The organism is Pedobacter cryoconitis, from assembly GCF_014207135.1.
Classification (GTDB): Bacteria; Bacteroidota; Bacteroidia; order Sphingobacteriales; family Sphingobacteriaceae; genus Pedobacter; species Pedobacter cryoconitis_D.
On the sequence record NZ_JACHCC010000008.1, the window covers coordinates 173,015 to 288,357 of the forward strand.

The 115,343-nt window shown below is 38.8% G+C and carries 107 protein-coding genes and 1 tRNA gene (2 of these 108 running past the window's edge); 45 read left to right on the forward strand and 63 right to left on the reverse strand.

What is annotated here, in order from left to right; all coding sequences use genetic code 11:
- The 3 genes from HDF25_RS15935 to HDF25_RS15945 form a co-directional block, all read right to left on the reverse strand.
- Positions 1-886: the beginning of an alpha-L-rhamnosidase gene (locus HDF25_RS15935; RefSeq protein WP_184626478.1), read on the reverse strand. The gene continues 1,757 nt to the left of window position 1, outside the view; 886 of the gene's 2,643 nt are visible here — the first part of the coding sequence; it begins with the start codon at positions 884-886; its stop codon lies off the left edge, out of view.
- Between the two features lie 112 nt (positions 887-998).
- Positions 999-2,192, reverse strand: coding sequence for a multiheme c-type cytochrome (locus HDF25_RS15940; RefSeq protein ID WP_184626479.1), 1,194 nt, complete (start codon positions 2,190-2,192; stop codon positions 999-1,001).
- A 32-nt stretch (positions 2,193-2,224) separates the two neighbouring features.
- Positions 2,225-2,443, reverse strand: coding sequence for a DUF4287 domain-containing protein (locus HDF25_RS15945; RefSeq protein WP_184626480.1), 219 nt, complete (start codon positions 2,441-2,443; stop codon positions 2,225-2,227).
- Between the two features lie 194 nt (positions 2,444-2,637).
- Between HDF25_RS15945 and HDF25_RS15950 the strand changes: the two genes are divergently transcribed.
- Positions 2,638-3,240: a hypothetical protein gene (locus HDF25_RS15950; protein WP_184626482.1), complete on the forward strand. Its 603-nt coding sequence runs from the start codon at positions 2,638-2,640 to the stop codon at positions 3,238-3,240.
- A 50-nt stretch (positions 3,241-3,290) separates the two neighbouring features.
- Here the strand turns inward: HDF25_RS15950 and HDF25_RS15955 are convergent, their stop codons facing one another.
- Entirely contained in the window at positions 3,291-4,052 is a 762-nt protein-coding gene (locus HDF25_RS15955) for a response regulator transcription factor (RefSeq protein ID WP_184626484.1), read from the reverse strand.
- A 130-nt stretch (positions 4,053-4,182) separates the two neighbouring features.
- Here HDF25_RS15955 and HDF25_RS15960 point away from each other — a divergent pair, with 130 nt between their 5' ends.
- Positions 4,183-4,797, forward strand: a complete 615-nt coding sequence (locus HDF25_RS15960; protein WP_260409386.1) for a DUF3667 domain-containing protein — start codon at positions 4,183-4,185, stop codon at positions 4,795-4,797.
- A gap of 100 nt (positions 4,798-4,897) precedes the next feature.
- Positions 4,898-5,803, forward strand: coding sequence for a hypothetical protein (locus tag HDF25_RS15965; RefSeq protein WP_184626486.1), 906 nt, complete (start codon positions 4,898-4,900; stop codon positions 5,801-5,803).
- Positions 5,804-5,847: 44 nt separating this feature from the next.
- On the opposite strand, the gene HDF25_RS15970 is transcribed toward HDF25_RS15965, so the two are convergent.
- A complete protein-coding gene (locus HDF25_RS15970; RefSeq protein WP_184626488.1) occupies positions 5,848-6,219 on the reverse strand; it encodes a VOC family protein in 372 nt (123 codons plus the stop codon).
- A gap of 147 nt (positions 6,220-6,366) precedes the next feature.
- Between HDF25_RS15970 and HDF25_RS15975 the strand changes: the two genes are divergently transcribed.
- Positions 6,367-6,657, forward strand: a complete 291-nt coding sequence (locus HDF25_RS15975) for a hypothetical protein (protein ID WP_184626490.1) — start codon at positions 6,367-6,369, stop codon at positions 6,655-6,657.
- On the opposite strand, the gene HDF25_RS15980 is transcribed toward HDF25_RS15975, so the two are convergent.
- Positions 6,641-7,507 (reverse strand): LysR family transcriptional regulator, encoded by an 867-nt coding sequence (locus tag HDF25_RS15980; protein WP_184626492.1) that lies wholly within the window; start codon positions 7,505-7,507, stop codon positions 6,641-6,643. The genes HDF25_RS15975 and HDF25_RS15980 overlap by 17 nt on opposite strands.
- 72 nt (positions 7,508-7,579) lie before the next feature.
- Between HDF25_RS15980 and HDF25_RS15985 the strand changes: the two genes are divergently transcribed.
- The 4 genes from HDF25_RS15985 to HDF25_RS16000 all read left to right on the forward strand — a co-directional run bounded on the left by HDF25_RS15985 (position 7,580) and on the right by HDF25_RS16000 (position 10,235).
- Positions 7,580-8,128: a GNAT family N-acetyltransferase gene (locus HDF25_RS15985; RefSeq protein ID WP_184626494.1), complete on the forward strand. Its 549-nt coding sequence runs from the start codon at positions 7,580-7,582 to the stop codon at positions 8,126-8,128.
- Entirely contained in the window at positions 8,128-9,042 is a 915-nt protein-coding gene (locus HDF25_RS15990; protein WP_184626496.1) for a DMT family transporter, read from the forward strand. The genes HDF25_RS15985 and HDF25_RS15990 overlap by 1 nt, the downstream gene beginning before the upstream one ends.
- Before the next feature lie 132 nt (positions 9,043-9,174).
- A complete protein-coding gene (locus HDF25_RS15995) occupies positions 9,175-9,792 on the forward strand; it encodes a hypothetical protein (protein ID WP_184626498.1) in 618 nt (205 codons plus the stop codon).
- A 47-nt stretch (positions 9,793-9,839) separates the two neighbouring features.
- Entirely contained in the window at positions 9,840-10,235 is a 396-nt protein-coding gene (locus tag HDF25_RS16000) for a hypothetical protein (RefSeq protein ID WP_184626500.1), read from the forward strand.
- A gap of 6 nt (positions 10,236-10,241) precedes the next feature.
- On the opposite strand, the gene HDF25_RS16005 is transcribed toward HDF25_RS16000, so the two are convergent.
- The 3 genes from HDF25_RS16005 to HDF25_RS16015 all read right to left on the reverse strand — a co-directional run bounded on the left by HDF25_RS16005 (position 10,242) and on the right by HDF25_RS16015 (position 12,129).
- The gene (locus tag HDF25_RS16005; protein ID WP_184626502.1) at positions 10,242-10,760 is read right to left on the reverse strand and encodes a hypothetical protein; all 519 of its coding nucleotides are present in this window, start codon (positions 10,758-10,760) and stop codon (positions 10,242-10,244) included.
- 61 nt (positions 10,761-10,821) lie between these two features.
- Complete coding sequence (locus HDF25_RS16010; protein WP_184626504.1) at positions 10,822-11,211, reverse strand: nuclear transport factor 2 family protein; 390 nt, start codon at positions 11,209-11,211, stop codon at positions 10,822-10,824.
- A gap of 12 nt (positions 11,212-11,223) precedes the next feature.
- Positions 11,224-12,129 carry an aldo/keto reductase gene (locus tag HDF25_RS16015; RefSeq protein ID WP_184626506.1) on the reverse strand — a complete coding sequence of 302 codons (906 nt, stop codon included), beginning with the start codon at positions 12,127-12,129 and terminating at the stop codon, positions 11,224-11,226.
- A 149-nt stretch (positions 12,130-12,278) separates the two neighbouring features.
- Here HDF25_RS16015 and mug point away from each other — a divergent pair, with 149 nt between their 5' ends.
- A complete protein-coding gene (mug, locus tag HDF25_RS16020) occupies positions 12,279-12,773 on the forward strand; it encodes a G/U mismatch-specific DNA glycosylase (protein WP_184626508.1) in 495 nt (164 codons plus the stop codon).
- A gap of 43 nt (positions 12,774-12,816) precedes the next feature.
- On the opposite strand, the gene HDF25_RS16025 is transcribed toward mug, so the two are convergent.
- From HDF25_RS16025 to HDF25_RS16035, 3 genes are all read right to left on the reverse strand, one after another.
- A complete protein-coding gene (locus HDF25_RS16025) occupies positions 12,817-13,527 on the reverse strand; it encodes a hypothetical protein (RefSeq protein WP_184626510.1) in 711 nt (236 codons plus the stop codon).
- Between the two features lie 109 nt (positions 13,528-13,636).
- Positions 13,637-16,078, reverse strand: a complete 2,442-nt coding sequence (locus HDF25_RS16030; RefSeq protein ID WP_184626512.1) for an outer membrane beta-barrel protein — start codon at positions 16,076-16,078, stop codon at positions 13,637-13,639.
- 101 nt (positions 16,079-16,179) lie between these two features.
- Positions 16,180-17,469: a retropepsin-like aspartic protease gene (locus HDF25_RS16035; RefSeq protein ID WP_184626514.1), complete on the reverse strand. Its 1,290-nt coding sequence runs from the start codon at positions 17,467-17,469 to the stop codon at positions 16,180-16,182.
- 98 nt (positions 17,470-17,567) lie between these two features.
- On the opposite strand from HDF25_RS16035, the gene HDF25_RS16040 reads away from it, so the two are divergent.
- Positions 17,568-17,993: a hypothetical protein gene (locus HDF25_RS16040; RefSeq protein ID WP_184626516.1), complete on the forward strand. Its 426-nt coding sequence runs from the start codon at positions 17,568-17,570 to the stop codon at positions 17,991-17,993.
- 31 nt (positions 17,994-18,024) lie between these two features.
- Here HDF25_RS16040 and HDF25_RS16045 read toward each other — a convergent pair whose 3' ends face one another.
- From HDF25_RS16045 to HDF25_RS16075, 7 genes are all read right to left on the reverse strand, one after another.
- The gene (locus HDF25_RS16045) at positions 18,025-18,336 is read right to left on the reverse strand and encodes a hypothetical protein (RefSeq protein ID WP_221450925.1); all 312 of its coding nucleotides are present in this window, start codon (positions 18,334-18,336) and stop codon (positions 18,025-18,027) included.
- Between the two features lie 45 nt (positions 18,337-18,381).
- On the reverse strand, positions 18,382-18,873 hold the full coding sequence (locus HDF25_RS16050; protein ID WP_184626518.1) for a hypothetical protein: 492 nt from the start codon (positions 18,871-18,873) through the stop codon (positions 18,382-18,384).
- A 23-nt stretch (positions 18,874-18,896) separates the two neighbouring features.
- A complete protein-coding gene (locus tag HDF25_RS16055) occupies positions 18,897-19,622 on the reverse strand; it encodes a hypothetical protein (RefSeq protein ID WP_184626520.1) in 726 nt (241 codons plus the stop codon).
- 139 nt (positions 19,623-19,761) lie between these two features.
- Positions 19,762-21,093 carry a xylose isomerase gene (gene xylA / locus HDF25_RS16060; protein ID WP_184626522.1) on the reverse strand — a complete coding sequence of 444 codons (1,332 nt, stop codon included), beginning with the start codon at positions 21,091-21,093 and terminating at the stop codon, positions 19,762-19,764.
- A gap of 16 nt (positions 21,094-21,109) precedes the next feature.
- Entirely contained in the window at positions 21,110-22,579 is a 1,470-nt protein-coding gene (locus tag HDF25_RS16065; protein ID WP_184626524.1) for a xylulokinase, read from the reverse strand.
- A 19-nt stretch (positions 22,580-22,598) separates the two neighbouring features.
- Positions 22,599-23,180 (reverse strand): gluconate 2-dehydrogenase subunit 3 family protein, encoded by a 582-nt coding sequence (locus HDF25_RS16070; RefSeq protein ID WP_184626526.1) that lies wholly within the window; start codon positions 23,178-23,180, stop codon positions 22,599-22,601.
- 4 nt (positions 23,181-23,184) lie between these two features.
- Positions 23,185-24,864 carry a GMC oxidoreductase gene (locus HDF25_RS16075; protein ID WP_184626528.1) on the reverse strand — a complete coding sequence of 560 codons (1,680 nt, stop codon included), beginning with the start codon at positions 24,862-24,864 and terminating at the stop codon, positions 23,185-23,187.
- 241 nt (positions 24,865-25,105) lie between these two features.
- Here HDF25_RS16075 and HDF25_RS16080 point away from each other — a divergent pair, with 241 nt between their 5' ends.
- Positions 25,106-25,954 carry an AraC family transcriptional regulator gene (locus HDF25_RS16080; RefSeq protein WP_184626531.1) on the forward strand — a complete coding sequence of 283 codons (849 nt, stop codon included), beginning with the start codon at positions 25,106-25,108 and terminating at the stop codon, positions 25,952-25,954.
- On the opposite strand, the gene HDF25_RS16085 is transcribed toward HDF25_RS16080, so the two are convergent.
- Complete coding sequence (locus HDF25_RS16085) at positions 25,951-26,307, reverse strand: hypothetical protein (RefSeq protein ID WP_184626533.1); 357 nt, start codon at positions 26,305-26,307, stop codon at positions 25,951-25,953. The genes HDF25_RS16080 and HDF25_RS16085 overlap by 4 nt on opposite strands.
- Before the next feature lie 101 nt (positions 26,308-26,408).
- On the opposite strand from HDF25_RS16085, the gene HDF25_RS16090 reads away from it, so the two are divergent.
- Positions 26,409-27,284 (forward strand): hypothetical protein, encoded by an 876-nt coding sequence (locus HDF25_RS16090; protein WP_184626535.1) that lies wholly within the window; start codon positions 26,409-26,411, stop codon positions 27,282-27,284.
- Positions 27,285-27,360: 76 nt separating this feature from the next.
- A complete protein-coding gene (locus HDF25_RS16095) occupies positions 27,361-28,323 on the forward strand; it encodes an erythromycin esterase family protein (RefSeq protein WP_184626537.1) in 963 nt (320 codons plus the stop codon).
- On the opposite strand, the gene HDF25_RS16100 is transcribed toward HDF25_RS16095, so the two are convergent.
- The 3 genes from HDF25_RS16100 to HDF25_RS16110 are packed head-to-tail and all read right to left on the reverse strand — an operon-like array spanning position 28,304 to position 32,051.
- Complete coding sequence (locus HDF25_RS16100) at positions 28,304-29,227, reverse strand: carbohydrate kinase family protein (protein WP_184626539.1); 924 nt, start codon at positions 29,225-29,227, stop codon at positions 28,304-28,306. The two genes, HDF25_RS16095 and HDF25_RS16100, sit on opposite strands and share 20 nt — an antisense overlap.
- A 24-nt stretch (positions 29,228-29,251) precedes the next feature.
- Complete coding sequence (locus tag HDF25_RS16105; RefSeq protein ID WP_184626541.1) at positions 29,252-30,577, reverse strand: MFS transporter; 1,326 nt, start codon at positions 30,575-30,577, stop codon at positions 29,252-29,254.
- Between the two features lie 37 nt (positions 30,578-30,614).
- Positions 30,615-32,051, reverse strand: a complete 1,437-nt coding sequence (locus HDF25_RS16110) for a mannitol dehydrogenase family protein (RefSeq protein ID WP_184626543.1) — start codon at positions 32,049-32,051, stop codon at positions 30,615-30,617.
- 160 nt (positions 32,052-32,211) lie between these two features.
- On the opposite strand from HDF25_RS16110, the gene HDF25_RS16115 reads away from it, so the two are divergent.
- Complete coding sequence (locus HDF25_RS16115; protein WP_184626545.1) at positions 32,212-33,222, forward strand: LacI family DNA-binding transcriptional regulator; 1,011 nt, start codon at positions 32,212-32,214, stop codon at positions 33,220-33,222.
- On the opposite strand, the gene HDF25_RS16120 is transcribed toward HDF25_RS16115, so the two are convergent.
- The 7 genes from HDF25_RS16120 to HDF25_RS16150 form a co-directional block, all read right to left on the reverse strand.
- Positions 33,219-33,596 carry a DUF2784 domain-containing protein gene (locus tag HDF25_RS16120; protein WP_184626546.1) on the reverse strand — a complete coding sequence of 126 codons (378 nt, stop codon included), beginning with the start codon at positions 33,594-33,596 and terminating at the stop codon, positions 33,219-33,221. The two genes, HDF25_RS16115 and HDF25_RS16120, sit on opposite strands and share 4 nt — an antisense overlap.
- Before the next feature lie 55 nt (positions 33,597-33,651).
- Positions 33,652-34,494, reverse strand: coding sequence for a glycerophosphodiester phosphodiesterase family protein (locus HDF25_RS16125; protein WP_184626548.1), 843 nt, complete (start codon positions 34,492-34,494; stop codon positions 33,652-33,654).
- 11 nt (positions 34,495-34,505) lie between these two features.
- The gene (locus HDF25_RS16130) at positions 34,506-35,789 is read right to left on the reverse strand and encodes a purple acid phosphatase family protein (RefSeq protein WP_184626550.1); all 1,284 of its coding nucleotides are present in this window, start codon (positions 35,787-35,789) and stop codon (positions 34,506-34,508) included.
- 33 nt (positions 35,790-35,822) lie between these two features.
- Positions 35,823-37,304: a SusD/RagB family nutrient-binding outer membrane lipoprotein gene (locus HDF25_RS16135; RefSeq protein WP_184626552.1), complete on the reverse strand. Its 1,482-nt coding sequence runs from the start codon at positions 37,302-37,304 to the stop codon at positions 35,823-35,825.
- A gap of 13 nt (positions 37,305-37,317) precedes the next feature.
- Positions 37,318-40,770: a SusC/RagA family TonB-linked outer membrane protein gene (locus HDF25_RS16140; protein ID WP_184626554.1), complete on the reverse strand. Its 3,453-nt coding sequence runs from the start codon at positions 40,768-40,770 to the stop codon at positions 37,318-37,320.
- Between the two features lie 132 nt (positions 40,771-40,902).
- Positions 40,903-41,907 carry a FecR family protein gene (locus HDF25_RS16145; RefSeq protein WP_184626556.1) on the reverse strand — a complete coding sequence of 335 codons (1,005 nt, stop codon included), beginning with the start codon at positions 41,905-41,907 and terminating at the stop codon, positions 40,903-40,905.
- Between the two features lie 93 nt (positions 41,908-42,000).
- Positions 42,001-42,555: an RNA polymerase sigma factor gene (locus HDF25_RS16150; protein WP_184626558.1), complete on the reverse strand. Its 555-nt coding sequence runs from the start codon at positions 42,553-42,555 to the stop codon at positions 42,001-42,003.
- A gap of 83 nt (positions 42,556-42,638) precedes the next feature.
- On the opposite strand from HDF25_RS16150, the gene HDF25_RS16155 reads away from it, so the two are divergent.
- The gene (locus HDF25_RS16155; RefSeq protein WP_184626560.1) at positions 42,639-43,244 is read left to right on the forward strand and encodes a DUF1684 domain-containing protein; all 606 of its coding nucleotides are present in this window, start codon (positions 42,639-42,641) and stop codon (positions 43,242-43,244) included.
- On the opposite strand, the gene HDF25_RS16160 is transcribed toward HDF25_RS16155, so the two are convergent.
- From HDF25_RS16160 to HDF25_RS16170, 3 genes are all read right to left on the reverse strand, one after another.
- Entirely contained in the window at positions 43,241-44,116 is an 876-nt protein-coding gene (locus HDF25_RS16160; RefSeq protein WP_184626562.1) for a helix-turn-helix transcriptional regulator, read from the reverse strand. The genes HDF25_RS16155 and HDF25_RS16160 overlap by 4 nt on opposite strands.
- A gap of 12 nt (positions 44,117-44,128) precedes the next feature.
- Entirely contained in the window at positions 44,129-45,541 is a 1,413-nt protein-coding gene (locus HDF25_RS16165) for an adenosine deaminase (protein ID WP_184626564.1), read from the reverse strand.
- Between the two features lie 222 nt (positions 45,542-45,763).
- Positions 45,764-46,051 (reverse strand): hypothetical protein, encoded by a 288-nt coding sequence (locus tag HDF25_RS16170; protein ID WP_184626566.1) that lies wholly within the window; start codon positions 46,049-46,051, stop codon positions 45,764-45,766.
- Positions 46,052-46,340: 289 nt separating this feature from the next.
- Between HDF25_RS16170 and HDF25_RS16175 the strand changes: the two genes are divergently transcribed.
- Positions 46,341-47,591 carry a hypothetical protein gene (locus tag HDF25_RS16175; protein ID WP_184626568.1) on the forward strand — a complete coding sequence of 417 codons (1,251 nt, stop codon included), beginning with the start codon at positions 46,341-46,343 and terminating at the stop codon, positions 47,589-47,591.
- 62 nt (positions 47,592-47,653) lie between these two features.
- A complete protein-coding gene (locus tag HDF25_RS16180; RefSeq protein WP_184626570.1) occupies positions 47,654-47,974 on the forward strand; it encodes a hypothetical protein in 321 nt (106 codons plus the stop codon).
- Between the two features lie 65 nt (positions 47,975-48,039).
- Here HDF25_RS16180 and HDF25_RS25860 read toward each other — a convergent pair whose 3' ends face one another.
- Both HDF25_RS25860 and HDF25_RS16190 read right to left on the reverse strand, forming a co-directional pair.
- Positions 48,040-49,005 (reverse strand): SRPBCC domain-containing protein, encoded by a 966-nt coding sequence (locus HDF25_RS25860; RefSeq protein ID WP_184626572.1) that lies wholly within the window; start codon positions 49,003-49,005, stop codon positions 48,040-48,042.
- Positions 49,002-49,328 carry an ArsR/SmtB family transcription factor gene (locus HDF25_RS16190; RefSeq protein WP_184626574.1) on the reverse strand — a complete coding sequence of 109 codons (327 nt, stop codon included), beginning with the start codon at positions 49,326-49,328 and terminating at the stop codon, positions 49,002-49,004. The genes HDF25_RS25860 and HDF25_RS16190 overlap by 4 nt, the downstream gene beginning before the upstream one ends.
- A gap of 189 nt (positions 49,329-49,517) precedes the next feature.
- Here HDF25_RS16190 and HDF25_RS16195 point away from each other — a divergent pair, with 189 nt between their 5' ends.
- From HDF25_RS16195 to HDF25_RS16230, 8 genes are all read left to right on the forward strand, one after another.
- Positions 49,518-50,669 carry a helix-turn-helix domain-containing protein gene (locus tag HDF25_RS16195; RefSeq protein WP_184626576.1) on the forward strand — a complete coding sequence of 384 codons (1,152 nt, stop codon included), beginning with the start codon at positions 49,518-49,520 and terminating at the stop codon, positions 50,667-50,669.
- A gap of 139 nt (positions 50,670-50,808) precedes the next feature.
- A complete protein-coding gene (locus HDF25_RS16200) occupies positions 50,809-53,187 on the forward strand; it encodes a TonB-dependent receptor domain-containing protein (RefSeq protein WP_184626578.1) in 2,379 nt (792 codons plus the stop codon).
- Between the two features lie 189 nt (positions 53,188-53,376).
- Positions 53,377-53,449, forward strand: a tRNA-Lys gene (locus tag HDF25_RS16205).
- A 112-nt stretch (positions 53,450-53,561) separates the two neighbouring features.
- Complete coding sequence (locus tag HDF25_RS16210) at positions 53,562-54,350, forward strand: PhzF family phenazine biosynthesis protein (RefSeq protein ID WP_184626580.1); 789 nt, start codon at positions 53,562-53,564, stop codon at positions 54,348-54,350.
- Positions 54,351-54,496: 146 nt separating this feature from the next.
- The gene (locus HDF25_RS16215; RefSeq protein ID WP_184626582.1) at positions 54,497-55,399 is read left to right on the forward strand and encodes a helix-turn-helix domain-containing protein; all 903 of its coding nucleotides are present in this window, start codon (positions 54,497-54,499) and stop codon (positions 55,397-55,399) included.
- A 104-nt stretch (positions 55,400-55,503) separates the two neighbouring features.
- Positions 55,504-56,037, forward strand: a complete 534-nt coding sequence (locus tag HDF25_RS16220; protein ID WP_184626584.1) for a polyketide cyclase — start codon at positions 55,504-55,506, stop codon at positions 56,035-56,037.
- Positions 56,038-56,039: 2 nt separating this feature from the next.
- The gene (locus tag HDF25_RS16225) at positions 56,040-56,258 is read left to right on the forward strand and encodes a DUF4287 domain-containing protein (RefSeq protein WP_184626586.1); all 219 of its coding nucleotides are present in this window, start codon (positions 56,040-56,042) and stop codon (positions 56,256-56,258) included.
- Positions 56,259-56,291: 33 nt separating this feature from the next.
- On the forward strand, positions 56,292-57,740 hold the full coding sequence (locus HDF25_RS16230; RefSeq protein ID WP_184626588.1) for a GNAT family N-acetyltransferase: 1,449 nt from the start codon (positions 56,292-56,294) through the stop codon (positions 57,738-57,740).
- A gap of 149 nt (positions 57,741-57,889) precedes the next feature.
- Here HDF25_RS16230 and HDF25_RS16235 read toward each other — a convergent pair whose 3' ends face one another.
- Together HDF25_RS16235 and HDF25_RS16240 are read right to left on the reverse strand one after the other, a co-directional pair.
- Positions 57,890-60,088, reverse strand: coding sequence for a B12-binding domain-containing radical SAM protein (locus HDF25_RS16235; RefSeq protein ID WP_184626590.1), 2,199 nt, complete (start codon positions 60,086-60,088; stop codon positions 57,890-57,892).
- Between the two features lie 40 nt (positions 60,089-60,128).
- Complete coding sequence (locus tag HDF25_RS16240; RefSeq protein ID WP_221450926.1) at positions 60,129-62,435, reverse strand: hypothetical protein; 2,307 nt, start codon at positions 62,433-62,435, stop codon at positions 60,129-60,131.
- 110 nt (positions 62,436-62,545) lie between these two features.
- On the opposite strand from HDF25_RS16240, the gene HDF25_RS16245 reads away from it, so the two are divergent.
- From HDF25_RS16245 to HDF25_RS16255, 3 genes are all read left to right on the forward strand, one after another.
- Positions 62,546-62,953 carry a Dabb family protein gene (locus HDF25_RS16245; RefSeq protein WP_184626592.1) on the forward strand — a complete coding sequence of 136 codons (408 nt, stop codon included), beginning with the start codon at positions 62,546-62,548 and terminating at the stop codon, positions 62,951-62,953.
- 424 nt (positions 62,954-63,377) lie between these two features.
- Entirely contained in the window at positions 63,378-64,937 is a 1,560-nt protein-coding gene (locus HDF25_RS16250) for a DHA2 family efflux MFS transporter permease subunit (RefSeq protein ID WP_184626594.1), read from the forward strand.
- Positions 64,938-65,073: 136 nt separating this feature from the next.
- Positions 65,074-65,403: a helix-turn-helix domain-containing protein gene (locus HDF25_RS16255; protein ID WP_184626596.1), complete on the forward strand. Its 330-nt coding sequence runs from the start codon at positions 65,074-65,076 to the stop codon at positions 65,401-65,403.
- A gap of 18 nt (positions 65,404-65,421) precedes the next feature.
- On the opposite strand, the gene HDF25_RS16260 is transcribed toward HDF25_RS16255, so the two are convergent.
- The 6 genes from HDF25_RS16260 to HDF25_RS16285 form a co-directional block, all read right to left on the reverse strand.
- Complete coding sequence (locus HDF25_RS16260) at positions 65,422-65,781, reverse strand: DUF6122 family protein (RefSeq protein WP_221450927.1); 360 nt, start codon at positions 65,779-65,781, stop codon at positions 65,422-65,424.
- Complete coding sequence (locus HDF25_RS16265; RefSeq protein ID WP_184626612.1) at positions 65,771-66,439, reverse strand: competence protein; 669 nt, start codon at positions 66,437-66,439, stop codon at positions 65,771-65,773. Before HDF25_RS16265 ends, HDF25_RS16260 begins: the two co-directional genes overlap by 11 nt.
- A gap of 77 nt (positions 66,440-66,516) precedes the next feature.
- The gene (locus HDF25_RS16270) at positions 66,517-67,080 is read right to left on the reverse strand and encodes a histidine phosphatase family protein (RefSeq protein WP_184626614.1); all 564 of its coding nucleotides are present in this window, start codon (positions 67,078-67,080) and stop codon (positions 66,517-66,519) included.
- A gap of 78 nt (positions 67,081-67,158) precedes the next feature.
- Positions 67,159-68,082, reverse strand: coding sequence for a helix-turn-helix domain-containing protein (locus tag HDF25_RS16275; protein WP_184626616.1), 924 nt, complete (start codon positions 68,080-68,082; stop codon positions 67,159-67,161).
- Between the two features lie 10 nt (positions 68,083-68,092).
- A complete protein-coding gene (locus HDF25_RS16280; protein WP_184626618.1) occupies positions 68,093-69,022 on the reverse strand; it encodes an NAD(P)H-binding protein in 930 nt (309 codons plus the stop codon).
- Positions 69,023-69,027: 5 nt separating this feature from the next.
- Entirely contained in the window at positions 69,028-69,918 is an 891-nt protein-coding gene (locus HDF25_RS16285; protein ID WP_184626620.1) for an SDR family oxidoreductase, read from the reverse strand.
- A gap of 220 nt (positions 69,919-70,138) precedes the next feature.
- On the opposite strand from HDF25_RS16285, the gene HDF25_RS16290 reads away from it, so the two are divergent.
- Both HDF25_RS16290 and HDF25_RS16295 read left to right on the forward strand, forming a co-directional pair.
- On the forward strand, positions 70,139-70,981 hold the full coding sequence (locus tag HDF25_RS16290) for an SDR family NAD(P)-dependent oxidoreductase (RefSeq protein WP_221450928.1): 843 nt from the start codon (positions 70,139-70,141) through the stop codon (positions 70,979-70,981).
- A 146-nt stretch (positions 70,982-71,127) separates the two neighbouring features.
- The gene (locus tag HDF25_RS16295; protein WP_184626622.1) at positions 71,128-72,048 is read left to right on the forward strand and encodes a helix-turn-helix domain-containing protein; all 921 of its coding nucleotides are present in this window, start codon (positions 71,128-71,130) and stop codon (positions 72,046-72,048) included.
- Here the strand turns inward: HDF25_RS16295 and chrA are convergent.
- Positions 72,041-73,369 carry a chromate efflux transporter gene (gene chrA, locus HDF25_RS16300; RefSeq protein WP_184626624.1) on the reverse strand — a complete coding sequence of 443 codons (1,329 nt, stop codon included), beginning with the start codon at positions 73,367-73,369 and terminating at the stop codon, positions 72,041-72,043. The two genes, HDF25_RS16295 and chrA, sit on opposite strands and share 8 nt — an antisense overlap.
- Before the next feature lie 205 nt (positions 73,370-73,574).
- Between chrA and HDF25_RS16305 the strand changes: the two genes are divergently transcribed.
- On the forward strand, positions 73,575-75,161 hold the full coding sequence (locus HDF25_RS16305; protein WP_184626626.1) for a Na+/H+ antiporter: 1,587 nt from the start codon (positions 73,575-73,577) through the stop codon (positions 75,159-75,161).
- Here HDF25_RS16305 and HDF25_RS16310 read toward each other — a convergent pair.
- From HDF25_RS16310 to HDF25_RS16325, 4 genes are all read right to left on the reverse strand, one after another.
- The gene (locus tag HDF25_RS16310) at positions 75,158-75,778 is read right to left on the reverse strand and encodes a hypothetical protein (RefSeq protein WP_184626628.1); all 621 of its coding nucleotides are present in this window, start codon (positions 75,776-75,778) and stop codon (positions 75,158-75,160) included. The two genes, HDF25_RS16305 and HDF25_RS16310, sit on opposite strands and share 4 nt — an antisense overlap.
- 159 nt (positions 75,779-75,937) lie before the next feature.
- The gene (locus HDF25_RS16315) at positions 75,938-76,357 is read right to left on the reverse strand and encodes a hypothetical protein (protein ID WP_184626630.1); all 420 of its coding nucleotides are present in this window, start codon (positions 76,355-76,357) and stop codon (positions 75,938-75,940) included.
- A 102-nt stretch (positions 76,358-76,459) separates the two neighbouring features.
- Positions 76,460-77,977 carry a hypothetical protein gene (locus HDF25_RS16320; protein WP_184626632.1) on the reverse strand — a complete coding sequence of 506 codons (1,518 nt, stop codon included), beginning with the start codon at positions 77,975-77,977 and terminating at the stop codon, positions 76,460-76,462.
- Positions 77,978-78,317: 340 nt separating this feature from the next.
- Positions 78,318-78,662, reverse strand: coding sequence for a helix-turn-helix domain-containing protein (locus tag HDF25_RS16325; RefSeq protein WP_184626634.1), 345 nt, complete (start codon positions 78,660-78,662; stop codon positions 78,318-78,320).
- A gap of 332 nt (positions 78,663-78,994) precedes the next feature.
- On the opposite strand from HDF25_RS16325, the gene HDF25_RS16330 reads away from it, so the two are divergent.
- Entirely contained in the window at positions 78,995-79,771 is a 777-nt protein-coding gene (locus tag HDF25_RS16330) for an alpha/beta fold hydrolase (RefSeq protein WP_184626637.1), read from the forward strand.
- Between the two features lie 71 nt (positions 79,772-79,842).
- Positions 79,843-80,853, forward strand: coding sequence for an alpha-L-fucosidase (locus tag HDF25_RS16335; RefSeq protein WP_184626639.1), 1,011 nt, complete (start codon positions 79,843-79,845; stop codon positions 80,851-80,853).
- Positions 80,854-80,864: 11 nt separating this feature from the next.
- Here HDF25_RS16335 and HDF25_RS16340 read toward each other — a convergent pair whose 3' ends face one another.
- Positions 80,865-82,166, reverse strand: coding sequence for a DUF2268 domain-containing putative Zn-dependent protease (locus HDF25_RS16340; RefSeq protein WP_184626641.1), 1,302 nt, complete (start codon positions 82,164-82,166; stop codon positions 80,865-80,867).
- A gap of 113 nt (positions 82,167-82,279) precedes the next feature.
- Positions 82,280-83,179, reverse strand: a complete 900-nt coding sequence (locus tag HDF25_RS16345) for an AraC family transcriptional regulator (protein ID WP_184626643.1) — start codon at positions 83,177-83,179, stop codon at positions 82,280-82,282.
- A gap of 122 nt (positions 83,180-83,301) precedes the next feature.
- Between HDF25_RS16345 and HDF25_RS16350 the strand changes: the two genes are divergently transcribed.
- Entirely contained in the window at positions 83,302-84,639 is a 1,338-nt protein-coding gene (locus HDF25_RS16350; protein ID WP_184626645.1) for an alpha-L-fucosidase, read from the forward strand.
- A gap of 17 nt (positions 84,640-84,656) precedes the next feature.
- On the opposite strand, the gene HDF25_RS16355 is transcribed toward HDF25_RS16350, so the two are convergent.
- Entirely contained in the window at positions 84,657-85,418 is a 762-nt protein-coding gene (locus HDF25_RS16355) for a YoaK family protein (protein WP_184626647.1), read from the reverse strand.
- Here HDF25_RS16355 and HDF25_RS16360 point away from each other — a divergent pair.
- Complete coding sequence (locus tag HDF25_RS16360) at positions 85,417-85,587, forward strand: hypothetical protein (protein ID WP_184626649.1); 171 nt, start codon at positions 85,417-85,419, stop codon at positions 85,585-85,587. The genes HDF25_RS16355 and HDF25_RS16360 overlap by 2 nt on opposite strands.
- Before the next feature lie 29 nt (positions 85,588-85,616).
- Here the strand turns inward: HDF25_RS16360 and HDF25_RS16365 are convergent, their stop codons facing one another.
- The 10 genes from HDF25_RS16365 to HDF25_RS16410 all read right to left on the reverse strand — a co-directional run bounded on the left by HDF25_RS16365 (position 85,617) and on the right by HDF25_RS16410 (position 105,833).
- Positions 85,617-87,425 carry an alpha-L-fucosidase gene (locus tag HDF25_RS16365; protein ID WP_184626651.1) on the reverse strand — a complete coding sequence of 603 codons (1,809 nt, stop codon included), beginning with the start codon at positions 87,423-87,425 and terminating at the stop codon, positions 85,617-85,619.
- A 21-nt stretch (positions 87,426-87,446) separates the two neighbouring features.
- Positions 87,447-88,949, reverse strand: coding sequence for a RagB/SusD family nutrient uptake outer membrane protein (locus HDF25_RS16370; RefSeq protein WP_184626653.1), 1,503 nt, complete (start codon positions 88,947-88,949; stop codon positions 87,447-87,449).
- 29 nt (positions 88,950-88,978) lie between these two features.
- Positions 88,979-92,116 (reverse strand): SusC/RagA family TonB-linked outer membrane protein, encoded by a 3,138-nt coding sequence (locus HDF25_RS16375; RefSeq protein WP_184626655.1) that lies wholly within the window; start codon positions 92,114-92,116, stop codon positions 88,979-88,981.
- A 354-nt stretch (positions 92,117-92,470) separates the two neighbouring features.
- The gene (locus tag HDF25_RS16380; protein ID WP_184626657.1) at positions 92,471-93,640 is read right to left on the reverse strand and encodes an aldose epimerase family protein; all 1,170 of its coding nucleotides are present in this window, start codon (positions 93,638-93,640) and stop codon (positions 92,471-92,473) included.
- Complete coding sequence (locus tag HDF25_RS16385; RefSeq protein ID WP_184626659.1) at positions 93,640-96,087, reverse strand: glutaminase family protein; 2,448 nt, start codon at positions 96,085-96,087, stop codon at positions 93,640-93,642. The genes HDF25_RS16380 and HDF25_RS16385 overlap by 1 nt, the downstream gene beginning before the upstream one ends.
- Positions 96,088-96,123: 36 nt before the next feature.
- Positions 96,124-98,394 (reverse strand): GH92 family glycosyl hydrolase, encoded by a 2,271-nt coding sequence (locus HDF25_RS16390; RefSeq protein WP_184626662.1) that lies wholly within the window; start codon positions 98,392-98,394, stop codon positions 96,124-96,126.
- A gap of 21 nt (positions 98,395-98,415) precedes the next feature.
- Positions 98,416-100,227 carry a RagB/SusD family nutrient uptake outer membrane protein gene (locus HDF25_RS16395; protein WP_184626664.1) on the reverse strand — a complete coding sequence of 604 codons (1,812 nt, stop codon included), beginning with the start codon at positions 100,225-100,227 and terminating at the stop codon, positions 98,416-98,418.
- A gap of 12 nt (positions 100,228-100,239) precedes the next feature.
- Positions 100,240-103,635: a SusC/RagA family TonB-linked outer membrane protein gene (locus tag HDF25_RS16400; protein WP_260409387.1), complete on the reverse strand. Its 3,396-nt coding sequence runs from the start codon at positions 103,633-103,635 to the stop codon at positions 100,240-100,242.
- Between the two features lie 318 nt (positions 103,636-103,953).
- Positions 103,954-105,180 carry a FecR family protein gene (locus HDF25_RS16405; protein ID WP_184626666.1) on the reverse strand — a complete coding sequence of 409 codons (1,227 nt, stop codon included), beginning with the start codon at positions 105,178-105,180 and terminating at the stop codon, positions 103,954-103,956.
- A gap of 95 nt (positions 105,181-105,275) precedes the next feature.
- Positions 105,276-105,833, reverse strand: coding sequence for an RNA polymerase sigma factor (locus tag HDF25_RS16410; RefSeq protein WP_184626668.1), 558 nt, complete (start codon positions 105,831-105,833; stop codon positions 105,276-105,278).
- Between the two features lie 256 nt (positions 105,834-106,089).
- Here HDF25_RS16410 and HDF25_RS16415 point away from each other — a divergent pair, with 256 nt between their 5' ends.
- The 3 genes from HDF25_RS16415 (at position 106,090) to HDF25_RS16425 (ending at position 108,615) form a co-directional block, all read left to right on the forward strand.
- Positions 106,090-107,019, forward strand: a complete 930-nt coding sequence (locus tag HDF25_RS16415; RefSeq protein ID WP_184626671.1) for a helix-turn-helix domain-containing protein — start codon at positions 106,090-106,092, stop codon at positions 107,017-107,019.
- A gap of 87 nt (positions 107,020-107,106) precedes the next feature.
- Positions 107,107-107,847, forward strand: a complete 741-nt coding sequence (locus HDF25_RS16420; RefSeq protein WP_184626673.1) for an SDR family oxidoreductase — start codon at positions 107,107-107,109, stop codon at positions 107,845-107,847.
- Positions 107,848-107,862: 15 nt separating this feature from the next.
- Positions 107,863-108,615: an SDR family oxidoreductase gene (locus HDF25_RS16425; protein WP_184626675.1), complete on the forward strand. Its 753-nt coding sequence runs from the start codon at positions 107,863-107,865 to the stop codon at positions 108,613-108,615.
- Here HDF25_RS16425 and HDF25_RS16430 read toward each other — a convergent pair.
- A complete protein-coding gene (locus tag HDF25_RS16430; RefSeq protein WP_184626677.1) occupies positions 108,605-109,366 on the reverse strand; it encodes a M17 family peptidase N-terminal domain-containing protein in 762 nt (253 codons plus the stop codon). The two genes, HDF25_RS16425 and HDF25_RS16430, sit on opposite strands and share 11 nt — an antisense overlap.
- A gap of 160 nt (positions 109,367-109,526) precedes the next feature.
- Here HDF25_RS16430 and HDF25_RS16435 point away from each other — a divergent pair, with 160 nt between their 5' ends.
- From HDF25_RS16435 to HDF25_RS16455, 5 genes are read left to right on the forward strand one after another with little or no spacing between them, the layout of a single operon-like run.
- Positions 109,527-109,964, forward strand: a complete 438-nt coding sequence (locus HDF25_RS16435) for a thioredoxin family protein (protein WP_184626679.1) — start codon at positions 109,527-109,529, stop codon at positions 109,962-109,964.
- A 7-nt stretch (positions 109,965-109,971) separates the two neighbouring features.
- Positions 109,972-110,901, forward strand: a complete 930-nt coding sequence (locus tag HDF25_RS16440; protein WP_260409388.1) for an FAD:protein FMN transferase — start codon at positions 109,972-109,974, stop codon at positions 110,899-110,901.
- 1 nt (position 110,902) lies between these two features.
- Positions 110,903-111,133, forward strand: a complete 231-nt coding sequence (locus HDF25_RS16445; protein ID WP_184626681.1) for a DUF4266 domain-containing protein — start codon at positions 110,903-110,905, stop codon at positions 111,131-111,133.
- A gap of 8 nt (positions 111,134-111,141) precedes the next feature.
- A complete protein-coding gene (locus HDF25_RS16450; RefSeq protein ID WP_184626683.1) occupies positions 111,142-112,353 on the forward strand; it encodes a DUF3570 domain-containing protein in 1,212 nt (403 codons plus the stop codon).
- Between the two features lie 4 nt (positions 112,354-112,357).
- The gene (locus tag HDF25_RS16455) at positions 112,358-112,996 is read left to right on the forward strand and encodes a cytochrome b/b6 domain-containing protein (RefSeq protein WP_184626685.1); all 639 of its coding nucleotides are present in this window, start codon (positions 112,358-112,360) and stop codon (positions 112,994-112,996) included.
- 1 nt (position 112,997) lies between these two features.
- Here the strand turns inward: HDF25_RS16455 and HDF25_RS16460 are convergent, their stop codons facing one another.
- Positions 112,998-113,882, reverse strand: a complete 885-nt coding sequence (locus HDF25_RS16460; protein ID WP_184626687.1) for an alpha/beta fold hydrolase — start codon at positions 113,880-113,882, stop codon at positions 112,998-113,000.
- A 135-nt stretch (positions 113,883-114,017) separates the two neighbouring features.
- Between HDF25_RS16460 and HDF25_RS16465 the strand changes: the two genes are divergently transcribed.
- Together HDF25_RS16465 and HDF25_RS16470 are read left to right on the forward strand one after the other, a co-directional pair.
- Positions 114,018-114,470 (forward strand): Lrp/AsnC family transcriptional regulator, encoded by a 453-nt coding sequence (locus HDF25_RS16465; protein WP_184626689.1) that lies wholly within the window; start codon positions 114,018-114,020, stop codon positions 114,468-114,470.
- Positions 114,471-114,506: 36 nt separating this feature from the next.
- Positions 114,507-115,343: the 5' portion of a DEAD/DEAH box helicase gene (locus HDF25_RS16470; RefSeq protein WP_184626691.1), read on the forward strand. The gene runs 312 nt beyond the window's last position; only the first 837 of its 1,149 coding nucleotides appear in the window; it begins with the start codon at positions 114,507-114,509; its stop codon lies beyond the right edge, outside the window.

Consider the following 115,343-nt stretch of genomic DNA (forward strand, 5'->3'; position numbering starts at 1 on the left):
TATTCCAGTTGGGCTGTTCCAACCGGGCATCATAATGCTCTGCAGTATAAATATTGTTCAATACAATTGGGCTGTTACTCGTTTTCCAGTCTTCTCCGGAAGTAATCACTTCTGTAGTTCCATCTGAATAGGTGATCCTTAAATTCAGGCAAAAAACAGGTCTTCCCCTCCATGGAGCTTTATCAAAATTCCAAACAGCTATAGACTGATGATTATACCAGCCATTGCCAAGCAATACTCCAATTGCATTTTTTCCATTTTGCAACTGCGCGGTTACATCATAAGAAACGTACAGATTCCGTTTATCAAAACGGGTATACATCGGATCCAGTCTATGGTTTCCAACCTTATTCCCATTTAGGTATAATTCATACAAACCAGCGACAGCTATATATGCCCTTGCTGATTTTATCTTTTTTGAAGGCTGGAATACTTTCCTGAAATAGGGAGCTTCTCTTTTATTAATGTCATTTCCATCACTGATCCAACTTCCCTTCCAGTTTTCTTTCTTCATCATTCCTGTTTCAAAACCTGATACCTTAGAAGGCATTGCCGGTTTGCCGTACTGGTCCCATACTTCAACCAACCAGAAATACTTCGTAAATGGCTCCAGGTCTTTTCCATGATAAGACACCAAAGAAGAATCAGACAGGCTTTTTCCAGAATCCCAGCAAGCACCTCTCTTCTTAACTACTTCCATGGAATCCTTTCCTACTATAATGCGGTAAGCCGTTTGTCTTGCCCCCTGCCGATCATCCGGGATCATCCAGGACAGACGGGGATTTTGCACATCTATACCTAACGGGTTAATCAAATGTTCACACTGGAGGCCTATAGGTAGTTTCGTATTTACAAAAGTATTTGCCTGTGTAGTTAAACCAGACATTAAAAAACAAGGAAACAGAAATTTAAGAAAAGCCGACTTCATATTTAACAATAATAATGCTATAATATCGTATTAGCAACCTCTACTACCCTGTTTATTGGTGACAATTCTATCATTTTTTCTTAACCAAATCATTGTAAATTGCAATACGATGTGTACGTAATTTATAGGGTATCTTTTCTTTGCTGTTGCTCATCTGGAACCCAATTGCGTGAGATTCTTTGACTGGCATGTGGCAGTCGATACAGTTCTTTGCTAGTATAGCTTTGTTTTTCTCTTTCAATGTTTCATGTTTCACCTCCTGGTGACAGCTGATGCATTTAGCCGAATAAATTGCCAAACCAGTTTTTTTGTTATCATGCACATCGTGGCATGTAATACATTCTGCCTTACCAATTTGATAACACTTACTAGCCTCAAGCAGCTGCTTTTGTTTACCATGTACATCAGGATCTTCTCCTTTATAGGCACTATATTCCGGTAATGTTTTTAACGTATCCCCGGGTTTAAAACCAAAAGTAGAACTCACCGTTTGAATACCCGCTCCCGAATGACATACGCCACATACATCGACTCTTCGCGATAAGGCCAGCTTTTTATAGCTTGCCATAAATCTGGCCGTTTTCACCGTAGGATTTTCTTGATGAAAGGTTACATGCTGAGCCGCAGGGCCATGGCAACGTTCGCAATCTATACCAGCAATAACAGAGTTTTTAACGTATTCTTCTGCTATCGAAAAATCAGCGCCCTGTACCAGCTTTTTGTCCGCAAAGGAACTATGACACTCTAAACAACGTGTAACGATTGGCCTGCCAAAATAAATCTGATCATCAGGGAACCCAGGGCTGTTTACCCATTGGTGTTCTTTTGTCAGGTAGTTCAATGGCATTTGCATCAGCTGTTTGCCATACCAGAATGCGAAGGTATAGGCACGGTTTCCTGCACCAAAAACCATATCTGTATGTTCAGTTTTTTTATCAACTCCATTGATCAGCGCAGACTGATACAGACCATCAGCACGGTTTTTCACCTGCACTTTAGTCCGCTCATTAAAAAGGAACTCTCCATCAGGTATATGCAGACTATCGGCAGAACCAGGCACCGTTAGCATTTTTGAAGCATTAAAATGGGAATTATGAACCGCAGATTCTGTAAGGTCTTTATGACAACTTATGCATGTAGAACTCCCCGCGTAGGCCGGGCCCCTGCTATCGTTATTTTTACTTTTCACCTGTGTACATTGCACAATCGCAAACACAAAAATTGCCAGAATACAAAAAATCAGGAAGAAGCGTCTACAGCCCATACATTAACTTTGGTTAGAATATTAACAATTATTTACGCTTTCAACCCCTTAAGCAATGCATAAATAGCCATTGAGTGTCCGTGTCCCAATTCAAATTCCTCTTTTAGCCAGCTTACGATTTGCCCGGCTTTGACGTCTGGTTTCAGTTTTCCATTCTCAGAAAATCCTTTTTGATCTGCAAGTTGTTTCAATTCTTCAGGGCCTTTACCAGTTTTCTTTTTGATAGTATCGAGATATGCTTGAAATGACATAAGGTTAATTCTTTAATAGCACTATAATTGGTTTGCTGTGACAATATAAGATTTATGAACCTGCAAAAAAACAGATTCCAAGAATTTATCATAAATTAAATACAAATAATTAACGTGATAATAAATTAAAATAATCGCATATTAGACCGCTTTTATTAAAAGATGAAAAGCATAACATTAAAGAACATAGACCTATGAAAAAAACCGTACTCCTTAACCTCTTCCTCCTGTTCGGAATCAGCACTGCATTTGCTCAAAAGCAGGATATCAAAGAATTATACTTCGATTATACGCAGTCCAGAATGAATGAAGATGAAAATGCAATAACCATTGTGAGAGCTTCTTCATTATTAAGCCGTTCTTCAGAATTGAATGACAAACAAGTTGCTAATGTTAGTTTCCATCTTGCCAGAATATATGAGTCGATGGGCAAACCGGAAAAAGCAGAGTCTCTTTATGAAATAGTGACTAAACTGGTTCCAGGTTATTATGTGACTTATACCTCACTGGGGTTTATCAATTTAAGGAAATGTGATACTTTAGGCCGTAAAGTAACTGAAGCTGCAAAACTTAAGGATGCAGCCATGCATGAAACTGCTTTTAAGGCCTATAAAATTCAGGTACTGAAGACCATTCCCTATTTTGAAAAAGCAGAAGCATGCGAAACAGATGAAAGAACGTTAAGTATCCTGACTTCACTTTATAAAAGTATCAAAGACACTACTTCTTTAGCGAGTCTTGCTGAACGCAAGGTACTACTTGGAAAAGATTGTGTTTCTTTACTGGACGACGAATAGTTTTTAAAATTTTATGCTGTGTTTTCATTAACCGCAAAACACAGCATAAATTAAATAATCTTGTTATGAACAGCGTAAGAAAGTGCCTCTACCATATTACTTATGCCTAAACGTCCAAAAATCTGCCTCCTGTAGTACTTCACTGTGTCAGAAGAAACAAATATTTTTTCTGCAATCTGGTTAATTGTTAATCCTTGTGCATGCAACCTCAATACCTCAATCTCTCTTTTCGTGAGCTTCGGCTTCTCTGACTTACGCCAAACATTATTTTCTATATTGAGTTCCCATGTTTCGTCAGTACCTTGTTTATGAATACAAACATTACCTGCATTTTGATGGTGCGAAATTGAAACGATGCACATCGCTTTCCACATCTTTCCACCACTCGTCAAAAACAACGGAGTAAGTTTATGATTGATCAGAATGTGCTTGCCATCCCGATTAACCAAATGGAAATCGTAAGTTATACTGTACAATTTCTTAGCATTCCCAGGCAATTTTTCAAAGAAATCAAATCCTGCTTCGTTAATCAGATTCAACAATTTCAAATCGTTTTCAGGAACATTTTTAAAATAGAACTCATAGCCCATATCTAATACTTCCTCAGAAGAATGTCCACATAAAAACAATGAGTTTTCTGAAACGTATTCAAACGCCATCTTTTCATAATCAATAACATATACGCTTTCATATGTTAACCTTGCAAAAGATTTTACGACTTCCAGATAATGTTGCTGCTGAAGATGATCCTCTTCTGATATTTTTCCGACTCTATTCCTGGTAAGCAGGCCTGAATTCACGTTGTTTTTCATTAACTGCAATGGCTTAGCAGCAAATCTACACTAAAGTGTAGTCTTCGGAAATATTTTTGTATCCAATTTGCAAGAACAATTTTTGTATGGCTAAGAGGCTACTATTAATAATAAAAAACGTGGAAAGAAAATGACTAATTGTAACCATTGCAATCACGAACTAACAGGAAATTATTGTGCCGGTTGCGGACTGGCGGTAAAAATAAAAAGAATTGATGCTCATTACATTAAGCACGAAATTGAACACGTTTTACATTTTGAAAAAGGCATCTTATTAACCATAAAAGAACTGTTGATCAGGCCAGGACAAAACGTAAGAGAATTCATCGCAAAAGACAGAAGCAAACTTGTAAAACCCATAATATTTATACTAGTGACCTCACTAATCTATACACTAATAAATCACTTCTTTCATATTGAAGAAGGGTACGTTAATTTTAATAGCCCGGAAAATCCTACAACGACTTTAATTTTCAGTTGGATTCAGAATCATTATGGTTATGGGAATATTATAATGGGGCTATTCGTTGCCTTTTGGCTAAAACTATTTTTCAAAAAATACGATTACAATTTTTTCGAATTATTAATTCTACTATGTTTTGTATTAGGAATCGGAATGCTGATATTTTCTGTTTTTGCCATTTTCGAAGGGTTAACAAAAGTAAAATTGATGGAAATTTCGGCAATAATAAGTGTAGTCTATTGTACCATGGCAATTGGTCAATTTTTTGATCAAAAAAAATAATAAACTATTTAAAAGCACTAACTTCTTATTTATTGGGTATGCTTACATTTTCTATTTCAGCAATACTCTTAGGCCTTTTAATTGACTCATTTATAAAATCATGAATTGGAGAAAAGTACATTTCTATCTACATACATTTTGTCGTTATTTCTTAGCAACAATGATTCTTTCCTACGCTTTTGCAAAGATATTAGGGACACAATTCACCACACAGCCCGGCACCTATGATAAACCAGTTGGTTCACTAAGCGGATTTGAATTAACCTGGTATTATTACAGCTACTCATTTTGGTATGGTTTATTTATTGCCGGATCGCAAATAGTGAGTTCTCTGCTTTTATTTTTCAGAAAGACAACAAGACTTGGAATTGTTCTCTTTCTTTCTTTTATGGTTAATATCTTATTGGTTGACTTTGCGTATGACATCGAAGGGGCGAAAGGTTTTGCTACGCTAATGACAATTATGGCTCTGTTCATTTTCTTTTCAGAATTCCCGCTTTTTATAAAATATTTTTTGACAGAACCACCATTATTTCAAGATAATGAGCGACCAGACTGGTTTAATAAATTCAGTAAAATAAAATGGATTTATATTCCGCTTGTGTTTGTAGGATTTTTTCTACTCGTCAGTACTTTGAAAAACAGGTACATGGGGCAAAACCAATTTTATGGCAGCTGGCAAAACATGGACGGTTCTTCACAATTCAACAGACTGCATTTTGAAGCAGTTAATACTTTTAGAATTAATGAACGATATGAAAATGCTAAAATTGCCAATGGTAAATATACTTTTACAAAGGACACCATCGTATTAAAAGCCTTTACGAAAGAATATCAAACGATATTGAACAATGATAAAACAAATGCGATTCTAAATCCAGACACAACCAAAAGTATAATTCTGATCAAGGGTAAATATCAAATAGACGGAACCAACCTGTCAATTCAAACTGACTCCGGCAAGATTGTGTTTAAAAAAATTGTAAGGCAAAAGAGTGCAAATTGAACCGTGTCATTTTGGATAGCACATAAATGGTTGAACTTTTTGATTTATATTTCATTACCATGAACGGTATGATGCGCAAGTATATTAACTAATTTACCAAAGGGGTCACGCACATAAAAACGACGCACTCCCCAGGGCTCGTCTGTTAGTCCATATTCAATTTTAAAATTATTTTCTTTCATCAACCTGAAGGCAGTATCTACATCATCAACTTCAATTGACAAATCTGGAACCGGAGTGCCTGAACCGCCCTCACTGGCAAAGCTAATTTGTACAGTCATTTCTTCATCTGAACCATATGTAGTTATCCACCCCTGATCCATCAACACGTCCATCTCTAATATATCCAAATAAAATAGTTTTGCTTTGGCAATTTCTGAGGAGGCGATATTAGCAATTACACGTTTAACTTTCATTATTCATAAATTTAAATAAAAATTATTACAACGTTGCGGGCCTCTACTATAATTGCAATAATAGAAGTAATATCGTTAGATTTGCCGCCCAAATAAACAAACGGTGCTGAAGGCACGGAATACTTTAAGCAATTACGAAAAACATAAATGGAAAAGAACGATTTTGCATCCATCTGGCTAGAAGAAAGCGGAAATCCTGCCATAGAAGAATTAACACAACTGAATCTGGACGTTGCCAGTAAAACCTCAAAAATGTTGACTGATAAAGGTCTTTCAGAAAATGACCTTGCTGTCTCCCTGGATATTAATCCTGACGAAATAAAAAGATGGCTGATGGGCAGGCACTCTTTCAGTATAAAGATAATAAAGGAAATCTCTGATACGATGGCAAATTATCCTGCAAAGCCAGAATTAATCCCAACTAATTATCAAAAATAAGATCCAAAATATTAGCAAGAACCGGATTATGATCATCTGCACGCCAATTGATGAACAGATCCGTCTTAAAGGGTAAAGGAATGAACCGAAGACCGGGGCTTTGATGATGCAGGTAAGAGTCTGGTAAAATAGCTATTCCTAAACCTTTCCTGACGAGCGCAATAATTGTGGATCCAAATTCTGAGTGAAGAAATACATCGGGAACAAAATCATAGGACTTGAAAAGTCCATTGATTATCTCGCCGTAACTACTCCCCTCGTCCCTTGTGGGCAGAATGAATTTTTGCTGTTTAAGGGTTTCCGCAGATAAGTCACCGAATTCCTTAAAGGAATGATCCTGCGGAACCACTAAAGCTAAATGGTCAGAATATAACTTTCTCGATTTTATACCCAGCCCGCTATTAATATCCCTGGTAATCGCCAGATCAATCTTATAGGTTTTTAGAAACTCCAGCTGGCTCTCATACAAAACCTGTACAAGTTTAATCTGAAGCTGTGGAAATGCTTCAGCAATCTTCGCCAGAATATCCGGCATAATAGAAGCCGATATAGAATCGGGATAGGCGATGGTAAAGGTCCCTCGTTCACCCAAATGTATTTGTTTTGCAAACTGATGGATATAGTCAAGCTCACTCAGCTCTACCTCCCATTTCTCTTTTAAGAATTTACCAGCCGGGGTAAGTTTTACATTTCTCTTATTGCGTTCAAAAAGTTGTAGGCCAAGCTCGTTTTCAAGAGACTGGATCTGACGGGTAAGGGCAGATTGTGTGATATTTACCTTTTCTGCTGTCTTCCAATAATGCAGCTGCTCGGACAGAGCCAAAAAATATTTGATTCGCTGAAGATCCATTAATGCAATTTATGCATTAATAAATGAAGAAATAGCATTTTATTACATTTAAAGACTGGTTACATTCGTACCATGGAAAGTATCATTATTCAAAGGGCAACACCCGAAGAAATAAAGAAATTACAGGAGATCGGAAGAACAACATTCCAGGAAACCTTTGCGCAGGTGAATAGTCAGGAAGACATGCAAGCATATCTTGAACAAAGTTTTTCAATAAATAAACTGACAGGTGAACTGATGAATAAAGATTCCCGGATATATTTTGCCATACTTGATGAGAGAGTGATCGGGTATCTAAAAATCAACCTTGGACAGGCTCAAACCGAGAAACTGGATAATGATGCACTTGAAATTGAGCGGATCTATGTGCTAAAGGAATTTCATGGCTTAAAAGTTGGTCAGCTGCTCTATCAGAAAGCTATTGAACTTGCTTATGAAATGCAAGCACCTTATGTCTGGCTTGGCGTGTGGGAGGAAAATCACAGAGCCCTAAGATTCTATGAGAAAAATGGCTTCATCACTTTTGATAAGCACATGTTCCTGTTGGGAAGTGATGAACAAACGGACCTGATGATGAAAAAGACATTGCCTGTTGCTAATAGTGAATCAAAAACAGCCTGATGGAAAAAAGAAATATTTTTCTCGGCTTATTAGTATTGGGTACGGCTTTCTGGGGGATTTCCTTTTCGGTTACTAAACTCGCTATCGGAGAAAACCAGTCTGCCCTCTTTTTGTTCTACCGGTTTTTGCTGGCAACAATTGTGTTATCTGTCGTTTTCTGGAAATACGTAAAAAGCCTGGATCTCAACTCAATTAAGACTGGTGCCAGACTGGCCCTTCCCCTTGCACTTGGTATATATTTACAGACCTTGGGTATCACGCATACCTCTGCATCACAATGTTCATTTGTGGCCGGAATAACTGTAGTCATCATTCCCGTTCTTAAGCTAATCATTTACCGGAAACCTGCCCCCTTAAAAATATGGATAGCCGCATTTACTGCATTGGCTGGCCTGTTCGTAATATCTATTAAGGAGAATTTCAGCATCGGTACTGGTGACCTGTATACCATTACCGGAGCCTTTTGCTTTGCAGTATATTTAATCCAGATTGAAAAGGAATCAAAAAACAGAGACATTATCTCTACGATCGTACCCATGTTTGCAACGTGCTCAATATTAGCATTTTTATTGACCCTCAGTCAGGAAAATATCATCTGGATACCTCAGCAAAATCCTTTCTGGACTGGCATCATTTTTTGCGCGCTGTTCTCAACAGCCTTCATGTATACTATATCCAATATTTCTCAAAAATACATTAGTGCAGAGAGAGTGTCCATTATATATCTTTTCGAACCAGTTTTCGGAGCAATAGCAGCGCATTTCATCCTCGGAGAAGCTATTTCATCCCGGCTGTTAGTTGGTGGTGCGCTGATTTTCACGGCCACCCTTGTATCAGAACTTAAGCTAAAATGGCAAATACCAAATGTCATTTCGTTGTTAAGGATATCAAAGAAAAAAGAGCATTGCCGCTGATTTACTGAACAGAAGTTTAATAGTAGTACAGAGTATCAAACGTTAAATATCAGGCTATGTCCAAATCCCAATGGGCTCACAAGAATATAAATATAACCTATATCTTTATCCGTTTATATAATAATTAGATAAATGGACATCCAGGAGGTCGTTACACCGTCAAAAGAAAATACTGATATTTGGATATTAAAATACTGTCCTCTCGGTGATGCAGCGCCTGTATTTGTATTATGGTACACAGATACTGATAAGGAAAGTACAGATAAATTATTTACATTCAAAACTGGTGAGATTTTTGGAACCAATTCTCTAAATGATCTAAAAAATATTATAGCACAAAATTTTAATGCGGTCAATGAATTTGAAAATCTTAACAATTGGCTAAATGATTTCGGCAGCCAGGATTCCGATGAGATAACTACCTATGACATTAATAAAATTTATAATGCTATTAATGTTCAAAACTTTGACATTGAGATCCTTGAAGGATTGACGAATTTCATTAATTTATTTGGCGACTATGTCTATCAGAGTGACTGCAATAAACATCTTATGCCTCTTGTAGATAATAAGTATATAAGAAAAGCCTGGGATTATTATTATGACTATATTTTTTGGCCGCAATTTAATGATAAAGACCGATTTGAAGTTTGGGAAAGACCTCCTTTCAAAGTTAATGCTGTGGAACTGGTCCAGGGACTTCAAAAATTAATCAAATGCTTTGAAAACAATATGACCATTATAAACTAATGGCACAACCTCTATTAATATTTTTAAAAGCCTTAATCCCTACCTTAATGGGATTAATACTATCACTCAGCTTCTTCCAGCTTATTGATTCTTTTTATTCGGATGTTCAGTATGCTGATCAAGGGCATCTGGATGATACATTTATATATATACTATTAGTTCCAGTTATCATTGCTGCTTTACTTTTCCAAGCTTTTGTTATCCTCCCCTTTTGGAAGAGAATCAGCAATGATGGAGAGTTATTCGGGCTGAGATTAATTCCAATAGTCTCTTTGCTTTGTATTCTGTCTGCATTATTCTTTGCCCTGGTAATCTGGACTCCTAAATTTGGTATAATTAATTTCATCGAATCTTTTCTTATTACTTTTACTTTTTTCATCGTTTATTGGGCAGGCAATTTATTGTCATTAAGATTACTTGACAACATCAACGGAAGTGTTTGACCTTCTTTAGGACGGCTCTATATCTTGTATCTGTATTATCTCCGCTTCACCAATAACATGCGCTCCTTCATGTATCCACCATTTGCGTCCACTATAAAGATATTTTTCGATGCTTTGATTCAGAAGGAATCTGACGATAACCAACTTCGTTTCGCCTGGCTCTATTGTCGATTGATCTTCAAAAACAATATCACCAATAAAAGATTGAAGAAGATTCCCATCTTCTTTGTGTTCAAATACATGATCTGGTCTATATCCACTAATAAATCCCGTTTTCCTTCCACCTTCTTCTGCAGTTTTAAGTTTGATCTCTGCTTTTATACGTACAAGATTTGATATCCCGTTTTCGTATTCTAAATCCCGAATGCTTGTTAAAGTATATTTATCATAAGCCATTACATCGAATACTTTAGATTGTCCACTGTCAAGCCAGCGCTTATAAATAAGATGACCATTCACATATAAATACATCTCGTTATTTTCTATCTTTTTAAAAACGGCCACGGTATTTATATTTAAAGACATTTTATCTCATTATCAACAGGTACGTGACAAAGGTATCCAGATTTATTTAAACTTAGTATTTTCAAGTTAAACCAGGATCAAGAACCCATTGCCTTCGCCAGGACGGTGCTTCAAAGGCATCAGCAAAATATTGTGTCTCATGTACTACCTTCCCATTGTGAAATTCCATAATGCTCACTGTGTATACGGATTGTCCTTGATAGATGATTGTGTATTCCGTGACCCACAGATCGCCTTTTCCAACGATTCGCCTGACATCAAAGCCTGAAGGTTTACCAGGATGATGCCCACGCAGGGCCTGCAAATTGCTTCGTCCCAGGATTCGCTCTCCTGACTGGGGATAATCGCAGACGACATCGTCATCATAAATATCATGTTCTGCGTTTACATCACCGGCCGCTGATGCACGCCAATGCATATTCAAAGCCTCGCGTATTTGTTCTTCTTCCATGTGTTTATTCAATTAATTGCCTTTTGCAATGAAACCAGGAATACCAGAATTCACCACCTGATTAAATCTCTGTCTGGTCTGAATACGATTGATTTCATCAAATGCATCTTCTGGCAAAGAAGAGATGTTAAAATTTTCTCTGGCACGGACAGCAGTTCTGGGTGTAGTAAGCAGAGCCGTTCCACGCTGGATCGCCCAAGCTAACAACACCTGAGCCGGTGTCTTTCCAACTCGTGAAGAAATCTCCAGAATGACTGGATCTTCAAGTGGCCCAGGCTTTATTCCGTGACCTAATGGTGCAAAAGCCAAAAATACAATCCCCTTCTCCCTGCAGAATTCCAGAAGCTCTGTTTCGGGCAGATATGGATGTGCCTCAACCTGAACAACAGCCGGTTTGATTCTCGCCGCTTCATAGACAGGCACCAGCTCGTTCAAGCTGACATCAGATAATCCGATTGCCCGGCATCTGCCACTATCCACAAGATTCTCCATCGCCCTCCAGGTGTCAAGCAAGGTCACCTCACGATCATAAATGACATTGCCGTTCTGATCCCTTGGATCCTGCTCATCTCCTGGCAGAAATGCATATGGAGTATGAATGAGATAGAGATCCAGATAATTAAGCCTTAATCTGTTCAGACTCGCCTCAAATGCTGCTTCAACGCGTTCAGGCCGGTGATTTGAATTCCACAATTTTGTGGTCACAAAGATGTCTTCGCGTGCAATCCCACTAGCGGTAAGTCCTGTCTGCAATGCCTCTCCAACCTCGCTCTCGTTTCGATATCGTTCTGCACAATCAAAATGTCTAAAGCCAGCTTCCAGTGCATCTCTGGTAGCACTTATTGTCGCGGCCGCATCGGGGATCAGGGTGCCAAACCCAAGTACAGGCATGTGAATAGTGCTATTCGTTGTCTTCATCTTTATAATACGTTAAAATTACACAACAAATTACGGCAGGAAATTTCAGGTGACTGCGTGACCTACATCACATTTTTTACACCAAAACTCTGCTAACTTTGCTCGGTATTTCGAATCAGGTATTTACATATCAAGCAAAAACACCATCAATGTTAACTGATCATATTAGCAAAGACCTAAAAGTCATTTTTTGCGGGATCAATCCCGGTTTAAAATCTGCGTCAGATGGGCACCATTTTTCAGGAAGAAGTAACCGTTTCTGGAAGGTTTTGTACCAATCTGGTTTTACACCCTATGAAATTGAACCTGTGAATGATGCAACCATTCTCGATTTCGGCTATGGCCTGACTACAGCTGTAGAGAGAGCAACGGCCCGCGCAGATGAGCTTTCAAAAGACGAATTTGACGATTCCATTGAAGTTTTTAAAACCAAAATGACTCATTTCAAACCCAGATATATTGCGTTCCTGGGTAAAGCAGCCTATAGGGCTTTTTCTGAAAAAAAACAGATTTCATGGGGATATCAGGCCGAAGATTTTTGCGGAGCGATGGTTTGGATACTGCCTAATCCAAGTGGCCTAAATCGTGGCTTTTCTATCAATGACCTGGTTAACTCTTACAGGGAATTGTATCAGGCTCTTTAATAGAAAAATCCCCAAAATTCTGTAAGGATTTTTCTATTAAGAATTAATTAGTTTCTACAACGGTGTTGCCAAAAATATCCTTTTTAATGGTCTGGATAACTTTTCCATTTTCATCCTCGACAACTGTATCCCCAAAGATATTCTTCTTATAAACCCTTTTCCTGCCCTTGTCGTCCTCCTCAATGTTGTTTCCAAAAATATCCTTCTTGTAAGTCACGACAACCTTTCCTCTTTCGTCTTCTACAACTGTATCCCCGAAGATATTCTTCTTATAGGTTCTTTTTCTTCCTTTATCGTCCTCCTCAACATCATTCCCAAAAACATCCTTCTTGTAGGTTGCGATAATCCTTCCGTTTTCATTTTCTATAACCGTATCTCCGAAAATATTCTTTTTATAGATTCTTTTTCTTCCTTTATCATCCTCTTCAACATCATTCCCAAAAACATCCTTCTTGTAGGTGACAACACTCCGTCCGCTTTCACCTTCCACAAGTGTATCTCCAAAGAAGTTCTTCTCATAGATTTTCTGATTTCTTCCACTACTGTCCCCCCTGATCATGTTTTCTCTAAATAGGTCCCTTTTGTTTACTGGTTGTTGACTATGCACAAAATAAGGTGCAAACATCAGTGAGGTAATCAGCAATAACCTATTCATTTTAGAATTTACCCTGATAGATGGATAATAAACTGTTTTGGGCAGCCCAAGCCGCCAGAGATCACAACGAATGTGATTCCCGTTTGAGATAATTTTCATGTACTTATGGTTTAATTATGTGTGTCCATCAATATAGAAAGTTTTTCTCAAAAAAGAATCGACCATTTTGAGTCAGAATAGCAATAAAATGGGGGTTCCCGCAATAAAGCTATAATCTCTGTGATTCGTTTTGCAATCCCGATTCGCGGCTTTCCTGTGCTTTGATTTTATTATTACCAAACCTATATGTGAAATTGAGACGGATCTGACGGCTTTCACCCCTATATGTCGTATGAAGTAATAAATTGTTGAGTTGAGTATCGGTATCGATCTTATTTGTCCACAATAGGTCTGTAACAGCCAGCATTAAAGTTGCCTTCTCCTTCATCAAACTTTTTTGCAGACCAAGGTCAATCTGTGAATTGCTCTTTACATAAGTATTTAAACCTTTGATATTATTCGAGTTAATTACACCCGTAACTTCAGCAGTAATATGACCTGGCAGTTTAAAATTCTGCTGAACATTAATTGTACCGGCAAAACGGCTAAAACTATAATTCCCATATTCCAGAACTCCGACTTTGTTCTCCAGACGATAACCTATACCTGTAAGACTCATATCCCACCAGTTTGTCACCTTCACCTGCTGGGTGACAGTTAAATTAAGGTTACTCTGGGCTCCTATATTCCTGGGTACCATATTAATCTTATTATTATCAAAAACTTCCGTGATGGTACTTGCCAGATCACTTGTATGTGTATAACCCGCAGCTATGGTCGTAGATTTATAACTATACTGCAACGCTAAGATATTAGCATACTGAGGCTGCAGAAAAGGATTCCCTTTCCAGTAAGAAAGTTCATCAACAGGGTACGAAAACGGATTCAGGTTATTATAGGCCGGACGGTCTATACGCCTGGAAAAACTTAAATTATACGTTCCGGACTGTTTTGTCTTATAAGTAATTGCAGCAGTTGGAAACAAATTCAGGTAATTTCTGACTACTGAGGTTGGTAGCTGACTGCTGCCTTCACGTGGTTCCAGATTTCCTTCAGAATGCGTATGCTCAACCCTGACTCCTGCATCCAGGCTCAGTTCATCGTTTAGTGGGGTTTCATACTTCAGGTATCCTGCACTTATTTGTTCCTTATATCTGAAGGTATTGGATAGATTAATATCAATCACGTGAACACTCCCATTTACATCGTACTGATCAAATACATTATCAGCATTTACATTTGAAAATTTTCCACCAGCTGACATCTTTCCTTTTGCTACAGGAAAACTGTAATCGGCTTTAACAGCATACAGTTTAATATTTCTGCTGTTCGCTACCAGAAAGTTATTAGCCGACTGAAACTGGCCATCGGGAGAATAAAAAGTATTGGTGCTGAGGTTTTGGGTTGAGGCATCAAAGATCCCGTAATCCGCATCAATATCAAGGCTTGTCTGGTTATTCCCTTTGTAACGGTAATTTAAGTTGGCATTATACCGGTTAGCTTTTTGTTCAGGATAGCTACTCTGGCTTCTCAAAGTCTGTATCAGCTGACCTGATGACTGATCATAAATGTTTGTTGTCGGCGTGATCAGACCTCCCCCAGCTGAAAAATTACTGTTCAGAACAACCCCAATAGTTTTGGTGGTATCTATAGCATAATCCGCACCTAAAGTAGATCCTATGCTATGGCGTTTATCTATATCATGGTTAGAATTTAAATAAATTTTACCGTTTGTTGTCCTGTCATTATCATAGTCCATCACGTAATGCCCAAAATTATGATTGTAATTCGCAAACAGATTAACTTTATCTTTACGGTAATTCAGGCTGAGATTAGTATTTTGCTTAATGGTGCTGCCATAGGCAACACCGTTGTTAATACTACCATTGAACCCCTCAGCAATTGATTTTTTAAGCACAAGATTAATAATTCCACCTGTACCCGAAGCATCATATTCAGAAGATGGATTTCTTATCACCTCAATCGATTTCAGATCGGAAGAAGCCATAGATTTTAGCAGTTGTGCCAACTCCTCAGACTGTAAATAGGTTTGTCGGCCATTAATCATAACCAGTGCGCCACTAGCTCCGTTTAATGTAATGGTGTTATCCTGATTAACAATTACCCCGGGTGTTTTTTTTAACGCTTCCAAAGCATTACTTCCCTGCGCAGTTATACTATTCTGGACATTATAAATCATTTTTCTGCCTTCAATCTTAATCATAGGTTTATTAGCGGAACTCTGAATAACTACTTCCTTAAGACTGTTCTCGGTTGTTTTAATTTTTATAATACCTAAATCTGTATTCCCAGATAACCTGATCAAATCACTCTGGTAAGAAAGGACACTGAGATAACTCACCGAAATCACATAATTCCCGGAGCTTGCAGCAAAAGAAAATGTTCCATTTACACTGCTCACTATCTGATTTACTATCTGGCCGGTTTTACCGTCTTTTAGAAACAACGTTGCGCTATTTATAACTTCGTTATTTGTATTTTGAATGACTCCTTTCAAATGATATTCACCATTCTTTTGTGCAAATCCTTTAAAAAAGAAACAGGATAACAGAATTATTAAAAAAGATTTTTTCAGAATGGTATTGATCATGCGGTTCGTTTAAATTCGGTTGTCTTGGTTACACCTGAAAAATTTCTCAGATTAATATTTTAATTAACTTTAAAAACCTAAAAGTATCAAAATTATATAGGTTAGGAAGATTTTCTTCTTTTTAGTTTTACAAAAAGAAAAGCGCCTACACTCAACATTAAGATACCAATTACTGCAATACCCAATATCCTACCCCATTTTAAGGGTTCAAATGATGTATTTAATAAATGATTAGGCTTTAAATAAATCTTACCATGTGGATAATCGATTATGGTATTGAACCGCTTTAGAACAGCGTTTCCAATAATCCCTGCCTTTCCATAGTAATCAGAATTCTGCACATTCAGCCGGACCGGAACATCCCGAAGGACAAATCCAGTCAATTTAAGCTCTGGCAAAATTGCAATTTCAGTTTTATTTACAACTGCACCTGTTCCGGACACATTAGCATACCCCATTATAGCCAGACGGCGATGCAGATCATTTTTATTCGCAAAATTTCCACTAACTGCAACTGTCAGTCCACCACCAGTATCAAATAAGAACCAACCTTTTGCTGCATTCATATCTTTTTGAACTGTAGCCTCCACAAATGTACCTTCTATACTATGCCGGGCGGGAAGTTCTGAATAGTCTTTTTTTAGATCTGGTAAGTTCTGATGTATTATAAGCAATCCTTTGTCATAATCGATTTCCACGACTTTATCCTCAAAAACATTATAGCCTACAACTCCATCCGCATTAAGCCCCCCTTTGTAGTCATAAAAGAGTATTGGCAGGTCCTTCCAGTACAAGTTAGCCAGTTCCAAATGATTCCGGCTGCTTGTTCTTTCAGTTGAGAAACCTCCAGCTCCTTGATTTTCGGTAGATCCATCAAGGATTACTTTAGATTTACTAAGCCCTTTTTCAGTCAGAACAAAAAGACTCGCACCTGTATCAAATATGAGATCCAGTTCTCGGAAGTGGTTTATCTTTCCTTTAATATGAATATATTGGTCAGTCCCTAATATGAATGGTATTGTATCGGCACCAGATGTACCAGAAGCATTATGGATTGAGGATTGAATAACTGTAGATAACTGGACATGGCAAGTATCTTTTCCTCTTAGCAATACATTGAAATTATACAATTTCCCTGGGAATACGTCAAAAGCTATGCTATCTATATCTGTATAAAAAATTACAGTCCTGATTTGATTAGTTTTATCTATACTATAGACCAAAGGCCTCACTTTCCCATTCAAATGATCCCAGTATCGGGTTAGAGGATTATTCCCATCCTTTATCGAAATCTTTTCCGAGTTTGCTCTGATAAGAGGTAAGGATTGCGAGAAGCTCAAGTGTCCGCTAAAAAGAAGGACTAGTGCTATTAAAAGAGATTTAATCATCATATTAATCCTTCCAAATTTGGTAAACGAATAAATTTATTATTTAAATTCACCATTTTAGACATTATATATTACCAAACATTACAGACAAAGTAGTTTTAATGAGAGTATTTTTAATTATTCTTGCAGTTGTATTATCCATAGTATCACTGGCGCTTTTTTTACTTCTTCAAGCGGCTGGAGATTTTGGCAAACCTACATATCGGATTATCCCCATTCTTTCACAGGATAGGAAATTTACAATTTATATCAAAGCCAAAAACTGGGGAGTTACAGGTGATCATCAATGCACCATAATTTCAACCTCTCCTGAAAAAGAATTTGAACCTGATTCCACAAGGGAAATCATTTTTAAAGAACTTGAGCCATTCTTATATAAGTCAAATAAAGATACATTATTCCTATATGTAAGGAAGAAGAGCATCATTCCTAAAAATATCCGATCCAAATGGATAATTCAGCAAATAGAAACTGACAACTCTAAAATGATGGATTTAAGAAAGAGAGGCCCTCTTAACAAGATTTAGTAATATATGATTGGCTAAATTTAAAACTCTATCATATGCCGTTTACCTTTAAACTCAGTACACTTGGATTTAAGACTTTTTCCAGATCCCCCTTTTTTAGGAGGTCGGATATTGTCTCATAGATACATTCCTTTGTTAACTCTCTAACAAACAAATCGGGTGGGATAACATATAGACCATTTGAGTTACTTTTTCCCCCGAGATCCAGAGCAATTGAAGTTTCCAAAGCATTAAAAGTCCAAACATTTATTCCATAATGCCTGCCATCAGCCATATGAACATGAATATTAGCAAAATCATTTTCTCTGTTCCATGAATCTGGTTCAATTTCTTCGAATTCCAATCACAATTTAAATTTCATCACACTTACCATTAAATTTTTGTGAGATCAATGCATTTTCAGCCATTCCCTCGCGTTGCTAATTACCAAGGCCTCGATATTGTCTATTGTAGCCTCAGGAACGTAACTTTGGTATGCCAGTCCATAATCAAGGTCATCCCAAGCCCAGTAAAATAAATAAAAGTCAAAGATAAAATCATTGTCATCAGTCGTTACAGCTATTTTGTAAAGTTTATACAAATTAGTTTTTACCAGGATAGATCGGGAGATCTGCCCAATAAGGTACTTACAGTATCCAAATATAGCCTCATTTTTTTCAGGAAGGACAATTCCTAACTCCTTAAATGCCCCAATAAGGTACCTTTCCGTTTCAGATAAGCTTGTCGGTTTGGAAATACCTGCCAGGATCAGAACTGAAGGCGTCTCATGACCAAGAGTCAACATTTCAACAGCCCAATCAACTACCTGATCAGCATTGAAGTCCTGAAGTTGTTTGTATGCCAACATTTTACTTGTTAAATCACTGGTTTGATTTGGCATTTGAGGATTTAGCATAGTAGTTTCTAATATTCACATAAGCTATTTTTCTTTATAACAGTTGAGCGGGCAGACAAAATTCGTCTGGCAGCTTCAACAGCAGCTTTGTCATATGTTTTCCTGTTTATAATCTTTTCATTTAGTTCCTGATTACTATGATCTTTAAAAGTCAATTTGTAATGGGAAATTCTATTCTCATAATCATCAATAAAAACACGTGATTTAGAAAATTCAATAGATTTCATATATGGAAAGAATCTAAAACATTTATCAGTTATATCAATTGGCGGATTCAATACATCTATCATTAAAGATGTAACATAAAATCTTGAACCGTCTTTGAACTTTATAAGTAGATAGCCATAAGGTGTCCAAGGAAGTATGTTCCGATTTGAATGATCTATCTTATTTTTATAATAAATGCTTAAATGCTGCTCAACTAAAATTAAATCTGAAAAATTGTAAAAATGCTCTTGCCCATCTTCACTCATAACGAATATATTTTGACTTTCATCAATTATTAATTTAAATCCGAAATTCTTCAAATAATAACTAATATGAAGAAAAACAACTGGTGCAAGAACAGGTATCAGCATAAGGCTTCCTACCGTTATAAAGGCTTCGATATCAATATTGTCTTTCTCAATAGATTCACCATAACAGTAACCAAAAAACAACACGAATATGCCTATAAGAGTACCCCTCAAAGACCATATATGTTTAATAACTGTAGTCTTATAGACAGTTCTCATAATCAGTTTTTATTAGCTACGCATGCCTTATAAATATCAAAAGTGCTATTATTTTGTGATAATGCATTGAATTCTACACCTAAAGAGGGTAAAAAACCATCAATATGCTGAATCAGACAGTCATTACAAATAGCTTTACTTAAATATATCTGTTAATCAGATTTTCCAGATACTCTTGTTTTCCACTGCGCATTTCAGGTTCTCCGTGTTGAACAGCGTAATTCCTCAAATCTTCTAAATTCAATTTACCCTGCTCAAATTCGGCACCTTTACCAGTATCAAAAGAAGCATAACGATCAGTTCTTATTTTCTGATAATTAGATTTCTGAAGAATAGCATCAGCAGTAATTAAAGCGCGCGCAAAAATATCAATCCCACCAATATGTGCGTAAAATAAATCAGCTGGATCAGTTGAATTTCTACGAATTTTGGCATCAAAGTTTACGCCTCCTCCTTTTAATCCGCCGCTTTCTAGAATAATCAGCATTGCTTCAGTCAATTCATTGATATCATTGGGAAACTGATCTGTATCCCAACCATTCTGGTAATCACCCCGGTTTGCATCAATTGATCCCAGTAAACCGCTATCAGCTGCCACTTGCAATTCATGCTGAAAAGTATGACCGGCCAGGGTAGCATGGTTCACCTCAATATTGAGTTTAAAATCATCAAGCAAGCCATATTGCTGCAAAAAGCTTTTCACTGTTGCTGCATCGTAATCATATTGATGCTTAGAGGGCTCACAGGGTTTTGGTTCGATAAAGAAAGTCCCTTTAAAGCCTTGTTTTCTTGCATAATCTTTAGCCGTGTGCAGAAATCTGGCCAAATGCTCCTGCTCACGTTTCATATTGGTATTCAATAAACTCATATATCCCTCTCTCCCTCCCCAGAAAACATAATTCTCCCCACCAAGGGCAATAGTTGCGTCTAAAGCAGCTTTTACCTGAGCAGCACCATGTGTTAGTACATGAAAATCGGGATTCGTTGAGGCACCATTCATATAACGTTTGTGGCTGAATAGATTAGCTGTTCCCCAAAGCAATTTAATCCCGCTGCGCTGTTGTTTCTCTTTTGCATACTCTACAATAGCCTGCAACCGGTGTTCATTTTCGATTATATCATCTCCATAATCAACTAAATCTACATCATGGAAACAATAATACGGCAGCTGCATTTTGGTCATGAATTCAAAAGCGGCATCCATCTTATCTTTCGCCCTTTCAATTACCCCTTTCTTTTCATCCCAGGGAAACAGATGTGTAGCTCCGCCAAAAGGATCACCGCCCGTTCCGTTAAAAGAATGCCAATAGGCACAGGCAAACTTAAGATGTTCTTTCATCGTTTTACCAGACACTACTTTATTTGCATCATACCACCTGAAAGCTAGCGGATTATCACTATCTATTCCTTCAAACTGCACCTGTTCAATTCCTTTAAAAAATTCCTTTGCTCCAGTTATTACTTTAGTCATCTTGTTGTGTTTTAAATTATATAGTGCTGTTCAGCACATTTTTCCAATCAATATATAATGCTTCGTATGCTTCTTTATTTTTAGGCTCCAGGTACCTGATCCGTTCATGTCCCGTAAACGCCTCCTCAGCATCGGCAAAGATACCTGCTCCAATACCAGCCCCCAGTGCTGCTCCCACGCTGCCGTCATTTTCATAAAGCTCGAGGGGAATCCCGGTTACATCGACAAAAATCTGCGCAAACAACTCGCTCAGAAACAAATTTGCCATTCCTGCCCGGATGACTTTGGGCTGCATTCCGTTTTCGCGCATAATATCCAGTCCATAACGAAAAGCGAACGCTATTCCTTCTTGCACTGCCCTGAAGATTTCTGCCTGACCATGCAGGTTAAGATCTATTCCGAGTAATTGTGCACCGGTATATTTATTGTCCAGCATCCGTTCTGCTCCATTACCAAAAGGTATTATTTTTAATCCTCTACTACCAATTTCTGCGGTTGAAACCAGGTCGTTAAGTGCAGCGTAAGAAAGGTTTGGTGCAAAATTATGTCTGGCCCACCTGTACATGCTTCCTGTGCCATTAATACATAACAATACACCTGTGTGTTTCTGACTATTCGTATAGGTAACATGTGCAAACGTGTTGATTCTTGACTGTGGATCGTAAATCAACTCATCACTAATCCCATAAATCACACCCGAAGTTCCTGCAGTGGCAGCAACTTCACCTGGTTTCATTACGTTTAAGGACAATGCATTGTTAGGCTGGTCGCCCGATTTATACGTCACAGGGATATCTTGAGGCAAACCTAGTAATAATGCCATATCTGGATTAAGCAGGCCATGTACAGAGAAGAGTGGTTTAATCTCAGGGATCAGTTTCTGATCAAAACCGAAATGTTCCATGAGCTCTTTTGATATTTCATTCTCACGAAAATCCCAGAATATGCCTTCTGAGAGTGCTGAAATACTGGTCGTGATTTTTCCGGTAAGCTTCATCGCAATAAAATCTCCGGGAAGCATTATTTTATAGATCTTCTGATAAAGTTCAGGTTCATTTAATTTCACCCAGGCCAGCTTTGAAGCTGTGAAATTTCCAGGAGAATTCAGTAGATGATGTAAACAAAATTCTTCGCCTAGAGCTTCAAAAGCGTCTCTACCAAGCTCTACTGCCCTGCTGTCACACCAGATAATGCTGTCTCGTAATACCTGTTGGTCTTTATCTACCAGAACCAATCCATGCATCTGGTAAGCAATCCCAATAGCTGTTACTGCTGCGAAATCAAAATTTCCATTTAACCGAAGGATAGCCTGAACTGCATTTTCCCACCAGTCATCCGGCGACTGTTCGGCCCATCCTGATTGAAGAGAAGTGATTTCTGCTTCTTCATCAGGATACTGTGCTGTAGCAACACGTTTACGTGTCTTTGTATCAACAACCGATACTTTGATGGAAGATGTGCCTATATCAAGGCCTAATAAATACATATCGGATAAAATTTAAATATTAAGCCCACGATTTATCTCCCTTTTGATAAGGTACATCTCCCTCATAACGCCCCGGTACCGCTATATAGCGCTGTGCCTTAGTGCAGCCTATTTCGGAAGTAAAATATCCCAGAAGGGTTAATTGCTTCATCATGGTAAAATAGTGGCCTGGCAAATCAGCTTCTTTCTGGTTGTTTCTTTTCAACTGATATGCCTTTGCTTCCTTGTCAAGTGCCTCTAATAGAGCTAATTTTTGCTGCGGATTAGCATCCATAAATCCCAGATTATACATTTTTTTACACGCGTCATTGAGCTTACCGATACCCTTATAAAAAATCTGCTGATCTGTTGCTGAATAACAGTCCCGGACCATTACAGTCATCCATGTGCCAACGTTAGCCGCCTTGGCTCCAGGGCTTTGGGTAGCAGGTAATATAGTATCGGCAACCTCGTTCAGAAATTCACGGTCTTTCTGACTAAAAGCTATAGCACTGCCCTGTTTTCCTTTGTCAGAACTACAACCAATAAGTAAAGCATTTCCCCCGATGATAGCCCCACCGGTAAGCAAGGCAATCATCTTCAAAAGTTCTCTTCTTTCCATCTGTTTAAATGTTATTCTTCTTTAATTCATCGACGGCATGATCTACAGCCCTGGCTGTTAAGGCCATATAAGTTAGGGATGGATTCTGACAAGCAGATGAAGTCATACAGGCTCCATCTGTGACAAATACATTCATACAATCCCATACCTGGTTCCATTTGTTCAGAACAGATGTTTTAGGATCCCTGCCCATTCTCGCCGTCCCCATTTCATGAATGCCATGCCCTAAAGCGTGTCCGTTATCCCAGGTATTGACATTCTTCACTCCTGAGGCCTCAAACATAGCTTTCATTTCTTCCTTCATATCCTTACGCATTTTGAATTCGTTCTCTTTCAATTCTGCATCCATAGCCAATACAGGCAGCCCCCATTTGTCCTTTTTGTGCGGATCTAGTGAAATCTTGTTTTCATGATAGGGCAATATCTCTCCGAAACCGGTTGCCCCGATGGTCCAACGACCAGGTTCCGTCAGCGCATCCTTAAAATTCCCGCCAATATTTAATTCGGCGATTTCCCTGCCCCAGCCTTCTCTACTTGCGCCCCCCTGATAACCAAAGCCACGCAGGTAATCTCTTTTATCTCCGGCCAGGTTAACAAATCTTGGAATATAGAATCCATTAGCTCTCCTGCCGAATACATATTTATCTTCATAACCTTCAACAGTTCCTGAAGCACCGACATTGTAATGATGATCCATTACATTATGTCCCAGTTCACCACTACTGCTTCCCAAACCACCTGGCCAGACAGCAGTTGCAGAGTTAAACAGGATCCAGGCAGTATTTAAAGTGGATGCACATAAGAAAACAATCTTGCTTTTAAACTCATAAGTGTGATTGGTTTCTGTATCCAGTACTTCGACTCCCTTTGCCTTTTTTGTATCTACATCGTATAAAACCTGCTTTACTAAAGAATAAGGCCGTACGGTAAGGTTCCCGGTCTTCATCGCTGCTGGTAAAGTAGAAGATTGTGTACTGAAATAGCCCCCAAAAGGACATCCTTCCCAGCACCTGTTCCGGAACTGACATTTTGTTCTTCCAGGAATTTCTGCAGTGAGATTTGCGACCCTGCCTATAATTAAATGTCTCTTCTCACCGTATTGCTTTTTTATTCTTTCCGCCATATCCTTTTCAACACAGTTCAATTCCATAGGAGGCAAAAAGTGTCCGTCCGGTAATTGCGCGAGATTTTCCAGAGAGCCACTGATTCCCGCAAATTTCTCTACATGATCATACCAGGGAGCGAGATCTGCATAACCAATTGGCCAGGGTACAGCAATTCCGTCTTTTTCATTACCCTCAAAATCCATCTGGCTCCAGCGATAAGATTGCCTTCCCCATAATATTGACCGCCCGCCCATACGGTAACTCCGCCACCAGGTAAAAGGTTTGGTTTCGGTGTAAGGACAATCCTCTTCATTGGCCCAGGCATCCATGACGGCTTCGGACGCTGCCCAGCCACGGTGAATCACAGGATATTTCTTTTTCTGTTCAGTAGTCGTCCCCCCTCTGTGCTCAAACTCCCATGGATTTTTCTGCGCCGTTTTATAATCTTTAATGTGATCGTAAGGGCCGCCCCGCTCCAATAGCAAAACTTTTAATCCCTTTTCACAGAGTTCTTTTGCGGCCCATCCACCGCTTATTCCAGAACCAACTACAATTGCGTCGTATGTACTATTTTCCATAAGCAGCTTTAATTGAAATTTCAGACATAAGAATATATTTGGTTTATTATTCGATCGGTTGTTCGGCTAATTTTATAGTTCAACTTAAAATTATTCCAGCACAGCCGATTCCTTAATTTTAAATCTACCGAATTATATAAGTGCCGCTCAACCGTTATTTATTGAAAAAAATATGCTATCTGATCAATTATAAGATTGAATTGTATTATTTTAGGTTAATATAGCAGTCGAACCAAACTTCATGAAAACACTAATTCAGAAAATACATCTGGAAGAACATCACTCTTTTGCCTGCCGGACCTACAGAACACCTGATTTTGAAACTGCCTGGCACAAGCATCTGGAATGTGAGCTAATTCTGATTACAGAGGGAAATGGAACAGCATTGATAGGTGATTATATTGGAGAATATAAAGAGGGTGACATATTTTTTCTGGGCCCTAATGTACCACACTGGTTCAGAAAATCTTCACAAAAAATTGTTGGTAGTGCCATTGTAATTCATTTTCTAAGAGATTTCTGCGGCGAGACATTTTTGGCGTTGCCTGAGATAAAGCCTGTAGCCAGATTATTAGAAAATAAAAATACGGGTATTCAGTTACAAGAGAACTTATCAATAGATATAGCTGTGTTAATCCGGCAACTGGAGCATATGGAAGGTATTGAACGTATTCAACTTTTGTTAAACTGTTTACAGAAAATCAGCATATCACCAGAGCAAAAGGTTATTACAATGACCTTTGACACGATTACCAGTGGCGAAGAAAATTCCGTTATAGAAATCATTATAGATTATTCTTTTAAACATTTTCTCAATCCGATATCTTTAAAAGAAGTTGCAGGTATTACCAGGATGTCCATCCCGGCATTCTGTCGTTTCTTTAAACGGAATATTAAAAAAAGCTATTTTGATTTTATTAAAGAGATCAGAATCGGGCACGCCTGTAAACTTTTGAGAGAAACAAACCGGCCCGTTTTAGATATTTGCTACGACAGCGGCTATAACAGCTGGGCACATTTTAGTAAACAATTTAAAACCGTAACTAAGATACCTCCATCACAATATAGAAAGCAGCATATCAAGAATTAACTTTCTATCTCCTCAATAGTTAATTCTTGATTGGTAAGTGCAAAATAAAGATTCTGGATCTGGTGAACGTATTGCAGTTTATAATCCAGCATGGCGATTTCACCATCCATAGGCTGTAAACTTTCACTTAATACGAACTGATGGCCATTCTTCTTTTCCAATACGTAAGTGATTTCATTTCCTTCGTCATATTCAAACTCAAACCGTTCAAAACCAAATTTAACCACCCACTCTTCTGTTAAAGGAATTGGCTCCATCATCCCGGCAGAATCAATATCAGATCCATAAGGTATTTGCTCAGGATGACCATGATCTAAGGTGTAATTTCCAATTCTTAACTCGCTTGCTTCCATAATTTATTATTCGTGCGCAAAATTAGAATAAAAAAGCAATCAAATTCTTTTTTAATACTTCGGTTCAACTATCTTTAAAAATTACGCTCTAAATCAACACAATGAAAATAAAATTAATATTAATTACACTATCTGTTATTACATTATACTCCTGCAAAAAAGGCAAACCAGAAATCACCCCGGAACCTGTCAGGTATTCAAAGATAGAATCATTTCTTACTCCTTATGAAAATGAACAGTTAGTACCTTCCAAAAGGTTTTTGTTGAGTAGTAAATCCTTCGATAATAGTGGTCATTTAACATTGTATTTGTATCGCGTATTTGGTACTGATTTAGTCGACACTGTTGACAACACTCTTCAAAAATCAACCTATAAATATGAAAACAACAGGATAGTCGAAGAAGATGTGCTAAGTATCGCCAAGGCTATTCATCAGGTTGATGTTAAGGTCAAATTGACATATACCAGTAAAGGGGACACTTCCGAAGTTACAATATATGATAATCAAACAAGCAAATTATCTGGCAGATATGTTTATTTTTATGGAAGCAACGGCATGAAATCAAAAATCACCTGTTACAGTGTAACGGATGAAGTGGGTAGCCCAGCTGGTACAGAGTTTTATAGTCACTTCTTTAAATATGATGATAACAAGAACATTACTGAGCTTTCGGAGATATTACCCGATGCAAAAAATACTGTTAACTATACTATAAAATACGTTTATAATTCAAAAAACAATCTTATTAAGGCTACTAATATTACCTATCATTTTGGACCATATTATGAAGGACAATATCAATATGATGAAAAAGGGCGGATAGTAGAATATACAAAAACCCATAACCCAGGTGTTCCGGAAAGCTGGTCCACAAGATTCGTAAATAGCTACAATAATGACGGCCAATTATCGAAACAAATCCTATATAGTGGCACCTTTCAAATTGGAATTATAGAATATTTCTATATCAAATAATAGATGTAAAATTCAAATTATGGAATCAGGAAAACAATTGCATCTGTAAAAGAAACCATTTATAAACCTTTCTTTTATGAAAAAAAATTACATCCTCATTTTGATCCTGATCCTTTCTTCTGTCGGCAGAAGCTATTCACAAGACAAAAACATAAATTGGATTAATAAAAACGTCCATCCTTTATCATCAGACTCAGCCATGAATGAGTTATCATTCTTATCGGATGAGCTGAAAGGAAACTCAATAATCGGTCTTGGAGAAGCATCTCATGGCACGAAAGAATTCTTTGATCAAAAAAGCCGTATCATCAAATACCTGGTTACCCAGCTTAATTATAAGAGCCTCGGGTTTGAAATGCACACTTCTACAGTCGATTCTATCAATCAATATGTACTAAATGGCAAAGGCAATTTAAAAGAATTCGTGTCGAAAATGGGCCTCTATAATACCAAAGAATTTTTTCAGCTTTTTCAATTTATAAGAGCATATAATGCAAAACAACCCGCTGTTCAAAAAGTAAATGTATTTGGCTTTGATAAACCAGACTACGCAGGCATTCCTTTGGAACGCGACAAACTGATGGCTGATGAAGTTATTCAGGCCCAACAAAAATCAGGTAACAAAACTATTATCTGGAGCCACAACGTACATCTGGCAAAAGATACAACCATGGCAAACTACCAGGGAATGGGTTATTATCTGAAACAGAAATTCGCTAAAAACTACTATGGCCTAGGTTTTGACACCTATAAAGGTTCAGTTAGTGTACTGGGTGAGGATGGTTTTATAAAACATGATTTTGTCGCTAAAGAAGGTTCTTTTACTGCTCTTTTCGCCAAAGCAAAATATCCCGTTTTTTTCATCCCTTTTAATGTAAAGTCCAGCCCGTTTTCAGGATCGAAAAACACAATTACCAATATTTATTCATCCTGGAAAGAACAGACCGATAAATCCCTTCCTATTCGTCCTGGTTTGGATTTCGACGGGCTTATTTTTATCCGGGAGACAACTGCATCTGTTAAATTAGATTTACAGTAAAGGGATGGCTCTCTCTGAAGGCAATAAACTCCTCCAATGTATATTCAGGACAAGCCCCCTCACGTGCGGTAACAAAAGCACCCAACGAAACTGCCTGATGCATAATCTGATCTGCGGAAGTTCCTCTTTCTAATCTTTTCGACAAAAAACCAGCTAAAAAGGAGTCGCCACTGCCAACCGTATCTTTTACCTCAATGGGTACCGTGGGGTACAAATAAAAGTCATCGCCATGCGCATAAAGCGCTCCTTTACTTCCTTTAGAAATAATGATCTCATGCATACCAAATGTATCCTGCAAATAGTTTATACTGTCTTTTTCACTATCATAGGTCTTACCTAAAAAATCCAGCATCATACGCAGCTCTGCTTTATTGAATTTGGCGAGTTGCGTTTTATATAACAGATCTTTGATAATCTGTACATCATAATATGGTGGTCTTAAATTAATATCAAAGACATTGTAGGCACTTGCCTCAATTAATTCAAATAAGGTATTTTTAGATTTTTCGTTACGCGTAGCCAAACTGCCAAACACCAGCGCGTCCGTCGTATGAAGCAATTGTTGATCTGCTCGTCTGACTTCAATAAAATCCCAGGCTACATCCTGAACAATATCATACTGTGCATCATTATTTTCGTCCATTGTAGCTACTACCGTACTGGTAGGATGTACATCGCTGACCTGGATACCAGCGGTTGAAATATGCCAGTTTTTAATCTGATCTAATAACTGGTGTCCAAGTTCATCATTACCAACACTACTAATCATATTTGCATCAATTCCCATTTTGAAAAGGTGGTAGGCAACATTAAATGGTGCACCTCCTGCCCTCCTCTGACCTCCTGGAAATATATCCCATAAAACTTCTCCAAAACAGGCTACTTTAATTCTATTTCCTTCCATTGTAATTTTTTAATTATTCAATTGTTATTTTCCCCCCATCAGATCCTTCTCCCTGATACGGGATCCTAATAAGGCATAGGATAACATGAGCAGTTCACATACTACAGTCATCCACCAGGTCCATCTCCAGGACCCTAAAATATCTGCCAACCCTCCCTGAACAAGCGTAAACACGGCACCACCAAATACCGCAGAGATAAATACTCCTGAAGCTTTAGAGGTATATTTGTTCAAACCTTTTATCGAAAGTGAAAAAATACAACTCCACATCGTAGAATGTAAAAGTCCGATAGCAACCAGGAACCAAAGGTTTTGTGTAACCATGGCTATAATAGCTAGAATTGCGGCCAGTATAGTTGTAGTAGCCAATTGTGTCTTTGCAGAAATCTTACTAAAAAAACTGGAGATAGCTCTTCCTACCAGAAACCCTCCCCAGTACAGGGTAGATAGAAGAGCATGTATCCCCAGATCCACTCCCCCGATAATGATATCTGTCTTACCAAAGAAGGTCATCGGATGGCCTGAATCCATCAGTTCAAAAGCATGGAGATTGATATTGGCACCGATGGACACTTCCGTACCTACATAAAAGAAAATGGCCAGCACCCCTAGTGCAAAATGCCGGAAAGACCAAATGCTTTTTTCTAGTTTTTCTCCGGCAGTAGCCCTGGTATTCGCGATGTCCGGCAGATGAAGTTTACTGGTAATCAAAGTAACCAGAACAACGCAGCCAATCAGGGCAATAAGTGGCAATAGCAATTGTTTAATTTCGATATTCGCTATGGAGATACCGCTAAACATGACAACGGTTACGAAAAATGGTGCGGAGGTTGTGCCTATCGAATTGATTGCTGTAGTAATATTTAAACGTTGTACTGGCTGTGTACCAGGCAATTCATAAGAAGCCACATAGGGGTTTACCACTACCTGAATAACTGCGGCAGAAGTACCCATCAGATAAGACCCTATGATAAAGATAATAAAACCGTAAGGCAACGCTACATTACCAAAATGAAGGGAAAAGTGTGAATATTGATCACCAAACCACGAAGAGCATAAATACATCAGTAACCCTGAAATCATAAATATAAGGCCACGGATGATGGTATTTTTGTAGCCAAAGAGGTTTACCCATTTACTGGCCCGGGTTCCATTCAACAGATACCCTAAAAAGAAAAAGAAAGAAATAAAAGTGGTGAATGTATTTTTTAGATTTCCGGCTTCAGCTAAAAAAGCGAATTTTAAAGGGGCTTGCAGCTGCTCATTTACCGTAGTTAAAAACCCTACTACAAAGTAAATAAAAGTAACTATTGCAAATGGCAGTATGCCATTGCGAACTTTTGTTTCCATAATTTTACAGATTGAGATTCAAATTAGCCTGATGGTACTAAGCCACTATAGCCTGAAGTACTGATTTAATGCCTTCCTCTTTAAGCTTACTTACAAACAGGCTGTACAATCCAACAAAATCGGTCGCCGTCTTTAAGTCTGTGCTTTTAAAAGCAGATAGGTTCAGGAAATCAATCGGTTCATTGCTGGCGATATATTTTTCATCAGCCGGAGTTAACCAGGGTTCGGCTATCGTATAAGAGAGCCCGTGATCATCTTTTTGATACTTAAGATAATGTCTGTAAGCCGCAATCAGAAACGCTAATCTTTTGAGATTCTGCCCATTTTTGAGCATCTTCATTAAATTTGGCATCACATATACCGGAAACTTTGAAATCCCGTCAAAACATAACCTGCTAAGCTGGTCACTTACTGAACGGTTGGCAAATCTTTCCAGAAGAATCCGTTTGTATTCTTCTAAATCTGTACCCTGAGGAGCTGGTACCAGAGGCGTGATATCGATATCCATAAAATCACGTACGTATTGAATGATATCTTCATCTTGCATGGCCTGGTCTACCTTACGATAGCCTTTAAGAAAAGACGGATAAGACAACAAGGTATGTGCTGCATTCAGCAGGCTCAGTTTCATGTTTTCAAAAGCTGTTACATCAGCTGCAAACTCTACTCCTACACGTTCCCAGGCCGGTCTTCCGGCAATAAAATTGTCTTCTATTACCCACTGAATAAAATCTTCACAATAGACAGGAGTCAGATCGGTCAATCCGCTTTTTTTGTTCAACCTTTCTACATCTTCAGGCATTGTAGCTGGAGTAATCCGGTCAACCATGCTATTGGGGAAGCTAACATTTACTTTAACCCATTCGGCCAGATCTTTATCCTGAGCCGTTATAAATGCCATAAAAGCACTTTTAGCAGTATTTCCATTATGCTGCAGGTTATCACAGGAAAGAATAGTAATACCACCACTTCCTTTAGTTCTGCGCAGACGAAGTCCCTCAGCAATAAAACCAAAAACAGTGACAGGGTGACCTGGATTTGCGAGGTCATGCTTTATCTTTTCATCTTCGAGAATAAACTTGTTTGTCGCTTTATCAAGGTTATACCCCCCTTCAGTAATTGTCAGAGTAATGATTTTAACTGCATTTTCTGCAATTTTATCCAGAACCGCCTGCGGGTCCTCAACTGCCCATAGTAATTCTTTTAATGAACCTACCTGATAGATTTTATCCTGGCCATCTCTTCCACATACTGTTAAGGTATAATCCAGATTTTGAGATCTCAAATTTTTAACGATCTTTTCGTCCGATGGTAATAAACAGACCCCACAAATGCCCCATTTACTTTGGTCTTCATCTTTCAATAACTGATCTGTGTAAAATGCCTGATGGGCGCGGTGAAAATTACCTACACCAATATGTAAAATACCTGCCTGGATATTTTTACGCTCGTAACTGTAGTGCTCTACATTCATACTAAATCCTCTATTTGGTTAATCAAACTTAGAGCAACAGACCTGTGATTACAGCATGTAAACTCAGAAAATACGCATGGGAACGTTACCAAAATTTTGGTAACGTTCCCATATAGGTTTGTTTTTGCTAGTTTTGACAAAAACCAAATCAGCTGAACCTATGAAGCGTATCACGATTAAAGATCTGGCTAAGCATTTATTATTATCTACCTCAACCATATCCAGGGCTTTGGTGAATGATAAAAACATCCATCCGGACACGAAGAAAAAGGTATTGGATGCAGTCGAAAAACTCGGATACAGACCTAATCCTACAGCATTAAATCTGAAGTACGGCCAATCTAAAAATATAGGTTTTGTAGTCCCGGAAATGATCACTCCTTTTACTTCAAAGGTGTTGCGGGGTATTCAGAACATCTTATATCCATTAGGCTACCGGGTAATCATTACAGAATCGGATGAAAACCCTTTGATAGAAAGAAAAAATTTGCTGCTCCTGGAAGAGTTTAATGTGGATGGTATCATTATCAATTTGTGTCACAAGAGCTATAATCAGGATTTGTATCAGCAAATCATGGACCGCGGGATTCCTCTTGTCTTTTTTGACAGGATCCCGGGTAAGTCATTAGATGCTTCAAAAGTAATGGTAAACGATAACATCAAAGCCTCTCTGATGATAGAACATTTGATTGATACCGGACGAAAAAGAATCGCCCATATTATGGGGCCTTCTACGATCCGTAATTCGACCGAAAGAGCAATGGGCTATAAACGGATATTAACCAAACATGGCATTTTTGATCCGGATCTGATGGTAAAAACCGAAGGTGCCACCTTTGAACATGGAAGAAGTGCCGCTCAACAATTAGTAGACAAAAAAATTGAATTTGACAGTATTTTTGCCTTCACCGATACCCTGGCCATTGGTGCAATGAACTATCTCCTTGAGCAGCACATCAAAATACCTGAAGAAGTAGCTATTGCAAGTTTTTCAGGAACGGAATTAGCAACCATTGTACATCCACAGCTAACCAGTGTGGAGCAACCGCTGGTTGAAATGGGTGAAATTGCTGCCGGTTTAGTTTTAGAGAAGATCAAGGATATTGAAAGTCCAAGCAAAACAATTGTAATGGATGCAAAATTGATCTACAGGGCCTCTACCCTGGGTTAAAAAATATATTTCTTTCTACGGATAAAATTGACATAAATTGTTATAATTATCGCCAATGCGAAACTAACTCCAGTCATGGTATCAATAAATAAAGAAGGAATGTCTCTCCCAGAGATTTTATCAGCGTAATATTTAATAAAGGAGTTCGGAAGGTTATGTTCACCTAATTTCTCCTTAATCTGCCACTGCCAGTCAGTAATCGGACAATACCCCAGGCCATACCAGATTCCCAGAATTAACCAGCAACCCAAAGTAAGCCCGATAACGACACAGTGGAGTTTCCTTGTTGCGGGCCATATCCAGCCTAGTAGATTAAATCCAATAATAATGATATGAAGTAATGTGAAAAAATAATCCAGGAATTGATAAAACATAATTCAATATAGGAAGCCTTATATAAATATAAGACTTCCTGTGTTTATTTAAATTTTATTGTTTAGCAGGCGTCACTATAACTTCATGACGTAATTTATGGTCCTTCAGATACTGGATTAAAGCAGCCGGATGATCGGTTTGTAAACCCTGCACTCCTTTATTCAATGCGGCATCCCACCGGGCAGGATCTTCAATTCCATTCTGGACATCGAGAAATACGCTGATTCCATTTTCTTTTAAAGCAGGCATCAACATCGGATCTGCTAATCTATCCGAAGCTTGTATGTTTGTCTTTTGCAAAAAAACCTTTAGATCTTCTTTTGTCCTGATGTTTACCGGTATACCAGCCATCAATGGAATCTTTGGAGCTATTCTTTTCCAGTCTTCCCCCTGTCCAGCCTTATTTAAGTAAACCAATATTTGTTTTTCCATCCCCGCAGCTTTGATTTCCCGGTATGCCTGTTCAACATCAGCGTCTTTAAAATCGAGATAAATATTAATCTTATTTTTGCAGGTTTTCAGAACTTCACTGAAAACTGGTACCCTGTAAATCATTCCATCTTTGCTGTTTACCGTCAGTTTTTGAATTTCTTCCAGTTTTAAGTCCCTGACCTTCCCCTTCCCATTGGTCTGCTGATCTACGCTTTCATTATGACTCAGTACAAGGTAACCATCTCTGGTCGTCCGTAAATCAATCTCAACATAATCAGCACCTAGCTGAATAGCTTCTTCGATCGCTGCGATAGTGTTTTCTGGCTTCACTAAATGACTACCACGGTGTGCAATCACTACCAGATCATGTTTAGATTCAGGAAGAGTTGCAGTTATCTGCTGTCCAGATACAAACAGACTCAGGCAGCTGAACATTGTCGCGAATATTGTTCTTTTTAAATCCATATTTTCTTTAATTATTTACTGGAATGATTGAGCTCGATGAATTCTGCCGCCTGATTTCTATTCTCCTTTTTTAGCGAGAACGCATCAAAAAGCTCTCCTGAAGTTTTATAAGCTTCGAATTTCAGCTCTTCCCCATTGACATGAACCAGCTGAAAAAGTTGAGTATTTTCGAGGGAGACATTCATCCATTTAGATCCGTCAACTTTATACATTTTAGGTCCTGCAACAGAAACGAGGTAAACAGGGCCACCAGCTTCTCTTCCTGAAAGTCCACGCGGCAGGTTTTGACCGCGGCTATAAGTATGGTCATGTCCCTGAAGCACAAGATCAACATGATAACGGTCAAACAAAGGCTTAAATCTTTCTCTGAATTCTTTGTTATCCCTGCTTTTAGCCGTAGAGAAGATGGGATGATGAAAGGTAATCACAGTCCAGAGATTAGTATTCTCCTTCAGAACTTTTTCCAGCCACTGGAATTGCAGTTTAGCAGCAGCCTCATCCAGAATGATCAACTGAGAATCGAGTGAAATTACCCTTACGTTCTGGTAGTCTACATAATAAACAGAGCTTTCTAATCCTTTGGGGCCATTTGCAGGTAAAGTATATTGTGCAGCCCAATGCGGATCTAAGACTAATTCTCTTTTCGTATTTCTGACATATTCATGGTTCCCAGGTGAAGGGATACTTGGAATCATGCCATTAATAAATCCGCCGCCATAATGCCACTCTCCCCACTCCTTATCATCATTGGAACGGTTAATCAGGTCACCGGTATGGATAATAAATCTAGCATCGGGCTGATGTGAAAATGCCTTGCGGATTACCCTCGACCATTTAGACCGGATATCATTCTGTGCATCACCAAGGTAAATAAACGAGAAAGGTTTATTGGACTCGGCTGCTGTCGTAAACTGAAACCATTCACTCCAGTATTCACCTGCCCCTACGCGGTAAGCATATACGGTACCAGGTTTCAGATTTTTAAAAGTAACATGATGATAATTAGTTGTTGTATAAGCATTACCTCCGGCTAACAAACGTGAATCTGCATCATAACTCGTAATCGCTTCTTCCATTGACGGGCTTGCATCTTCTGCTTTGATCTGAGCTTTAGCAGCCAGAATGGTTGTATCTGTGCGCCAGGTCACAGTTTGGCTCACAGCAGGGTTCTCTGTCCAGGTAAGGATCACCCGGTCAGGATATTTTTTCGGCATAAAGTCCTGTGCCTTAACACGATCAAACAAAGCAGCAATGAAAAAGACGAACAGATATATTAATTTTTTAAAAAAATTCATGATTAGTTATAATTAGAAGTTATTTCAGACAGTTTATTTTAAATACCACATCAGGGTCGATTCGACATCTGTTCCGAATACACTGATTGCTTTTTTGTAATTATCATTATTCAGTGCACTTTCAGCATCCGGATAAACGTAACGTTTAGGAATACCGGAACCACCGGCAAGCGGGCCGGGCACAAATGCGGGAAAACCTGTACGGCGCTGATCAAACCATCCTTCTGCTCCCTTAAACAACATAGCAAGCCATTTTTGGGTTATCAATTGTTCTAAAGTACCATTGTATTTGACCAGTGACTGATCATAATAATTTCCTGTAGCAGCAACCGTTCCCACGCCATAAGCACTCATTGACTCCCTGATGCCCTTATAATACATAGATTCTGCCGTTTCACCTGGAACAGTAATTTTTCCGAGCTGCATAGCTTCTGCCAGAATAAAGCACATTTCTGTATAAGTGATAAAACTTGCTTTAAGTGCCGGATTGGTACTTCCTCCGTTTTTTCTAAAGAAAGAACTGGAAAAGGTGGATACATGATCCTCTCCTCCATTGTAATTAGAAGGTGCATCTATAGCATTGGGAACCCCGACATATTTATTGAAATCTACAGTTGAACCAACTGTACTTTTAACAGGTTCCACCCACACGCCCAGTCTTGGATCATTCCGCTGTATTAATCTATCCACCAATTCCTTACTCACTTTCGTTTTCAGGTAATCGAAGTCGATCATAGCTAAAGGACCTCCCGGCCAGCTATAACCCGCAGTAGTGCCCAGGTAAACCATTTCTGCATTATCATTACTATTTTCAAAAACAGGGTAGTTTACGGGATTACTGATAATTTCCTGCATCTCAGTAAATGCCTGCGGATAAACTTTCGATATACGGAGTAACATTCTCAGACGAAGTGTATTGGCAAATTTACGCCACTGCAAAGTCTTTCCTTTATACAGAACATCCCCTTTTACATTGATTTCAGCTGTAGAATTTTTCAAAAGGTCATTTGCATCGCGGAGTTCCTTCAGCAAATCAGGATAGATATTTTCCTGTTTATCATATTCCGGATGGATGATATTGCTTTCTTTAGATTTTAAAGCCTGAGCATAAGGAACATCTCCGTACAGATCTGTCAGATAACCAAAATTAAAGGCTTTCATAATTTTGCCAATAGCAATGTATTGATTTTCACCTCTTCCGGCAGCAGTTTCCATCAGGGTTTTATTTACTGCCAGACGGGAATAAATATCCCCCCAGTCAACCGGCCCCCATACGAACAGGTCGTATCCGGTATTCCGTACCAGTGTGAGATATCTTGCGGCGGAAGCTGGTCTGCGGTCTACAGCATTTTCCTGATAAGCATAAGCCGAAGAGACAATAACATCGGACATTAAAAACTCTGTATTGGTCGTTACCGGCGAATTTGGGTTAGTATTAATCTTGTCAAAGTCTTTTTTACAACTGGCAAACACGGCTAAAAACAATATTAAAATGGTTTTATCTTTGAATTTCATTTTCTGCTATACTTTAAAAATTACAACTTAATTTCACTCCATAAGAGCGTGTTCCCGGCAAAGTCCAGTGTCCTACACCTTGTTTAAATCCATCGCTGATACTCATTGTAGTTTCGGGATCATAACCTAAACCGTTTGCTGTCCAGGTATAAAGGTTTCTGCCGATCAGGGAAACAGATAAATTGGTGACAGGGAGTTTATGTGAAAAATTCTTACCAAAAACATAAGTTAAAGAGGCCTCACGAATTTTAAGGAAGGAAGCGGAATAAGTCAGACGCTCATAAAATTTATTGTAGGTATTGTCGTAAAAATCTGATGCAGCTATGATTACATTATTCTCTTTATAGGTACCGTCACCATTGGCTACATATCCTTTGATAATCATTCCATCATTCCTTTTCAGACCCTGTGAATCTGTCCATGGCAAACCTCCGGTCTGTGCGTCTCTACCTGTAAGGGTATTATCGGTAAAGCCGGCTGTCAATAAATTTTTCACGACATAAGAATAAAACTCGCCACCTTTACGCCAGTCCAGCAGGAAATTAAGGGTGAAATTCTTATAGCTGAAAGTATTACTAAATCCCACTGTAAAATCAGGATTGTAGTTTCCAACTTTTATATACTCGGCCGTATTCCTTATATAATGTCCATTTTTATCCAGTAAGGCCTGACCAGCATAAGGACCAGCAGGAACTTTAGTATAACTTGGGGTATAGAAATCACCTATTTTAGTACCTTCTTTAATCAGATACCTGATATTGTCTCCGTCGGCACTCCCCATGGAATATTCAGATAAACCTGGTGTCAGGGAGATCACTTTATTATTATTTTTAGTGAAATTCGCATTCAGTTCCCATTTGAAAGCTCCCTGAACCGGCACTGCATTCAAACCAATTTCCCATCCGCTATTCTGAATATTACCTGCATTGATCAGCCGATTGGAGGAACCTGAAGCAATAGTAGTAGGAATATTAATAATCTGGTTTCTTTTATTGGTTTTATACCAGGTTACATCAAGACCTATTCTACCCTTCAGAAAACGGAGGTCTGTACCAAACTCATAAGAGGTCGCTATTTCTGGTTTCAGGAAATTATTCTTGAGATTAAACTCTGTAGTTGCTCTTTTTACATCTCCCCAGTCCTGGTTAAAAGGAATACTGTTATACAGCTGGTAAGGGTCTGTATCACTTCCTACTTGTGCCCAGTTGGCTCTGATTTTCGCAAAAGACAGGACAGAGGATTTTATCTTTAACAAATCTGTTAAAATTGTACTCAAAGAAACGGAAGGATAAAAATAGGAATTGCTCTGAGCCGGTAAAGTACTGGACCAGTCATTTCTACCTGTGACATCGAGAAACACCATATCTTTAAAGGATGCCTGCCCTAATCCGTAAAAACTGTTGATGTGTTTACGCGAATTGTATTGTGCATTAACTATTGTTCCTGCCTGTGCATTGCCAATATTATAAACACCAGGGATACTCAGACTTTCTGTTCCCTGAGCGGTACTCCGGTTGGTCTGACTCATTTGATTACCACCAAAAGATACCCCAAAAGACCAGCTCTGGTTAAGGGTCTTTCTGTAACTCAGCAGGAAATCTGTGTTGCTTTCACTAAAGTAATTATTATCAACACTATACCCACCTTGTTTAAACCTTTTAGAGCTGAAAGGACGTTTAGTTTCATGTTCCTCATTATACATATCCAGTCCTGTGCGTACCATTAAACTCAGATCTTTAAACAGATCTATAGTAGCCTGTACATTTCCTGTTATACGATTCCTGTCATAGGCATTAATATGCTCATAGGCAACGAAATATGGATTATCTGAATCATCAGGAGAGAACTGCTGAATACCTTCTCTTCCTGGTTGCCAGTAATTTTTAAGGTCATTGATATTCATATTGGAAGGCATGGAATAAACCATCTGTGTAACACTTTCCCGATAAGCCGAAGGACGATTATTACTCGCGTTTTTAACGTAACCAAAATTGGTACTGATCTTCACTCTTGGATTTAGAATATAAGTTGCTGCAAGATTAAGTGTATTTCTTGTCAGGTCGGTATTAGGGACTATCCCTTTATTTACAAGATTGGTGTAAGACAGCCTGTAATTTCCATCTGCATTTTTACCACTCACAGCGATATTATTGGTATAGGTAGAACCTGTCCTGAAAAAATCCTTTGCATTGTCCGGATGAGAAACCCAATCTGTTGGTATCGGCTTTCCATTGACATCCAGAGGGCTATTCCATTGCAGATGCTGTCTACCCATATCCAGGCGCGGCCCCCATGCACCGGAAGTGGAAGCAGCAGGGTCATCCGTATAGTTACCTGCACCAAACTGGCTCTGAAAATGAGGAAAGAGCCAGGCCTGGTCAAACATGGCATTGGAATTAAAACTCACTCCAAGACCTTTTTTATCCCTGGAGCCACTTTTTGTAGTAATGAGGACTACCCCACTACCCGCTCTGCTGCCATATAAAGCCGCTGCACTTGCCCCTTTAAGAACTGTTATACTTTCAATATCATCAGGGCTGATATCTGCAACCGGACTACCATAGTCGACAGATGAACGGCCTACAGAAGCAGGAGCCCTCAGAGAATGTGCAACCGGAACCCCATCTACAACAAACAATGGCTGATTATCAGTTGCAATAGATGATTGACCACGGATCGTAATCAGGGCTGTAGAACCTGGATCAGAACCTGTACTTACAATGTTTACACCTGGTATCTTAGCAGCCAGTGAATTAACTACGTTCACTTCTTTTACTGTATTCAGTTCCTCTCCCTTTAGGGTAGCAATGGAATAACCCAGGGCCTTTTCTGCACGCCTGATTCCTAATGCTGTGACAACAACCTCGGACAATGCGGTCTGATCGGTTGTTAAACTTACATTAAGGGTTACTGCTCCGTTGAGTGCCACTTCTTTAGATTGAAAACCAATCATCCGAAAAATGATTGTAGCGGATGACTGCTGAACATTCAGACTGTAATCACCTTTAAAATCTGTAGTCGTACCATGTGTACTCCCTTTTTCAAATACACTGGCTCCTGGTATGGGCAAACCCTTCTCATCGGTCACTTTTCCTTTAAGTCGAACTGCTTTTTTAATAATTATCTGATCGTGCTGCACGATATACGTCAGCTGTACAGGTGTCAAAACCCGGTTAAGCAAAACACTAACCGGCTCATTATCTGCTTTTACAGCATTAATCTGTTGATTTAAGGCAACGTCTTTATTCGTGTAAATAAATGTGAAACTGGTCTTCTTTTCTATGCTTTTCAGCAGCTCTTTTAACGTACCGCGTTTAAAATCAAGGCTCACTCTGCTGTTTAACTCCTGTGCCTCTAAAGGCGATGCCTGGCCGGCAACGAGCGCAAAACAAATCAGGATATAAATGAGAGTAAGAAAGCGCATTACTTTAAAAATTAATTGATTAGTCACAACGGACTTTTTCATAACTTTGGGTGTTTTAATCATTGATGGGTTAAAATAAATTGATAATGCTCCGGGATGCGTCAACATCTCTTTGCAAAGATTCTTAGCCATAGCATGCGTCAACATGCTGTGGCTATTTTTTTGAATAGCTGTTTAGTTACATGTACCTCCTTTTATATAAATAATATTATTGTTGATTGTATAATGAATACCTAAAGTCAGCTTCAGGGTTTTCAATACTTCTGTCAGGCTTACATTCTTGAAATGTGCGGTCAGCCTGCAGTTCCGATAATTCCCGGTTGTGATCAGCTGAACTGCATATTTCCTTTCTATAGTTTCAAACACTTCTTTCAATGGCAGCTGATCAAACTCCATTTTGCCTGTTGTCCAGCTGGTAGCCAATGTGGCTTCGTCAATATTTTCAAGAGAGAGCGTAGCAGAATTTGGCTGGTACACTGCCTTTTGATTGGGTAACAGATGAATGGCGGCAGACTGCCTACCGGCCGAATCCTGAGATACAGCCACCTTACCCGTAAGCACAGTTACTTCAGCATCATGACCTTGCCATGCACGGATGTTAAAACTTGTACCCAGGACACGGGTTTGAAGGTTGAGGGATTTAACCACGAAAGGATGAGCAGGATCTCTTTTTACTTTAAAAAAGGCTTCCCCTGTTAATTTTACTGTTCTCAGTGCTGCATGTTTCAGATTTTCAGGATAACTAATGCTACTACCTGAATTAAGCCAGATTTCGCTGCTGTCAGGCAAGTGTATATTCAGTACTTTTCCTGGTTTTGCAGTTTTGCTTATCCATGTTATTAAAGCTGGTTGAGCTGGAATTGCATTTTTATATAAAAAGATAAACAGGCCACCTATAATCGCGGCTGCAACTGCAGAAGCAATAGCCACCATAGGCCAGATTTTAACTGTTTTTTTACGGCCCTGGTTTTGAACAGTTTTCTGAATAACCTGAAAACTATCTTTCCATTCGTCATTTGCAGGAATAGTCGCCGTTTGTTTCCATAACCATGTGGCCTGCTCAAGCTGTTGCTGATGCAGCGGGTCTGTGGCCAGCCATTCGTTAAGCAGCTTTCTCTTTTCTTCGTTTTCCTGATCTGATAAGTATGCCAGTATAATTTTCCAGTTCTCTTGGTTCATTACTACGATTTATATAGTAACAAGACAATAAAGAACCGATAGTCTACGGGCCTGCCAGCGTTAAGCTTCCATTAAGAAATAATTAAGGATTTACTATCTGAATTCTTCCGAACGTCTGATCACTCTTTCCTGTAAGAACAAAAAACCTTTAGCCAGATGGTCTTCTACCGTCCTTACTGAGATATCCAGTAGGGCTGCAATTTCTTTATAGCTGAACCCATCTATCCTGTACAGATAGAATACCAGGCGGCGCCTCTCTGGCAGCTGATCAATTAAAGTATAGAGTAATCTGTTTTGGTCTTTATTCTGATAGTTTAAAGCCGGATCGACGTTTTTATCAGGAATTTCAAGGTCCTGTTCTTCATCGAACCGGAGAAAATTTCTTTTGGAGAGTTTATGATAATTTATGGCTGCATTTTTTACTGCTCTGAACAGATATGCTTTTTCATTAACCAGCTGAACCTTATTCTTCCATACGGTGATAAACACATCATTTAGGATCAGTTGTGCTTCTTCAGGATTTTTTACAAGATAAACTGCATATTTTTTCAGCGTAGGATATACACGCCGGTAAAGATCCTCAAATGCTTTTTCATCGAGATGATGGTCAGCGTCACTGGTGAGTCCGGCAGTTATTTTGTCGCCCATATATATTTGCAAAACTATATGGGCCAAATGACTGACAGATTAACAAGATATTAAATTAGTATATTACGCCATACTATTAACTGATGAAGAAGTATTTTTTAATTTTACTATGCGTGATGAGTTTAAAGTCCTTTGGACAAGGTTACAAAGCTCAGATAGATTTATTTCGTAAGAACTACATGAACGAATTTCTGGAGGACAAAAATTCTCCACTTAAAAAAGACGATCTGCAATTTTTGCGTTTTTTTGATGCAGACAGCACTTATAAAGTTACGGCCAATGCAACAATTTTATCGGATGCGAGCCCATTTGTAATACCAGTTTTTACCGGGAAAGGTACAGACTACTTAAGATATGCCGTACTTAAATTTACACTGAAAGGTAAAGAGCTAGAACTTACCGTTTACAAGAATGTAGCCCTATCAAAAATGCCTCAATATAAAGATTATTTGTTTTTGCCATTTACAGATGAAACAAACGGGGTGACTACCTACGGAGGGGGAAGATACATTGATCTGCGTGAGGGAGATTTTAATAATGGGACCCTAATAATCGATTTCAATAAAGCTTATAACCCATACTGCGCTTTTGCAGGTGGTTACGCCTGCCCTAAACCGCCTGACGAAAATCATCTTTTGTTAGCTGTTGAAGCAGGTGAAAAAATGTTTGCCAATGAAAAGAAACATTAAATCACACGTGTCGTCTGGATGTATTTAGATCTAAATATCTCAGGTGGATACCCGGTATGTTTTTTAAAGAATCTGATAAAATAAGAAACGTCTCCATATCCCAGATAAGCGGCAATCTGGCTTACCTGGCTGGTTGTTGCGAGAAGGTACCTTTTAGACTCTAGAATAATGTATTCATTAATCAATACTGAACATCGCTTCCCTAATGTCGCCTTAGTAATCGCATTCAGCTGATAGATGGAAAGGTTTAACAGTTCAGCGTATTGGGATACTTGTTTATAGTTAATAACATGCGTTTCCAAAAGCTCCAAAAATTCCTCAAACCGTCCCTGGGTATATAGGTTGATATCATCAGGGTGTTTTTTGATATCCTGTCTGACTAGTTCGATAAAAAAAATATCCAGGTTTGCTTTAATAACTTCCTGATAGTTCTCTTGTCTGGTGGTAAACTCCTGAAAGATATAAGTCAATACAGATAGTAGTTTCCTGAACCGGTTTTCATCAGAATGACTATGGTTCATCTTGCTTGCCTTTCTGAATATTTGACTTGACAATTGATCAGTACAATAATAGAAATCAGGTTTAAATTCCATGAGGTATCCTTTGCTCCCTGCTTTCAGGACGAGTTGGTGTACCTGACCGGGACGCATGAAGAAAACAGAATTGTCACAAATCTGATAAGATTTAAAATCTATTTCGTGGTTACCCTCCCCTTTTTCTAAGGCCAGGATATAGAAGAAATCATGTCTATGGAGCTCCTGCACCATGTCTTCCCCATGAAGCAAGTCCTGAATATTCCGTATGCTAAAAGTTTCGAAAGAACCGAGTTCTTTTGAGCCAGTGTAAATATATCTAACAGGAATGTTCTCCATTTGACAGCGTGTTTAAAACATCTTTTCAAACCGGGCAAAGTCTTTGTCCAGTCCGGCAATCAACTTCTCCTTTACTAAAGGCTCTTTGATAAAGGAATAATTAATACTGTTATATACAATCTTTTTGATATCCTCATAAGTAAACTCGGGATATCTGCTGGCCAGAAGTACATACTGCTCAGTTAAATTGGTTCGTAACACTCCTGCATCGTCTGAACCAATTACGATAGGTACATTAAACTCTTTGTAAAGTGTCACTGGATGCCTGTTCCCTTTTACCTTTAAAATAAACTCATTACTGGACAGATTAATTTCTACAGCTATTCCTTTCTCTTTCATGTAATTCATCAGACTATAGCTATCTGTTTCATAAGGCATATCAACACCATGTCCGATACGTGATGCACCTGCATCACGTACAGCCGCATTAATATGCCAGGTCAGGTCTTCTGGTTTGACAAGCCCTAAGGTGAGTTCACCGGCATGCATAGCATACTTAACCTGAGGATATTTTTCATGGCAATACTTAAACATCTGCATATGTAACCAATAATCCCTCATTGCTATTTCATTATTTTCGGGCGACAGAATATTTACACCAACTATTAATGGATTTTTACTGGCAGCATCAAAAGCAATCAGTAACCTTTTAAAAACATCGCTGGCCTCCAGAATTCTGACGGTGTAGGTTTGATAACGCATCACAAACGATTCATCATCAATATGTAATGCCTGATGAAGCTTATTAACCGTATTAACACTGTAGTTATCAGCACAAGAGATAATGTCTTTCTTAATTAACTCCTTGTAAAGTGTATCCAGTAAGAGCTGGCATCTCTGTGCATTATTCTGTTTCTGCAATAGCTGGAGCCTGGGATTGAACCGTAAACTCAACTCATCTGTCCTGGCACAACTTGCAGAGGAAAGCATGGTTTCTATATAACTTACATGTTCTTTAACTGCACGTTTTTTAATCTCCAGTAACCCTGAATCAATATTATCTTTACTGGCTATATCAAATTTCGAAAAGGTATCAAAGAATTGTTTGTCGGAAGGATTGCTGACATAATTGTAGTCCTTAACCGACCACTTTTGTAATAACCTGGATCTGTATTCCTCTAATTGCCCATCTCTTTTCAGAGCGCTAAACCTTGTCCAATCTTTATCATTTGATGGCCTTTTATCTACAACTTCCAGTGTTTCTCTCTGGATGAAGTAATCCTTTTCAATAACATATTGAATGAAACTCTCGGCATAAACAGAACCGCTGTAATGATGATGAAGGTCGCCCCCTTTTGGCATAAGCGAAAAAAAAGCAGTAAGCTTAGCCGGGTTATTCCTTATTTTCTCTAAATAGTTGTTTACAGATTGAGCATGGGTATAAAAGAAAAGAAACGTAAAAAATATAGTCAGACACTTTTTCATTAGTATATATTATTGATTTGTATTGATATTTTTATCAATGAGCTCCGATAATCAAAAATACCATACATATTTCAATATATTTATTACTATTCTGTAAAAGGCTCACAGGATTGCATTTATATTTATTTTTCCTCAAGCATCGTCATACGCAATCGGATTTATACTAAAGTAAAAAAGGCCATCTGAATCGATTCAGATGGCCTTTTTTACTTATAGATCGTATTAAATTCTTATAATACCTGTAATATAAGGTAATCCCTGTAGGGGAGCATATATTTCAACAATAGCTTCCCAAATTACATCAGCTGGTGGTATTGAAGCTGTACATTTGAAACGATAATTTTTTCCCGCTACAACCTGAGTTGAAACAGACTGAGGGGTGTACTTAACACCTAAATGACCTTTTAAAGCCTCCTCGAATACTTTTTTGTCATTTGGTGTAAGACTGTGATAAGGACTCCATCCTCCTAGCGATGTTGCTACTGGACTTTCAGCAGTTTGATTTGACATGATTTCTAATGTTTGAATTTCTTTTCCTACTCGTAAGGCTTTTCGGAAAACGCCACGTTTATTAAAGTGGTTTCTGTCTCCACTTTCATGTCTGTTAACAAGAAAAATATATAATATAAAAACTTGTATATCAATGCATTTACATCATCTAAGCTAAGACAAATAGCTCGCTCTGATTCAAGTAGAAATACGGCTTATACAAATCAGGTAGAATCCCCTGGTAACACAATTATTTTGTAACCTTTGACCCATTCAGGCAAAAATAAATCTGGGTAAATTCATAAGAATTATGGAAAAAACAGATATTTTTTTAGCAGAAATAATATCAGATATTGAAAGTTCTGATATTAGCAGGATAGAGAAAAAAACAAAGCATGAGCCTTTTGAATTGTGGTCTGATCCGGCTTTATTATCAGATTTAGCAGGAAATACCGGGGCATTCTTTGTCAGGGCAATCCTGAGTAAATTAAATATCAATGAGCACCGGGTATTAAGATGGAGACTAGAGAATAAATACAGACAATATGAGGTCTTAAATCATTATATCCCAGGCTGCATGGCCAGATCTATTAGTTTTTCACAATTACTAAATGAACCTAACGGGGCTCAAAGGATTAGAGAACTATGTGAAGATGGCTATTTTGTTAAGTCAACTCTTGGTCACAGTACGGGCAGGCTAAATAGTTTTGACAGAACAGCTGAATTAGAAAATATCATAAGCTCTTATCAGCATGAAGATGATAATCTGCAAAAATGGATGTTGCAGGAAAAATTAGATCTTAAAGAAGAATTCAGGATCCACACCTTTAACAGAGATCTTATATATGGTGTAACCTTTATCATGGCGGGTGAAGATTCATCAATAAGTATAGCTGCAGAAGCATATGTCACTGAAATTCTTAAAAAATTACCGGATACAATCCTGAACGGAACTTTAATCGGCTGGGACATCGGGATAACAACTAATCAGAAATTCTATATAATAGAGACAAACATAACCGGTTTCCATCCGGAATTTCATCGCGGATTTCAAACAAGCGGATATTTTGGCGACCCTGATTACGGATCAATTATGTGTGCATGGCTGAACAACTATTTTAAGAACAATTATAATGTCTCGGTTGGGTCTGTTGAAACTACTTTATTTCAAAGCAGTAGATTCTATGAGAAATTCATGTTTTACACATCCCTATTCAGGAATGAACACATGGAACTCCTGAAAAATAAAGCGAAAGGAACCAGGGTGTCAGCAATTATATATTTAGGTGAAGATATAAACCTCCTGTTAATTACATTATTAAGATATTTTCAGGAAGAAGACTTTGCCAAAAGATATTATCTCATTACAGATAAAAAATATGCTACAGAGTTGAGTGGTTTACTCGCTAAGAATGATTTACTCCGTGTAGTCTCTGAGGACAGCTTATTCACAGTAGCTCAATATATGCTAATCAAGGAGCTGAAATATGAAAGACGAAAACGGATTAGCTTTTATCATACCATGCGCCTGATTAAAGAGGATTCTTGTTTTATGATCTGATAATGGCTTTAAAATAATGATATTATACAATAATAGCGCAAAACTGGTATATTTGCTCTATTATGGGTTACGCAAAAGAAAGAGGAAAGCTTGAGAAGCTATCAGTAAAAAATGTTGGTTTAGATATCTATAGTGAGAAGAATTTCGCAATTCTCCTTGATATTCATGAGAAGTATTCTCACACCGTAAGAATACTAAAGAATAAAGAACCTGAAACATTTAGTGACCTGTACAAAAACGAATTACAGGAAGCAAAAGAAGGTAAAAGAGCAGTTAAAGAGAGTGATACTGACGAAACACGTCAGGAGAACTATATCAAATATAAAAACTCTCTTGCGGAGGCCTTAGAAAAGACCATTCAAGCAACAAAAGAATCTTTATAATCAAGTATAGAATCTAAAAAGCCTCAGATCTCTCTGAGGCTTTTTAGATTCTATACAGGTTTCATTTAGTTTGAGGCCTGATAATTCAGCATCCAGTTAATTCCGTATTTATCGGTGAATGAGCCAAAATAAGCACCCCAGAACATATCTTCCAAAGGCATCGTTATTACACCACCAGCGGATAACTTATCAAATATACTTTTGGTTTCTTCCCTTGATGCTGGTTCAAGATTGATATGCATATTATTTCCAAATTCAATTTTGAAGCCCATGCTTTCGGGTGCATCTGTAGCCATGATTACATGACCAGCCATAATTGTCAGTTCTCCATGGATGATTAGCTTTTTGTCTGTATCGCTCAATGGCGGCATTGCAGCTGGCAGTTCTATATCTCCGAATCTTCTTAACCCAACACCGGTAAATTCTCCCTTAAACACTTCCTTATAAAAATTAAGTGCTTCCTCTGTCTTTCCGTTAAAGTTTAAATAAGTCGTTACTCTGGCAGTATTATCTACCTTAAGTTCTTTCCTGATTTTAAATTGTGTACTTAAATAATGATCAAGATTACTTAATCCAGAAGCAAAACCTTCCTGGAAGCGCATTTCAACAATTTTTTCTAAATCTGCTTCTTTAGCAAAGGTTATTTCAACAGCCACTGTCGTTTCAGAACCTGTTTGGCTAAATTCATTTTTCCAGCTCATAACCGGAAAATCAGAATTGATATTCCCGCTTTCATCACTAAATGAATTGACATTAGTAATCAGCTGATGTGGCACGATTGTTTTATAATCTACCCGGCACCATGTCCTGTCACCCTGTGGCCCCACCATACAGTACAACCACATACCACCTTCTTTAAAATTCATTGTTTTTGTTTCTGCACTATAGGGTTTTGGTGCCCACCACTTGTCGAGCATCTCCCCTTCTGTCCAGGCTCTCCATACTTGTTCCACAGGGGCGTCAAATGTCCTTAAGACAGTTAGCTTTCTGTTTTTCATGTCTTTTGAAAAGACGGCTTCTCTTTTTGTCATGATTCTTTATTTTTAAGGTTTTGTTTTTTCAACAGCTCATCCAACTGATCAAAGCGGCTTTCCCACATAGTTCTGAATTGTTCAACCCAGGTATCTACCTCTTTTATTTTTCTTGGATTAAAATGATAATATATCTCGCGCCCCGTTTGCTCCTGCCTCAAAAGCTGGCATTCGGTAAGTATTTTAATATGCTTGGATATGGCTTGCCTGCTACTGTCAAAGTGTTCGGCAATAGCATTTGGTGTCATAGCCTGCAAGGCGATTAAAGTCAGGATAGCTCTGCGCGTTGGGTCGGCAATTGCCTGAAATACATCTCTTCTCATATAAACTTATATTTGCAACCGATTAGTTGCAAATATACATGCAACCAATCGGTTTCTCAAATTTATTTTAATAAAAAATGCAAGATTTAACATAACTGTCCCTTTTCATGAAAATCTTATAAAGAGAAGTCTGAACAGTGTAAGAAAAACTATATATTTAATTTAACAGGCAAGAGCCAACAAGAATTAATGAATAGTAATAATTTGATAGGCATCATAAGTCTGATAGCTGTTTTTGTCTCGCTTCTTTTAGCGCTTTTTCTTTTAACCGTTAAAACGAAAAACAAACTAGGCAATGTACTTCTTGCAAGTTTCATCATTCTGAATGGAATTGATCTGAGTGGTTGGTTTATATTTATCGTTACTCAGCATTTCCCGAACCTGGAAATGTTCAGAAGATCAACTGCAACCTTAATAAACCCAGTATTCTACCTATACGCATTGGCTATCTGTTTTACAGATTTTAAGTTAAAACCGATACACCTGCTACATGCCATCCCTTTCGTTGTTTATAACCTTTTGCTGATGCCTGGTTTTTATCTGGCTGATTATAATACTAAAATACTTTTCTTTGAAAATTACAGGGAAAGTACAGCGCTTGTCGCTATTATGGCTTTTGCGCATCTGCAATTCACCTTTTATATAATTGCAATCTTCATCGTATTAAAAAGGTATAAGAAGATATATCTCGAAAATTATACAGATACAACTACAATTACTTATAAATGGCTGTTTCAATTAACAGTTATCATTACCATAGTGCATTCCATTGTAGCCCTTAAAGACCTTTTAGTTTTTACTGAAGATTCAACTATTTTTAATCGGGCGCAGATTATAGTAGGTATAAATGCCGTATTTATTTTGTGTTGGTTTGTATTAAAAGCACTCTATAATCCAGATCTTTTCAGAGGTATAGATTCAAAACTAAAACCTGTAGAAACACTTATTGCTAAAAATGCGTCGACCAGTCTGCCATTAAAAGAAGTTCATATCGTTAAAAATAATGAGCAAATTCAAAAACTCAGGGATTATATGTTTAATTATAAACCTTATCTGGAGCCTGCGTTAACTGTACAGGATCTCGCAAATCAAATGGAAATGCCTGTCCGTGATTTATCAATTATGATTAACCATGATCTGGGTCAGCATTTTTTTGATTTTGTAAATGAGTACCGTATTGAGAAAGCAATGGAGATCTTAAGAGACCCGTCTCAAAAAGAGTTTACTATTCTTGAAATTTTATACAAAACAGGATTTAATTCCAAGTCATCATTTAATACATCATTCAAGAAGCACACCAACCTGACACCTACCGAATACCGAAAAACCAACTCGCGATAAGCACTTTACAAAAAGTCAAACTTGTACTAAAAAAGTCGAACCATTTTTTTTCTGATTAATCAGTTCGACTTTTTTAAGTCGGACGTATTCATTCATTTTCCAGCGCACATTTGTTCAAATCAATTTTAAAAGCTGGATTATGAACAGGATTCTCATACTGATATTTTTAGCGCTGCCATTCTGGGCTAAATCACAAGTGAAACTAACAGGCCATGTAATGAATGGGTCAGAACCCATATTATGGGCAAATGTTATTATTTCTGATCATTCGGAAAAAGTAATCACAGGAAGTATTACTAAAGACGATGGATCTTTTGCTATAATTATAAAAAAAGGAAGTTATAAGTTGAAGGTTAGCTTCCTGGGATTTACAAGCCTGGAAAACTCTATATTACTGGAAAAGGATACTGATTTGGGGAAAATTTCACTGACCAGTGATTCTAAAAATCTTAAAGAAATCGTAGTAACAGCTAGAAAACCTCTCATTGAACAAAAAACTGACCGTATTATCTTTCATACTGAGAACAATATTTCTGCAAGTGGAGGAAATGCTATCAATGTTTTAAGATTGGCGCCCGGACTAACTATACAGAATAACACCATCAGCATACTTGGAAAAGGGTCATCACATGTTATGATTAATGGACGCCTGATTGAATTATCCGCAGAAGACCTGATCACCTATTTAAATTCCATTTCTGCCGACGATATTAAAAGCGTAGAAGTCATTACTACTCCCCCAGCCCAATATGAAGCTGGTGGGAACGGTGGACTGATTAACATCATTCTCAAAAAAGGTATTAATGATTCATGGAAGAATTCAGCAACGTTAGCTTATAATCAAAACAAATATGGATTTCTGACACTGAGAGACAATTTTCTATATAACAAAAACAAAGTTAAACTGTCTATTAGTACAGGTGGTAATAAAGGGTATAGCAGAAAAAAACAAGATCTTAATACTTATTATCCAGGTGGTCTGTGGGAATTAAATTATGACGGTAAACAAAAGGAAGATAACTTATCGGGCCGCATTGCATTGGATTATGATCTTTCTAAAAAAACAACTATTGGTGGACAGTATTTACAGAATTATAATAATCCATCGAGTAAGGATTATACAAGTATAAATATTAGAAATACCAGCAATACTATAGATTCTGTACTCATCAATAATGGGTTTCGCAAATTAGATTCAAAGAGTAACACTTACAATATCCATCTAATCTCGAACTTAGATACACTGAACAGGAAAGTATCATTTGATGTAGACTACTTTACTTATGATTCTAAGAGTAACAATAATTTTAAAGCTGATATGTTTTCTCCACCAAAGATATTCTCAGGAACTAACCTGTCTGCACAGAATGTCTCCAATCAAAAAATAAACAACCTTAGTGCAAAGATGGATATAGAACATCCGTTAAAGCTCATCAACTTATCATATGGAGCAAAAATCAGTTTTACCAACAGTCAAAGTGACGTAGAATACTATAATACTATGACCGGAAATCATATTCCTGATCCAAATCAATCGAATGAGTTTAAATACATAGAGAATAATCAGGCTGTTTATATTAACGGCGTTAAAAAGTTCAATGATAAACTAAATTTTCAAGTAGGATTAAGACTCGAAAACACACAAACCAGCGGACTCTCCAGAACCCTGAATCAAACGAATCATAATAATTATCTGAAGTTATTCCCGACAGTATATATCGCTTACAAACAAAATGAAGATCATAGCTTCCTGTTTAATTACGGAAAGAGAATAGAAAGACCAGGGTTTGCTGTTTTAAACCCATTTCGATCCTATATAAACAGTACTAGCTATTCCGAAGGAAATCCTTTTCTGCAACCGTCTTACAGTAATAACTTTGATTTTACTTATAGCTATAAGGGTAGCTTAAGAACTAATGCTTTTCTAAATGTTACTTCTAATGGATTTGGAGTTATCTTCACGTCAGACCCCGTAAGTAAAACTCAAATCATAACCAGACAAAACTATTATAAGGAATATTATTATGGTATCGGAGAAAACTATTCCAGTAATATCTTACCCTGGTGGCAGAATCAGACTTCAGTTTATCTTTTAGCCTCAAAAACTCAATTTACAACACAAATTGGTGCTATTCCTCAAAATGGATCTCAAATATATTTTGCTTTTAATAACACCTTTTCATTAAGTCAATCATTCAAAATACAGGCCGATTATACCTATACCTCCTCTTTCAATAAGGGGCTGTACAAATTAGGCTATACATCCGGACTAAATATCGGCCTAAAGCAAACTTTACTGAAAAAGAACATATCAATTTCCTTATTTGCGAACGATGTTTTTAATACGGCATATCTAAAAAATTATACTTCTATAGTAAACGGCATCAAACAGGTTTACAATGAGAATAACAGCAGCAGATTTTTCAGACTTTCTCTGACTTACAATTTCGGGAACAATAAACTAAATGCAAAACAAAGGAATTTTGGCAATGATGAAGAAAGAAAAAGAGCTGATTAGTTCTTAGAAAACCATTACTTACTGATTCTATCAGCCAATCAGGGGTAATCGGGCAAAAAATAAATAAATTTATTAACACTATAATTCAGCACTTTAGCCTTTAAAGCATAAATAATCTCACTTTTTATTACTTTTAATGCCTAAAACCAAATAAAAATTATACTTTTGCAGTCCTTCAAAAAAGGAAATGATTCCGTAGCTCAGCTGGTAGAGCATTACACTTTTAATGTAGTGGTCCTGGGTTCGAATCCCAGCGGGATCACTAAAGCGGCAAATATCTAAGATATTTGCCGCTTTTTTTATATAAAATTCAGACTGTTTAAGGGCTCAATATTTTTCATTTACCTTTGTTACAGACCGAAATTTTATTAATCATGAAGTTAGAATTATATCAAATAGATGCCTTTACAGAAGAGATCTTCCATGGAAACCCTGCGTGTATTGTCCCATTAAAAAACTGGTTACCAGACAAGATCCTCTTAAAGATAGCCAGTGAAAATGCCGTAGCAGAAACTGCTTTCTTTATTGATAATGGCAATACGATTCATCTGAGATGGTTTACACCTGAAATAGAGATGGACTTATGTGGACATGCTACCCTTGCCACAGCTCATTGCTTAGTTTCGATCTTAGACTATCAGAATAACAGAATCGTTTTTGAAACCAAAAGCGGTGAATTAACAGTAGATGTAAAAGATGACTTTTATTATATGGATTTCCCGTCAAGAATGCCTGAAATATCTATGCTTCCAGATATTGTATCCAAATCGCTCAATATACAGCCTAAGGAGGTCTTCAAGTCAAGAGATTACATTCTGGTATATGATTCTGAGGAAGACATAAAAAACATCAAAATTGAAAGGTCTGTTTTTGACCTTATCAATCTGGATCCAGGGGGTGTTGTTGTGACAGCAGCAGGTACTGACAGTGATTTTGTTTCAAGATATTTTACGCCACAGTCATCAATCCTTGAAGATCCTGTTACCGGCTCTGCGCACTGCTCACTCATTCCATTCTGGTCATCAAGATTAGGGAAAGATAAGCTTTTTGCCCTTCAGCTATCCGAAAGAGGTGGCCAGCTCTATTGTGAAAACAAAAATGAAAGAGTGATTGTGGCAGGTAAAGCCAGAACCTATGCTATGGGACATCTATGGATAGAATAACGTTATTTTGATCAAGTTGTATAGCCTGAAAAATCAAATCCATTATATTCAGGATATATTTATCATCCTGAATATAATGGATTTGATTTTTCTTCATAAATTTTTCTCCTTATGAAATAAAAAAAACATATATGACTATAACCTCAATGACAGAAAAAAAAGAATATATACCATTTTATAGTGATATTAACTGTTTTTTATCCTCAATTCCTGTAATACACAGGTCTGCAAACCCATTACTTTATTGCATGAGATTGTCAGAACACAGCGGAGATATTTATAAAGCTCCATTCAGAAGAGGCTTCTTTTTTCTGGCACTTCTTACTTCTACAGGCAATACACGGGTAGCTTATAATGATGCCAATGAAGCCATAAAAGATTCTTTTCTTGTTTTTCAGTCGCCAAACACTGTTTATAGCTTTTTTAGGGATAAAAACACCGATGGATATTTAATATATTTTAAAGATGAATGTTTTGATTTTTTTAAGCCAGATTTTGTCAATGAATTCCCGTTTTTTGATCCTTTAAACACAAATTTGTTCCAGTTAACAAAAGAACAATACAAAGAACTTGCTCCCCATTTTGAGGAAGTTTTCACAGCCTACGAAGCTTCTGAGCTGGTTTATAATGTGGCAATTCACAAATTTATGGCATTGCTTTATCAATTGAAAGGATCTAAAGTTATACAGCATAGGGCAGTCAATCTGCAGCTGAACGCACACCATGTGCTCACAAAGAAGTTTGTAGTTCTCGTAAATATGCATTACCTAGAAAAACGAACTGTTGAAGAATTTGCGGAACTTCTAACGGTAAGTAATGGCTATCTATCGAAATCTGTTAGAATTGCCACCGGTAAGAATGCACTATCATTGATCAATGATAGGATTATCAAGGAAGCTAAACTTATGATAAAGTTTACAGATCTTAGTATTTCCGAGATAGCTTTTCGACTTAACTTTTCAGATCCGTCGAATTTTGGAAAGTTTTTCAGGAAATACGCCCATTGCAGCCCACTCATTTTCAGGAGTTCTGAAAAGGTTAAGAATTGACCATTGATATCCATTTTTGAACCATTTAGTTTTTGAAACATCCTCTACCTTTGTCTTCTAAGCTACAATGACTTTTAATCATCACCAATTTTTAAAAAATGAAAATGATATTATTGAAAATTTTTGTCATACTGATTGCTTTTGTGTGTTTGACTGCAGCCTTTACTCGTAAAAAATATACGATTAAAAGGGAAATTACTATTAATACACCTGTAGAGAAGGTATATGATTACGTCCGCTTTCATAAAAACCAGAAAGAGTTCAACCAATGGCTCAGCTATGATCCTAATGCCAAAATCGAAATAAAAGGGAATGTAGACGGGCAGGCCGGATCAATACTTTATTTTGAAAGCAACAATAAAAAATCAGGCACTGGAGAATGGGAAAATACCCACTTTATAGAAAATAAACAGATAGACTTTAAAATAAGATTTATAGCCCCATATCCTTTTACTGCAGACGGTTCGTTATTTTTCAAATCCCTTAGTCAAAGCCAGAGCTCCATTTTGTGGGAATATCATAGTGGCATGAACTGGCCTTTGAACATTACATTACTATTTATGGATATGGATAAAATAATCGGCGCTGATATACAAAGCACTCTGGATAAAATTAAATTGAATACAGAAAAAATATAATTATGTCATTTGCAACTTACATGAAAAATATTGAGGAAAAAACCGGAAAAACACCGGAAGATTTTCAGCATCTAGCACAAGAGAAAGGCTACACCAAAAAAGGAACCATTGACGCAAAGGTTAAGGCCACTGAAATTATCAACTGGCTAAAAGAGGATTTTAATTTAGGTCATGGTCATGCAACTGCGGTATATGCCTATCTTAAAGGTAAACGTGAATAATACTTGGGCGAAGGAAAATTGTAAAATCTAAAGATGATTTTAAAAGACATATCAAGTTTAACAGATGCAAAAAAGCAGCTTATTATGCGTCTGACGGAAGATCTAAACAAAATCGAGAACATACAAGCTATTGCATTGGGTGGTTCACATGCAACTGGTAGGGCCAATAAAAACTCGGATATTGACTTAGGGATATATTATTACGAAAAAGAACCTTTTTCGATCGAAATGATAAAAGAAATTGCCCTAAAATATGCTATAAATGATGATTCCGTAGTAGTCGGTTTTCACGAATGGGGACCATGGGTAAACGGTGGAGCCTGGATATATACCGAAATAGGAAAAGTAGATATTATATATCGCAATATAAATCAGGTAGAAATCACGATTGCTGATGCTCAATCTGGAAAATGGGAAAACCACTATGAACAACAGCCACCCTACGGATTTACTACGATGATCTATCTGGCAGAATGTGTATCCTGCGTTCCGTTAATTGATCCAAAGCAAATTTTACATCGCTTAAAACAAGCCTCAGCAACATATCCTCAAGCGTTAAAAGCAAGTGTTGTAAATTCGGCTCTTTGGTCTGCTGAGTTTACATTGGCTCATGCACATGGTTTTGTCATGCAAAAGGATATGTACAATCTGTTAGGGTGCTTTACACGTACGCTAAAAAGCCTTATAGAGGCTTTATTCGCCTTGAATTTAATCTACCCTATCAGTGATAAATATGCCGTTCAATTGCTTTCAAATGCGGCAATGGTTCCAGTGAATCTGGAAGAAAAAGTAAACGCTATTTTGGAGGTTGAGCCGACTTTAGCAGAGAAAAATGTAGTGTCTATCAAAAACTTATTTGCGGAAGTTGTGGCGCTCACAAATGGTTTGTATCACCCAAAATTTAACTTTAAGGGAAAAACAGAATCCTCATACCAGATGTACCAACCGAACTTTTTAAGTTTCCCGGTTTTAGAAACCGACAGCTTAGTTCTTCGCAGGCTTTCATTGAATGATGCAGAAGAAATCTATCAGCTGCGTTCGAATGTTGAAGTTGCTGCGCTGACAGGAAGGACACCATGTGTAAATATCGACGAGGCCATTGCATATATTGGTAAGATTGATAGTATGATCCATAAAAATGAGTGTATATTTTGGGCAGTGTCTCATCAGGAGAACCCGGCTTTGATCGGAGTAGCGTGCCTCTGGAACTTTGATATAACAAAAGGAACTGTAGAAATCGGATATGAATTGCTCGAAAAATTTCAAGGTAAAGGGATTATGGGAGAGGTTATTGTGCGGATACTCAAATACGCATTCGATGTAATGGGTGTTGAAATAATAATCGCATTCCCTTCCGGCGAAAACCCATCTTCCGTGAGACTGCTTAAAAAACTGGGATTTGAACAAGCTCAGGGTCATTTTAAAAATACACACCTCAATGTTCCAGGTATGCTCACCTATATCTTATCCCGTCCAACATAGATGTTACCCCAGCCAGTAGGGCAAATGGAATTCAAATAATCTCTAATTATTAATATAATTCCTTTCCCTCTTGCAATCACTTGGGTTAACTTGATATTCCAAAATTGAAGAAGAACCATTTTAATTGGTATAACCGGATAATAAACTGACTACAAAACCAACAGCCCGAAATCTCTTAAATTATTAATAGGTTTTGAATACCAGAACAATTCAAAATATTCCATTGTAGCTTCAAAATCAGCTTTAATTTCTTGAAAGGTATAAACTTTCGTATTTGAAACCGCTACTTTCTGTAACATTGAAACCAGCCATTCTCCTTCATTTTTATTGGCCTGGATGTCAAAGGTTTCTTTTTTATTATGAAAAGTCAAGATCATCATTTCCATAGAATTACCCTTTTTATGCTTTGCAAAACATTTTGTAGCTGGCTTCCCTCCTAACCAAACCACTTTAGCTGTTGGTTTAGTATCGAACTTACTTTCTTCCTTCAAAGCTTTTTCAATAAAATCCGAAGGCACCGTTACTTTCGGAATCTTAAAATCAAACCAGTCCTGCAATTTGTAATCAAAACAAATACCATGCATAAAATTAAAAAGTGATTTCTTTAAGCCAAAACTAAATTTATCGTGGTCTATTCCTGTTTTATCGATGTAATTGATATCATTATTGGCAAAGGTCCCAATAGTTTCAGTCTCTTTGACTACACCAAATTTTTCTGGATACATACCAACAGGGCTGTGTGCGGTCATCGCAAACTGATGCCAGAAACCAGATTGTAAAACACCTGCTTCAAACAATTGTCTCACCATTTCCAAACTGTCTACCGTCTCTTGAATCGTCTGCGTAGGATACCCGTACATCAGATAAGCATGAACCAATATACCTGCTTCCGTTAAATTTCGGGTAACCTGAGCTACCTGTTCAACAGATACTCCTTTGTCAATTAACTTTAATAAGCGATCAGATGCTACTTCTAAACCACCAGAAACGGCAATACAGCCCGATGCTTTAAGCAAAATGCATAAATCTCTCGTAAAGCTTTTCTCAAACCGAATATTTGTCCACCAGCTTACAGAAATTTTCCTTCTTAAAATCTCCAGTGCCACTTCCCGCATCAAGGCTGGTGGTGCAGCCTCGTCAACAAAGTGAAAGCCATTCTGACCCGTTTGCTTACTTAATTCTTCAATCCGATCTACAATCAATTGAGCAGCAACAGGTTCGTAGACCTTAATATAATCCAAAGAAATATCACAGAATGTACATTTTCCCCAATAACATCCATGCGCCATTGTCAATTTGTTCCAGCGACCATCACTCCACATCCTGTGCATTGGATTTACAATTTCTATAACTGAAATGTATTCATCCAATTGTAAATCACTATAATCTGGCGTCCCCACATCGACCTGCTTATAATCTCTTCTTAAAGTATCATTTTTATAAGTGACTACCCCGTTCTCTAATAAAAAAGTTCTTTTATACAGGTTAAAATCCCCATCATTTATGATCGAATTATAGATCAGTTCAATAGGTAATTCCCCATCATCTAACGAGATATAATCGAAAAATTCAAAGACCCTTTTATCAGAAACGGAACGTAATTCTGTATTAGGAAAACCACCACCCATTGATATTTTAATCTCAGGATAAGTTCGTTTCACATATTGTGCACATCGGAAAGCAGCATACAAATTCCCCGGAAAGGGAACTGAGATCAGGAATAGCTTAGGTTGGATAATAGAAATTTTCTTCTCTAAAATTTCCATTAGGATTTTATCCATGTAGGTATATTTTTGATTTAAAGCTTCATAAAGCTCATCAAATGAATTTGCACTCCTGCCTAATCTTTCTGCATAACGACTAAAACCAAAATTCTGGTCAATACATTCAATAATAAAATCGGAAATATCCTCAAGATATAGTGTTGCTAAATGCTTACCCTTATCTTGCGTTCCCATTGAGCCAAATGCCCAATGCAGCTCATCCAATTGCGTAAATCTTGATGCTTCCGGTAAAAAATCCTCCTGACAAATCTGTAAGGCTAAGGTTGGATTTTTGCCTTGCAAAAAAGCAATAACAGCATCAATAGTTTTGATATACTCATCTTTTAAAGCAAGAATCCGCTTTGCATTTGAACTCTTTGGCTGATCAACCTGCTCCTGCGCATGAAAAAAAAGATCTTCCAGGCCTTTCCTTGAAAACAAAGCCAGAATCACTTCAATACCTAAATCGGCCTGAGTTGACGAGATATTTTTAGTGTTCAAAAAACCTTTGATATAGGCCGTTGCAGGATACGGGGTATTCAGTTGGGTAAAGGGAGGCGTAACAAGGAAAAGATCTGTTTTCAAAATGGGATTGTATTTCGCGGTAAAAATATCAATAATTATTTTAGTATTGGGCCTTATCATTGTATTTAGGGCCTATATCTCTTTTTAAAATTACCGGATTGGTTTTTACCCCATTGACCTTCTGATATAATTTCCAGGTATTGTTATCTATCGTTTCCAAAACCCAGTCTTTCTTCGGGTCTGTCAGTTGCTTTTTGATCAAACGGGGAAATGCATTCGCAGCACGGGCATCTTCCCAGGTTCTGATCACTTTAAAAACAGCCTCCTTCTGAGGGCAGCTTTCAACATCTTTCTGATTTAGTTTCAAGCTGTAAGTGGTTCCAACCCCCACTGAAATGGCCTGGATATGCTCGTATTGTTCCACAGTTGAATTGGCTTTAATGGCAAAATTACTTCCCATTCCAACCGGAAAAAAGTTGGCATAAGTTACATCCCTAAGGTCTTTACCCTGACTGGTACTGCTGCCCCACTCCCTGGTGTCAACATCATATAAGTTTTTTCCCCCACCAACATTCCAGATACTCTGGTAATGCCATGATCCTTCCGACAAAGTAGAACCTGTAAAACGGATATCCGGAATACCATGCTTCGAAGCTCTTTCAAACATTTTACGAAAAAAGCGTTTTGCCGAATAGTAACCATGCCCATTATTGAATAAAAATTCCTGCCCATCGAAATCGTAATAACCTAAACCATTGATATAACACACGTCAGCATAGTATTCGGCGATTTTATCCTGTAGATCCATATTTGGAATAAGTCCTTCATATCCAAATCCTATGGTTACCTGAAGTTTGTAAACCGTATCCCGGGCATTATGTCTTGCCGGTGTAGTATTCCAGTATCCACGCTCTACATTCAAAAGTCTGTGTGGTTTCTGATCAGAAACACCCAGGTAATGAATAAGCTCCTTCCCTATTTTTATCATATTCAGACTCTTGGTATGCCCTTCCCAACTGCCAATTTCCTCCATATGTGTCGGATCGTCTACAATAATAATGGTATCGGCCGAAGTGATCCCATTTGCCAGTAAACGCTTTTGCTGATAACACAAACTGTCACTGGGGGTTGGACTGGCGTCTTTGGTTCCGGCGGCCAAAGAATTAGATACCGAAGTTCTTCCGATTATAATTCCATGTTTTGCAGCCAGTTTAGCAAATTTCTTGTGCGATTTATTTCCGGAGGTTAGCTTCAAAGGTCTTTTCTTAAACCACTTTCCATCAATATGACCTTTATTACCACGATCTGGCCTTAAGAAACCCTGGTCATATAAACTGATTGCTTTAAAACCTAACCTCACAGTATAAGGTACTATACTATCATATAATTTTCCGCTGGTCAGTACATCGGGCACAAATGCCACAGGATCCTTTACCCATTTGCCATTAATCGTTGGGTGAGGCAGGCCCTCAGACAACACAATATTATGGACAACATCCATCAGTGCCGTACTGTCCGGACTTCCCCAAAGCGCAATGGAAGAGCCTATATAATCTACACCTGGCAATGGCTGCACCTCAATATGATTAGGGGTATTAACAGCCATATGTGGTATTAACGAGTAATATACCTCTCTTTTAAAGGTCCTGTCTCTGGAATGATAGTAAATTGATATTCTTCCTTTGCGATCAATCATAGCGGTATTCCCATACAATATTCTGTAGTATGGTTCTTTATGAGCATAAAAAGCTACATCATTGATTCCATCCCCCCCAAGAGAAAAAACCTGGCCTTCATGTAAATTGCCAGGTAAAGGGAAACGTCTGGCGTCTGGCGAATGTATAATATACTGGAAAGGGGCAGCATCAGCTATTGTTTCTGAAGTGCCGCCAAGGGTATTATCATTAAGGGCAAGCGTGCCAATGGCATAATTTACAGCTTCGCTGGTATCGCGGGCCACCCCAATAATCTCACCAAACAGGTTGGTGATGTTGGTATGAAAAGCACCCCATTGAATATCATCAACCCCATTGCGCGGGCTGAGAGATTGCAATGTCAGCCTAAAATATTTTTTTTGAACGATCAGCGAAATTTCGGCAAGCGAACCATTGGGATAAGTTAGTGTAATAGATTTACTCACTTCGTTATAGGATGCTTTATACGGTTCGTAATAAACCTTTTTCTTGCTATCATAAAGACACATCAGCGGCGAAGGCTTCTCAACAGGGCTAAATTCTTTATTGGGTGTAACCGTAATATTCTTCATACTGGTAATAAATCCCTTATTGCTGATATGAATTTTAAAATAATTTGTACTAAAGTCCCATTGTGCCCTGGCGGAGAAATTAAAGGCTAATAATAATAGAATTAGAATCACTTTAACATTTCTGTATTTTTTTGAATTCATCTGTTCCATTAACTTTATTTCATTATCACAAATCTTCCCCATATGATGACAAAGAAAGCTAACATTATCCGCATAATATGAATCATTTATTTTTCATAAATTTATAAAATATGAATAAGTCTAACAGAAGAAAATTTATTGGAACTGCGGCTGTTCTTTCAGTAGGAACAATTGCTACTGCAATGCCATTAACAACTATGAATAAAAACTACCCAATAGTGCATCACGTATTTTTCTGGTTAAAAAATCCTGGTTCGAAAGAAGATCGTGATCAATTGATTACAGGTGTAAAAACACTTTCAACAATACCAACGGTACGCGAAATACATGTTGGCGTTGTTGCCAGTACTGAAAAACGCGATGTTGTGGATAACAGCTGGGGTGTATCAGAGTTGATATTCTTTAGTGATCTCGAGGGGCAGGAAACTTATCAAACACACCCAATTCATCTGGAGTTTATTAAGAACTATAGTCATTTGTGGGACAAGGTCATCGTTTATGATATTGCTCAAGCTTAAAACAGAATCATCTTAAATATATTATCCGAACTAGAACCTGCTATTTCAGATGTACCTTTGTAGATACAAAAGGAAATCACATGTTAGTTATTGAAGATGCCGTGAAGTTATTCGGCTTATTGCCGAAAGATAAATCTGTTGATGCTTAGCTGACCATTTTCGGCATAGAAGAGCGCCCGCGATTCGACCGATGCCACCGGTGATATAATTTTTAGCGGAATTCGCTTGCATGGGCCACAAAACACCAACGGTTTTCAACCTTATTTGGGTAATGTGCAATATAAATACATTACCCAGTAGTTCTGGAAAGAGCAGGATCATTTTTGCTTTAAACTACAGCGAATAGTACTATCATTACATCGAAGGAACTATTTCTTCAACCCTGCATATCCGGTTTCTTTGCATTGTTTAAAAAATACGACATATGGAAACCGGTTTCAGAAAATGGATTATCGTTGCCACGATCATCACTTCAACCATAATTGAATTAATTGATACTACCATCGTTAACGTATCCATCAATACGATGAGTGGTAATTTAGGGGCCGCACTAGAAGATACTGCCTGGGTGATTACATCCTACGCTATTGCCAATGTCATCATTATCCCCATGACCAGCTTTTTAGCTGAGAAAATTGGCAGGAAGCAATATTATATTGGTTCGATAATATTATTTACACTTGCATCGGCCCTATGCGGATTCTCAGATAATCTGTGGGAACTCGTCGCATTTCGCTTCCTTCAGGGGATTGGCGGCGGTGCATTACTCTCTACATCGCAATCTATTTTGTTTGAAACCTTTCCGGCAAAAGAGCGTGCAACCGCAAGTGGTATATTCAGTCTGGGTATCATTATTGGCCCTTCTATTGGTCCGGTGATGGGCGGTTATATCGTAGATAACCTGTCCTGGCAATGGATCTTTTATGTAAATATTCCTATCGGACTTTTGGCCGCGCTACTTTCTTATATCTATCTTAAACCTACCAAAAAATCAGAAGACGGACGAAGCATCGACTGGTTTGGTATTTTTCTTTTGGCTGTGGGTATTGGTGCATTGCAAATCGTGCTGGAACGCGGAGAAACAGACGACTGGTTCTCGGCCACTTATATCATTGTACTCACTGTCATATCAGTTCTTTCACTAGCTGTACTGGTCTGGTGGGAACTTAAAATACCTTTCCCGGTGATCAACCTGCGTGTATTGAAAAGCACTACCTTATCCATTTCAGCTATTATGACGTTTGTTTTAGGCTTCGGACTGTTCAGCGCAGTATTTGTTTTTCCGCTGTATGCACAGCGTATCATCGGCTATTCCGCATTCCAAACAGGGACTATGCTCCTTCCGGGCACTTTGATGGCGGCTTTGATATCGCCATTTTTGGGCAAAATGCTGCAAAGTGGTGTACGTCCGCAATATATGATTATCCTGGGTTTCGGTATGTCGGCGGTATTTGGCTATATGATGTCGGGCTCAAATCTGGAAACTGGCAGTGCTTACTTTTTTATACCTTTAGTTTGCAGGGGGCTTGGCGCTGCATTGTTGATTGTCCCATTAACCGCACTTGCAGTATCAGAACTCAAACCCGCTGAAATTCCACAGGGGGCTGCCCTCAATAATATGATGCGTCAGATGGGCGGTTCATTCGGCATTGCTTTAATTAATACCTACATCGCACATCGCGAGGCCAATAACCGCACCGCATTAATTACACATGTTACGACTTCAGACCCACAAACTATTACGCGACAGGAAGTTTTGATCCGAAATTTCATGGCACATGGCTCCACTTATCTCCGTGCGGTACAGCAATCCCTTGGTGCACTGGAAAACATAGTGGTCAGGCAAAGTTTTTTACTCAGCTATATGGATGCATTTCTACTATTAGCGCTATTAAATGCCTGCTGTATCCCACTGGTCATGATGACGATTAAAAAACGAAGTAAACAAAAAGCCGGAAAATTAACTGTACCCGATGCGCACTAGATAAACCAGAATTCTAGTTTTTAAAAACTTCATTTTATGTAAAAAAAAATCTGTTTTATGTAAAGATATTCGATAGGTATTTATTCACTTTGCCAGAATAGATAAAACATTTTATTACTACAGATATCCGTTATTAATGTCTAAAACAGTTTGCAAAAATATTGTGAGACTCCGCCAAACAAAGGGAATAAGCCAAACACAACTAGCAGCCAGGTTAAACTTGTCTGCTCCAGCCCTATCCAAGATAGAAACCGGTGTTACAGTTTTAAGCCTGGATCGACTTTTGGAAATTGCAAAAGAATTAGGGACTACTGCAAGTGAGTTGATAGCTGAAACAGAGAAATTCCTACCCAACACTTATGTAGAAGAAATCAATGCGCTAAAAAAAATGATCGAGGAAAAGGATACTGAAATTCTGTTATTATACAAAAAGTTACTTGATCTATACGAGGCTAAGATTAAATAAATCAGACTTAGTTAGGATTTAAACAAATAACTTCATTTGTCTTAAAATCTCATACCAATGGCAGTCCTGCCAATCGGTATACATATGAAAGAGTAATCCAACTGCAATTATTCTGGTTTTAGGGAAGATCAGTAATATAAAATAACAAGCAATTGCGTAATAAGAATGCAATGGATGGTAACCAATACTACACCTTCCCGGATCGAAAATTGGTGTCGCCAATAAATGATCAGCGTCTACAATCATAGTACTGATCATAATGAGCCATGCCCGCTTCCATTGCTTTCTGAAAAATAAAAATGCAATAGCTCCCGGTACTAAAAAATGGAAACTGTAGTGAACAATAGATCGCAATATTTCCATAGAATCAGCAGACATATTGCTCAATAAAAGATTTTCTAGTCATAATATGCAGATAGGGATAATCTTCGGATAGCTGTCTGCGCTGCTTCAACTGATAAATAAAATGGCCTCCAAGATCAACAATGATTGGATTTTTAGCCTGATACCATACCCGGTGCGGATGTTTCCAACAAAACGAATAATAGTAAGAGGTAAGTGGAAGCTTCCTAAGCTCCGGATGCTGAAAATTTAGAACACGGGGTCTCCCCTGAAGAAAATCAGACTTTCTGATCATCGACAAATGGTCGGTATTGCAGAAATCATAATTGGCAATTCTGGGATCATCCACATCCGGTAGATTTTTCAAAACGCGGAAGCCTTTAAATTTTTTTCCATTTAGAATCCAGATAAGCTTGGGATAAAAGGCCTCCCTGCTTTTTAACTCCTCCAGACAGATAGGAGAATTCTGAAATTCAAGCGTAGTACCACATGGAGTATGTACATCTGCGCGATGAAGCTCTCCCAATGTTACATCGGAAAAACTCACCTCCCGAAACCCTGGTGGGAAGGCTGCTTTCCAGTTGCGGTGCCACTCAGTTTCTCCATGATAATTTCTCAAAGTCCGCCCCACTTCAATAGGAGATTCCTTCAGGATCTGCTTGTTATCAATGAGTATAGAAGAATTAGGCTCCATATAATAAAGCTACAGAAATTTAGCAGCACACAAATCTATGCTAATATTTTTAGTGAATCAAGATATTGAAAAAATTATCAGTTGATTGCTTTGTTTTCAAATACATTATCTGCGACAAACACTCTTAATTCTTCATTTTTTATTCTTTTCCTCATATCCCCATTAATTGCTCTACTTTTCATTTGATTAACCATCTGCGCAAAGTAGAAACCATGTCCAATAATAATACAGTCCTCTCCCTTGCCTAAAATATGATCTAAAAACTTGTTTATTCGCTCTATCGAGTTTTTTCTTGTTTCCAGTTGGTTTGAATTATTAAAATACCATTGTAACCTACCCAAAACCATCCATATTATTGTTGGAAGTGGCATTTTTGTATTGATAAAGGCTTTTAAAGGAATTTCATTCAGGAGATCTGTTTTTATGATTTCGATGTCCTCCTGAAGGAGATTTTTAGCAGTTGCCCCGGTTCTTATCAAGTTACTGATGTAAACAGATTGCCTTCCAATGCCCATTTTTTCTCCTTCCTGAACCGGAGAAAGATCATACGCCTGACAAGCCAGATCAAATGAATCTGCATTATAAGTTTTCCCCCAGTTAAATAAGACTTTTGAATGCCTTATAAATGTTATTTTCATCATCTAACCATTTTTTGAAAGCACTAAGGTACTGCAATTCATTTATTGATTAAAAGGTCGTATTGTACAAGAAAAGACATTTTAATTGAAAGAATACCGAAACTCCTTTGGCGAAAGACTGGTCTTAGTCTTAAAAAGTTTACTGAACGATTGCAGGTGTTCAAACCCTAATTCATAGGCGATCTCACTGATCGAGAGACTCGTGGTTGACAACTTTTCTTTAGCCAGTTCAATCAGCTTATTATGCAGATGCTGCTGGGTATTCTGACCTGTCAAAGATTTCAAAAGCCCACTGAGATAACCTGGTGAGATATTCAAGATTTCGGCAATATGAGTCACACTGGGCATACCCTGCCTGGCTAATGCGCCGCTGCTGAAGTAGCCAGAGAGATAATCTTCCAGGCGCGTCAGCAACTCATGGCTGGCGATCTTCCGGGTGATGAACTGGCGTTGATAGAATCTTTCAGAATAGATCAATAGTAGTTCCAACTGTGCGATAATCACGTTTTGGCTGAAACGGTCAATGTTAGCATGGTATTCTTGTTCTATGCTATTTGCGATACCTTCGAGCATGGTTTCTTCCTTATCAGAAAGATACAGCGCTTCAAAGACAGAGTAGTTGAAGAAGTCGTATTGTTTGATGATTTTCGCCAGCGGTGTATTCCATAAAAAATCAGGATGAACCAGGATCATCCAGCCTTCGGGCCTGTTGTGCTTAACACCCTTTTCCATTTCAACGCCAAATACCTGGCCTGGTGCCATAAAAAACAAAACACCTTCATCAAAATCGCAGGTCTGCTGGCCGTATTTAAATTTCGCATTCTGTACCTTTTTCAAGGAAATAGCATAAAAGTCATAGATCAGGCTGAATGATCCTTCGGCCAGCGGCAAAGTAATATCATCCATACGCACCAGACTAATCAGCGGGTGTGCCGGTTTGGGCAGGCCCGCGGCACGGTGATATTCAGTGATCGTGCTGAAACGAAAAAGAGGATGGCTATTCATCGACATAAATTTAATTACTTTTATAATAGGCTTCAGCAAATTCTTTCGCAAAATCGGCCAGTTTGACTTTACCCATTTTAGGCTGGCTCCTATGAAAGCTTTCCAGGGTCTTACCGCTATGCATTACTGCTTGCATTTCCACTAAGGTTCCTGCAAGTTTTTCCGGTACTTTGGCCATCTTCAGGCCCTGCAACATTTCCTTGTCCGAAAGCAGTACCCATTTTAACCAGGGTTTGCCTACAGCAGTTCCAATGACCTTAGCCGCTTCGTTACAGGTCATTTCTTCGCTGCCTATATAACGGATGGTTGTTTTCTCAGGACGTAATAACAACTCCTCTGCCACAGCACTGGCAATATCTTTCGGCGAAACAAAAACGATACGATCATCTCCGCCATAATTCCCCATGAGCAGACCGGTCTTTCCAGTCAGCAGAGCCCATAAACCGGAATGGCGGAGCGTCAGGAATTTACCAATGAACCCTTTGCCTTTAATTAAGTCCATCGACTGGTAGAAATTGGTGTAAAATGAGGCTGGACGCATAATCGTTATGGAGGCATCCAGACCTTCAAAAACATCTTCAACATTTTCGCCGCGCACCAGATCTGCCGCCCAACCGCTCATGAGCACTATTCGTTTAGTACCAGCTTCTATTAGAGCATCTGCGTAATTTTGAGCCATCCTTCGTAAATAATCACCCAATTCAGGCTCTGTAAAACTCAGAGGAATCATCGCATAGACGGCATCCGCACTTCTAAAAGTGTTCGTTAGGAAAGCGACGTCTGAAATGGAGCCAATGGCAGGGGTCGCACCTAATTTTTTGATAGCTGCCTGTTTCTTGGAGTTACTGCTGATCACAGTCACTGAGTGTCCCTGTGTAACTAATAGTTCTGTCAGTGGTTTGCTGATGTTCCCTAAGGAACCGGTTACGATAATTTTCATAGCTTTTATTTAGTATAAATGCCGTTCCCGATATCGGCAAGCAATTTTGGATGTTTTGGGTGCCAGTTCAACCGTTCCTGAGTTAGTTTACTCGATGCAGGGCAATCAATTGCAGCCATCTGTGCAAACCAGCCAAAATGTTCTGGTGCTGCTTCGGGCGATATGGACACTACGGGGATATTCAGTTGTTTGCCTATAGCTTCAGCTATCGTTTTGACTGTAATTGCTTCTTCAGCAGAAGCATGAAAACGAGTACCCAATGCCACATTCTCTAAAGCTAACCGGAACAAATGGGCGGCATCCATTCTATGTACAGCGTTCCATTGATTGAGCCCCTCTCCTATGTAAGCAGAAACACCCTTTTCACGGGCGACATTGACGAGTATAGGTATAAACCCATGCTTATCTTCATCGCCATGCACCGAGGGCGACAACCGGATAGCTGCTGTACGTACACCTAACGCCGCAACTGCATCCGCAGTTTGTTCAGATGCCCTGGGCCAGGCTGGGTTAAAAGTTGGGATAATGTCTTCTGTAGCTAATTTTCCAGGGCTGACCAGTGCAGTACCAGAGGTAACAATCAAGGGACGGTCGGAACCGGCAAGTACTTTACCGATAGTTTCGATAGCAAGCTTATCTACCTCGCATACTTCCTTGAACCGGGTAAAATCATGGATAAACCCAGCATGAATCACTCCGTCTGATTGAGCCGCGCCACTCCGCAGGCTTTCAAGATCTTCGAGATCACCACGGTGAACTTCAGCACCCGCTTCGATCAGTTTTTGGGCTGATGCATCCGAACGGGCAAGCCCTAATACCTGGTGTCCGGCACTAATTAACTCCTGCACGATGGCAGTTCCGATGAAGCCCGTGGCTCCTGTTACAAATACACGCATAATTGATTTTCTTTTATTAATACAAAGAAACACCGTAGTGCTTCAAGAAATTTATCCAAATCTGCGTTTGATTTAGCCGAAACCGGAAAGCTGTAGTATTTAACTGTAATCATTTCATTTCCAGGGACAAGATCCGCAATCAGGCTACAAAAATCCTCAATTAGACTACATACAGCAAGCCAGACCTCCTGATCTTTGTTTCATCAATAATTGAAAGAACATGGAAAATAAAATGAATAGTAAAGTTTGGTTCATTACCGGTGCTTCGCGTGGTTTTGGACGTGTTTGGGCAGAGGCCGCCCTTGAACGCGGCGATAGAGTCGCAGCAACAGCACGTAACGTTGATAGCTTAGCCGGATTAAAAGAAAAATATGGCAAAAATGTATTGACGCTTGAATTAGATGTGACCAGACCTGGTCAGGCAAAAACAGCCATATCCGAAGCGTATGCCCATTTTGGAAGGTTAGACATTGTGCTGAACAACGCCGGTTATTCGCTGGTAGGCACTATTGAGGAAGCGAGTGCGGAAGATGTTAAGGCAATGTATGAAACCAACATTTTTGGGGCACTTGCTGTGATCCAGGCTGCCTTACCTCTGCTTCGGGAACAAGGTAGCGGACATATCCTGGGTACCTCCAGCAACCTTGGCCATGTGACACTACCGGTAATTGGCTACTATAGCTCATCAAAATGGGCATTTGAAGCTATTCACGAGAGTCTAGCCATGGAAGTTAAAGACTTTGGTATTAAAGTGACCATTATCGAACCGGGTGCTTACGCTACGGAATTCGGTAGCCAGGACTCTTTAAAGTTCGCTGCAGGTATGGATATATATTCAGATTTTAAAACACAGTTTTTCGGGAGTTTAAAAGATCTGGAAAGAGGTGATCCGAATGCCACTCCACAGGCGCTGTTTCAGATTGTAGACACGGAAAACCCGCCTTTACGCTTCCATTTGGGTAGTCAAAATCTGCCATGGGTGCGTGCTGCCTATGAAGAACGCCTGGCACTTTGGGAAAAATGGGACACGATCTCCAGTTCAGCCCAAAGTCTGACTAAATAAGAACCCTCCATAACCGGTAATCGAAATGATTGTCGGTTATGATTATATTTGTTATAAGATGAACCCATCATAAGCATACCGCTTACAAACAGCAATGAATATGCTTATGATAGCTTCATCACCGTTAAAAAACAATATATACTCTGATGAAAAAAGACGAGAAAAGCCTGCATAAATTTGAGACACTTTCCGATGCTCACCGGGCCTTTGGTTTGCCTCATCCAAAGCACCCATTGATCAGTATGATCAACGCGGCGCCTTCCTGGTCGGAGATACACCTGCCGACTCAGCATCATGTACTTGGGTTTTATAAAATTTCTTACAAGCCAAAACTTGGCGGTAAATTAAAATATGGTCAGGGCTATTATGATTTCGACGAAGGCGGCCTGCTGTTCGCTGCCCCGGGCCAAGTCATGGGTGGCGCAGAAAGTGAGGGAACTGTCTGTTCTGAATATACCTTACTGATTCATCCGGATTTCTTTTTAGGTTACCCGATAGCTAAAAAAATCGGTCATTATGGTTTCTTTTCTTATGAAGCTAATGAAACACTTCATCTTTCCGAAAATGAGAAAGCTATCATCATTTCTATTTTCAGGATCATGGAAGAGGAACTGAACAGCCGGATAGATGACTTTAGTCAGGATGTGATCATATCCCAGATTGAGCTATTGCTAAATTATGCGAACCGCTTTTATAAGCGTCAGTTCATTACCCGAAAAGTCGTTAGTCACGATCTTCTGCAAAGACTGGAAGACCTGCTGAGTGATTACTTCAGTAACGAACATTCGTTAAGTAAGGGAATCCCAACTGTTCAATATCTTGCCGAAAACCTACACTTATCCCCCAGTTATTTAAGTGATATGCTGCGCGCACTCACAGGTCAGAATGCACAGCAGCACATCCATGATAAACTGATTGAAAACGCAAAGGAAAAACTCTCTACCACTATGTTATCTGTGAGTGAAGTAGCCTACGCACTGGGTTTCGAGCATCCTCAATCCTTCAGTAAACTCTTTAAAACCAAGACTAAACTTTCTCCACTTGAATTCAGGCGGTCTTTTACCTGATATAACCACGGGCAAGGCCAAAAAGCAAGCTCATCGCGATGATATACAGCACGTTAATTTTAAATTTCTTCATTAGTACTAAGGTTAAAACAATCCAACCCAATGAATAGAAATCAATATGTTTTAAGGAAAGTCCTTCCGGAAAAATGACATCCTTACCCAGGAACAAGGTCAGATTTAAGATAACACCCACGACAGCAGCTGTTACAAAACTCAGGACCTTGCCAATTGTATTATTGCCATGCGTTTTTTCGATAATAGGCCCTCCTACAAAAATGAATAGAAACGAAGGTAAAAAGGTGTTGAATGTGGTAATCAAAAGACCAATAGTCCCCATCAATATGGAACCGGAAAAATGATTGAACGCAGCTATAAAACCAACGTAACTCACGACAATGATCAAAGGTCCTGGTGTTGTTTCAGCAAGAGCAAAACCATCAATCATCTGCATCTTACTTAACCAGTTTAATTTGGATACAGCGAATTGGGCGACATATGGCAATACCGTATAAGAACCACCAATTGTAAATAATGCGGTTTGAGTGAAAAATAAAGTAAGGCTCTTCCAGAATGTAAAATCCTTACTAAAAAAATATAATGCCAGTAAAGGTAGCATCCAGATCATTAAAAAGACACCTACCTGAAGTAAGGATCGCCTCGTCGTCGTTAAAGCCCCACGTGCCTCAGATCCTTTATTGAAGTAATAAGCATTCTCCCCCATCAAAGTAGATTCATCTCCGACAGGCTGGATATTGGATACAGACGAGAATCGCTGGATTACAATCCCAAACAAAATGGCTCCTATAATAATGGCAAACATCGAAATATTAAAAAGGAAAATACAAACGAAGGCTAAAGCAGCTATTAAAATATGTAGCCTGGTATGGAGTGCCTTTTTGCCTATGCCTAACAAAGCGACTATGATAATGGAGATCACTGCGGGCTTGAAACCATTGAACATAGCAAACATCCATGGCTGATTACCAAAATAGACATACAAAATGCTCAATAAAAGTAAAATGCACATGGAAGGTAAGACAAATAGAATTCCTGCAACCAATCCCCCCTTTTTTCCATGTAATTGCCATCCTATATAAACGGCCATTTGTTGTGCCTCCGGACCTGGTAAAAGCATACACAGACTTAATGCGTGAAAGAACCTGCTGTTACTGATCCATTTTTTTTGTTCTACTAATTCATCGTGCATAATGTTGATATGACCTGCCGTCCCACCAAAACTTATCCAACCTAATTTAAACCAAAATTGTAACGCATCCTTAAATGAAGGCTTACCTTCAAAGTGATTATTGTTCCTCATCATATTTCAGCTAACCCATATGGTTTTCAGGCATAACATAAGCAGGCCATTGTTCAATCTGGCATTCTTATGTTTTCTGAATAGAAGGGGATTTTTGTTTCCTTATTGCCTATACGAAAATACGCAAAACAGGCTCAAAAAACAAGTTAATTGACCTGATCATATCCTTTTTTTTCATAAATTGACTTAGAAAAATACAATACCTATAATGCATATCATTTTACCTTTTCTACTTGCCATGGTGGCCATCATCGTGCTACTAAATATGTGGGCTGCCAAACTCAAAATTGCTTACCCAATTCTATTGGTTATCGGTGGGCTGCTGATCAGCTTTATACCTGGCTTGCCCAAGGTGAAAATTGATCCGGATCTGATCTTCTTTATCTTTCTCCCGCCCTTGCTGGCTGATGCTGCCTGGTCTATCTCTTTTAAGGAGATGCGAAAATGGTGGCGTATAATTGGTAGTTTCGCTTTTTTAGTGGTTTTTTTTACGGCATTATCTGTGGCCATCGTCACTAATTATCTCATTCCCGGATTTACGATTGCCCTGGGATTTCTGCTGGGTGGTATTGTATCTCCACCCGATGCAGTAAGCACTGGGGCTATTACTAAATTTGTAAAAATCCCAAAGTCTACTTCGGCTATCTTAGAAGGTGAAAGCTTATTGAACGATGCATCCTCACTGATCATCTTCCGGTTTGCATTAGTGGCAGTTGGCACAGGTCAGTTTATCTGGCAGCAGGCAACGCTCAGCTTTTTATGGATGGTAATAGGCGGCGTAGGTATCGGCTTATTTTTAGGCTGGCTATTTGTCCAGGCACATAGACGCCTCCCAACAGATGCCCCCTCGGATATAACGCTTACCATTATTGAGCCTTATTTTATGTATTGGATAGCCGAACAACTGCATAGTTCTGGTGTACTGGCAGTGGTAAGTGGCGGATTATTCATGTCAGCCAGAAGGCTGATCTTTTTAAGCAGTACCAGCCGTCTCCAGGCATTTAGCGTATGGCAAAGTCTTATATTCGTTCTGAACGGTATCGTTTTCCTGATCATTGGCCTGGAACTTCCGGAAATCACAGATGGGTTACGCTCAAAAGGTATTCCTCTAAGTACCGCAATTGGTTATGGTCTATTGGTTACCGGGGTTCTGATTGCTGCACGTATCATCAGTTCCTATGTTGCGATGATAGCCACGCTTATCTTCCGGCCGAGTGTAGCACCAGCAGCAGGAGCTTCGACGAGAATGCGAATGACAATGCCATTACTACTAGGCTGGACAGGGATGCGTGGTGTCGTATCACTGGCTGCCGCATTAGCCATACCAATAACACTTGATAACGGAACTGCCTTCCCGAACAGAGATCTGATATTGTTCATCACCTTTGTTGTCATCTTACTGACGCTCCTGGTTCAAGGTCTTACCCTTCCCTATTTTATAAAACGTACCAGGGGCTTTGGTGAAATATTCACCCTCGAAGCCGAGGAATCAGTCAGACAAAGAATGAAGCAGGGCCTTAAGCAACACGTCTATCACTTTCTTAAAAACAAGTATGACAACGAATTGAATGGACACGCAGGCATGGAAAAGTTGCTAAAACATATGGAGGAAAAATCCAAGGCTACTGATGATAGCTGGATGAATGAAAAAACGAAAATAATTTTTGTCGAAATGCTCGAAAGCCAGCGCCAATATCTTTCAGAACTCAACAAAGACCCTTCCATTAACGAAGAAGTCATTCGTCAGCAATTGTACCAAATTGATCTTGAAGAAGAAAGACTGAAGATGATTTAATCCTTATTTTTCTTATCTGAAGCAGCCAGGAGAACAGAGAGATCTGTTTTTCTGTAGATATAATTTACTGAAGTACTGTCCACTTCTGAAGAGTGAATTCCCGGCACTTCCATACCATGTATTATACCGTCTTTTATGTTTATAAAATCAACTTGTGTTTCCCCAAGATCACCTCCTCTGGAAAAGGAATACTGATATTCAAGCTTACCACCTTTGTTTATAAATACAGCATAATGAGCATCCCAATTATTTCCCCCGCCACGTCCTTCAATAGAAAAAGGCATAAGAGCATCCTCAAGATGATCACCATTTAAATCACCAATAAGAATTGGCCGTTCTGAGTCAAAAACTGAAGCATCAGGTCCACCGTTACCTTTTACACCTAGTTCTTTAATAAATCGTTCAGTTTTTGCAGTTCTTTTAAAGACTGCAAGTACTGCATTAGTATCAATAACGGAGATTATCGGTTTATCTGTAGATTTCACATGATCTTTAATAACTGTTGTGTCCCGGACTGACCTACGTTTAGTATCCTGAACCGTCTTCTTATCAGATTTACAACTTAACGAGAAGACAATAATTGAAGTTAATAGAATGTGCATTTTTTTGAGGTACATAGGTCATATTTTTTTGCAAGTTCCTCATTTATTCTTTCACTAAAAAGAACTATTGACTGAACTATTCAAATTTGGAATAGTATACTTTGAGTAAGATTAACATTGTGTTCAACGGTGTAGAAATTAAGTACTACCGAGAGTATCTTATACTCAAATAGTTTACACCTCCTGACTATAGGCATATTTCAGATATTCAGCTTTGGCTTCACTATATTTTGCATTATTTTGGAGAGCTTTAGCGTAATTCAAATGATCCGATATAGCTGCATCCGGCATAATTACCGCTATCGCGTACCAACTCTCCGCTTGTTTATAATCTTCAATTCGCGTGTTGCATTCTGCCAGCCGCTCTACAGCGTGTAATGAAGCCTTCTTTTTATAAGCCTGTTCGTACAGGTCTATCGCCTTTCTGTAATCCAGCAATTCGTATCTGGCATCTGCCTCTTTGATTACATACTGCGCCAAACCTGGCCGGCACAAAATAAATAATAGCATTATCGTCTGCGACAAAGGCAACAGCCCCCCCGCAGTTAAATAATAATGTGGCTTTGGCTGAGGAATCAGGTTATCATCAGACAAACCAGCATAAAAACGATTATCTGAATAATATACCCCGATACGGGCATCACAGTAAATTATTTGCGGACTGAGAGAAATCCAGCAGATTAACAGTGGTGAAAATTAAAGGTGGGTCATCCAGATATTGATATCCTGATCAGTAGGAATATTCAGTTTTTTACGTATCCTATATTTTTTTCCTTCTACTGCACGGACAGAAACATTGGTATATCGCGCAATCTCTTTGGTTTCAAAATTTAAGCGGAGTAACGCACAAAATTCAATTTCAACAGCAATTAGACTTGGGTTTATATCTAATAGTTTGGGAGTAAATTCTAAATCAAATTCATTAAACTTCATTAAAAAAGCAGGATTGTTATTAATAGCCAATTGTACAATTCCCTTCAACTCTTCGATCCTTGCAGGAGAACGTTTATTTTCATTCAACTCTATTTTCCTAATCAGTTCGTTCATCTTTTCCGCACTGAGTTTTATTTCTCGTTTAAATTTATAACGGTAAAAAAAAACTGCACCTGTTACAACTGATAATAAAAGAAATGCGATGAATATAATCTGACGATAGTTACTTCTATTCGTTATTAATTGTTGGTCCTTTCCTCTGACAATATAATCAAGCGGGGTTTTGATAGCGGCTTTATCAACGGAGGCGAGACTATCACCTAGTCTGTTACTTTTTTTAACATATATCAACTCCTTTTCAGTCTGATTTAAATTCTTATAAACTTTTGCCAGTCCCGAATAGGCTTTCTTTAAACCAAGTGCATATTTTATTTGACTTGCCGCACTGACAGCTTCTTTATAAGAAGACTCAGCCTGGGAAAATTTCTTCTCTACATCATAAAAATTCGCGGCATGAAGATTTATAACCCACTGCGCGTAGTACTTCTTATATTGATATTTATCACTGATTTTTTTACTCAAAAGAAGGGCCTTATTCAGATAGAACTCAGCAGAATCGTTTTGTTTGTGTTTTGCAAACCAACTTCCCCGATTAGATATTGCTATCGCAAAAACTGATAAATATTTATCGCTTTTTTCTAATTTCTGAGATTCATTATAGGCTTTGTTGCCCCAAACCCTTTCTGCCTTACTATTACCCAAACGACCGTAATTCACTGCTAAATCTGTATAAACTGCCGTTAAGAAATAGTGCATCTCATCTTTGTCAGCTATCGTTTTCGCTATAAAAACAGCACTATTTAAAGTTTGATCTGCCTCTTTATAAAATCCCAGTCTGCTATAGCACAAACCTTTAAATGCCCTGATTTTGAAAGTCAAAACCGGATCATTTATTTTTTCCGAGGTACTTTCTGCCTGCGTAATATATTTGAAAGCAGTATCATATCTTCCAGACTTATAGCTACTTTTTGAATACAGGACAAGGCTCTCTGCTATCCCTTTCTCATAATTTATCGCTTTTGAGGCATTATAAACCATAATTACCTGTTTAGTATCCAACTTAAGGTCATTTGTTTCATTAACTACCTCAAGAATACTATCAATTTGTTTTATATTATACTGAGCATAACCAGGAACGCCTGCCAAGACTAATAAGCCAAATAATAATCTTAAAAAAAAAGGATTCCCCTGGAGCATAAATGAAATAATTTTTGTTAACAAACTCTCTGTCAAGTTTAAACATAATTATAGATTTCAATGCAATCAGACGCAACATTTACAGCTAAATAATTTCACTCAAAAATCAGAAGTTTAATTACAAACTAGTTTAATTTATTACTTAAAAAAACACTCCCCCACCATTGGCCCAAATCAAACTACAATCACCCTCATTAAAAAATTCGTTTTTCAGCAAAAAATGCACGAAAGTTATTTGATTTTGTGCAAAAGTGTTCGATAAACTTTTAACCAGCTGGTACAGTTTGAAAGAATGTTTTCTAGTGATTATTGTTTATCCGGATAAAAAAGAGAAATAATGCAGAACTGATAAGATATATTTATATTAAAACCTATCCGTACCTGACTTCTGTTCTCTAATAATCTCATACAATTGAATCATTTTTTTTTGTTGTTTGTTATATTCATCATTCAACTCAGCCAACTGTTTTTCCCATTCTGAATACGGGTTATTTCTCTCTGCTTGTTCTCCAAAGTTTAATAGATCAATCATTGAAATATTATATATATTGGCTACTCGTTGCATTTTTTTAAAAGATATATCCGTTACCCCTCGTTCCATTCTGGAGTATACAGTAACAGAGATCCCTAATTTACTTGCCATAATTTCCTGATTGATACTATATTTTTTGCGAAGCATCCTTAGCTTCATTCCTATGGTCTGAGTCATTTTTAATAAATTATATTTATAGTTTCTATTTCTACTTATTGAGTTGAAGGGCTCATACGGATTTAATCAAACAGGTCCCATAAGCTTCACTCAAAACTCGTATTAAAAATATAAACACGTCAAAAAAACAATACTCACTTATACACAAACGACAATAAATAACTGAAAACAAGACAAATAACACCAAGATGTACAGGTAAAACAATTTTAGCCCGATCGCCCTATAGAATTTAACAATGGGGAAACGATAGATTTAAAACCTACTGATTTATTGATTCGTACTTTATATCTTTGAGTTAACGACAAGAATTATTTTAAAAGGAATATTGTTTATGACTACAATTTCTATTTCAGGTACAACAGTAAATTATACGACATTAGGAAAAGGGCCCGGCCTTGTACTGGTCCATGGAACCAGTATTGACTCACAAGCAAATTTTGGTCATGTTACTGAGTATTTTTCCGATCAGCGACAAGTGATCAGCCCCAATTATGCCGGCTGTGGAAATTCTACAATTCCAAATGGAGATCTGGCCCTTGATATTTTGGTCGAACAGATTGCTGGTACCATACGACATGCGTCAAATGGCCCTGTTGATTTACTCGGAGACTCTTTAGGGGCCGTAGTTGCCGCAGCTACCGCAGCCCGATACCCAGAACTTGTTCGCCGTCTGGTATTGATTGCCGGATGGGCATACAGTGGTGATGCCCGTCACCAAATGGTATTTAATACCTGGGCGAAACTAGAAGGTATGGACTCAGAACTTAGTAACCGTTACGTTATGTCTCTGGCTGTAAATCCATCATTTCTCACTGCTCTTGGAGAGGAAAACATTTCACTATTTCTAAAGCAGAAAGCTCCTGCAGAAACGAAGAGGCGGATTGAACTTGGCCTGCGAATTGATATTCGGGGTCAGGTAAAAAAGATTACCGCACCAACCTTAATCATCAGGGGAAGTTATGACAATCTTATTCCTGAATATCAAACACATATGCTTCATGATTTAATTAGCGAAAGCGAATATGTAGCTGTCGAAAGTGGTCATGCAGCATTCCTTGAAAAACCAAAAGAATTGGTTGAATTGATCCGCAGGTTCCTGTTTGATTAGAGGATAACTGCTCCTGTATGAAGCAGACATATTAAATTATTAGAAATGCTAACCGCAAATAAACTGACCAAATGAGATCAATCTTAAAAAATAAGTTACTGATTACATTCCTGCTGCTGATTTGTTTTCAGCCTCTTATACTCAGTGCCCAAAGCAAGACCAGTAAAGTTCCGGATCTTCATTTTGGTATGTTTATCTGCTGGTCTTTAAGTACCTTTTCAGATAAAGAATGGACCCGCGGAATAGACAATGTATCCTTTTTCAATCCCTCGGGAGCAGATACAGATCAGTGGTGCCGCGTTGCAAAAGATGCTGGCATGGACTATATACTTTTTTTAACCAAGCATCATGATGGGTTTTGTTTGTGGGATACGAAAACCACGTCGTGGAAAGTGACCAACAGTCCGCTACAAAAGGATGTCTTACGGGCACTAAAAAAGTCTTGCCTGAAATATGGATTAAAACTGGCTTTATATTTTTCTGAAGCGGACTGGACTTGCATCCCTAAAGATTTAAAACCCGAAGATTTTGTAAACCCGGAAACGTATTGGCATATGGGAAAAAACAGCGAATTAAAGAAGGCTCAGCTCAAAGAATTGTGTACCCAATATGGTCCAATTGCTTATTTTTGGATGGATCATGCACAATCCGACGGTGGATTAGACCACGCCGCCACTACTGCATGGGTAAAGCAATTTCAACCGGATTGCCTTGTGGGATTTAACAACGGTGAAACAGCAGGTGACATAAGATTAGGTGAATTGGGTAAACCTGGCCCGCTGGATAGTTCCGAAGGTGGCGGCCCTTATAACAAGATAACACATAAAGAATTCAAAAAGGCCGAATTTACTTACCCAATTTTTGGAAAGGAAAGATGGTTTTATACTAATCCTGAAAATGATACCATTTGTATTACCGCAGAGAAAATATATGCAGATTATCAGGGAGCAATTCAATATGGAAACTTTTTCGCTCTTGACGTTGGCCCTGCCAGAGACGGTAAACTGCGTAAAATAGATATAGAAACACTTCAAAAAGTTGGGGTAATGATCAGGGAAGCTAAAATGCATGTCCCTAAATAGACCTTTTTCTGTCAATTAGCTTTCGTTTTAAAGTCGATCAGGTATTCTTTTAATGGAAGTCCTTTTATATTTCTAAAACCTTTACCAACAAGTATCTGATATTGATGGTCAGGCTGTATTTCAATCTGGAAACTAACTGACCTTCCATCTTCTGAGAAGCCTAAAAACTTCTTTAATTGAAGTAATTTTTCTTTTCCCAGAGGTCCCAGTTCAAAATTCCGGTATCTTTTGTCCATCACTTCCGAAAAATTAATGGTAATTTCGGTAATAGACGCACTGACGGCCTTATGATTTACGGGTTCAACCGATTTCACAAAAGGCCGGTTATATTCATACTCTTTCTTTAGTGTAGCGACAGATTTTTCGAAATAACCAGAATGAGTTACAAATCTGTCCAGATCCATTTCATTGTTATAATCTAACTCAATCATTTCCTTAATAGCCTGTTTTTTATTGTTAGATCTGTTATAGTAGGATTCACATATCGCATAACCAACATAATACCCCAGATCCCTGGTTCCAAACTCATTTTCTTCGTTATTGTATAACCAGAAACCGTTTGACCCATTAAACATTACTGAACTAAATACTTCCTGAACCCTCTTACGATGGGTCTTACCATAACTTAATGCAGATGCTATTGAAGCCTTTCCAGTAGCCTTTTCTGCCAGGAACTCAGCAACACCCTCTAGTACAGCCTGGCCAAGCAGATTATTGGCTTCTGTAGTTTTTTGCTGGGTGTGTACATACTCATGCACATTAGTAAAAACAAGTGTGTTGATTGGGTTTGTTTTGAAGTAGTTATACAAATCAGGTAATGTAGTTTGAAATTCCTGTGCGTCTGTCTGATCATCAACCATTGCAATCTCGCTGCCGATCAGTACCAGACTATCCATAGTTGTACCCCCAGATCTGAAAGCACCTACAGTAAAGTAGATTTTTGCAGGTCGTAAATCCGGATAAAGAGTTTTCAGTTTAGTTACATTTCCCGAAATCTCAGCCGAGAAGTCCTTAGCCCTGAACATATTGCTACGTATCGAATTCCAGAATACGGGATACTTAAAAATAGCTTCAATATAAGACTTACTGGTGTACCCTCTCGCCTTCATCATGGCCAGCTGTCCGGGACTTCCCTGCGTAATAAAATAACGGTTTAAATATTCATACTGCTGTGTACTGTCTTTAGTGGTAATAATTTGATCATAAGCGGCCCAGAAGTTATCAATATCCGTAGTTACAAAATTTCCTGAGATACCTTGGGCAAAAACAGTATTACAAAATAAAAAACAGAGAATAGTCAGCGTAGTTTTCATGTACTAAAAGATGCGATAAATTAAAAAATGTTGCATCACATCTCTCATTTTTGTCCTGTTCAATATAAACTTCACACCTAATGGATTATTCGACTAAACACAGAACATATCTTCTATTCTGAATGCTTTTTAAATGTCCTCTCTCTGTAATGTTCGGGGGATACCCCCATTAGTTTCTTAAATAAGCGGGAAAAATAAAATGGATCATCATAACCTAAACCTGACGCAACCTCTCTGATCTTAACTTTTGTTCCATATAATAACTGACAGGCCCGCTGGATTTTCAGTTGAATAAAATACTCTATTAGAGAGGTTCCGGTTGTTTGACGGAATAAACTGGAGAAGTGTGATGCCGAAAGTTGATAACGCGATGATAAATCCTCCACAGTAAATCTGTCGGCCAGTCTTTCCCGCATAAATACAATGGTCTCCTTAATCATTTCCTTATCCTCAGTACCTGAAAAATTTTCCTCAGGATATAGAAAGGTTGATAAAAAATGATAAAGACACATATTGGCATTATTTAAGTTATCCTTACTGTACCCCATTTCCAGACAATTGTACATCTTAGCCCAGATCTGAAGTCCTTTATCATTGTAAGGAATATCAACAGGACCATTATCTAAAGAAATGTTCAGCAACTGATTAAACTTGTTCATGTCCCTCCCACTGAAATGTACCCAGAATATACTCCAGGGATGTTTCAGGTCGGCCCCATATTTAATATATTCGGTGGTGGCCGGTATCTGGAAGTACTGATTCGGTTCAACTTCGTATCTTTTTTTATCAATCATATACCACCCCCTTCCCTGCACACAATAAATAAATATATTGTCTTCACAGCCTTTACGCCGTTCGCGGAAATGAAAAGATGCCTTTGGGAAATAACCGATATGAGTGATAAAAATTTCGTTTAAGATGACAGCAGACTGGCCTGCATTCTCATAAATCACAGGAGGCAAACTAATTAGTTTTTGTCCCTCAAATCCATCTCTGACCTTCTTCTTGCTCATTTCATTAAATACAAAATATATTTTAATCGAATAATCCATTAAAATACACATATAATTCATTGTTAAGCTATCATTGAGAGTTTAATTTTGATTCTTCACCCAAGCTTAAAAACACAATCAAAATGAAATCTATATTTAGTTTGTTTATTCTATTAATTTCCTTCCTTCCTTCAAAATCGCAGGATAATCTGATCCCTTCCAGTATCAAAACCAACAGTAGCATATTAAATGATTTTATGGATCAGCGATTCGGAATGTTTATACATTGGGGACCAGTAACCCTACGTGGTACTGAGATTGGCTGGAGCAGAGGTGTAAATGTTCCAATAGATGATTACGACAACCTATATAAAGAATTTAACCCTACCTTATTCAATGCCGACCAATGGGTGAAGGTGGCTAAAGATGCTGGTATGAAATATTTGACCATTACAGCAAAACACCATGATGGCTTTTTATTATGGCCCAGCTCCATTTCTGACTACAACATTATGAATTCTCCATACAAAGTGGATATTGTTGGCGCATTGGCAACAGCTTGCAAGAAATACGATATTAAATTTTGCATTTACTTTACAGTTTTGGATTGGCATGACCCGAATTATCCTATTCATATCCCAGACGGGAAAAATATTGATTCTAAAGCAGATATGAACAAATTTGTGCTTACGATGAAAAGGGAGCTAAAGGAACTTATCACAAATTACCACCCCTATATGCTTTGGTTTGATGGCAACTGGGAAAGTCCCTGGAAAAACGAATATGGCATAGATATTTACACCTATCTTAAAAAGCTGGATCCAAATGTGATCATCAATAACAGAATCGGAGCAAACAGTGAACATCCAAAATTAGGTCCTGGAATTTTAGGCGATTATGCAACACCAGAACAAAAAATTGGTGAGCTTAATATGAATGATCCTTGGGAAACCTGCATGACCATTTGCCAACAATGGGCCTGGAAACCCAACGACTCTTTAAAAACCTTAAAAGTATGTATTCAAACCCTGGCTAAAGTTGCCGGAGGAAATGGAAATCTCTTGTTTAATATCGGTCCGATGCCTGATGGAAGAATAGAGAAACGACAGGTAACAAGACTTAAAGAAATAGGTGACTGGCTTAATCTTTATGGCGAAAGTATATATAGAACAAAAGGAGGACCATTTCAACCGAATGAGATATATGCAACGACCCGTCGGGGAAATAAACTGTATGTGCATGTTTTCGAAAGAAAATCAGACCAATTAGTATTACCAGCGATGCCTGAAATTCGAGTTAAAAAAGCCTTTTTATTACGTGGCGCCAACATAGATTATAAACAAAGTAAAGGCGTAATCACCCTTCAGTTGCCCAGGCAGCTTCCTGATCAAAACGATTCCGTCATTGTTTTAGAACTGAACACAAATGCAGAAAACATCCCGGTTGTTTCTCAGACTAAATATAACTCTTTAATAATTTAGGTCAAATGCCAGCGGAATCAAGAATCTTCCAACTCAGGATCTAATATTTTTTTTATTGCAATGATGGTTCTTTGATAGAATCGCATGGTTCTTATTCGAAAAATATCATACAATAATGCATAAATCAATATACCAATCGGTCCATAAAAGGCATTGAATCCAAAACGATGAAAGAGATAAGCTCCAACAATAGCTCCTGTCATAAAAAAGAATATAATGACAAGTCTAAGTTTTATTTTAGTCCGTAGCGCTGGTTGGGAACGCTTTTCTTTATTAAAAAGTTGCGCCAGTTCAATGCCCAGATCGGTAAAAGTACCGGTAAGATGGGTCGTTCGGACTACAGAACCCGAAATCATAGAAACTAAAGAATTTTGCAAACCCATTGCAAAAAGCAAACTTCCGGCAAAAATTTCTTTTGAAACCAAAGTTCCATCATAACGCTGTCCATATAATCCTGAAAAAAGCAAAATAATTATTTCAATAAAAATAGGAATTGAATAAGAATACCTCTGATTACGTCCTGTAAACGACAATATTAAGCTTGAAATAAATGCACCTGCTAAAAAAAGAAACATCCATAATGCAATAACCTGAGCCGTTTTCCAATCCTGTAAAGCAATTCTTTCAGCAAATAAAGCAGCATGACCAGTAACATTAGTGGTTAATACAGAGAACCCAAGAAATCCTGCAGCATTTACAAACCCGGCAGTTATCCCAAGTAGAGTTGCTAATCTGAGGTTATGTTGAGGGGTACGTTTTGCCCCTAAGTGTCTTAACATGATTGTTATCTATTATTCATGGAATGAAGCAGTTGTTCTTCCGGCTTCATCAATTGATAAAGATACCCAAGGTACACAATTAAACTATAGTCCTGGGAATACAGTCTTAACAGTTCAATATCTTCCAAATTCAAAAGCTGTCTCTTTCGAAACAGCTTTTGAATTATAGAAATCACAGGAAATGATACACATCATACTTTATTGAACCTTCTCTATCCAGATTCTGTTCAGATCTAGTTTTTGTTCAGGTTTCAGGTTTGTTTTTAATGAAATCTCATAATAACCAGGCTTAGTAAAATTAAAAGCCCCTACCCGGTTGTCTGCAAACTCATCTGTATATTGCTCATGCGGCTCTACAACCACCTTGCCGTTCGGTTTCAGATTTACGGTTAATTGCTGCTGATTGGCACTTATCACGGCATTGACATCCGCCGAAGCAAAATTATGACAAGAGATGTCCACAGTATACTGACCTGCTTCAGGAATATAAACCTTCCAGATGATAGTTCCCTCTTTATGTATCAACAGACGATCAGGAAGCAGTCCATCAAATGGTTTTGCTTCAAACTCATCGGGTTTATGCATATAGTTTTTACTGTTCAGGGCATATCCGCCAAATTCAGATGCAGCCACAACCGATGGGTCTACCTGCACAGGCTGGCTGTACTCCAGCTTAACAACTGACACAAAATGATCACTCTGTTCGCCTGGCAGCTGGATAAGCGTAAGGGGGCCGTTTTGTGTGAAGGATAATTTTTCTTCCTTCCCATTTCTGATCAAAAATGCTTTCTCCACTTTTGAAAGAATACCTGATAAATGAAGCAAATGGTCCAGTGGCCAATTATAAATGTTCAGGTAAACCATTTGTTTATTGCCTGTAATTTTTCTGGTGGTAACTCTTCCCCAATCAAAACGAGGGTCATTAAATCGCAAACCTGCATCTCCGTAGATGGCCTCCCCGTTCTTCGTAAGCCAGCTGCCCATGTCTTCCAAACGTCTGACACCTTCATAAGGGACAGAACCATCTGCGCGTGGCCCGATATTCAAGGTAAAATTTCCATTAAGGCTTACATTATCAATCAGTGACTGTAATAACTGGCTTGACGATTTCCATTGATTTTCCAGCGAATTATATCCCCAGGAGTGCGCTATGGTACCGGCTGTTTCCCATGGCTGATCATTATAGGTCGAACCAAACTGATTATCGCCCAGCGTTTGAAAATCAATACCCGGGTTTGGTGTCGGCAAGCCCAGTCTTGAATTGATTAAACAGTTAGGTTGTAATTCCCGTACCAGTTTGATAACCTGTTCCAACTGTTCTTTTTTCACAATTGTTGTCCTATGATCAACCCACATATCAAACCAGAGCATCGCAATATCTCCGTAATTGGTTAACAGCTCCCGTAGTTGAGGCAACACTTTTCCCTGCCAGTACTTATCATACTGCTCATCTGTAATCCGGCCTGTCAACTCCTGGTTATGATCCCAGCCATCAGGATGCTCCCAGTCCAGCCAGTGCGAATAATAAAATCCTAAACGCATGTTGTGTTTCTTGCATGCTGCAGCCAGTTCTTTAATGACGTCCCGGTTGGTTTTACCCAATTTAGGCAGGCTGTATTCACTAACCTTGGTATCCCAAAGTGCAATACCGTCATGATGTTTAGCCGTGATGACGATATATTTCATCCCAGCTTTTTTCGCTAGAAGCACCCATTCTTCCGGGTTTATTTTATCCCAATCAAACCTTTTGGCCAGTGCTGTATACTCTTTGTTTGAAATACGGTTACGATAACGCAGCCATTCCGCATAATTGTTGCCATTTCTAAGTCGTTCTCCCTTCCATATGCCTTCAGCAGCACTATACAGTCCCCAGTGAATAAACATCCCAAAGCGCGCCTGCGTAAACCAGTCAGCACGTTGATCAGATGGTATTGCGGGCCTCTGCGCATTTGAAAAGGAGGCCATACCTACAAATAATAATAGTATCGTACAGGATTTAATATTCATGATGTGTTAAATTTAAGCGAATTAATATCCAGGAGTTGGTATCAGGTTCGTATTATTTCTAAGTTCTCTGCTTGGGATCGGAAATAAAAGTTCTCTCTGCGTTAAAACCGGCCCATAAGAAAACTGATGACCTACATAATTGTCAAAGCCCTTAGTCTTGAGATTAAATGCTTTACGAAGGCGAGCCATATCATACCAGGTGACATTTTCAAAACATAGTTCATACCAGCGCTCACGCCAGATAGCCTCCCGTAACTGATCTTTAGACAAGCCGGTAAGTCCTGCCAACTGTGCCCTTTTCCTGATCAGGTTAACGGCATCATATATTTTAGGACCAGGACCATTAACCTCATTAGCTGCCTCGGCATAAATCAACAGCACGTCAGCATAACGGATCAGAGACCAGTTCAGATCACTATTCGCTGTGCTTGTCTGTGCCACGACATCAAAAAGCTTATAAATAAAATTCCCTCCTAAATCTACCTCCAGGTTTCTATTGTCCTGATTGGTGAATTTAGTAAAAAAGAACTGACCTTCTTTTGCGCGCAGATCCGCCGGGTCATAGGATTTTACAAAGTCGGCAGTGGCATATATACCTCCGGTTTCAGCAGAATATGCTGAAATATTCTTATTATATGGAATAATCAATGATTGCCAGGTTCCAGGTATAATTTGTGTTTTATACTGTATCATAAAAATATTTTCGTCTACATTCTTTTTGGCCGGATTATGCAAATCACTATAGTTGTCAAAGAGCCTGAATTGTTTGGAATCAACAACCTCCTCTGCTTTCTTTGCCGCCAGATCAAAATATTCGGTCCCTTTTTGTAAAGGATACCCCGCCATCGTAAGGTATACTTTGGCAAGCAATGATTTTACTGCCCCCAGGCTAACCTTTCCGGTGATATCTACCCATGGTAGCCCTGCAACTTCTGCCGTCTTTAAATCCTCTACAATCAATTTATAAACATCTTCCGGAGCAGCTTGCTTTGGCCTCAGCTGACCAGATGTAAGATCTACAGGTTCAGTAACCAAAGGGATATTACCAAATTGCTGAACTAACGTAAAATAATACCAGGCGCGTAAAAAATGTGCTTCACCTAATAATCTTTTAGCTTCTGATGCATCCATTGCTATTCCAGGGATTTTAGCGATAGAAAGGTTTGCATTCCCAATACCCTTATAATAATTCTGCCAGTAATTTAACCCATAACTATTATCTGCAGTATTTTGCAGGTCCTTTACAAAATAACTATCAACAGCCTGTCCAAGATCTGTTGCAGCCTGACCAGTTGCGAATTCCGTCATCGTCCAGGGCCCTCCGCCAAAGTCGCCACTCATCGGATCACGCAAACTTGCATAAATTGCATTCACAGAACTTCTGGCATGTTCTGGTTTCGTAAAATAATTTTCTACAGTAAAGTTGCTCGGGTCAGATTCATTCAGAAATTTTTTACAACCAGTCTGCCATAATATACTGGTAGCTAATATCAGGAACCCATATTTTTTTATAATTGCTTTCATTACTTTTCTCTTAAAAGGTTTGTATTAAATTATAAGGCAATGTTAACACCCAACATAAATACCCTTGGCTTTGGGTAATCGTACAAGGCCAGCCCCTGATCAAAAGGCGCACTGGAGTTAGAAACTTCCGGATCGTACCCTTTATATTTGGTTGCCACGAAAAAATTCTGAACAGATCCATATATTCTCAGCCGGTTTAATTTTAATGCTGATGCAGTTTTTGACGGAAATGTATACGCCAGTAGTAAATTGCGTCCACGGATAAATGATGCATCAGTTACCTTATGACTGTCATTGTTGGTTGTGTAATAAGCATTAATTGGCCGTATTTGCGCGATCGGGGTATTTTGGTTTGTTTCTGTCCATGCATTGAGTACAGTTTTGTAACTATTAGCAATACCCTGCCTGTCTTCTGCAGAGTGCAGGCTTCTGTCCAGTACGTCATTACCATACATATACTGAAGGTCTATGGTCAAAGACCATGATTTATATTGAAACGTATTCAGAAAGGTTCCAAACCCATCAGGTATACCTTTTCCTATAATCGTTCTGTCTAAATCATTTATCTTTCCATCATTATTCAAGTCTTTATATTTGATGTCACCCGGTAACATATTATACTTCCTGGCTTCCTCAGCTTCATTACTCCCCCATGTTCCTAACTGAACCCTTCCGAAGAAAGAGCCCACAGGTTCTCCAACCCGGATGATGCCATTGCCGGAAACAATATCTCCACTGGCTAAGGCGAGTACTTTATTCTTGTTGACCGACAGGTTGAATGTTGTACTCCATGAAAAATCGGCTGTTTTGATGTTGGTTGAATTGATACTAAATTCAAAACCCTTGTTCTCCATGCTCCCCACATTCGAAAAAATGCTGCCGTATCCACTGCTGAAAGGCAATGGAGCATCCAGGAGCATCCCATTTACTTTTCTCTTGTAAAGATCAAGTTCCAGATTTAACCGGTTAGAGAATAAGCCGACCTCCAGCCCAAAGTCAATCTGCTTCGTTTTTTCCCATTGCAGGTTAGAATTGGCCATACGGTCTGTACCTATACCTATGTTTCTTGTCCCATCAAAAATCACGTTATAATTGCCCAGCCCTGCAAGTGCCCTGTATGCCGGAATTTCAGAATTACCTGTGGCTCCATAACTGGTACGAAGCTTTAAGTTGGAAATAACCGGGATATTCTTCATAAAATCCTCTTCAGTAACTTTCCACGCTAATGCGGCCGAGGGAAAGAAAGCAAACTGATTGCTCGATCCAAATTTTGAAGAACCGTCTGCCCTGCCTGTAAAGGTGACCAGGTATCTGTTGAGTAAGCTATAATTGATACGGGCAAAATAGGAGTTCAGCCCATAGGCCTGTCCATTAGAATATGGGGGCTGAGGGCTGGATCCTGCGCCAAGATTGTTGTACTTAAAATAAGAATCATCAAACCCTTGTGTACTGGCCTGATTTTCAAAACGATCCACATGCTGCCAGGAAAGGCCAGCCATTGCAGTCAAAGTGTGTATTTTAGAAAATTGCCTGTTATAGGTAAGATAATTCTCAAACTGCCATGAATTGTACCTGTTGTTATTTACAGATGCGTCTCCATTGTCAGAGATATACTGCATTCCCTTAGCAGCGAAATAGTCTTCTCTCTGATTAATCACATTAACGCCGATGGTTGATTTAAAATCCAGTCCGGGGATCAGATGAATAGTTGCATACATATTGCCGAGTAAAGTCTGGGTGCGCAAAAGAGATAGTCTATCCGCAGCTACCCGCAGCGGGCTATCACCACCTTCCATTCCGGGATAGTCACGGTTACTGGCCCATGATCCATCTGCATATTTCACAGGAATTATAGGTAAGGCTTCCAAAACCTGACGCATCATAGTGATACCTCCTCCATCAATCTGGTCCACTTGCTTCTCGTTCTGATCGGTATAACCTAATGTACCCCCTACTTTTATCCAGGTCTTGATCTGACTGTCGAATACAAAACGGCCAGCAAATCTTTTTTGCCATGATCCCCGCGCCAGTCCTTCCTGATTACGATAGTTTAAAAATGCGCCGTAGCTACTTTTCTCATTGCCATCGGTAAATCCAAGCTGGTGATTTTGAGTAAAAGCTTTTTGAAAGGACTCATCCTGCCAGTCAGTATCATACAGTGGATTTCCTTGTGCATCGAATAATTTGGGATTGGTCCGTTTAGTTTTAGGATCTGTATATTTTGTACCGGTTGCCCATCCAATTGGATCATATTTTTGAGCATTTGCATAAGCCAGGTCTTCTACAGCTAAAAACTCCTTTGAATTAAGTAATTTAAGCTTTTTGGGAAGCACACCAATACTGAAATCAGCATCATAGGTAATACTTCCACCTCCGGAACTTCCTCTTTTTGTCGTCACGAGAATCACACCATTGGCACCGCGTGCCCCGTAAATTGCCGTGGAAGAGGCATCTTTTAACACTTCAATAGAGGCAATATCATCTGGATTGATGTAATCTATTGGAGTACTCCCGTTTCTCAGGTCTACCGTATTCAATATCACACCGTCTATGACGTACAAGGGATTATTGGAAACACTCAATGAACTTGATCCGCGAATTCGGATATTTGCCCTGCCACCCGGTCTTCCGGAATTAGAGGACACATTCACACCTGATACACGGCCCGATAAACTTTGATTCAGCGAAGAAGAAGGACGTTCTTGCAGGGCTTCAGCTTTTACGGTACCAACAGCCCCCGTTAAGTCCGATTTTTTTGCTGTTCCATAGCCGACCACTACAACTTCATCTAAATCCTGTTGCTTAGGCACAAGTTTGATGACCATACTATTAGCGCTCACCTTTACTTCCTGAGTAACATAGCCTATTGATGAAATGATCAGGAAAGTATCATCGGTCAGGCCCTTTAAACTAAAATTACCAGTGTTATCGGTTATTGTTGATTTTTCGGTATTCTTTACTTTAATACTTACACCTGGTACTCCAATTCCGGTCTCATCTAAAACTTTTCCCTGTACATCAATTGAAGAAACCTGTAAATGATCTCTGCTCTTCTTCAGAGAATGCGCATTCAGCGGAAGCTGTACTGCAAAAAAAATAATGATAAGGTAAATAATTTTTTGGCGCAAAGCCAAGCCCTTAGGCGGCAGGTTGAAAAACTTTTTCATACTTGGTTGATTTGGTTGGTTAGGTTCAAAAACTAATACCTTTTACCATCATCCCAAACTCTGTTTCTTTTCGGCTTGCAGCTATTTTTTATGCCTGCCGGATTTTAAAGAGTCAGCATTTAGATAAGAAGTATTAGGTGGGTTATGATGAAGATATGAGAAATGTTACCCGTGAGATTATACTTTTTTTGCAATTCATTAAACTATCTTGTCATAATTTAATACGTAATAATCTCTTTTTAAATTTGTTGCGCCAGAACGGCTCTATTGATCAGTATAAGCAAAGTATTAAACACTGCTTGAGGTGAGAGATATAATCAGAGCCATCAAACAGGGCTCTGATTATATAAATGTTTATTTAGTCAATGAGAATTCATAGACGGATACGGACTTATATTCCTTTCCTGCTTTAAGGACTGTTGAAGGGAACTGAGCCTGATTAGGGCTATCTGGAAAATGCTGGGTCTCTACTGCAAATGCTGTTCTGAAATCATCCTTATGATTTGATTTCATCCTGTTTTTACTCTGCATAAAATTGCCACTATAAAACTGCAATCCAGGCTGATCCGAGTAAACACGCATCACTATACCACTTTGATCACCAGTTATTACGGCTACGGGTTGATCTGCAGGATGTGTATGAAGTACAAAATTATGATCATACCCCTTCCCGTTTTTCAATTGCTCATTTACTGCATTTATCCGTTCTCCAATAGCTCTTTCTGAGGTAAAATCGAAGGGAGTTCCTTTTACCTCTGCTAGTTTACCAGTCGGAATCAATGTTGAATCTACCGGAGTATATTGATCAGCATTAATTTTAAGCAGATGTTTTAAAATACTTCCGCTTTGTTCTCCGTTGAGATTAAAAAACGCATGGTTAGTTAAGTTGATCACTGTATTCTTATCCGAGACCGCTTCGTAGCTAATTTTAAGTGCATTATCATCAGTAAAAGTATAGGTCACTTTTAACTGCAGGTTTCCCGGAAAGCCTTCTTCCATATCTTTAGACAGATAAGTCAGCTCTAAACTTTGCTTGTTTAATACTTTAGCATTCCATACCACATCCTGGTATCCCTTTTTACCACCATGCAAAGTATTTGGTCCATTATTGGTAAACAATTTATAGCTCTTGCCATCCAGTGTGAACTGCCCCTTCGCTATCCTGTTGCCATAACGCCCGATGGTTGCACCAAAATAAGGTTCGGTCGAGTTCTGATATCCTTCCAGGCTATTAAAACCAGCCACAACATCTACCAGTTTATGGTTTTTATCAGGTACATACAACGCAACCAGGCGTCCGCCGTAATTGGTAACTAAAGCTTTTGAACCCATATTATTTAGCAGTGTAAACAAATGAACTTCTTTCCCATCTACTCTCTTTTCAAAAGCTCCTGGTGAAATGACTCCGGAATTCAGACTATCATTTACCTGATCATTCTTTTTTCCTGATGAGTTACAAGAGGTAATTAACATAAAACCCAAGAGAACAAGCGATAAAATGCAATATTTAAAATAAGCTTTCATTATCTTTTATTTAAGATGTAATCAAGAGATTTAATTGAATAGCCACCTACAACGCTACGTGCCTGAAAGCCTACCTGCTTTCCATCAGTAGTTTCATGCCAGTCGCATAAAGGTACCCGGGTCGGTGTTTCAGTAACATATTTGAATACCGGATTAACCAATTTGTCAAAATCTGCACGGTTATCGGCAAGTGTGGCTGTCCACAGGATCCAGTCTGATTTAGTATAGGTGCGACGACTGTCTAAAGGCAGGCCAAATTCCCGTTGTTTGGTCAGATAGTAATTGATTTCTTTTTTATAAACCTCTTTTGGAAAAATATTCAGGTTTAACACCTTATCCCAGACCAGGTTGTATTTCTGGCTCCAGGTATCTTTACTGTCAAAGGTCAAAGCATAATGATCGCCTGCATCAGCCATTTGCATCCATTTGAGGCCCATTTCCTTAGCCTGATTCTTAAATTTCAAGGCCTCTTCGGTTTTGCCTAGTTTTTCAGCAAGCATTGCGTAACCACCCAGGGCTACAATAGCTTTAACAGACAAGTTTGCATTACGCGCCATATGCCCTGCAAAGTCATCAGTACACAACTGATTAGCAGGATCTAAACCTTCTTTACTTAAATAATTTGCCCAGGTAGTCAAGGTCTTCCAGTGTTTTCCCGCATAAGCCGCATTACCCTCTACTCTGGCAATTGCAGCTGTTAAAATGATCATATTACCAGCTTCCTCTACAGGCATGTCCTCTCCGTAAGTCTGGCCATTAGCCAGAGGATAGGTTCCCAGATCATGTGAAGGAAACTGTTTTTTCCATTTACCACTTTCACTATAAAAGAAAATACCATTTAGCATACCTTTCAGCAAATCCGGATTATAAATTAGAAATAAAGGGGCCGATGGATAGGTCACATCAACAGTATTGATTGAACCGTTACTAAAGTTCTCTTTGGACAGAAACAAGAGATCACCCTGTGGGCTTTGGACTAGTTTATGCGCCGAAATTGCCTGTCTGTAAGACAAATCTAATAGTTTAGCATACTTATCACCTCCCGCTTTCACATTTTCAGTATAGTACTTTTGATTAAATGCTTCACATTTTTTTAAAACGCTAGCATATTCTGTATCGGCCAGTAGCAATTGTTTATCTATTGTTTGATTATTGCTCCTGTTCCACCAAGGTTTCAAGTCCTTACCAAAATATTGTACAGAATAGATATCATCATAAGCCACCAGCAAATGTTTTTCTTTCTCTACTGAGCTTACCTGGTCAAACGGGAGAATTGTAGAGAGACTGAACTTCCTTCCCTCTGCAACAGCAGACCCTGCCGATTTTCCGGATACGAAATCTGCTACAGCACTTGCCGAAGGGCTAATGTACTGGCGCGCATTCGCATTTTGAGGAACTGCTACATAAAGGTAACCCCAGTCAATCCGGACATCGTCACCATGCTTCTTTAATACTGCCTGTTCTTTTGTCCCTGCCTTTAAAACTGACAAAGTTCCGGTTTTATATTTACTTGCATTAACATCCTGGAACTCAGTATTCACAGCAAGCCCGGTTGAAGCTCCAAAATACACTTCAGTAGTATGCTTTTTACCGTCTTGAGCTTTCACTTTAAAGGACACATAAGACACCGGACGTGACAGCAAATCAAGATTGTTCATTAATAACGGAGAAGTAAATGCAACATCCAGCCTTACACCCCCACACTCATAACTATAACTGGTCTGGGTTGCATTCAACTTTAAATCAGTTTGCTTAGCCGACAGTATATTCTGCAAGTCCTTAACAGGCTCCTCATTGACCAGACCCGCGTCTAACCATTGCCCGCCCACATTGTTTCTCACATGAATGGCCAGTATATTCCTGCCCTGTCTTAATATTTTGTCATCAACCGGTACATAAATAAATTTACCATTATAGCATTTGCAATCAAAAATCTTCGTTCCATTCAAGTACACTTCAACGTCGTCATCGTTCATGAGTTTAAGTTTTAAACCTTTAAAATCAGTGCGATCCAGATTAAAGCCCCTGCGGGTCCAAAGGTCTTTGCTCCTCCATTGTGTCGTAGCAGTACCATCGCCAAAAGGCGCAATACCAGTTTTCCAGCCGTTATCGCCATAGTCAGGCTGTTCCCAACCATGAGCCGGTTCGGATTCAGTATAGTGTACATTATAAGCCTTTTCATCAGAAGCAGGCAATATAGTCACCAGATTCTCTTCCTGACTGCCTAAAAATCTGTACACTTGATGATCTACTCTGATCAGGCCAGTCAAAGACTGAACGGTACCTGTCCAATGTTTCGTTGGAGAAGCATTCAATTTATCGGAAAAGGACCAGATACTAAAATATGGATCGTGTGTAATCAGTGGATAAGCCGGAGCAATCCGCTCCTGAGCAGATACCCTTAACAGCAAGGCTGTTAAACATAAAGTGGTAATCAATCGTTTCATTTGCTATTCTTTTTCGGTTTATAGGTCTGTATAGGTTTATTTTGTTGTACTCAGTGAAAATGGCAGATCTTCTTTTGCCAATCCGCGGCTTACTTCAGGCTGACTGGCCATCTCAAGCTCCAATACTCCTCCTTGTACGAGGTCGCCATGCTTTATAAAATTATGGGTATACGGTTTCCCATTTAAAGTTGCAGACTTGATGTATACCTTCTCTTTACTGTTAGAAGGTGCATTGATAATGAACTGCTTTCCATTCTCTAAATTAATAGTTATCTTTTTAAATAGAGGACTTCCTAAAACATATTCATCCGTCCCCGGGGTAACACTGTAAAAACCCAGGGCGCTTAATACATACCAGGAAGAAGTCTGTCCCTGATCTTCATCACCAGGATATCCATTTTCTGTAGCATTATAGAGTTTATACATAATCTCCCGGGCATGTTGCTGTGATTTCCAGGGCTGACCAGCGTAATTATACAAGTAAGCCATATGTTGTATGGGTTGATTTCCATGTGCATACTGCCCCATATCAGCCATCACCATCTCTGTCATTTCATGGATCATCCCTCCGTAAGTACCAACATTTACCCGATTAGGTTCTGAAAATACAGAATCCAGTTTAGCAGTAAAATTGTGATTACCACCCATTAAATCAATCAAGCCCTGAATATCCTGAAAAACAGACCAGTGCCAGTGCCATGCATTTCCCTCGGTAAAAGGCCCACCCCATTCAACAGGATCAAAATTTGGAATCCATCTGCCTTCATTATCTTTACCCCGCATAAACCTGGTTGAAGGATCATACACATTTTTATAGTTGTACATCTGCCGCGCAAAAATTCTGCTATAAAACTCCTTACCGGTTCGTTTTGCCAAACTATATCCGCAAAAATCATCATAAGCATACTCAAGCGTTTTGGCAGTAGCCTCCCTGTATTGTGGATATGGCAGATAACCCAATTCGTAATATTCCTTCCATCCGTCTCTTCCGTTGGCCGGTCCCCATGGGCCTTTGTTTGTCGCTTCATGGAGATAAGCCTTTAATGCCAGCTCAGGATCAAAAGTATGGATCCCTTTTGCCCAGGCGTCAGCCAATAAAGAAATGGCATGGTTACCAATCATGCTCCCGGCCTCACTTGGAAAGGACCAGGATGGAAGCCAGCCACATTGCTGGTAAGCATCCAGCAAGGCCTGCATATATCTGCCATGCATGGTAGGATGAATTAGCGTATTTAATGGGAATTGAGCTCTGAATGTATCCCAGAAGCCAGTATCTGTAAACATATAGCCCTGATGTACTTTGCCATCATAAGGACTAAAATAATAAGGCTGTTCATTTTTGTCCAGCTCGTAATATTTTCTGGAGAATAAACTGGCTCTGAAAAAACAAGAATAAAAAGTTGCTTTATCTTCTTCAGACCCACCCTCGACTACAATTTTTCCCAGCGACTGATTCCAGATTCTTTCGGCATTCTCTTTAGTTTGTTCCAGTGTTTTGTCCTTTCCCAATTCTCTGTTCAGATTCAGTCCAGCCTGTTCTGCACTGATATAAGATGAAGCAACCTTGACCTGGACCTTCGCTCCCGCAGCAAATTCTACATAAGCACCTTTTCCTTCCCCTTCAGCATTTAAGGCTCCGGGTAAAATAGTATTGCCCTTATTCTCCCAGGTACCATAGCTCTTTATGGGCTGATCAAATTTAATCACAAAAAAATCCCTGAAGCCCTCTTTAAAACCCTCTCCATTATTCACATAACCTGTAATCCTTCCCTCTTCAGGAAAGATCAGGATCCCACTGAGGTGGGTATATCCGTCAAGAACCAGATAACTCTTTTTACCTTTAGGATAACTGAATCTTAAATGAGCTCCACGTTCAGTAGGTGCGATCTCTGTTCTGATTTTATTTTCAAACTGAACACTGTAGTAATTGGGCCTGGCAATTTCGTTGGCATGGCTAAATTTCGCTTCTCTTGCATTCTCATCTACGACAAGCTCATCAATAAGGGGCATCAAAGAAAAAACTGCATAATCTCTTGTCCAGGAGCTGCACTGATGCGCTTGCTGAAACCCACGAATGTGATCTTTATGGTACTGATATTTCCATCCATCTCCATTTTTACCAGTTTGCGGTGTCCAGGTATGCATTCCAAAAGGTAATGCGGTTGTTGGATAAGTATTCCCTCTGGTTAATTCATGTCTGGAATTGGTGCCTTGTAAAGTATTGACAAAATCTACAGGCTCTTTTTTCTGAGCCAAACTGCCTGAGCAGTAAAAACAACCGATAACAACTACTAATTTGAGCTTCATTTGCATATCTTCTATGAATAACTACCAACCTGGATTTTGCACCATCAAATCATCTGAATTCACATCCTTTGATGGGATTGGGAATAAATAGTGTCTTTTATTAAACACCCTTGTTTCAAAAGGAACCACTTGCAGAAAACCTGGTAAATCCTGAGCTATATTTAAGCCCATCATCGGCCCATTATCAGTTTGCTCCGCAATTTTCCAGCGCCGTGTATCAAAGTACCTTACGTTTTCAAAAGACAGTTCTACCCGGCGCTCTTTTCGGATAGCAATGCGCATGGCTGTCTGATCCGCGGGTAATGGAAGCCCGGCTGAGCCATACTGTGGGATACCAGCCCGTTCCCTTATCAAATTCACATATCTTGCAATATCAGGATTGCCAGGTTCTGCTTCATTCAGTGCTTCGGCATAATCTAAATAAACGTTAGCTAAACGATAAAGAATATCTGGTCTGTTATTTTCATCCCAATTGCCTAATCCCATGGCTTTACGCACAACATAACCTGTCGGACAATAATCGCCTCCTCCTGTCTTTTTACCTGAATTACCAGTGTTATATAATTGAGTGGTAATCAACCCATTATTTACATCCAGCCAAATACTGTTATTATAGGTGATGTTTACATAAAAACGAGCTTCACGATTGACCCATTGGTTATAGGTACTTCTTGGTTCCGGGGAGCCCGGTGCCAGAAAATTTGTATTTCCGGTTGTGACATAACCTGAAGTGGGGTCATCTATACTTTTACCGTTAGCCATAAAATAAGCATCCACCTGTCCCTGAGTCGCGCCCAGACCACCAGAACCTCTTGACTCTGAATTATAACCACTGTGATATGGGCACATTTCGTATTGACGCGGACCTATAGATGCACCTGGACGGGCAAAAATCACTTCAGAATTCCACTGATTTAAGAAAACGTTTCTGCAAGATAAATAAGCATTTATAGTCCCATCAGAATTCATTTCCTTATATAAACTGTAAGTACCGGTAAACTGAGTTAAAAAGTCCTTATAGGCATCAGCAGCTTTTCTCCATTTATTGGCGTCGAATGACTGGCTGATCAACTGCTTACCGTCTTTATTTTTTAAACTGGCCAGATCTGTATTGCCATTATAAAGCGGGCTGGCACTTAAAAGTAAAGCCTGCGCTTTAAATGCCAGGGCAATTCCTCTTGAAATCCTTCCATAATTATTATCATTTACCGGAACAACGGGTAAATCGGCCGATGCTGCCTGTAATTCGGTAGTGATATAAGTAATGCACTCATCAAAACTGTTGCGTGGTAAACGAAAGTTAGCCGCAACGGCATCGGGTGGTATTACGTTTTCTCCCAGAAGTACAACCGGACCATACAAACGAACCAGATAAAAATAATAAATAGCTCTTAAAGCACGGGCTTCTGCTTTATACTGCGTAATCAGTTGTGGGCTTATATCTTGCTTAACCTTATCAATATTAGCCATGAAGAACCCGGCTGAGCGTATCGATTTATAAAAATTGTTCCAATAGTTATTCACGAAGTCTGAGTTTGCATCCCAGTTGCCAATATTCATGCTATTGGTCTGTACAAAACTCCACAGATATTCACCCTCGTCTGAGCCGCCTGTCCACATACCCGCGTTTTGCGCACTACCAGGGAAACGCTGACCAAATTCATCAGGTATGCTGGAATATACGTTATTTAAAAATTTCTCGGCAGTTGCCCGCGTTGTAAAAGTTTGATCTAAAGTCAACCGGTCATCAGGAACCTGATCTAAAAATCCTTTTTTACAGGAGGTAGCCATCGTTAAACAAGCTACTATCGCAACATAAATATATATTTTCATGATAATTCTATATTAAAATTTAACACTTAAGCCTAATGATATCGTCCTATTGATCGGATACTTAGAACCGTCCGCTAATCCGTTACCGTTATTAGTATTCAATTCCGGATCCCATAATTTGAACTTACTGAAGGTTAATAAATTCGCTCCAATCAGGTAAACAGCCAGGTTCTTGACATGTAGTTTTTCTGAAAAATGCTGAGGCAGGTTATAACTCAACTGAGCTGATTTCAAGCGCAAAAAGCTTACATCTTTGATCCACCAGGAACTATTTTGCGTGTTGTTAAAATTTTGATCCTGACCAAAAGCCAAACGTGGATAGAATGCATTCTGATTTGGGTTTTCAGGCGTCCATCTGTCGGTGATATTACTATAAGCATTGCCCAAACCACCGTTTCCATTAAAAGGTTGAATAGCCGAGCCCCCCAATTCGATATCAGCACCGGCAATCCCCTGGAAGAAAGTACTTAGCAGAAATCCCTTATAACCAACACTTACCCCAAAGCCATATACCTTATTAGGAACATCCCCTCTTCCAATCCTGGTTTGATCCAATGAATTAATGATGCCATCTCCGTTCAAATCTTTGTATTTGATATCACCAACCTTAACCAATGATTTTGCACCGGGTACCGCACTTGCATCAATTTCTGCCTGGCTGGTAAACAGACCTACTGCCTGATAACCGTATCTTGACAGAATATTATTTCCAAGATGAGACATCCATGGATATGGCTGAGGAGGTAAATCATCATTGATTAATTTATCGCGGTTATAGGTAAAAGTACCATGGAAACCTAAATCTACCTGACCGACTTTAACATTATAGTCAAGGGTAGCATCTATGCCCCGATTATCAACTACACCTAAATTACCCCATGGCTGACTTACCAGCCCCACATAACCAGGGATCGACTGGCGTTGTAAAAAGATCCCGGTACGTTTCTCTTTGAACAAATCGACGATTAAGCTTAAATTATTATTCAATGTCTTAATCTCTAAACCAAGATCTTGTTTACGCGACTCTGCCCACCGGATATCAATTCCATAATCACTAACCTGAATTCCACCTGTATTATTGAAATTTTTACCCAGCTGATAACCGGAAGCACCATCAGAAACTAATGTTAAATAAGCAAATCGTCTCCCGTTAATAGATCCAATACCCGTTTTACCATCGGAATACCTGAATTTTAAGAAGGAAACTACATTTTTCAGCGGTTCCCAGAATTTCTCACTGGATGGGATCCAGCCAATACCAAAGGCAGGAAATGAACCATATCTGTTGCCCGGAGAGAACAATTCAGATCCATTGTAACCAAAATTTAACTCTGCAAAATAACGGTCATCGTACGAATAAGTAGCCCGGGTTGCCAGACCGATGGCGCGATAAGGAATTGAAGAGGTAAAATCAGTTACAAAAGGTTTGGAGAGATCACTGGAATAACCTGTAAACAATCCTCCAACGCGATGTTTACCAAAAGCTTTATCATAGTTTAAAGAAACTTCATTATATAACTGATGGTTTCCGTCCTGCGATGGGCTAAAACTTAAATAATTTTGTGTACTGGTATAAGTTTGCTGTAAATTCAAAGAGCCATCAGCTTTATAAGGAGAATCTGTTCCTGGTACATTTACTGGAAAGTAGGTGCTCTCCCGCTTAGACCTGTTAATAAAATTCTGATTGTAAGCATCGAATGAGAACATGGCTGTTGCAGTCAGGCCAGTTGTAATAAACTTTAGATCCTGCGTTAATCTGATATTGGTGTATAACTGACTCTTAAATTCAGATCTGTATCCACGGGTTGTCAGATCGGCATAAGGATTTCTGAACCCTCCGTTTGAGGACTGTCCTGGTACAAAACCACCCGGGTACATGACTGGATAAGCAACGGGAGAGGCATCTAAAGCTGAACGGAAAATATCTTCGGTATTCAGCGCCGGATAATTTCCTACTGAGGCATAACCTTGTATACCCAGATCTAATTTGGTAGTCCCGGTTAATTTTAAGTTCAGATTACTGGTAAAATTGTACCGTTTATAATCCAGCGAAGAATTGTATTGAGCAAGGTCGTTTGTTTTCAAATAGCCGGTTTCATTATAAAAGGCCAGTGAAACGTAGTACTGCGCTTTTTCTACACCTCCCGAAGTACTTAAATTTGCCCTTCTGGTACTACTGTATTTATTAAATAACTCATTCATCCAGTTTACATTCGGATACAAGAGCGGATCTGCGCCTGAAGCTGTTTTATTGATGTAATCCTGTGTATACTGAACAGGTAAACCCCGGCCAGTACTGGCCTCATTAGCCATATTCATATAGGTTACCCCATCTGCCATCTGCGGGCGGCGGGTAAAGGTGCTGATGCCCTCATTATAATCAAATAAAATGCTGGATTTGCCTACCTGACCGGTCTTTGTTTTAACAATTACTACTCCATTCGCACCCCTGACGCCATATACAGCTGTACCAGAGGCATCTTTAAGTACTGTGAAGGATTCAATATCTTCGGGGTCTATATTATCAATTGAGCGCTCGACGCCATCTACCAAAATTAAGGGTGCACTTGAATTCCCTCCAAATGTTGCGATCCCCCTGATCCAGATATCAGCAGTGGATCTTCCTGGTTCGCCACTTCTTTGAACACCAACCACTCCTGAAATACGACCGGCTAATGATTGTGTGATACTTGAAACTGGCTGTTTCAACTCCTTGGCATCTATGGTAGACTGCGCACCAATCAAAGATACTTTACGCTGTGTACCAAAGCCTACAACAGCCACTTCCTCCAGCGCATTATCACTTGGTTTAAGACTAATACTCAGGTTCCGCTGACTTCCAACAGTCACTTCAAGGGGTTGATACCCCACATAGGTAAACTGGAGTATAGCCGAGGCAGACGGGACACTGATACTAAAACTTCCATTGACATCTGTAGAGGTTGAACTCAGGCTCCCTTTTATTTTAACCCCAGCTCCGGGAATAGGAAGTCCATGCTCATCCTTTACAATCCCCCGCACTGTAATCTGTTCAGATTTACGAGGAGAATGTGCGATTTTATTCAATAAAATCGTTTTATCAACTATGTTATAATTAATAGACAACTTATTCAGACAAGCATTGAGTGCCTCATCAATGGTTGCATTCGTAAGACTGACGGAAACTATTTCTCTGGCAGGATCAAAGTCGTTGCTAAGAAATACATATCCGGTTTGATTTTTTATGTCTTGTAAAACTGTTGAAAGTGGTTTGTTCTTTTGATTCAGATTAATCTTTTGCGCCAATACGGTGGCACTTGCCTGAACAAAGGCTATCATGAGTATGAAAGTGGTTAGTTTCAAGATCAATAGCAGTTTAGGGTAGGTCCTGAAAACGGACGCACCACGATTAAAAGCACTTATTTTCATTTGCTTAATTTTTCTCAAAAGCAGGAATGGATACCACAAGATTTAGCGCATAACACGCCCATAATCTCAGGCTCATTTCGTACTTTTGATTTGGTTTGGGTTAATACAGAAGTTAGTTCAGATTAATTTTTCCGATTTATAATCGGAGGGGTTAGCTCAAATCTTTAGCCGGGCAATGGGTCCAAGCATTGTCCGGTTTTCATTTAAGTCCCTATAGCCGCTAGCTATACGTTTGTATATCTTTTTCCATGTTCATAATTTTATTTGGTTAAATATTTGGTTTAATCGTCCGGGCTGTTTAGCCCTAAGACAGGGTATTTAGTTTTGTATGATTACTATTTTTTTTCTGCCATGATTATTTTCCGGGGCTTCAACTCTAAAATTGATATTGGCAAAACCTAAAATTCTCAGCGCCTTGGAAGCATTCATGTTCCGATAAATTTCTCCGTTAAATTTATTTGCAGGTATTTTACCTTTGTATTCTACATCTACATCATACCACCTGGAAAACTGATCCATCACCGTAGAGATACCTGCATTTTCGAACTTGAACAATCCATTTTTCCAGGCCACTGCCACTGTAGTATCCACCTCAGCAACTTTAATATTCTGGTTCACCCGGGCTTGTTGACCCGGGCTTATAATCCGCTCGAAAACAGCCGCTTTGCTGATTTTAACGCTTCCCTCCAGTAAGGTTGTTATCGTAAACTCATCCGTATCGTAGCCGTTTATATTAAAATGTGTTCCCAGTACCTCTACGTCCTGTTTTTTACCAGAAACAATAAATGGCAATCTCCCTTTTCGGTTACTTACTTTAGCAATTTCGAAATAGGCCTCCCCTGTCAGCTCGACCTTACGTCCTGAGCTAGCAAAAGAAATGGGATACTTTAAGGAAGAAGCCGAGTTAAGCCAGACATGACTACCGTCAGAGAGTACAACCTGGTATTGCCCTCCAGGGGGAGTGGTTATCGTATTAAATTCTGAACTAAGTTCAGCCTTCCTCCTGTTGTTATGATGATAGCCTGGATCCTTTACTTCATACAGCAATTTTCCATCAGCAGTTTTCCGGATACTGATGCCCGATTGTTCGGCCAGTTTACCATTGACTGCATCAGTAAGCGATAATTTTGTACCGTCTGCCAGAGTAAGGGTAGCTTTGTTCCCTCCCGGGCTAAGTTCTCCTTTATAAATCTTACCGGAATCTACCCGTTTACTGACCAGATAGATTCCAATTGAAAGGGTTAATAAAACAACCGCAGCTGTCATTAATTTTCTATATAAAGGGTAAATCCTTCTGGATAGATTCACTGAAGAATCCAGGTGGTCTTCAGCCGAAAAAACGTGGTTAAGGATATTTCTTTTTTGACTATCATCCAGACCTCCGGTAAACTCATGACTGGTTAGATATTCATCCATTAAATGATGTAAAAAGACTTCGTTAACGGGATCATTAACCAGCAAAAAAAACTCCTGAGTTTCTTCTGCAGAGGCAGTTTCCTCCATATACTGATCAAACAATAATTGTATCCTCGCTTTTGAAATCATAATCACATTTGTGAATGCTTATTTATACACTGACGTTACAAAATGCAAACAGGGGTAATCAGGATTCAAAATATTTTAAGAAAATAACAGAAGATCTATTTGTTCATTGAAATCAGAACAAACAACATGGCATTCATCTCAATAAAATGAGTACGAATTGTCTTCAGGGCCAGCTTCATATGTTTATGGACCGTTCCCGAAGAAATATTTAATTGGTCAGCTACCTCCTGATATTTCAATCCTTGTTCATGACAAAGTTCATAAACTAATTTTTGTTGAGGAGGAAGGGTATCTACAACTGTCTTTAGCATTTTTGCAGATTCATTATACAAAAGTCTGTGCTCAGCATTAGTTCCGCTTAAAACATCTTGAGCAGTAAGCTCCACATACTTCAACGCATCAGCAGCAATCTTTCTCAGTGCTGTATAGCATTGATTTCGCGTGGCCCGGTTAAGATAAGCGCCAAAATTCTCAATAGTTTGAATATCTTTTCTCTTTAGCCAGATCTTAATAAAAATGTCCTGCACAATTTCTTCTGCCTGGCTTTTAGACCTAGTTAATTTCATGGAATAATCATATACCATGACCTGATAATGATCAAAGAGCTCGGTAAAAGCCACCTTATCCCCTTCAGCAACTCTATCAAGTAGCATTCTTTCCAAAACACGATCATAGGGCCGGCCTTTGTACATCCAATCTTTCTATATTTAAGCTAAATATTCGTAACATCAATATTATGTATAATTTTTATAATTACACATTGCCCAAAGCATATTATCCTAAAATACCAATTTTTCAATCACCTTTTTATACTGACATTATGCTGTTTTTATTCTCCAGTCAAGTTTGATCATACATAATGTTATCTTCGGTTAAAAAACGCATTAGTTTATTAAAAAAGCATTTCTCATGAAAGAGAAAGAACCAACGTCAAAAACTCTGGCTGATCTCTATGAAATGATGGGTTTACCCGTTGATTTGATCAGTACAGAATCAGGTTTTACCATACATTCCTTAAAAGAAACATTTAAGGATCTCCCTTTTAAATCCATTGCCTACCGCCCGGATTACTTCAGTTTTGTGTTTGTTAAAAATGCATATGGAAAGTATATTATTGATGAGATGGGCTTTGATATCAACCCTGGTACAATTTATTTCACTAACCCAGGCAATTACAGAAGTTTTGAGTGGTCAGAAATTACAGACGCCTATCTCATTACATTTAATGAATTTTACCTGAAAGAACATGTTCATCCTGATGTTTATCAGGACTTTTCTTTTTTGCTGACAGAAATCGTTCAGCCAAGGTTAATGCTACCAGCGCAATTTGCTGATATTGAACAACTATACCGGCAGATCCATAAAGAACAATTAGGAAAATCCCCATATAAGAATAAAATCATCGGTAGCTTATTTGTGGCGTTATTATTAAAAATAAAAGAGTACTTCTGGCAGGACTATAACCCCATATATGAAGGTAACCGTAGTTCTTCGATCGTTAAAATATTCAAGAAGAACCTGGAAGAGCACTATCGGGCTATAGTTTTTGGGCAGGAAAACAGCTTGTACAGGGTTCAGGATTATGCAGATTTACAGCATTTACATCCTAATTACCTAAGCAGCGTCATCAAGACAAAAACAGGAAAACCCGTTAGTATGTGGATTTCAGAAAAGACGGTCGCTGAGGCAAAATCACTGTTGCATAACTCAGAAGCTTCTATTAAAGAAATCTCGTTTATGCTGGGCTTCTCAGAAGCTACACACTTTAGTAATTACTTTAAAAAGTATACAGAACTAACTCCTGTAGCCTACCGGAAGCTGCAAAATTCCAAATCTTAGATTTTCATACTTAATCCTTTAATATCCGTCCTTTTAGCAGGCGTTCTTTAACTGACCTTTGAATTATCAAACTCAGATGAAGAAAATATGAAAACGCTAAAAGAAAAAGTAATTCTGGTTACTGGTGCCTCAAGAGGCATAGGAGCAAGTATCGCGCACAAACTGGCTGCTGCCGGGGCAAAAGTCATTGTAAATTATGCTGGCGGCAAAGAGGCTGCTGAGCAAACCGTGAATGAGATCCGTCAACAGGGCGGTGATGCAATTGCCTTACAGGCAGATGTAAGTAACAGCGAGGCTGTTAAAGCCTTATTTGATGCAAGCATTGAACAATATGGCCGGATTGATGTACTGGTCAACAATGCAGGTATTATGATTACCAAACTGCTCAAAGACACTACCGATGAAGATTTTGCCAGACAGTTTGATGTGAATGTCAAAGGGACCTTTAACACCATGAGGGAGGCAGCTACCCGTTTGGCCGACAATGGCAGCATCATTAATTTCTCTACTTCCGTAAACCGGATTATGCTACCTGCTTATAGTACCTATGTAGCTACAAAAGCGGCTGTTGAACAATTAACCCGTGTATTCTCGAAAGAAGTAGGCAGTCGTGGAATCAATGTAAATTCTATTTCTCCTGGTCCAACCAATACCGAGCTGTTTACCAATGGTAAACCGCAGGAGGTGATTGACCGTCTGGCTTCTCTCTCTGCTTTTAACCGCATTGGCGAACCGGAAGATATTGCCCGGGTAGTAAGCTTCCTTGCAGGAGATGACGCAAAATGGATCACTGCGCAAAATATAGGTGTAAATGGTGGAATGGCATAATTAAATCTAAAAATCATGAACAGTTTAAAAAATAAAGTAGCATTAATTACAGGATCAGCAAGGGGTTTAGGCAAGGCTATTGCTGAACGTTATGCAGCATTGGGTGCAGATATTGTGATCAATTATTCAAGAGATAAGGCATCAGCCGATGAAGTTTTAAGTAATATAAAAGCAATGGGTGTAAGCGTAATTGCAGTACAGGCAGATGTGAGCAAAGTGGCGGACCTGGAACGTTTATTTGAAACTGCAAAACAAGCATTTGGAAAAATTGACATTGTTGTCGCCAATGCCGGCATTGAACTGGTAGAAACCAAGGTTGTAGATTTTACCGAAGAACAGTTTGACAGGTTATTTTCTATAAACACCAAGGGAGCCTATTTCACTATGCAACAGGCCGCCAAAAATGTAGAAGACAATGGGCGGATTATTTACATTGCTTCCAGTACTACAGCTTTTCCGGTTCAGGGCATGGCTGTATATGGTGGTAGTAAAACTACGCCCAGATATATGGTAGATGTTTTATCCAAAGAGATTGGCCATAGAGGTGTAACTGTAAATACGATCATCCCTTTTGCAGTAGATCATTCGGGGATCTTCGCTGAACCTGATAGTTACCCCGCTTTGAGAAAACAATTGCTGGACAGTTGTCCAATGGGCAGGCTTGCAGAGGTCGAAGATGTAGCCAATGCCGCAGAATTTTTTGCAAGTGACCTTTCCTCTTTTGTGAACGGGCAGCATTTGCTGGTCAATGGAGGGGCTACAAACTAGCGTTTATCGCTTCTTTGATTCCTTCGCCGGCAGTCATAAAAAACGATGGCCCAGCCAATAGGATAACCTTAGTCACCGGTTTAAAAATGGCCATTTTTTTTGCTTTGAGATAATTCTGGGTACGGTACGCTTCAATAATCCCCCTGGTTACATTACCCGCTACCAGAGCTGTGGGCGAATCAATCCCAGCATCTTTGAGGTCACTGGCAAAAGCAAAGTTGTTTACACCTAAGGTTAAGGCTTCACGCATGGCTACACGACCTATGGAAATCATCAGCTCCGGGCTAAATTTATTTCTGTCACCTAAACCAATAAGTAATAATTTCCCCGCTTTCATCGTACCTGCCGGAGGCGTTACCAGAAGCGTTTCAAAAGCCTGACCAGTAAACCTGCCTGTTTTACGGATTTCCGTGATCTGTCCTTTTAAGGCTTCGTCCAGATGTACCATCCCATTAACCGCTGGAGCTAATGCAGGTGGGGATTTATAAATGTCGCCTTCGGTATATTCAAATACACAGGCTATCTGTAATTCTGTACTTGCAGAGGATGGGCCTTCTACCAAACCTTCTATAGTAATACCATCTACTTTACCCCAGACTTTTGAAGTACCAACTGTTATTGTCTGTGTACTATCTTTTGGATTTTGTTGGGCTATCGCCGGATTAATAAAAAAGCCCAGATGGAACAGCAATATTAAACTAATCAGCACAGCCCTGGAATCCCTTTTTTTGTGAGATTTGATTATTGTCATCGTTATTAGATTTAGATTCTTTGCCTTCAATTTATCAAAAAAAAATAACATATACAGACTAATAAAAAACTACAGATTGTCTACAGATTTCAGATTGATCTTGGTCTTATAATTCTATTTACATATCGACGTTACCTGATAAATTTATTGCTGGCCCGCTATGAAAATACTTCTTATAACCTTACTTAGTTTCCTCACTATCCCAATTGTCTGGTCAGGTGACTTTAATGAAGCTGTCAAAGAAGCTAAAACAGCTCATAAAACAATCTTAATTAACTTTTCAGGTTCTGATTGGTGTGGTCCCTGTATCCGGCTGCGAAAGGAAATACTCGAATCTGATGCATTTACAAAGTATGCTGCTGATCATCTGGTCCTGGTACGTGCAGATTTCCCAAGACAGAAAAAAAACCAACTGATAAAAGAACAAATAAAACGAAATGAATCGCTGGCTGACAAGTATAATCCTGATGGCAAATTTCCTTATACTTTACTCGTAAATGAAAACGGTCAGGTTTTGAAATCATGGGAAGGCTATCCTGCTGATGAAACACCAGATCAGTTTGTTCAGGAAATAAACAATATAAATCAAACCAGATAGCTATATCATGGAAATCTCCTGCAGCAGAGTCCTTAAACTGATGGGTAACCGGTTTGAATTTACAGTGATTGCTGCAGATCAGAAACGTGGAGAACAGGCAATTGATGATGCTATTGACGAAGTAAGGCGTATAGAAGAACTGCTAAGTACATTCAAAGAGACCAGCCAGACAAATTATATCAATGATCATGCTGGTCTCAGACCCGTTACTGTAGATACTGAAGTCGTTCAACTCATCCTTCGTTCCTTAAAAATATCTAAATTAACCCAGGGTGCATTTGACATCACTTATGGCTCTATTGATAAAAGCTTATGGAATTTCGATGTCAGTATGACCTCACTTCCTGATAAAAATACAGCCTTACAGGCTGTCAGTCTCATTAATTATCAGAACGTCATTGTAGATGCAGAAAAATCTACGGTTTTGTTAAAAAACAAAGGTATGCGATTGGGTTTTGGAGGTATAGGAAAAGGTTATGCCGCAGATAAGGCTAAGCAGGTTTTGCTAAACGCAGGAATTAAAAGTGGCATTGTTAACGCTGCCGGTGACCTGATTACCTGGGGCACACAAATTGACGGGAGGCCATGGACAATTGGTATTGCCGACCCCAATCAAAGTACGAAACCTTTTTCTTCACTGAAAATCAGCAACATGTCTATTGCCACTTCAGGCAATTATGAGAAATATGCAATAATCAACGGACAGAAATATTCCCATACTATAGATCCAAAAACAGGGCTTCCGGTAACTGGAATTAAAAGTGTCAGTATACTATGTCCTAATGCAGAACTTGCCGATGCACTGGCTACTCCAATTATGGTAATGGGTATTCAGGTTGGTCTGGATCTGATCAATCAACTCAAACAAGTAGCCTGTATTTTAATCGATGACGCTGACCAGGTTTACACTTCTGAAAACATAAATATAAAACACTGATATGAAACCTCTGACAAAAGTACACCCTGTCTTATGGATAGGTCTTGCATGCGCTGGCTTACTGGCGGCTTGTACTACGGTTAAACCCTATCAAAAGAACCGTCTCAACGATGCCGAAATGGAATTGGCATCCCGAAAGGCGCAAAAATTCGAACAAAGTTTTCAGCTCTATCGCGAAGGTGCATCCGGAGCCAATGGAGGAAAAAGTGGTGGTGGCTGCGGTTGTAATTAAATCAAAACATGAGAAAAATCTATTTGCATGTGGTGGTGATGCTCTTTAGCATATTGAGTGCCCATGCCCAGACAAAAGCACCGGACAGTACAGCCTATAAAAAAACCAAACTGAAGCTCGATGAGATCAATCTGGTCTCTGCTTATTATCATCAGGATGGAAATCATTCTGCGGTAACCGGTGGCATTGGAACAGAGAAACTCACTGATTTTGCAAACACCATAGATTTGCAACTTTCAAAGTATAACATAAAAGGTAAAAAGAATACGTTCACGTTTGAACTGGGTGTAGATCATTATACCTCTGCCTCATCAGATAAAATTGATCCAAGTACGATCTCTTCTGCTTCCATGTCCGATACAAGAATTTACCCTTCTTTAAACTGGACGCAATCCAATGAAAAAACCGGAAACTCATTTGGTTTCACAGGATCATTTTCTAAAGAGTTCGATTATAAGTCCTGGGGCGGAGGCTTTAACTTAACCCGTCTGTCTAAAGACAAAAATACCCAGTTTGATTTTAAGCTTCAGGCATTCCTGGATACCTGGAAAGTAATATTACCTGTGGAACTCAGACCCCCTGGTTATGGTTCTGGCTCTAATAAAGATAAAAAAAGCGTTGACTACAGTCCCAGAAACTCTTTTAGTACTTCTTTTTCAGTTTCTCAGGTGATCAACACAAGATTGCAGGCTTTGCTGGTGATTGAACCCTCCTATCAACATGGTCTTCTTGCTACCCGTTACCAGCGCGATTATTTTACCGATGGCTCAGAACGTGTAGAAAACCTACCAGACAGTCGCTACAAGCTACCAATTGCGGTAAGGTTTAACTATTTTTTGGATGACCGGTTTATCATCAGGACTTTTTATCGCTACTATATGGATAACTGGGGTATCCGGGCCCATACTGCAGAGCTGGAAATATCCGTAAAGTTAAGTTCATTTATTTCTGTGAGCCCGTTTTACCGGTATAACAACCAGATCGGAACACGCTATTTCGCTCCTTATGGAGAGCATAGCCCAACTGCTCAATATTACACAAGTGATTATGACCTGTCTACCTTAAGCAGTGATTTCTATGGTGCTGGAATCAGACTTTCCCCTCCGCATGGCGTATTTGGATGGCAGCATTTAACCATGCTGGAGTTGAGGTACGGACACTATACACGATCTACAGAACTGACCTCCAACATTGTAACTTTAAATCTGAAATTTAAATAAGATCATGGCTATCACCCAAAAAAAATACGCGGCAGGTATCCGCTTATGGCATTGGACCAACATGCTGATTATAGGCGGCTCTCTGTTAACTGTACTGCTTAATTCAACACTCCTGGACAAACATAGTAATACAGATTTTATTCAACAACAGCTCCAATCATCCGGAGCAACCCTTTCGGCTACTCAGGCTAAGGGACTTGCCAATGCTTTTGAAGATAGGGTCTGGGACATCCATATTTATTTCGGATACTTTCTGGCTGCCTTGTTATTATATAGATTCATACTGGAGTTCTTCCAGCCTGCGGATCAGAAATTCACCAATAAACTGAAGCTGGCTTATGCTTATTACTTTTCTTCACCAGATGATGAAAAGAAAATCACAAGACATAATTTTCTGGTTAAACTTGCCTATACGTTCTTTTATGTCTTACTCACCATCATCGTGATCACAGGTTTATCTCTTTCTTTCGGGGATAACCTGAGGCTTGCCAGCTCAATCAGTCACAATATTAAATCTGTACATGGTTTTTGCATGTATCTGATGCTGGCTTTCATCCTGGTGCACATCGCAGGTGTCTTTCTTGCGGAAAGAAAAGATAGCAAGGGCATTGTTTCGGATATGATTAATGGGGGAAATCAGTAGCTTAAAACAAGAACTTCAGAACCTCTGAAAGAAAGCCTTCTGGATTTTCTTCAACAACCCAATGGGCCGTATTTGGTATTCTCGCAGCCACAACATGATCCGCTACCTCTTCCATCATTTCTTTCATCAAAGAACCGCTTGTACTGATCTCACCGCCAATTGCTAATACAGGTATAGAAAGTTTTCCATTCTTCTGAAGGTACATCTGGTTATCGATTATATCCTGATTAAAGGCACGGTACACTTCTAATCCCGCGCGCATTGCACCAGGTGCTGAATAAGCAGTAGCAAACAAGTCAATATCCTCTTTACTTATTGCGCCAACATTAAATATGCGATAGTTAAAAAATGCCTGAAGATATTCCCGTTCGCGACCTGCGATCAGTAATTCTGGTAAATCCAGTACGGCATGAAATGCAAAATGCCAAACCCGATGATCAGAACGTATCTTATCAAAAGCCAGGGTACCAGGTAATGGGGCATCTATAACAATCAGATGAGATACATCCTCTCTGTACTCCTGTGCATAAGCATAAGCTACCATCAATCCAATATCATGACCAGCCATAATAACAGGTCCTTGAATCTTAAGCTGTTCCTTTAAAAGTTTATGAATATCGCTTGCCATGGTACGTTTATCATAACCTGTGGCCGGACGCCAGGAATCACCGGCACCTCTGTAATCCGGAACGATTACCCGAAATCCGGCCTCAACCAGCTCAGGAATTATATACCGCCACTCCCACCATGTTTGCGGAAAACCATGTAACAATACGATTGTCTGCTCACCATTTCCTGCCTCTACATAATGAATCCGTAAAAAGCTGTCTATCAAAGCCATTCCATGTTTCAATTCTACAGTATCCAGATTTTTTTTTTCAGTCATATTCAATGTCTTTTAATAAGGTTTAAATCGCCGCAAGTATTTACTGTAAAGGTCTTGCTATAATTGATTAGTTTAGCTTTCGTTTCCATGGAATAAAGACAGGAAACTTTTGAATCGAAGCTTTTCAATTTTTTCATGATGAAGACAGATGAATTACACTATGCCATACTGAACGAGTTACAACTCGACTCAAGAATAAGCAATGCAGAAATCGGCAGGAAAATCGGCCTTACTGCCCCTGCTGTAGCCGAGAGAATTAAACGGATGCAGGACGAAGGAATAATAAAGGGATTCACAACAACTATCGACTTCATGCAATTAGGTTATCAGCAAAAAGTATTAGTCGCTGTGCAATTGCCACATGTAAATATTAATCCATTTCTTAAAGAAGCTAAAAAAATGGAGGGCATCACCGATATTGTTCATACCACCGGTGAATACTGCTTTTTTGTGAGCATGGTGATTAAATCGTCTGATGAACTCAATCTGAAACTAAACGAGTTTGGGAAATTTGGGAAAACTACCACGTTTTCGGTTTTATCTACCCCGGTTGATTCCGGAGCTATTTGCATAATAAAGCCCATTTAGCAACTGTTTTTACTATTTTTACAAAAAATCGTTAATATGTCCTTTATATCCTTAGGTCTGTCACCTGCTTTATTGAAAGCATTGGAAGATCAAAACTTCACTATACCAACCCCTATTCAACAAACAGCTATACCAGCTATATTAAATAAAAAAGATGTTTTAGGAATTGCTAAAACAGGTTCGGGAAAAACCGCCAGCTACGTTTTACCGCTTCTAATGAACTTACAGCAAACACCTGCTGTTAAAAATCGCCACGCAGATGTTTTAGTGTTAGTCCCTACCCGTGAACTGGCCGAACAGGTAAAAGACGTTTTTCATACTTTTAGCCAATCGCTTCCAGAGCGTGTTAAAACACTGGCAGTTTATGGCGGTGTTTCTATCAACCCGCAAATGATGGCCATGCAGGGTGTAAATGTTCTAGTTGCTACACCGGGCAGATTATTGGAATTAGTAGACTCAAATGCAGTACATCTATCCAGTATTGAAACATTGGTACTGGATGAAGCGGATAAGATGCTTAATTTAGGATTTAAAGAAGAGGTCAACAGAATCATTGCTCTTTTACCTGAAAAACGTCAGAACATCCTGTTTTCTGCCACATTGAATAATGACATTCAGCATATTCATCAGCTCATGCTTCATGAGCCTGTAGTTATTCAGATAGAAGCTGAAGAAGAGTCGCTTGAACTGATCAACCAGGTTGCCTATATAGTTTCAGATGAAAAGAAAGGCCCATTTTTGCGTTACCTGATTAATCATCATGCCATGAAACAGGTACTGATATTTGCCTCTTCGGTTCAGCAGACTGATGCCATTGTGAACAAGCTTCGTAAGAATAATTTTGATGCGAAAGCGATTCACAGTAAAAAAAGT

Bases quoted from the DNA above. Each gene is read 5' to 3' on its own strand.
- HDF25_RS15940 (WP_184626479.1), bottom strand. From the start codon at position 2,192: ATGGGCTGTAGACGCTTCTTCCTGATTTTTTGTATTCTGGCAATTTTT.
- HDF25_RS15945 (WP_184626480.1), bottom strand. From the start codon at position 2,443: ATGTCATTTCAAGCATATCTCGATACTATCAAAAAGAAAACTGGTAAA.
- HDF25_RS15950 (WP_184626482.1), top strand. From the start codon at position 2,638: ATGAAAAAAACCGTACTCCTTAACCTCTTCCTCCTGTTCGGAATCAGC.
- HDF25_RS15955 (WP_184626484.1), bottom strand. From the start codon at position 4,052: ATGAAAAACAACGTGAATTCAGGCCTGCTTACCAGGAATAGAGTCGGA.
- HDF25_RS15960 (WP_260409386.1), top strand. From the start codon at position 4,183: ATGACTAATTGTAACCATTGCAATCACGAACTAACAGGAAATTATTGT.
- HDF25_RS15965 (WP_184626486.1), top strand. From the start codon at position 4,898: ATGAATTGGAGAAAAGTACATTTCTATCTACATACATTTTGTCGTTAT.
- HDF25_RS15970 (WP_184626488.1), bottom strand. From the start codon at position 6,219: ATGAAAGTTAAACGTGTAATTGCTAATATCGCCTCCTCAGAAATTGCC.
- HDF25_RS15975 (WP_184626490.1), top strand. From the start codon at position 6,367: ATGGAAAAGAACGATTTTGCATCCATCTGGCTAGAAGAAAGCGGAAAT.
- HDF25_RS15980 (WP_184626492.1), bottom strand. From the start codon at position 7,507: ATGGATCTTCAGCGAATCAAATATTTTTTGGCTCTGTCCGAGCAGCTG.
- HDF25_RS15985 (WP_184626494.1), top strand. From the start codon at position 7,580: ATGGAAAGTATCATTATTCAAAGGGCAACACCCGAAGAAATAAAGAAA.
- HDF25_RS15990 (WP_184626496.1), top strand. From the start codon at position 8,128: ATGGAAAAAAGAAATATTTTTCTCGGCTTATTAGTATTGGGTACGGCT.
- HDF25_RS15995 (WP_184626498.1), top strand. From the start codon at position 9,175: ATGGACATCCAGGAGGTCGTTACACCGTCAAAAGAAAATACTGATATT.
- HDF25_RS16000 (WP_184626500.1), top strand. From the start codon at position 9,840: ATGGGATTAATACTATCACTCAGCTTCTTCCAGCTTATTGATTCTTTT.
- HDF25_RS16005 (WP_184626502.1), bottom strand. From the start codon at position 10,760: ATGTCTTTAAATATAAATACCGTGGCCGTTTTTAAAAAGATAGAAAAT.
- HDF25_RS16010 (WP_184626504.1), bottom strand. From the start codon at position 11,211: ATGGAAGAAGAACAAATACGCGAGGCTTTGAATATGCATTGGCGTGCA.
- HDF25_RS16015 (WP_184626506.1), bottom strand. From the start codon at position 12,129: ATGAAGACAACGAATAGCACTATTCACATGCCTGTACTTGGGTTTGGC.
- mug (WP_184626508.1), top strand. From the start codon at position 12,279: ATGTTAACTGATCATATTAGCAAAGACCTAAAAGTCATTTTTTGCGGG.
- HDF25_RS16025 (WP_184626510.1), bottom strand. From the start codon at position 13,527: ATGAAAATTATCTCAAACGGGAATCACATTCGTTGTGATCTCTGGCGG.
- HDF25_RS16030 (WP_184626512.1), bottom strand. From the start codon at position 16,078: ATGATCAATACCATTCTGAAAAAATCTTTTTTAATAATTCTGTTATCC.
- HDF25_RS16035 (WP_184626514.1), bottom strand. From the start codon at position 17,469: ATGATGATTAAATCTCTTTTAATAGCACTAGTCCTTCTTTTTAGCGGA.
- HDF25_RS16040 (WP_184626516.1), top strand. From the start codon at position 17,568: ATGAGAGTATTTTTAATTATTCTTGCAGTTGTATTATCCATAGTATCA.
- HDF25_RS16050 (WP_184626518.1), bottom strand. From the start codon at position 18,873: ATGCCAAATCAAACCAGTGATTTAACAAGTAAAATGTTGGCATACAAA.
- HDF25_RS16055 (WP_184626520.1), bottom strand. From the start codon at position 19,622: ATGAGAACTGTCTATAAGACTACAGTTATTAAACATATATGGTCTTTG.
- xylA (WP_184626522.1), bottom strand. From the start codon at position 21,093: ATGACTAAAGTAATAACTGGAGCAAAGGAATTTTTTAAAGGAATTGAA.
- HDF25_RS16065 (WP_184626524.1), bottom strand. From the start codon at position 22,579: ATGTATTTATTAGGCCTTGATATAGGCACATCTTCCATCAAAGTATCG.
- HDF25_RS16070 (WP_184626526.1), bottom strand. From the start codon at position 23,180: ATGGAAAGAAGAGAACTTTTGAAGATGATTGCCTTGCTTACCGGTGGG.
- HDF25_RS16075 (WP_184626528.1), bottom strand. From the start codon at position 24,864: ATGGAAAATAGTACATACGACGCAATTGTAGTTGGTTCTGGAATAAGC.
- HDF25_RS16080 (WP_184626531.1), top strand. From the start codon at position 25,106: ATGAAAACACTAATTCAGAAAATACATCTGGAAGAACATCACTCTTTT.
- HDF25_RS16085 (WP_184626533.1), bottom strand. From the start codon at position 26,307: ATGGAAGCAAGCGAGTTAAGAATTGGAAATTACACCTTAGATCATGGT.
- HDF25_RS16090 (WP_184626535.1), top strand. From the start codon at position 26,409: ATGAAAATAAAATTAATATTAATTACACTATCTGTTATTACATTATAC.
- HDF25_RS16095 (WP_184626537.1), top strand. From the start codon at position 27,361: ATGAAAAAAAATTACATCCTCATTTTGATCCTGATCCTTTCTTCTGTC.
- HDF25_RS16100 (WP_184626539.1), bottom strand. From the start codon at position 29,227: ATGGAAGGAAATAGAATTAAAGTAGCCTGTTTTGGAGAAGTTTTATGG.
- HDF25_RS16105 (WP_184626541.1), bottom strand. From the start codon at position 30,577: ATGGAAACAAAAGTTCGCAATGGCATACTGCCATTTGCAATAGTTACT.
- HDF25_RS16110 (WP_184626543.1), bottom strand. From the start codon at position 32,051: ATGAATGTAGAGCACTACAGTTACGAGCGTAAAAATATCCAGGCAGGT.
- HDF25_RS16115 (WP_184626545.1), top strand. From the start codon at position 32,212: ATGAAGCGTATCACGATTAAAGATCTGGCTAAGCATTTATTATTATCT.
- HDF25_RS16120 (WP_184626546.1), bottom strand. From the start codon at position 33,596: ATGTTTTATCAATTCCTGGATTATTTTTTCACATTACTTCATATCATT.
- HDF25_RS16125 (WP_184626548.1), bottom strand. From the start codon at position 34,494: ATGGATTTAAAAAGAACAATATTCGCGACAATGTTCAGCTGCCTGAGT.
- HDF25_RS16130 (WP_184626550.1), bottom strand. From the start codon at position 35,789: ATGAATTTTTTTAAAAAATTAATATATCTGTTCGTCTTTTTCATTGCT.
- HDF25_RS16135 (WP_184626552.1), bottom strand. From the start codon at position 37,304: ATGAAATTCAAAGATAAAACCATTTTAATATTGTTTTTAGCCGTGTTT.
- HDF25_RS16140 (WP_184626554.1), bottom strand. From the start codon at position 40,770: ATGAAAAAGTCCGTTGTGACTAATCAATTAATTTTTAAAGTAATGCGC.
- HDF25_RS16145 (WP_184626556.1), bottom strand. From the start codon at position 41,907: ATGAACCAAGAGAACTGGAAAATTATACTGGCATACTTATCAGATCAG.
- HDF25_RS16150 (WP_184626558.1), bottom strand. From the start codon at position 42,555: ATGGGCGACAAAATAACTGCCGGACTCACCAGTGACGCTGACCATCAT.
- HDF25_RS16155 (WP_184626560.1), top strand. From the start codon at position 42,639: ATGAAGAAGTATTTTTTAATTTTACTATGCGTGATGAGTTTAAAGTCC.
- HDF25_RS16160 (WP_184626562.1), bottom strand. From the start codon at position 44,116: ATGGAGAACATTCCTGTTAGATATATTTACACTGGCTCAAAAGAACTC.
- HDF25_RS16165 (WP_184626564.1), bottom strand. From the start codon at position 45,541: ATGAAAAAGTGTCTGACTATATTTTTTACGTTTCTTTTCTTTTATACC.
- HDF25_RS16170 (WP_184626566.1), bottom strand. From the start codon at position 46,051: ATGTCAAATCAAACTGCTGAAAGTCCAGTAGCAACATCGCTAGGAGGA.
- HDF25_RS16175 (WP_184626568.1), top strand. From the start codon at position 46,341: ATGGAAAAAACAGATATTTTTTTAGCAGAAATAATATCAGATATTGAA.
- HDF25_RS16180 (WP_184626570.1), top strand. From the start codon at position 47,654: ATGGGTTACGCAAAAGAAAGAGGAAAGCTTGAGAAGCTATCAGTAAAA.
- HDF25_RS25860 (WP_184626572.1), bottom strand. From the start codon at position 49,005: ATGACAAAAAGAGAAGCCGTCTTTTCAAAAGACATGAAAAACAGAAAG.
- HDF25_RS16190 (WP_184626574.1), bottom strand. From the start codon at position 49,328: ATGAGAAGAGATGTATTTCAGGCAATTGCCGACCCAACGCGCAGAGCT.
- HDF25_RS16195 (WP_184626576.1), top strand. From the start codon at position 49,518: ATGAATAGTAATAATTTGATAGGCATCATAAGTCTGATAGCTGTTTTT.
- HDF25_RS16200 (WP_184626578.1), top strand. From the start codon at position 50,809: ATGAACAGGATTCTCATACTGATATTTTTAGCGCTGCCATTCTGGGCT.
- HDF25_RS16210 (WP_184626580.1), top strand. From the start codon at position 53,562: ATGAAGTTAGAATTATATCAAATAGATGCCTTTACAGAAGAGATCTTC.
- HDF25_RS16215 (WP_184626582.1), top strand. From the start codon at position 54,497: ATGACAGAAAAAAAAGAATATATACCATTTTATAGTGATATTAACTGT.
- HDF25_RS16220 (WP_184626584.1), top strand. From the start codon at position 55,504: ATGATATTATTGAAAATTTTTGTCATACTGATTGCTTTTGTGTGTTTG.
- HDF25_RS16225 (WP_184626586.1), top strand. From the start codon at position 56,040: ATGTCATTTGCAACTTACATGAAAAATATTGAGGAAAAAACCGGAAAA.
- HDF25_RS16230 (WP_184626588.1), top strand. From the start codon at position 56,292: ATGATTTTAAAAGACATATCAAGTTTAACAGATGCAAAAAAGCAGCTT.
- HDF25_RS16240 (WP_221450926.1), bottom strand. From the start codon at position 62,435: ATGAATTCAAAAAAATACAGAAATGTTAAAGTGATTCTAATTCTATTA.
- HDF25_RS16245 (WP_184626592.1), top strand. From the start codon at position 62,546: ATGAATAAGTCTAACAGAAGAAAATTTATTGGAACTGCGGCTGTTCTT.
- HDF25_RS16250 (WP_184626594.1), top strand. From the start codon at position 63,378: ATGGAAACCGGTTTCAGAAAATGGATTATCGTTGCCACGATCATCACT.
- HDF25_RS16255 (WP_184626596.1), top strand. From the start codon at position 65,074: ATGTCTAAAACAGTTTGCAAAAATATTGTGAGACTCCGCCAAACAAAG.
- HDF25_RS16260 (WP_221450927.1), bottom strand. From the start codon at position 65,781: ATGTCTGCTGATTCTATGGAAATATTGCGATCTATTGTTCACTACAGT.
- HDF25_RS16265 (WP_184626612.1), bottom strand. From the start codon at position 66,439: ATGGAGCCTAATTCTTCTATACTCATTGATAACAAGCAGATCCTGAAG.
- HDF25_RS16270 (WP_184626614.1), bottom strand. From the start codon at position 67,080: ATGATGAAAATAACATTTATAAGGCATTCAAAAGTCTTATTTAACTGG.
- HDF25_RS16275 (WP_184626616.1), bottom strand. From the start codon at position 68,082: ATGAATAGCCATCCTCTTTTTCGTTTCAGCACGATCACTGAATATCAC.
- HDF25_RS16280 (WP_184626618.1), bottom strand. From the start codon at position 69,022: ATGAAAATTATCGTAACCGGTTCCTTAGGGAACATCAGCAAACCACTG.
- HDF25_RS16285 (WP_184626620.1), bottom strand. From the start codon at position 69,918: ATGCGTGTATTTGTAACAGGAGCCACGGGCTTCATCGGAACTGCCATC.
- HDF25_RS16290 (WP_221450928.1), top strand. From the start codon at position 70,139: ATGGAAAATAAAATGAATAGTAAAGTTTGGTTCATTACCGGTGCTTCG.
- HDF25_RS16295 (WP_184626622.1), top strand. From the start codon at position 71,128: ATGAAAAAAGACGAGAAAAGCCTGCATAAATTTGAGACACTTTCCGAT.
- chrA (WP_184626624.1), bottom strand. From the start codon at position 73,369: ATGATGAGGAACAATAATCACTTTGAAGGTAAGCCTTCATTTAAGGAT.
- HDF25_RS16305 (WP_184626626.1), top strand. From the start codon at position 73,575: ATGCATATCATTTTACCTTTTCTACTTGCCATGGTGGCCATCATCGTG.
- HDF25_RS16310 (WP_184626628.1), bottom strand. From the start codon at position 75,778: ATGTACCTCAAAAAAATGCACATTCTATTAACTTCAATTATTGTCTTC.
- HDF25_RS16325 (WP_184626634.1), bottom strand. From the start codon at position 78,662: ATGACTCAGACCATAGGAATGAAGCTAAGGATGCTTCGCAAAAAATAT.
- HDF25_RS16330 (WP_184626637.1), top strand. From the start codon at position 78,995: ATGACTACAATTTCTATTTCAGGTACAACAGTAAATTATACGACATTA.
- HDF25_RS16335 (WP_184626639.1), top strand. From the start codon at position 79,843: ATGAGATCAATCTTAAAAAATAAGTTACTGATTACATTCCTGCTGCTG.
- HDF25_RS16340 (WP_184626641.1), bottom strand. From the start codon at position 82,166: ATGAAAACTACGCTGACTATTCTCTGTTTTTTATTTTGTAATACTGTT.
- HDF25_RS16345 (WP_184626643.1), bottom strand. From the start codon at position 83,179: ATGAGCAAGAAGAAGGTCAGAGATGGATTTGAGGGACAAAAACTAATT.
- HDF25_RS16350 (WP_184626645.1), top strand. From the start codon at position 83,302: ATGAAATCTATATTTAGTTTGTTTATTCTATTAATTTCCTTCCTTCCT.
- HDF25_RS16360 (WP_184626649.1), top strand. From the start codon at position 85,417: ATGATTGTTATCTATTATTCATGGAATGAAGCAGTTGTTCTTCCGGCT.
- HDF25_RS16355 (WP_184626647.1), bottom strand. From the start codon at position 85,418: ATGTTAAGACACTTAGGGGCAAAACGTACCCCTCAACATAACCTCAGA.
- HDF25_RS16365 (WP_184626651.1), bottom strand. From the start codon at position 87,425: ATGAATATTAAATCCTGTACGATACTATTATTATTTGTAGGTATGGCC.
- HDF25_RS16370 (WP_184626653.1), bottom strand. From the start codon at position 88,949: ATGAAAGCAATTATAAAAAAATATGGGTTCCTGATATTAGCTACCAGT.
- HDF25_RS16375 (WP_184626655.1), bottom strand. From the start codon at position 92,116: ATGAAAAAGTTTTTCAACCTGCCGCCTAAGGGCTTGGCTTTGCGCCAA.
- HDF25_RS16380 (WP_184626657.1), bottom strand. From the start codon at position 93,640: ATGAAAGCTTATTTTAAATATTGCATTTTATCGCTTGTTCTCTTGGGT.
- HDF25_RS16385 (WP_184626659.1), bottom strand. From the start codon at position 96,087: ATGAAACGATTGATTACCACTTTATGTTTAACAGCCTTGCTGTTAAGG.
- HDF25_RS16390 (WP_184626662.1), bottom strand. From the start codon at position 98,394: ATGAAGCTCAAATTAGTAGTTGTTATCGGTTGTTTTTACTGCTCAGGC.
- HDF25_RS16395 (WP_184626664.1), bottom strand. From the start codon at position 100,227: ATGAAAATATATATTTATGTTGCGATAGTAGCTTGTTTAACGATGGCT.
- HDF25_RS16400 (WP_260409387.1), bottom strand. From the start codon at position 103,635: ATGAAAATAAGTGCTTTTAATCGTGGTGCGTCCGTTTTCAGGACCTAC.
- HDF25_RS16405 (WP_184626666.1), bottom strand. From the start codon at position 105,180: ATGATTTCAAAAGCGAGGATACAATTATTGTTTGATCAGTATATGGAG.
- HDF25_RS16410 (WP_184626668.1), bottom strand. From the start codon at position 105,833: ATGCTACTTGATAGAGTTGCTGAAGGGGATAAGGTGGCTTTTACCGAG.
- HDF25_RS16415 (WP_184626671.1), top strand. From the start codon at position 106,090: ATGAAAGAGAAAGAACCAACGTCAAAAACTCTGGCTGATCTCTATGAA.
- HDF25_RS16420 (WP_184626673.1), top strand. From the start codon at position 107,107: ATGAAAACGCTAAAAGAAAAAGTAATTCTGGTTACTGGTGCCTCAAGA.
- HDF25_RS16425 (WP_184626675.1), top strand. From the start codon at position 107,863: ATGAACAGTTTAAAAAATAAAGTAGCATTAATTACAGGATCAGCAAGG.
- HDF25_RS16430 (WP_184626677.1), bottom strand. From the start codon at position 109,366: ATGACAATAATCAAATCTCACAAAAAAAGGGATTCCAGGGCTGTGCTG.
- HDF25_RS16435 (WP_184626679.1), top strand. From the start codon at position 109,527: ATGAAAATACTTCTTATAACCTTACTTAGTTTCCTCACTATCCCAATT.
- HDF25_RS16440 (WP_260409388.1), top strand. From the start codon at position 109,972: ATGGAAATCTCCTGCAGCAGAGTCCTTAAACTGATGGGTAACCGGTTT.
- HDF25_RS16445 (WP_184626681.1), top strand. From the start codon at position 110,903: ATGAAACCTCTGACAAAAGTACACCCTGTCTTATGGATAGGTCTTGCA.
- HDF25_RS16450 (WP_184626683.1), top strand. From the start codon at position 111,142: ATGAGAAAAATCTATTTGCATGTGGTGGTGATGCTCTTTAGCATATTG.
- HDF25_RS16455 (WP_184626685.1), top strand. From the start codon at position 112,358: ATGGCTATCACCCAAAAAAAATACGCGGCAGGTATCCGCTTATGGCAT.
- HDF25_RS16460 (WP_184626687.1), bottom strand. From the start codon at position 113,882: ATGACTGAAAAAAAAAATCTGGATACTGTAGAATTGAAACATGGAATG.
- HDF25_RS16465 (WP_184626689.1), top strand. From the start codon at position 114,018: ATGATGAAGACAGATGAATTACACTATGCCATACTGAACGAGTTACAA.